This is a genomic window from Acinetobacter sp. TYF_19 (assembly GCF_043105125.1).
Taxonomy (GTDB): Bacteria; Pseudomonadota; Gammaproteobacteria; order Pseudomonadales; family Moraxellaceae; genus Acinetobacter; species Acinetobacter johnsonii.
Map to the genome: position 1 here is coordinate 1 of NZ_JBICLH010000082.1, position 102440 is coordinate 102440.

The 102440-nt window shown below is 40.1% G+C and carries 91 protein-coding genes, 1 rRNA gene, 3 pseudogenes and 1 other annotated feature; of the genes and pseudogenes, 47 read left to right on the plus strand and 48 right to left on the minus strand.

Going from position 1 to position 102440, the window contains the following annotated elements:
* A partial coding sequence (locus ACF8FD_RS12035) for an Ig-like domain-containing protein (RefSeq protein ID WP_392453419.1) occupies nucleotides 1-1952 on the minus strand: 1952 nt, incomplete at its 3' end.
* A gap of 42 nt (nucleotides 1953-1994) precedes the next feature.
* Complete coding sequence (locus tag ACF8FD_RS12040; RefSeq protein WP_000265727.1) at nucleotides 1995-2858, minus strand: OmpA family protein; 864 nt, start codon at nucleotides 2856-2858, stop codon at nucleotides 1995-1997.
* Nucleotides 2859-2991: 133 nt separating this feature from the next.
* On the opposite strand from ACF8FD_RS12040, the gene ACF8FD_RS12045 reads away from it, so the two are divergent.
* Entirely contained in the window at nucleotides 2992-3873 is an 882-nt protein-coding gene (locus ACF8FD_RS12045; RefSeq protein ID WP_104221957.1) for an IS982 family transposase, read from the plus strand.
* A gap of 238 nt (nucleotides 3874-4111) precedes the next feature.
* Here the strand turns inward: ACF8FD_RS12045 and ACF8FD_RS12050 are convergent, their stop codons facing one another.
* Nucleotides 4112-4936 carry a transposase gene (locus ACF8FD_RS12050; protein WP_308469393.1) on the minus strand — a complete coding sequence of 275 codons (825 nt, stop codon included), beginning with the start codon at nucleotides 4934-4936 and terminating at the stop codon, nucleotides 4112-4114.
* Here ACF8FD_RS12050 and ACF8FD_RS12055 point away from each other — a divergent pair.
* Nucleotides 4905-6153: pseudogene (locus ACF8FD_RS12055) on the plus strand (IS3 family transposase). The gene ACF8FD_RS12050 and the pseudogene ACF8FD_RS12055 overlap by 32 nt on opposite strands.
* Nucleotides 5194-5310 (plus strand) — a sequence feature (AL1L pseudoknot). It overlaps the preceding pseudogene by 117 nt.
* Nucleotides 6154-6331: 178 nt before the next feature.
* Nucleotides 6332-6568, plus strand: a complete 237-nt coding sequence (locus ACF8FD_RS12060; RefSeq protein ID WP_005005662.1) for a VF530 family DNA-binding protein — start codon at nucleotides 6332-6334, stop codon at nucleotides 6566-6568.
* A gap of 252 nt (nucleotides 6569-6820) precedes the next feature.
* Here ACF8FD_RS12060 and ACF8FD_RS12065 read toward each other — a convergent pair.
* From ACF8FD_RS12065 to ACF8FD_RS12080, 4 genes and pseudogenes are all read right to left on the minus strand, one after another.
* A pseudogene (locus ACF8FD_RS12065) lies at nucleotides 6821-7351 on the minus strand (lysophospholipid acyltransferase family protein); the annotation flags it as partial.
* A complete protein-coding gene (locus ACF8FD_RS12070) occupies nucleotides 7336-7956 on the minus strand; it encodes a beta-ketoacyl synthase chain length factor (protein ID WP_104221817.1) in 621 nt (206 codons plus the stop codon). The gene ACF8FD_RS12070 and the pseudogene ACF8FD_RS12065, both read right to left, overlap by 16 nt.
* A gap of 145 nt (nucleotides 7957-8101) precedes the next feature.
* Nucleotides 8102-9019, minus strand: a complete 918-nt coding sequence (locus tag ACF8FD_RS12075) for a LysR family transcriptional regulator (RefSeq protein ID WP_279679302.1) — start codon at nucleotides 9017-9019, stop codon at nucleotides 8102-8104.
* A gap of 695 nt (nucleotides 9020-9714) precedes the next feature.
* Nucleotides 9715-9837: a hypothetical protein gene (locus ACF8FD_RS12080; RefSeq protein ID WP_004684300.1), complete on the minus strand. Its 123-nt coding sequence runs from the start codon at nucleotides 9835-9837 to the stop codon at nucleotides 9715-9717.
* Nucleotides 9838-10213: 376 nt separating this feature from the next.
* On the opposite strand from ACF8FD_RS12080, the gene ACF8FD_RS12085 reads away from it, so the two are divergent.
* A complete protein-coding gene (locus ACF8FD_RS12085) occupies nucleotides 10214-10879 on the plus strand; it encodes an epoxyqueuosine reductase QueH (protein WP_279679303.1) in 666 nt (221 codons plus the stop codon).
* 2 nt (nucleotides 10880-10881) lie between these two features.
* On the opposite strand, the gene ACF8FD_RS12090 is transcribed toward ACF8FD_RS12085, so the two are convergent.
* Complete coding sequence (locus tag ACF8FD_RS12090; protein ID WP_279679304.1) at nucleotides 10882-12276, minus strand: methylenetetrahydrofolate reductase C-terminal domain-containing protein; 1395 nt, start codon at nucleotides 12274-12276, stop codon at nucleotides 10882-10884.
* A 518-nt stretch (nucleotides 12277-12794) separates the two neighbouring features.
* Between ACF8FD_RS12090 and ribBA the strand changes: the two genes are divergently transcribed.
* The 13 genes from ribBA (at nucleotide 12795) to ACF8FD_RS12155 (ending at nucleotide 29585) form a co-directional block, all read left to right on the plus strand.
* Complete coding sequence (gene ribBA, locus ACF8FD_RS12095) at nucleotides 12795-13910, plus strand: bifunctional 3,4-dihydroxy-2-butanone-4-phosphate synthase/GTP cyclohydrolase II (protein WP_279679305.1); 1116 nt, start codon at nucleotides 12795-12797, stop codon at nucleotides 13908-13910.
* Nucleotides 13911-13928: 18 nt separating this feature from the next.
* Nucleotides 13929-14399 carry a 6,7-dimethyl-8-ribityllumazine synthase gene (gene ribE, locus ACF8FD_RS12100; RefSeq protein ID WP_004684294.1) on the plus strand — a complete coding sequence of 157 codons (471 nt, stop codon included), beginning with the start codon at nucleotides 13929-13931 and terminating at the stop codon, nucleotides 14397-14399.
* Between the two features lie 4 nt (nucleotides 14400-14403).
* Nucleotides 14404-14859: a transcription antitermination factor NusB gene (nusB, locus tag ACF8FD_RS12105; RefSeq protein ID WP_004983920.1), complete on the plus strand. Its 456-nt coding sequence runs from the start codon at nucleotides 14404-14406 to the stop codon at nucleotides 14857-14859.
* A gap of 12 nt (nucleotides 14860-14871) precedes the next feature.
* The gene (gene thiL, locus ACF8FD_RS12110) at nucleotides 14872-15789 is read left to right on the plus strand and encodes a thiamine-phosphate kinase (RefSeq protein WP_279679306.1); all 918 of its coding nucleotides are present in this window, start codon (nucleotides 14872-14874) and stop codon (nucleotides 15787-15789) included.
* Nucleotides 15767-16288 (plus strand): phosphatidylglycerophosphatase A, encoded by a 522-nt coding sequence (locus ACF8FD_RS12115; protein ID WP_279679307.1) that lies wholly within the window; start codon nucleotides 15767-15769, stop codon nucleotides 16286-16288. The genes thiL and ACF8FD_RS12115 overlap by 23 nt, the downstream gene beginning before the upstream one ends.
* Before the next feature lie 20 nt (nucleotides 16289-16308).
* Nucleotides 16309-17673, plus strand: coding sequence for a bifunctional UDP-N-acetylglucosamine diphosphorylase/glucosamine-1-phosphate N-acetyltransferase GlmU (glmU, locus tag ACF8FD_RS12120; protein WP_279679308.1), 1365 nt, complete (start codon nucleotides 16309-16311; stop codon nucleotides 17671-17673).
* Nucleotides 17674-17685: 12 nt separating this feature from the next.
* Nucleotides 17686-19524, plus strand: coding sequence for a glutamine--fructose-6-phosphate transaminase (isomerizing) (glmS, locus tag ACF8FD_RS12125; RefSeq protein ID WP_279679309.1), 1839 nt, complete (start codon nucleotides 17686-17688; stop codon nucleotides 19522-19524).
* A gap of 602 nt (nucleotides 19525-20126) precedes the next feature.
* Nucleotides 20127-20936, plus strand: a complete 810-nt coding sequence (locus ACF8FD_RS12130) for a TnsA endonuclease C-terminal domain-containing protein (protein WP_279044852.1) — start codon at nucleotides 20127-20129, stop codon at nucleotides 20934-20936.
* A complete protein-coding gene (locus ACF8FD_RS12135) occupies nucleotides 20923-23019 on the plus strand; it encodes a Mu transposase C-terminal domain-containing protein (protein ID WP_392453421.1) in 2097 nt (698 codons plus the stop codon). Before ACF8FD_RS12130 ends, ACF8FD_RS12135 begins: the two co-directional genes overlap by 14 nt.
* A gap of 14 nt (nucleotides 23020-23033) precedes the next feature.
* The gene (locus ACF8FD_RS12140; RefSeq protein ID WP_392453422.1) at nucleotides 23034-24716 is read left to right on the plus strand and encodes an AAA family ATPase; all 1683 of its coding nucleotides are present in this window, start codon (nucleotides 23034-23036) and stop codon (nucleotides 24714-24716) included.
* Nucleotides 24717-24720: 4 nt separating this feature from the next.
* The gene (locus tag ACF8FD_RS12145; RefSeq protein ID WP_392453423.1) at nucleotides 24721-26253 is read left to right on the plus strand and encodes a TnsD family Tn7-like transposition protein; all 1533 of its coding nucleotides are present in this window, start codon (nucleotides 24721-24723) and stop codon (nucleotides 26251-26253) included.
* A 2-nt stretch (nucleotides 26254-26255) separates the two neighbouring features.
* Nucleotides 26256-27875 carry a Tn7-like element transposition protein TnsE gene (locus tag ACF8FD_RS12150; RefSeq protein WP_392453424.1) on the plus strand — a complete coding sequence of 540 codons (1620 nt, stop codon included), beginning with the start codon at nucleotides 26256-26258 and terminating at the stop codon, nucleotides 27873-27875.
* A 339-nt stretch (nucleotides 27876-28214) separates the two neighbouring features.
* The gene (locus ACF8FD_RS12155; RefSeq protein ID WP_392453425.1) at nucleotides 28215-29585 is read left to right on the plus strand and encodes a phosphomannomutase CpsG; all 1371 of its coding nucleotides are present in this window, start codon (nucleotides 28215-28217) and stop codon (nucleotides 29583-29585) included.
* Nucleotides 29586-29680: 95 nt separating this feature from the next.
* Here ACF8FD_RS12155 and ACF8FD_RS12160 read toward each other — a convergent pair whose 3' ends face one another.
* The 6 genes from ACF8FD_RS12160 to ACF8FD_RS12185 all read right to left on the minus strand — a co-directional run bounded on the left by ACF8FD_RS12160 (nucleotide 29681) and on the right by ACF8FD_RS12185 (nucleotide 37638).
* A complete protein-coding gene (locus tag ACF8FD_RS12160; RefSeq protein ID WP_392453458.1) occupies nucleotides 29681-31147 on the minus strand; it encodes a capsule assembly Wzi family protein in 1467 nt (488 codons plus the stop codon).
* Between the two features lie 192 nt (nucleotides 31148-31339).
* A complete protein-coding gene (gene galE / locus ACF8FD_RS12165) occupies nucleotides 31340-32362 on the minus strand; it encodes a UDP-glucose 4-epimerase GalE (protein ID WP_392453426.1) in 1023 nt (340 codons plus the stop codon).
* A gap of 1 nt (nucleotide 32363) precedes the next feature.
* Nucleotides 32364-34025 (minus strand): glucose-6-phosphate isomerase, encoded by a 1662-nt coding sequence (gene pgi / locus ACF8FD_RS12170; RefSeq protein ID WP_225555621.1) that lies wholly within the window; start codon nucleotides 34023-34025, stop codon nucleotides 32364-32366.
* Nucleotides 34025-35278 carry a UDP binding domain-containing protein gene (locus tag ACF8FD_RS12175; RefSeq protein ID WP_392453427.1) on the minus strand — a complete coding sequence of 418 codons (1254 nt, stop codon included), beginning with the start codon at nucleotides 35276-35278 and terminating at the stop codon, nucleotides 34025-34027. Before ACF8FD_RS12175 ends, pgi begins: the two co-directional genes overlap by 1 nt.
* An 18-nt stretch (nucleotides 35279-35296) precedes the next feature.
* Nucleotides 35297-36172 (minus strand): UTP--glucose-1-phosphate uridylyltransferase GalU, encoded by an 876-nt coding sequence (gene galU / locus ACF8FD_RS12180; protein ID WP_111810675.1) that lies wholly within the window; start codon nucleotides 36170-36172, stop codon nucleotides 35297-35299.
* A gap of 128 nt (nucleotides 36173-36300) precedes the next feature.
* Complete coding sequence (locus tag ACF8FD_RS12185; protein ID WP_392453428.1) at nucleotides 36301-37638, minus strand: undecaprenyl-phosphate glucose phosphotransferase; 1338 nt, start codon at nucleotides 37636-37638, stop codon at nucleotides 36301-36303.
* Nucleotides 37639-37940: 302 nt separating this feature from the next.
* Between ACF8FD_RS12185 and ACF8FD_RS12190 the strand changes: the two genes are divergently transcribed.
* Complete coding sequence (locus ACF8FD_RS12190; RefSeq protein ID WP_392453429.1) at nucleotides 37941-39368, plus strand: mannose-1-phosphate guanylyltransferase/mannose-6-phosphate isomerase; 1428 nt, start codon at nucleotides 37941-37943, stop codon at nucleotides 39366-39368.
* A gap of 33 nt (nucleotides 39369-39401) precedes the next feature.
* Here ACF8FD_RS12190 and ACF8FD_RS12195 read toward each other — a convergent pair whose 3' ends face one another.
* The 26 genes from ACF8FD_RS12195 to tviB all read right to left on the minus strand — a co-directional run bounded on the left by ACF8FD_RS12195 (nucleotide 39402) and on the right by tviB (nucleotide 65673).
* Nucleotides 39402-40553 (minus strand): glycosyltransferase family 4 protein, encoded by a 1152-nt coding sequence (locus ACF8FD_RS12195; RefSeq protein ID WP_392453430.1) that lies wholly within the window; start codon nucleotides 40551-40553, stop codon nucleotides 39402-39404.
* Between the two features lie 9 nt (nucleotides 40554-40562).
* A complete protein-coding gene (locus ACF8FD_RS12200) occupies nucleotides 40563-41633 on the minus strand; it encodes a glycosyltransferase (protein WP_278344872.1) in 1071 nt (356 codons plus the stop codon).
* Between the two features lie 16 nt (nucleotides 41634-41649).
* Entirely contained in the window at nucleotides 41650-42819 is a 1170-nt protein-coding gene (locus tag ACF8FD_RS12205; protein ID WP_278344871.1) for a glycosyltransferase family 4 protein, read from the minus strand.
* 2 nt (nucleotides 42820-42821) lie between these two features.
* Complete coding sequence (locus tag ACF8FD_RS12210) at nucleotides 42822-43601, minus strand: hypothetical protein (protein ID WP_392453431.1); 780 nt, start codon at nucleotides 43599-43601, stop codon at nucleotides 42822-42824.
* Entirely contained in the window at nucleotides 43598-44794 is a 1197-nt protein-coding gene (locus ACF8FD_RS12215) for a hypothetical protein (protein ID WP_392453432.1), read from the minus strand. The genes ACF8FD_RS12210 and ACF8FD_RS12215 overlap by 4 nt, the downstream gene beginning before the upstream one ends.
* A gap of 18 nt (nucleotides 44795-44812) precedes the next feature.
* Nucleotides 44813-45340: an acyltransferase gene (locus tag ACF8FD_RS12220; RefSeq protein ID WP_392453433.1), complete on the minus strand. Its 528-nt coding sequence runs from the start codon at nucleotides 45338-45340 to the stop codon at nucleotides 44813-44815.
* A gap of 10 nt (nucleotides 45341-45350) precedes the next feature.
* A complete protein-coding gene (locus ACF8FD_RS12225) occupies nucleotides 45351-46307 on the minus strand; it encodes a glycosyltransferase (protein WP_392453434.1) in 957 nt (318 codons plus the stop codon).
* Nucleotides 46304-47458 carry a UDP-galactopyranose mutase gene (gene glf / locus ACF8FD_RS12230; RefSeq protein WP_392453435.1) on the minus strand — a complete coding sequence of 385 codons (1155 nt, stop codon included), beginning with the start codon at nucleotides 47456-47458 and terminating at the stop codon, nucleotides 46304-46306. The genes ACF8FD_RS12225 and glf overlap by 4 nt, the downstream gene beginning before the upstream one ends.
* Nucleotides 47459-47466: 8 nt before the next feature.
* The gene (locus tag ACF8FD_RS12235; RefSeq protein ID WP_392453436.1) at nucleotides 47467-48759 is read right to left on the minus strand and encodes an oligosaccharide flippase family protein; all 1293 of its coding nucleotides are present in this window, start codon (nucleotides 48757-48759) and stop codon (nucleotides 47467-47469) included.
* Nucleotides 48760-48765: 6 nt separating this feature from the next.
* A complete protein-coding gene (rfbC, locus tag ACF8FD_RS12240) occupies nucleotides 48766-49329 on the minus strand; it encodes a dTDP-4-dehydrorhamnose 3,5-epimerase (RefSeq protein ID WP_392453437.1) in 564 nt (187 codons plus the stop codon).
* Nucleotides 49330-49396: 67 nt separating this feature from the next.
* Nucleotides 49397-50284: a glucose-1-phosphate thymidylyltransferase RfbA gene (gene rfbA, locus ACF8FD_RS12245; protein WP_108675671.1), complete on the minus strand. Its 888-nt coding sequence runs from the start codon at nucleotides 50282-50284 to the stop codon at nucleotides 49397-49399.
* Nucleotides 50281-51189 (minus strand): dTDP-4-dehydrorhamnose reductase, encoded by a 909-nt coding sequence (gene rfbD / locus ACF8FD_RS12250; RefSeq protein ID WP_392453438.1) that lies wholly within the window; start codon nucleotides 51187-51189, stop codon nucleotides 50281-50283. The genes rfbA and rfbD overlap by 4 nt, the downstream gene beginning before the upstream one ends.
* 13 nt (nucleotides 51190-51202) lie before the next feature.
* On the minus strand, nucleotides 51203-52285 hold the full coding sequence (rfbB, locus tag ACF8FD_RS12255; protein WP_151836891.1) for a dTDP-glucose 4,6-dehydratase: 1083 nt from the start codon (nucleotides 52283-52285) through the stop codon (nucleotides 51203-51205).
* Nucleotides 52286-52467: 182 nt separating this feature from the next.
* Nucleotides 52468-54333 (minus strand): nucleoside-diphosphate sugar epimerase/dehydratase, encoded by a 1866-nt coding sequence (locus ACF8FD_RS12260; RefSeq protein ID WP_242759885.1) that lies wholly within the window; start codon nucleotides 54331-54333, stop codon nucleotides 52468-52470.
* 57 nt (nucleotides 54334-54390) lie between these two features.
* Nucleotides 54391-55566: a DegT/DnrJ/EryC1/StrS aminotransferase family protein gene (locus ACF8FD_RS12265; protein ID WP_004684230.1), complete on the minus strand. Its 1176-nt coding sequence runs from the start codon at nucleotides 55564-55566 to the stop codon at nucleotides 54391-54393.
* A gap of 18 nt (nucleotides 55567-55584) precedes the next feature.
* Nucleotides 55585-56241 (minus strand): NeuD/PglB/VioB family sugar acetyltransferase, encoded by a 657-nt coding sequence (locus ACF8FD_RS12270; RefSeq protein WP_004684228.1) that lies wholly within the window; start codon nucleotides 56239-56241, stop codon nucleotides 55585-55587.
* A complete protein-coding gene (locus ACF8FD_RS12275; RefSeq protein ID WP_004684226.1) occupies nucleotides 56234-56833 on the minus strand; it encodes a sugar transferase in 600 nt (199 codons plus the stop codon). Before ACF8FD_RS12275 ends, ACF8FD_RS12270 begins: the two co-directional genes overlap by 8 nt.
* 154 nt (nucleotides 56834-56987) lie before the next feature.
* A complete protein-coding gene (locus tag ACF8FD_RS12280; protein WP_004684225.1) occupies nucleotides 56988-57527 on the minus strand; it encodes a serine O-acetyltransferase in 540 nt (179 codons plus the stop codon).
* Between the two features lie 32 nt (nucleotides 57528-57559).
* Nucleotides 57560-58699, minus strand: a complete 1140-nt coding sequence (locus tag ACF8FD_RS12285; protein WP_392453439.1) for a glycosyltransferase family 4 protein — start codon at nucleotides 58697-58699, stop codon at nucleotides 57560-57562.
* On the minus strand, nucleotides 58696-59790 hold the full coding sequence (locus ACF8FD_RS12290) for a glycosyltransferase (protein WP_392453440.1): 1095 nt from the start codon (nucleotides 59788-59790) through the stop codon (nucleotides 58696-58698). Before ACF8FD_RS12290 ends, ACF8FD_RS12285 begins: the two co-directional genes overlap by 4 nt.
* Nucleotides 59787-60905, minus strand: coding sequence for a glycosyltransferase (locus ACF8FD_RS12295; protein WP_392453441.1), 1119 nt, complete (start codon nucleotides 60903-60905; stop codon nucleotides 59787-59789). The genes ACF8FD_RS12290 and ACF8FD_RS12295 overlap by 4 nt, the downstream gene beginning before the upstream one ends.
* 33 nt (nucleotides 60906-60938) lie before the next feature.
* Nucleotides 60939-61487 (minus strand): acyltransferase, encoded by a 549-nt coding sequence (locus tag ACF8FD_RS12300; protein WP_278344857.1) that lies wholly within the window; start codon nucleotides 61485-61487, stop codon nucleotides 60939-60941.
* Between the two features lie 93 nt (nucleotides 61488-61580).
* Entirely contained in the window at nucleotides 61581-62150 is a 570-nt protein-coding gene (locus ACF8FD_RS12305) for an acyltransferase (RefSeq protein ID WP_392453442.1), read from the minus strand.
* Between the two features lie 23 nt (nucleotides 62151-62173).
* Nucleotides 62174-63346: a lipopolysaccharide biosynthesis protein gene (locus ACF8FD_RS12310; protein ID WP_392453443.1), complete on the minus strand. Its 1173-nt coding sequence runs from the start codon at nucleotides 63344-63346 to the stop codon at nucleotides 62174-62176.
* A gap of 10 nt (nucleotides 63347-63356) precedes the next feature.
* On the minus strand, nucleotides 63357-64382 hold the full coding sequence (locus ACF8FD_RS12315; protein WP_278344854.1) for an NAD-dependent epimerase/dehydratase family protein: 1026 nt from the start codon (nucleotides 64380-64382) through the stop codon (nucleotides 63357-63359).
* 13 nt (nucleotides 64383-64395) lie between these two features.
* On the minus strand, nucleotides 64396-65673 hold the full coding sequence (gene tviB, locus ACF8FD_RS12320; protein WP_278344853.1) for a Vi polysaccharide biosynthesis UDP-N-acetylglucosamine C-6 dehydrogenase TviB: 1278 nt from the start codon (nucleotides 65671-65673) through the stop codon (nucleotides 64396-64398).
* Nucleotides 65674-66058: 385 nt separating this feature from the next.
* On the opposite strand from tviB, the gene ACF8FD_RS12325 reads away from it, so the two are divergent.
* The 5 genes from ACF8FD_RS12325 to ACF8FD_RS12345 all read left to right on the plus strand — a co-directional run bounded on the left by ACF8FD_RS12325 (nucleotide 66059) and on the right by ACF8FD_RS12345 (nucleotide 71440).
* Nucleotides 66059-67129 carry a polysaccharide biosynthesis/export family protein gene (locus ACF8FD_RS12325; RefSeq protein WP_201704305.1) on the plus strand — a complete coding sequence of 357 codons (1071 nt, stop codon included), beginning with the start codon at nucleotides 66059-66061 and terminating at the stop codon, nucleotides 67127-67129.
* Between the two features lie 2 nt (nucleotides 67130-67131).
* A complete protein-coding gene (locus tag ACF8FD_RS12330) occupies nucleotides 67132-67560 on the plus strand; it encodes a low molecular weight protein-tyrosine-phosphatase (protein ID WP_125274495.1) in 429 nt (142 codons plus the stop codon).
* 19 nt (nucleotides 67561-67579) lie between these two features.
* A complete protein-coding gene (locus ACF8FD_RS12335; RefSeq protein WP_392453444.1) occupies nucleotides 67580-69775 on the plus strand; it encodes a polysaccharide biosynthesis tyrosine autokinase in 2196 nt (731 codons plus the stop codon).
* A gap of 213 nt (nucleotides 69776-69988) precedes the next feature.
* The gene (locus ACF8FD_RS12340) at nucleotides 69989-70693 is read left to right on the plus strand and encodes an FKBP-type peptidyl-prolyl cis-trans isomerase (RefSeq protein WP_058952446.1); all 705 of its coding nucleotides are present in this window, start codon (nucleotides 69989-69991) and stop codon (nucleotides 70691-70693) included.
* Between the two features lie 54 nt (nucleotides 70694-70747).
* Nucleotides 70748-71440, plus strand: a complete 693-nt coding sequence (locus ACF8FD_RS12345; protein WP_392453445.1) for an FKBP-type peptidyl-prolyl cis-trans isomerase — start codon at nucleotides 70748-70750, stop codon at nucleotides 71438-71440.
* Nucleotides 71441-71591: 151 nt separating this feature from the next.
* Here the strand turns inward: ACF8FD_RS12345 and murJ are convergent, their stop codons facing one another.
* Nucleotides 71592-73148 carry a murein biosynthesis integral membrane protein MurJ gene (gene murJ / locus ACF8FD_RS12350; RefSeq protein WP_392453446.1) on the minus strand — a complete coding sequence of 519 codons (1557 nt, stop codon included), beginning with the start codon at nucleotides 73146-73148 and terminating at the stop codon, nucleotides 71592-71594.
* Nucleotides 73149-73225: 77 nt separating this feature from the next.
* Nucleotides 73226-73798: a 1,6-anhydro-N-acetylmuramyl-L-alanine amidase AmpD gene (ampD, locus tag ACF8FD_RS12355; RefSeq protein ID WP_392453459.1), complete on the minus strand. Its 573-nt coding sequence runs from the start codon at nucleotides 73796-73798 to the stop codon at nucleotides 73226-73228.
* A gap of 184 nt (nucleotides 73799-73982) precedes the next feature.
* Here ampD and nadC point away from each other — a divergent pair, with 184 nt between their 5' ends.
* Nucleotides 73983-74828 carry a carboxylating nicotinate-nucleotide diphosphorylase gene (gene nadC / locus ACF8FD_RS12360; RefSeq protein WP_392453447.1) on the plus strand — a complete coding sequence of 282 codons (846 nt, stop codon included), beginning with the start codon at nucleotides 73983-73985 and terminating at the stop codon, nucleotides 74826-74828.
* A gap of 73 nt (nucleotides 74829-74901) precedes the next feature.
* Here nadC and rph read toward each other — a convergent pair whose 3' ends face one another.
* Nucleotides 74902-75618 (minus strand): ribonuclease PH, encoded by a 717-nt coding sequence (rph, locus tag ACF8FD_RS12365; protein ID WP_004684198.1) that lies wholly within the window; start codon nucleotides 75616-75618, stop codon nucleotides 74902-74904.
* Nucleotides 75619-75779: 161 nt separating this feature from the next.
* On the opposite strand from rph, the gene ACF8FD_RS12370 reads away from it, so the two are divergent.
* Nucleotides 75780-76457 carry a TetR family transcriptional regulator gene (locus ACF8FD_RS12370; RefSeq protein ID WP_270428596.1) on the plus strand — a complete coding sequence of 226 codons (678 nt, stop codon included), beginning with the start codon at nucleotides 75780-75782 and terminating at the stop codon, nucleotides 76455-76457.
* A 109-nt stretch (nucleotides 76458-76566) separates the two neighbouring features.
* A complete protein-coding gene (locus tag ACF8FD_RS12375; RefSeq protein ID WP_392453448.1) occupies nucleotides 76567-78201 on the plus strand; it encodes an O-antigen ligase family protein in 1635 nt (544 codons plus the stop codon).
* A 72-nt stretch (nucleotides 78202-78273) separates the two neighbouring features.
* Here ACF8FD_RS12375 and ACF8FD_RS12380 read toward each other — a convergent pair whose 3' ends face one another.
* The gene (locus ACF8FD_RS12380; RefSeq protein WP_392453449.1) at nucleotides 78274-78891 is read right to left on the minus strand and encodes a thiol:disulfide interchange protein DsbA/DsbL; all 618 of its coding nucleotides are present in this window, start codon (nucleotides 78889-78891) and stop codon (nucleotides 78274-78276) included.
* A gap of 180 nt (nucleotides 78892-79071) precedes the next feature.
* On the opposite strand from ACF8FD_RS12380, the gene ubiG reads away from it, so the two are divergent.
* From ubiG to ACF8FD_RS12450, 14 genes are all read left to right on the plus strand, one after another.
* Entirely contained in the window at nucleotides 79072-79788 is a 717-nt protein-coding gene (ubiG, locus tag ACF8FD_RS12385; RefSeq protein ID WP_234304280.1) for a bifunctional 2-polyprenyl-6-hydroxyphenol methylase/3-demethylubiquinol 3-O-methyltransferase UbiG, read from the plus strand.
* Entirely contained in the window at nucleotides 79785-80480 is a 696-nt protein-coding gene (locus tag ACF8FD_RS12390; RefSeq protein WP_392453450.1) for an HAD family hydrolase, read from the plus strand. Before ubiG ends, ACF8FD_RS12390 begins: the two co-directional genes overlap by 4 nt.
* A 36-nt stretch (nucleotides 80481-80516) precedes the next feature.
* Nucleotides 80517-81263: a YciK family oxidoreductase gene (locus ACF8FD_RS12395; RefSeq protein ID WP_279043934.1), complete on the plus strand. Its 747-nt coding sequence runs from the start codon at nucleotides 80517-80519 to the stop codon at nucleotides 81261-81263.
* 153 nt (nucleotides 81264-81416) lie between these two features.
* The gene (locus ACF8FD_RS12400; RefSeq protein ID WP_201704304.1) at nucleotides 81417-81836 is read left to right on the plus strand and encodes a hypothetical protein; all 420 of its coding nucleotides are present in this window, start codon (nucleotides 81417-81419) and stop codon (nucleotides 81834-81836) included.
* A 150-nt stretch (nucleotides 81837-81986) separates the two neighbouring features.
* Nucleotides 81987-82142 (plus strand): hypothetical protein, encoded by a 156-nt coding sequence (locus ACF8FD_RS12405; RefSeq protein ID WP_392453451.1) that lies wholly within the window; start codon nucleotides 81987-81989, stop codon nucleotides 82140-82142.
* Between the two features lie 246 nt (nucleotides 82143-82388).
* Nucleotides 82389-82772, plus strand: coding sequence for an RcnB family protein (locus ACF8FD_RS12410; RefSeq protein ID WP_004684183.1), 384 nt, complete (start codon nucleotides 82389-82391; stop codon nucleotides 82770-82772).
* 299 nt (nucleotides 82773-83071) lie between these two features.
* Entirely contained in the window at nucleotides 83072-83428 is a 357-nt protein-coding gene (locus ACF8FD_RS12415) for an RcnB family protein (RefSeq protein WP_159126938.1), read from the plus strand.
* 124 nt (nucleotides 83429-83552) lie between these two features.
* Nucleotides 83553-84905, plus strand: coding sequence for an amino-acid N-acetyltransferase (argA, locus tag ACF8FD_RS12420; protein WP_224467879.1), 1353 nt, complete (start codon nucleotides 83553-83555; stop codon nucleotides 84903-84905).
* A gap of 331 nt (nucleotides 84906-85236) precedes the next feature.
* The gene (locus ACF8FD_RS12425; RefSeq protein WP_130235569.1) at nucleotides 85237-86196 is read left to right on the plus strand and encodes a sulfonate ABC transporter substrate-binding protein; all 960 of its coding nucleotides are present in this window, start codon (nucleotides 85237-85239) and stop codon (nucleotides 86194-86196) included.
* 16 nt (nucleotides 86197-86212) lie between these two features.
* Nucleotides 86213-87208 (plus strand): aliphatic sulfonate ABC transporter substrate-binding protein, encoded by a 996-nt coding sequence (locus tag ACF8FD_RS12430; RefSeq protein ID WP_392453452.1) that lies wholly within the window; start codon nucleotides 86213-86215, stop codon nucleotides 87206-87208.
* 26 nt (nucleotides 87209-87234) lie between these two features.
* Nucleotides 87235-88410 carry an FMNH2-dependent alkanesulfonate monooxygenase gene (ssuD, locus tag ACF8FD_RS12435; protein ID WP_392453453.1) on the plus strand — a complete coding sequence of 392 codons (1176 nt, stop codon included), beginning with the start codon at nucleotides 87235-87237 and terminating at the stop codon, nucleotides 88408-88410.
* Nucleotides 88410-89225 carry an aliphatic sulfonate ABC transporter permease SsuC gene (gene ssuC, locus ACF8FD_RS12440; RefSeq protein WP_392453454.1) on the plus strand — a complete coding sequence of 272 codons (816 nt, stop codon included), beginning with the start codon at nucleotides 88410-88412 and terminating at the stop codon, nucleotides 89223-89225. The genes ssuD and ssuC overlap by 1 nt, the downstream gene beginning before the upstream one ends.
* A 10-nt stretch (nucleotides 89226-89235) precedes the next feature.
* A complete protein-coding gene (locus tag ACF8FD_RS12445) occupies nucleotides 89236-90036 on the plus strand; it encodes an ABC transporter ATP-binding protein (RefSeq protein ID WP_392453455.1) in 801 nt (266 codons plus the stop codon).
* A gap of 357 nt (nucleotides 90037-90393) precedes the next feature.
* Complete coding sequence (locus tag ACF8FD_RS12450) at nucleotides 90394-91032, plus strand: TetR/AcrR family transcriptional regulator (RefSeq protein WP_058868590.1); 639 nt, start codon at nucleotides 90394-90396, stop codon at nucleotides 91030-91032.
* A 60-nt stretch (nucleotides 91033-91092) separates the two neighbouring features.
* Here the strand turns inward: ACF8FD_RS12450 and ACF8FD_RS12455 are convergent, their stop codons facing one another.
* Together ACF8FD_RS12455 and ACF8FD_RS12460 are read right to left on the minus strand one after the other, a co-directional pair.
* A complete protein-coding gene (locus ACF8FD_RS12455; RefSeq protein ID WP_058868589.1) occupies nucleotides 91093-91653 on the minus strand; it encodes a 5'-nucleosidase in 561 nt (186 codons plus the stop codon).
* A gap of 132 nt (nucleotides 91654-91785) precedes the next feature.
* Complete coding sequence (locus ACF8FD_RS12460; protein ID WP_392453456.1) at nucleotides 91786-92922, minus strand: TDT family transporter; 1137 nt, start codon at nucleotides 92920-92922, stop codon at nucleotides 91786-91788.
* A gap of 206 nt (nucleotides 92923-93128) precedes the next feature.
* Between ACF8FD_RS12460 and ribF the strand changes: the two genes are divergently transcribed.
* From ribF to ACF8FD_RS12495, 7 genes are all read left to right on the plus strand, one after another.
* Nucleotides 93129-94130, plus strand: a complete 1002-nt coding sequence (gene ribF / locus ACF8FD_RS12465; RefSeq protein ID WP_148827027.1) for a bifunctional riboflavin kinase/FAD synthetase — start codon at nucleotides 93129-93131, stop codon at nucleotides 94128-94130.
* 64 nt (nucleotides 94131-94194) lie between these two features.
* Entirely contained in the window at nucleotides 94195-97038 is a 2844-nt protein-coding gene (ileS, locus tag ACF8FD_RS12470; RefSeq protein WP_392453457.1) for an isoleucine--tRNA ligase, read from the plus strand.
* Nucleotides 97031-97570, plus strand: coding sequence for a signal peptidase II (gene lspA, locus ACF8FD_RS12475; RefSeq protein WP_205667417.1), 540 nt, complete (start codon nucleotides 97031-97033; stop codon nucleotides 97568-97570). The genes ileS and lspA overlap by 8 nt, the downstream gene beginning before the upstream one ends.
* Nucleotides 97563-98045, plus strand: coding sequence for a peptidylprolyl isomerase (locus ACF8FD_RS12480; RefSeq protein WP_004684162.1), 483 nt, complete (start codon nucleotides 97563-97565; stop codon nucleotides 98043-98045). The genes lspA and ACF8FD_RS12480 overlap by 8 nt, the downstream gene beginning before the upstream one ends.
* Nucleotides 98046-98199: 154 nt before the next feature.
* Nucleotides 98200-98742 carry an NADPH-dependent FMN reductase gene (locus tag ACF8FD_RS12485; RefSeq protein WP_114836732.1) on the plus strand — a complete coding sequence of 181 codons (543 nt, stop codon included), beginning with the start codon at nucleotides 98200-98202 and terminating at the stop codon, nucleotides 98740-98742.
* Nucleotides 98743-99386: 644 nt separating this feature from the next.
* Nucleotides 99387-99896 (plus strand): hypothetical protein, encoded by a 510-nt coding sequence (locus ACF8FD_RS12490; RefSeq protein ID WP_256732898.1) that lies wholly within the window; start codon nucleotides 99387-99389, stop codon nucleotides 99894-99896.
* Between the two features lie 278 nt (nucleotides 99897-100174).
* A complete protein-coding gene (locus ACF8FD_RS12495; RefSeq protein ID WP_322887805.1) occupies nucleotides 100175-100420 on the plus strand; it encodes a hypothetical protein in 246 nt (81 codons plus the stop codon).
* A gap of 34 nt (nucleotides 100421-100454) precedes the next feature.
* Here ACF8FD_RS12495 and ACF8FD_RS12500 read toward each other — a convergent pair.
* Nucleotides 100455-101612 (minus strand): annotated as a pseudogene (locus ACF8FD_RS12500) (PQQ-dependent sugar dehydrogenase).
* 610 nt (nucleotides 101613-102222) lie between these two features.
* Nucleotides 102223-102337, minus strand: a 5S ribosomal RNA gene (rrf, locus tag ACF8FD_RS12505).
* Between the last annotated feature and the right edge of the window lie 103 nt (nucleotides 102338-102440).

Consider the following 102440-nt stretch of genomic DNA (forward strand, 5'->3'; position numbering starts at 1 on the left):
TTAATAACCAGATCACCCGAAGCTGTTTTATCGCCATCGATATCTGTCACTTCCACTGCAAATGTTGCATTGGTATTATCACCTGACGTATTCGCAGGAAGTGTGTAGCTATAGTGGATAGTACCTGTACCAGTTGCCGAATTGTATTCATAGCGTGCAGTTAAACCATCCGAGAATGTTTGATCTGCTGTCGTTAGGGTATGTCCACCTAACTTCACTGCATCTTGAGAAGCCAAACCATCTGGAGAGGTAAAAGCAATTGTACCGCTTGTTGTTTCCTTATCAGTAGATGCTTTAGAGCCACCATTATTCAAACCTGATTCATAGACTTTGGTACTCTCTCCATCGCTCGAAGGAAGCGTAACAAGAGGCGCACTATTGCCAATGACTAATGTCAAGCTAGCTGTTGAGCTATCCCCATCACCGTCAACCAATGTATAAGTAAATACCTCATTTACACCGCCCGGCGTACCTTCATGACGCTCGTAACTATATTCACCTGTGGTCTTATTGAGTATTAGAGTACCATACTGCCCTTCGATCGTCAGCGTTGTGCCATCATCTGTTACCACGTTAGCAGATACATTATCACTAACCACTGTGGAGATGCTCACTCCATCGGCACTAATTTTGTCTGCACCTGTAGCCCCACTACTCGTACCAACACCCGTCAGTACATTTCCAGTTTCAGGGGTAAATTGATTAGCAGCCACATTATCGATGTCGTTTTTGGCAAGTGGTGCATCATCAATAATGCTAATGACTAGACTGCCACTGCTCACAATATTACTTTGATCTGTCACAGATATACCGACTTCTTCCAGAAAGTTATCGGTGTGTGATGCATCGTTGGTAACAGGTTGATCTAGTTCATATTCATAAGTAATGGTGCCACCCGTAGATACGCCATTAAATTCCTGACCATTTGGCGTATAGTCAGTAATGATGATCTTGCCATGAGGCGTGTTGATAATAATCGGTGTAGTTGAGGCATTTTCCAGATCTGTTAGCAAAATATTGGTATCACCAACCGTAACAGACTTTACGCCATCACCAGCCCCAATCGTAATACTACCCGTTTCTTTATTTGAACCCGATGTATCAGTTAAACCCTGTTCATATACAGTAACATGCCCCTGTTCAATTAATGTATCAGTAGTATTGTTCGGATTTTCACTGCCGCCATTTTCATCTTTTATGCTAATCGAAGGATTTGCATCAGGTGTAATTGTGATTACCAATTCCGCTGAAGCGGTTCCACCCTGGCCATCACTAATTGTATAAGTAACTGTTGGAACGGTGCCATTCCAGTTAGTCGCAGGGACAAAGTGATAAGTTCCATCGGCATTGAGCGTTAGCTCGCCAATTTTATCAATTGTAACGGTTTGGCCTGCATTATAGCTTTTACCCTCCACAACAAATTGAGTAACTGTGATTGCGTTTCCATCAGGATCACGATCATTAGTTAAAACATTGCCATTAACTGGGGTATCTTCAACACCTGTAATTTCATCCTTAACGGCGATTGGCCATGCGTTTTTATCCCCTCCACCGCCACCTCCTGCGGCTGCAATGATGCCACCAATAACAGCACCACCACCAATAATCCATGGCAGTAAAGACCCACCTGCCGCACTAGCAGGTAATAAGACCTCAAGCCCAGGTATTCCCTTAAAACCAGAAACACCATCAAACCAGTATAAGATACAACCATCTTCTTCAAAAACCAGATCAGAATCAACTTTGTCATATACGACAAAGAAGTTTTCGATAAGGACAGTTTCACCATTATTTAACTTTAAAATCAGGTTATTGCCATCACGTAAAAACTCTGCTACATCATTACGATGCATTTTGGTATGGACAATTGATGCTTCTGTTAAAGTGATATGTTGCGTGTTGATAGATACTTTATTTAAAGAATCTTTTTCTACTACAATAAAATTTGTCATGTTCTGTGTGGCCTATATTCGTTGAAACTTTTAAATGCTGAATTACTTGGTAATGCCCGTAATTTGTACCGTCACGCGACGATCGGGCTGTAAACATGCTTTTAGTGCTTCACGAGATTTAACCGTAGGACAGCCGTCCGTGACTGGTTGATTCTTCCCTGCACTTGCCACCGAGATAATATTTGCGGATACGCCATTTTGAACAAGCAGACTACGTACAGTTTCAGCACGATTCTGACCAAGTTTTTGGTTATAAGTTTCGCTTCCTAGACGATCCGTATGACCGACCAATATGATCTTACTGACAGAAACAAAACCTGTTGAAATTTTTGATGCTACGTCCTGAACTTCCTGACGGCCTTTAGGCAATAAATCATTTAAAGATGAACCATCAAATTTAAATAATGTATCGGCTGCCAAATCAATTGTTTCAGTATGCTCAACAGGAGCAACGACAGGCTTTTGAGCTGCTGGCTGTTGTCTACAAGCCAAAGGATGACCATTATTTGAAATAAAAGGTACACCAGCAGCATCTACAGAAAGAATAAAGTTACGATCTTTTAATTGATCTGGCCGCAAGTCGACATCGCAACTCTGACAATTTTTTTCGCCGCTACAATTTTTAACTTTGAAATTATAAACTTCTGGTTTTAAATAATACTTTGCCGTATTATTGATATAGAATTTACCTGATTCAATACTGTCAATATAGAAATGAATTGGGCAACTCTGTTCATCTCTTGTATCCCCTGCGCATAATTTAGCATCTCTGTTGACATTGATCTCCTGATTATAACCTTGCTTATTATTTTGAAACCGTAAAGCAGAAGGCTTTGAGTAAGGATCAGATGCACAAGAGGCTACCACCAATGAAATTACAGTAGTTAAAAGCGATAATTTCCACATAAACAACCCTTGGTAGACTTAATGTATTATTAGATTTGTATGACATATTTACGCGAATCTCAACTTTTTAAGTCTTTGAAATAAAAAGGACATAATCCAATTTAATTTTCGACTAAGAAAAGCAAAGCAAGTTATGTCCATTTACGAATTTATCATTTCTGTATTTTTAATCATAGAGCAATTTTACTCAGCGATTGTCATTCAACCTTTAAGAAGTAGAGGATTTCCACCCGCTTTAAGTGATATTGAAATTCTTACTATACAAATTGTGGGAGAGTTTCTTGGCTTAGATTCTGATAAAAATATCTGGTTCTACTTTAAAAACAATTGGTTTGAATGGTTTCCAAAATTAGGTTCCTATCCTAATTTTTGCAAACATTGCGCAAAATTATGGCATGTAAGTCAACAGATTATGTCACAACTAAAATCTTTTTTCGGTTTAGATAATATTCATTTTATCGATGGCTTTCCTATACCTGTTTGTCGTTATGCTAGAGCAAAAAAACATAAAAACTTCAAAGAATCTGCAGGTTTTAGTTATTGTGCGGCTAAACAAGAAAAATATTATGGTTTCAAAGGACATATCGTTATTAACTTTTCAGGAATGATTACAGGCTATACTTTTGCTCCAGCTCATTGTGATGAACGTGATGTTGCACCAGAAATTACTCAAGATATTCAGGGATTACTTGGTGGTGATAAAGGATACTTAAGACCTGAATTAAAACACTATTTTATGTACCAAGATATTGATTTACAAACACCTTATAGAAAGAACATGACTGATAGCAGGTCTAAGGAAGCTATGGCGAGGCTCATGAATGCTCGTAGAAAAATTGAGACTGTTATAGGTCAATTAACTGAACGATTTCACATTCAAAAAGTAAGAGCTAAAGATTTATGGCATTTAACGCATAGAATTACGCGTAAGATTCTTTCACATACCATTGCAGTAATTTTAAATACACGATTAGGAAATCCACCTTTACAGCTGGAAAGCCTTATTCAAAGTTGAGATTGGGGTATATTTATTAAAAAATATGCCATTTTATTTATATCACTTTAATAACAAAATAAATACACGAGCATAATTAATTTTTTAAATAAATTGCATTTTTTACAAAAAATATAGACCACGTCACGCTAAATATCCTAATTTTATTACAATTTTCTAATTTATAGAGTAGAAACTCTATTTTAAAAAATCCAATTTACTAATACAAATAAATGAAAAATAAATACTTTATTAGGACTTACGCAAAGACGACCGAAGGCGAGCGTAACTGCTCACGCAAATAATCACTGAGTAAACCCCTTTTAACCTGATATAAAGATTGTTTTAACCGTTTAGCCTGTCTGGCTAACTGCAGCCAAACCAGCATACAACAACAAATATGATTCCGCTGAATACGAGCCTTACGACACTGATTAGCTTCAATACCAGTGAGTTGTTTAAGTTCTCGGTGAAACTGCTCAATCTTCCAGCGGATGGCACACACCAATCGTGTGCCATCTGATGAATCCTGAGTGGTGTCGTTGGTGACAATCCAGTCCGTGCGGTTTTCATTAACCACTACTCGGAACAGTTGCACTTTGTAATCTTTAGGAAAGGCATGTATTTTAATCAGTTTGCCATTTTGTTGCTCTTGGTCAGTCCAAGTTAATTCGTTGACTGCTTTGTAAGGGTGTACTCCTTTTGAATCATCGACTTTGCGATTGGATTTTAAAGGACAATAATAGATTTTTTGTAAGTTATCAATATACAGCATGATGTCTTTGGTGGCATACCAGGTATCCATGAGCACATATTTGAATTTAATTTGTTTGTGTTCAATACTGTGCTGTAGCATGTCTTTTAGATGGTCAAGTTTGCTTTTGCCATCGGTGGTTTTGTCATAAATACGGTAATCAATGAACCAGTATTGTTCGGTCTTAGGATTGACATAGATACAGTTAACGATGCAGATGCCTTTAATAATGCGATGGGCGTTGCCACTGAACCGTACCGGGTTTGTCGGAGAGTCAATATTCTGAGAGACTATCCCGATGACAAAATTAAAATATACCCCTGAAATCAGAGAAAGAGCGGTTCAATTATTGATTGAATCTGAAAAAGATTATCCATCGAATTGGGCTGCGATCACCGCTATTGCTCCCTGAGCAGTATACTGCGCAAGGGTTGTACTCCTGAAACACTACGTGTTTGGTATCAAAAATATTTAGATAAACTAAATCCAGTTAAAGTACAGCAGCTTTCAGATCAAGAACGTATTAAACAACTCTAACGTGAAAATAAAGAACTGCAACGCGCCAATGAGATTCTACGTAAAGCAGCCGCTTTTTTCGCCCAGGCGGAGCTCGACCGCCCACACAAATAATGGTGGATTTTATCCATAATAATAAAGAGCTGTACGGAGTCGAGGCGATTTGTAGAATTTTACCGATCGCACCCTCAACCTATTACCGGACTCTAGATCTCTGCGATGAGAAGCATTGCTTCGCAAGGGAACATCGAGCAAAGCGAGATTTACATGACTTGCATCATGCTGAGGAGATTAAACGAATTTGGAAGGAAAGTTCAGGTCGGTATGGTGTACGTAAAGTCTGGCAAAAATTAAAACGTGAGGGTTATGTTATTGCACGTTGTACTGTTGCTCGATTAATGAAAAAGCTAGGTATACAAGGTGTTTGGCGAGGTAAGAATAAACAAACCACCCGTAGCCGAGATGACCAAAAACGGGCAGATGATTTAGTGAAACGTAATTTTAATGCTGATCATCCAAACCAACTATGGGTGGGTGACTTTACCTATATTCAAACTCATTCAGGCTGGGTATATACCGCATTTGTTATTGATGTGTTCTCACGAGCAATTGTTGGATGGAAAGTATCGACACGGATGAATACAGATATGGTGCTCGATGCATTGGAGCAAGCATTGCACGATCGAGGCATGCCAAAGAATGTGATTCATCATTCCGATAGAGGTGTTCAATATCTTTCTATTCGCTATACCAATCGTTTAGAAGCTGCAAATTTACGAGCATCAGTCGGTACAACTGGTGATTCATACGATAATGCTCTGGCTGAAACGGTGAATGGCTTATACAAAACAGAGGTGATTGAATATTTAAAAGCAGATTGGCAAGGTTTAGCAGATGTACAACTTGCGACACTAAACTGGGTAGATTGGTTCAATAAAAAGCGTGTACACAGTGCACTGGGTTATGTATCGCCTTTTGAGTTTGAAGCAATGTACTATGATAAGATTAACCCGTTAGGTCAGGTGGCCTAACTTAAATAAAAAAGTCTCCGACAAACCTGGTACGGTTCACCAATATGATGCCTCACTCGATGGCTGGGGGGCTCTAGAATTTTGGTGGCTATTCAGTCCATCATTACCTACATTCCAACTCTCTAGTTTTCCAACTAGCCCAGGTTATAATAGCCACCCAAAATACGATTGATCTATTATGAACACCTCCAATGACCCTTTACACGGCAAAAAACTTGCTGACATTTTGGATGAATTATTGGATTACTACGGTGGCTTTGAAGGCTTAAGTCACAAAATTGAAATTAGATGTTTTTGCATAGACCCAAGTGTTAAATCATCATTACGATTCTTGCGTACCATACCATGGGCACGTGAAAAAGTAGAAAGCTTATATTTGTACGTCTTACGCCAAAAGGCCAAACAGAAACCGTAGCCTCAGGCAACACCCCTCTCATCATAAAATTATACCAGTCAGTAAAATACCTTTAGATTAAGCATATGTATGTTGGTTATTATTGTTGATTATCACAATAAATTAGTGACCAAAAATCAAAGTACCCCACCCCATCTTAAATTACGTCACACAAAATAAAAACTCTATATAACTGTTATATATAGAGTTTATTAACGTACCAATTGTGTTATTTAGTGTATTTTATGTCGGTGACTCTTGCCAAGGTTGGGGTTTTGCTGTTCGCGTACCTTCAGGAAAGATCAACAAGGACGCTGCATGATCCTGCTGTAATTTGTGTACACAGTCCTGAATAAACTGTTCAGAACCTGCATTTAAAATATAACCCGCACTTTGCACAGGGCCTTTGGTAAATGGATTCGACCACAGCGCCTGCTTGACCACGCAGTTTGCTTGTTCCATTAAACCAATTAAAACCACCACGTCAATCAGTGTCGGATGATTGGCAATGACCAACTCTTGTTGACTGTTTTGTAATTTCTCTAAACCTTCAACCGTATAGGTCATAATGCCCAGTTTCACCATCATTTCGGTGAAACCTTTAAAACTGTGCTTAATCACCTTTTGAGTGCGCTGCTTGCGAAGCTCAAGGTCTGCTGAGCTCAGCTTGACCAGCGGCGCAACCAAACCACCAATCGCCACACCGCCCAAGCCAAAGCTGGCAAAGCTAAATCCTGTCGCCCCAACGCGCCAAACATAGTTGGCTTGTTGCTTGATCCGATTTAATTTCAGCATTTCGTCCACGCTTCAGATTCAGTTTGCTCAGGATTAGTCCAAAACGTGTTAAATGCTAAAGCCTGCTGATAGGCTGGCGTTGAATCCATCTGCATTGGTGTCAACATCAAATTGGCAGGCGCTAATGAAATCATCGCTGCCATCGCAAAAGCAGCAAATGGTTGATGCTCGATATAAATGTCTGGCAAGGCTTCATCATAATACACCAGCAAAACCTGACCGGCTTCCGGCATGGTTTTTAACCATGCATAGGCTTCAATCAACCCATCATTCCATGACCCCGCCAAACTGGTTGCAGGTGTCGCATCCCGACATAAAATAGAATATAAGCCCGAAATTGCATTATGTACCGACGTTGAAAATTGAGTCGGTGAAGGGGTTTGCTCGCTTAACACATCTTCTAAAATATTCAGTGTTTTTGCTTCATCGCCATATTGCGACACCCAAACAATATAATCGACATCGTGGGTGTCTAAAGTCTGCATTGCGCTATTCAAAGCTAGCTTTGCAAGACGCGATAAGCGTCGGCGTTGCATCGCAGGAATGTGTTCTATAGCTGATAATTCTTGATCAACCAAGCTCATATTCAAGCGGGATACGTGGAGTTGCATCATCATGATCAGTGTTTAAAAGTTGACAAATTATCAGGCGCGCAATTATAGCACTGAGCCACATTTTTCACAAAAAATAACAAGCGCTGATAGGTTCAAAAAAGGAGGATGCAGCAACACTGATCCCCCCTCCTTAAAACAAGAGCAACTAGATATAATATTGCGTTCTTTTCTTGGCAAATTTATCCAGTTGTTTTAAAAAGCCTTCGAAATAATCCTTCTCTTTTTCCTCAGTACGATAGCCTGCATAAAGAGTACGACGCAAACCTTCAGGCGCTACGCAGTCCAAACGACGCGAAGTCACCCAACCCTTTTGTTCATATTCGTTCACCACCCAATCGGGTAATGCCCCAATACCACGCCCACTTGCCACCAGTTGAATCAACATTTGGGTGAGATCGGTGGTACGGATCTGCTTCGGCAGAATATTGGCTGGAATAAACAGACGCGACATAATATCTAAACGGTGCTTATCTACTGGATAGGTCACCAAGGTTTCTTCTGCAAGTTCTTGCACAGTAATATCTTTAGCACGAACCAAAGGATGGGTGTTGGATAAAACCAAACGCGATTCATACTCAAAAATCGGGAAATACTCCACCCCTTTTAACGCAATCGGGTCGGCCGTAATCAATAAATCAAATTCACCTGTCTGCAATAACTCATGCGGATTGGACTCAAAACCTGAAGCGAAGTCTAGATCAACATCTGGATACTGTTGGCGATATTGATTTAACAACGGCATTAACCAATCGAAACAGCTATGACACTCTGAGGAAAAAGTAATGCGTCCAGTTTGACCATGCACAATACGGGTGATGTCGCTTTGCGCAATTTGTACCTGCGGCAATACTTCATCCGCTAGTTTTAATAAACGCTGTCCCACATTAGAAAAACTAACGGGGCGGCTACGACGGTTCACCACCTCTACCCCAAACCATTGGTCTAACTCACGCAACTGGTGTGATAAAGCAGAAGGCGTTAAGCATAGGTCTCCCGCAGCAGCCACCAATGAGCCATGCTCTCTTAAAGCGGTTAAGGTTTTTAAATGGCGGAGTTCTAACATCTGGCACAGCCCAATTTTTTAATCTTGATGAATACGGTATAGCTTAACCTATAAAAGCCACATTTGATTATTTTTTCTCACCTTAATTCCTACTTAATTAGTTTATTTCACTTTAATATTTATGATCCACAACGAAAATATTCGCCCAATTTACAGAAAATGAAAAATTTAAGCATTTAAATTCATAATCTTCATGATCCGTGCATGAGCGCTAATCGAAGTAAGGCTTTCTTTTATAACTGTGGATGACTTTTAAGACTATCTCTTGGTCATGCCTAGGTTGAAGCGTGATCCCTTCAGTTTTTGAGAGGTACAACGACCGAATCCAGCCCACCAACTGTCCTATTTAACTCGTGGCTATGCATCGAACTCTTGTGATATCTCTACGTTGATATAGCGAAATCATTTTACAGCAAGCAGTATGCTCTTGTACCTGAGTTAAATTCAGTTCAAATATTGAGAACTGATGATTCTGATCTTCTATCCAAATTGAGCAGGCTAAAGCGCTGAAAAAGCATACCGTGCTGACAACAGAACTTCTCACAACCCTAGTCTTCGGGCTTTTTTATGTTCCACGTGAAGCATTATGTAAATATCAAATCAAAGCCGCTTGTCTCTCAAACTGGTGCGATGCCAAACAGAGCATGTAAAAACGAAAAAGCTTCCGACTAGGAAGCTTTTTTTAAATCTTAGATTTAACCATCAATCGTGAGCTTTAAAATCTCAGCTTTGGTATAACCCCGTTCTTTTAAAAGATGTTGAATGGCTTTTTTCTCATCTTGATCTTCAAGAAATTTACAGCGTTGGATCAAACGCATATCGGTCTCATACTGAAAATTATGACGACACTCCAATTCCTTATTGGAAGGCGTAGTAAAAAAATGAAGCACAGCTAGATACTCTCTTTCATGCTGTTGAAGTGGCCCGCCTTCAACGAATACCTATCTAACACAACTGTTAAACACCCTTTGTGTAAATGATGACGAATCTCGCTCCATTATGCAAGTTAGGGCCTCTCAAATGTTCTCTCTCTACTCATCTACAGCGCTCAATACAGGTCTTATTCATCGGCCAAAGTCGATTTTAATCATGAAAATTCATCAGCTCATCCTGAGAATTCTTCATCCAATCGTCGTTGATCCGCTCGTTAGACGTTTTAAACTGTCTGGTTTAAATAGATAAAAATCATTCAATATGTCGAAGCTCGAACGTCAGAAACTTAGCCTCCCCACAGGTCATGACAAACTGCTCTTGCATTCCTGCTGTGCACCTTGCTCAGGTGAAGTCATGGAAACCCTGATTGAATCAGGTATCGATTTTTCCATCTTTTTCTATAACCCCAACATTCACCCTGTAAAGGAATATCTGATTCGCAGAGAAGAAAATATTCGCTTTGCAGAAAAACATCACATTCCATTTATTGACTGTGATTACGACACAGACAACTGGTTTGCACGTGCCAAAGGTATGGAAAATGAACCAGAGAAAGGTATCCGTTGCGCCATGTGTTTTGATATGCGTTTTGAACGTACAGCATTATATGCAGCAGAACATGGCTTTAGCCTAATCAGCAGCTCTCTCGGCATTTCCCGTTGGAAGAATATACAGCAGATCAATGAGTGCGGACACCGTTCTGCTTCACATTATGCAGGCATTCACTACTGGGACTACAACTGGCGCAAGCATGGCGGTGCGGTACGCATGCTGGACATCAGCAAACGTGAAGAGTTTTATCAACAAGAGTACTGTGGCTGTGTGTATTCACTGCGGGATAGCAACCGCTGGCGCATGAGCCAAGGCCGTGAACGGATCAAACTCGGACAAAAGTTCTATTCCAATGCCATGGATCAGGACAGCTGATTTCAGCCAGCAGCCTCCACATACCAATTTTTCCAAGAGCTGGTTCCACGCACCGCAATCGACACGGTCGGAATCAGCTTTTCTTTTAAGATCTTGGTTTGTCCAACGGCTTTGGCTAAGCGTGCTTTGACTGAGTGAATGCATTCACGGTCACCAAATTCACAGCGGTCTAAGCTGGTTCCACCACAGGGCCCATTGGCCAAGCCTTTGGGGCAAGTTTCAGGGCAAATATACAGAGTCTCGCCTAAACGGCATTGACCACAACTCTCACAGCCCACCACCACATGTTTACTCAAATGTTCTGTTTTCAGTAATGCTTGTTTGGCACGCGAGCGATCCCATACATTGAAATTAAAAATAAACCGCCCTACTCCTTTAGCCAATTTAGATTCAAATAAAGCATCATGCATCAGATGCAGATGTTGGTATTTAATGATCTGACTTGAAGTCGCAGGCCGTGAATAATAAGCCAGCTTTGGATGAAACTCTGTACCGGTTTGCACCTGCCAAAGCGAATTCCAAAGTCGTTCACACTCAGCAAAACTCAAGTGTTGATATTCTTCAATATAACGCTCCAGTAAGCTTTGTTCTTCAGGCTGATGGCAAGCCGATAAATGCACCCCCGCAAAACCCAAATGTCGACACATGAGAATCTGTAATGCGCAGCGCACATAAACACGATCACTTAAACCCTGTTCTTTTTCCTGCTGCAACACCTTCAATATATGCGGGGTGATCACAATGCCGGCCACTTTATGTTTCAGCATAAACTTGGCCCGTGCCAAGGTCAGTGGCATGACGCAGGCTAAGATTTTCTGCGCATACTGATGTTGCACTAAAAATGCATGCGCATCCTGTAAAGCAGCCATGTCATAGCCCAATTGGGTAATCACATAATCAGCCCCTGCTTTCATCTTTTTATGCAGTTTCAGATATTGCGCCTCTTTTTCCGCTTCCGCATATTTAAACGGGTTAAACGCGACACCAATATGAAAACCACCTTGGCGTTTGGCTTCCATGACAGCATTCACAGACTCCAAATAACGTGTCCGTGGCTCTAAGTCATGGCTGTAGTGGTACTGTTTTAATTTATCGCCTGTTAAGAGCAACAGGTTCTTTTGACCCTGTGTTTTTGCATCTTGCAAAAACTGCTCAAAGTCTTGTATATCGCGAGCCTTTCCCGAAAAGTGAATGACTTTTTCAATCTCTTGTGGATACTGTTTGGCGACTTGCAAAGGCGCTTCATCGTCATCTGCATGCACCCGATCGGCCAGCGTCATAGCCACAGGAAAGCCTGCAAATTCAGTTTTGACAGACCACTGGGCTTGGTGTGCGCTTAAGTATTCAACCAATACGCAAAATTGTTGCTGTGCAAAATATTGAGCAAGTAAGGACATCACAGGAGAAATAATCCAGAGGATTAAAAAAAGAAGAATTATAGTACAAATCAAAAATAGATGACGAATCATCTGGTTTTTCGCTATGACATATTCAATATTTTTTTAGCTCATCCTCTACCTGATGAGTGAACTCAAATATCCACCCCGATCTGATTCATTAGGTGCAGGACCCTGCTCAAAATGAACCTGATGGTCAAATTCAAAAAAAAGGTACTCTAACGCTCAACCACACGCCGCCAATAGCGCAACATTTGTCTAGACCCCTTATTTACTACGCCGATTGACTTATTTTCGATAAGATTGTTTTTTTATGCTTTTCAATTGTTTAAAGCCTGAGCACATTTCAGCTTTTTAAAATAAAGGCATCTTTTCAAGCTGGGACTGACTGTGTATAACAATGAACGACTTAAGGAAATAATTCGCACATAGGCAAAAGCCTGAAAAAAGCTTAAACTATGTGCCAATGAAAACAAATGATATGTCGTCTATGGCGACAACGATGAAGGTGAAGGTTGATGCCGCTCAATACCGTTGAAGAGCTAGTTGCAGATATCCGTGCAGGTAAAATGGTTATCCTGATGGATGACGAAGATCGTGAAAATGAAGGTGATTTAGTTATTGCAGCGACCCATGTTCGCCCAGAAGACATCAACTTTATGATCACCCATGCCCGTGGTTTGGTGTGCTTAACGCTCAGCCGTGATCGCTGTAAACAATTGAATCTTCCTTTGATGGTCGATGCCAATGGCGCACAACATGGCACCAACTTCACGCTTTCAATTGAAGCGGCAGAAGGGATTTCTACAGGGATTTCACCTGCGGAACGTGCGCATACCATTCAAACGGCAGTAGCAGCACATGCCAAACCATCAGACATCGTTCAACCAGGTCATATTTTCCCATTGATGGCGCAGCCTGGTGGCGTTCTACACCGCGCAGGTCATACCGAAGCAGGTTGTGATTTATCTCGTCTAGCGGGTTTAGAGCCTGCATCAGTCATCTGTGAAATCATCAATGAAGATGGCACCATGGCGCGTCGTGCCGATCTTGAAATTTTTGCTGAAAAGCATGGTTTAAAAATTGGCACCATTGCGGATCTGATTCACTACCGTATGACCAATGAGCAAACGGTTGAACGAATTGATCAGCAAAGCATTGATACCGAATATGGGACTTTTGACTTATATCGTTACCGCGAATTGGGCAACCCAGATATTCACTTGGCTTTGGTGAAAGGTGAACCAAAAGAAGGGGTAACCACCGTTCGTGTTCATGGTTTCAACCCTGTTCGTGACTTGCTTAAGTTCAATAAAAAGGACGGCGAGCCAGCATGGAATCTCGACAAAGCGCTGCAAGAAATCGCAAGTAGCGATCGTGGTGTTTTGGTTTGGATTGGTCAACGTCACTTACAAGACCTAGGTCCAGCGCTAGACAGCCTTACAACACCAAAACCGACCAAATCCAATGCTGCTTTATCTCAGCAGTACCAAACCATTGGGGTAGGTGCACAAATTTTACGTGATTTAGGCGTAGAGAAGATGAAGCTTTTAAGCTCACCTTTACGCTTTAATGCACTCTCTGGGTTTAATTTAGAAGTGGTGGAATATATCACCGCACATCAAACAACTTAAAAAATCATCGAGGTTGCTATGGCAATTCGCCGTATTGAAGGTATGTTACATCTCGCTAGCGAAGGCCGTTATGCGATTTTAGTGGGTCGTTTTAATAGTTTTGTTGTCGAACATCTATTAGAAGGTGCAATTGATACATTGAAACGTCATGGTGTATCAGAGGATAATATCACTGTTGTTCATGCACCAGGCGCGTGGGAACTTCCTGTCGTGGCTAAGAAATTAGTGGCGTCTGAACGCTTTGATGCCATCATTGCACTGGGTGCTGTGATTCGTGGTAGCACACCTCACTTCGACTTTGTTGCAGGTGAATGTGCCAAAGGTTTAGGCGTGGTTGGCCTAGAATCTGGTCTTCCAGTGATTAATGGTGTATTGACTACGGATAGTATCGAACAAGCGATTGAACGCTCGGGTACAAAAGCAGGTAATAAAGGCGGCGAAGCTGCTCTTACTGCAATTGAAATGGTTAACTTGTTAAAGGCTATTTAACGCTATGTCGCAAACATTGCAAGCAACTTATGCAGCAAAACGTAAAGCACGTCGCTTTGCTGTACAAGGAATTTACGAATGGCAAATGAGCCACAATCCAGTCCATGAGATTGAAGCACGTACACGTGTGGAAAATGCCATGCACAAAGTGGATCTGAGCTATTATCATGAATTGTTAACCCAAGTTGTTGCCAATCATGAAGCATTGGATGCGCTCTTAATCCCTGTGCTTGATCGCGAAGTTTCTGCGCTTGACGGCGTTGAACTGGCCACCCTTCGTTTAGGCGCATATGAACTCAAGGAACATCTTGAAATTCCATATCGTGTGGTTTTAGACGAAGCAATCGAGCTTGCTAAACATTTTGGCGGTGCAGACAGCCATAAATACATCAATGGTGTATTAGATCGTTTAGCAACAACTTTACGTGCAGCAGAAAAGCAACAAGCGAACTCACAGTAGTAGATTTGTTGTATGGCTGAGTTTTCGATCATTGATAGCTATTTTAATCGTCAAAGTCCTCATTCTGTCGATTTAGGCGTCGGTGACGACTCAGCCTTGCTCACCCCTCCTCCACAGCAACAATTGGTCATTTGTGCCGATACTCTCGTTGCTGGACGTCACTTCCCACTTGATACTAGTCCCCATGCGATTGGCTGGAAATCTGTCGCGGTCAATTTATCTGATATCGCCGCAATGGGCGCGAAACCTCAGAGTATTTTACTGGCCTTGAGCTTACCCCAAATTGATCATGACTGGCTTAAAGGTTTTAGTCAGGGTTTATATGATTGTTGCGATCAATTTGGCGTCAGTTTAATTGGTGGAGACACCACCCAAAGCCCACATCTCACTATTTCCGTGACTGCACTGGGCTGGGTCGATATCGGTCAAGCCGTCACCCGCTCCGCCGCTCAAGTGGGTGATTTAATTTGTGTTAGTGGTACGGTTGGTGATGCCGCCTTCGCACTGCAACACTTGGGCCACCCTCTGCAAAAACGTTTGGACTACCCTACCCCACGCTGTGAACTGGGCCAAGTACTCAAAGGCTTGGCACATAGTATGATTGATGTGTCCGATGGCTTAGCACAAGACTTAAGTCATATCTTAAAAGCATCCAATGTGGGCGCGACCCTACAACTTGATCAACTGCCCATCAACACCGCTCTACAAGATTTAACACGAGAACAACAATGGCAATATGCTTTGGCGGGTGGCGATGACTATGAATTATGCTTTACAATAAGTCCGCAGAATTATGAAAAACTTTTGCAACAACAAAACCATAGCAGCATCAGTGTGATTGGAAAAATTGATGCCGAAGGTGGTCTGCGTTTTCAACAAAATGGCTTAGACCATTACTTGCAATTTAATGGATATCAACACTTTGCATAAGCCTCCTATCCTCTTTCGTCAGATGTCTGGGTACGACCGTTTCATCGTATTTTGCGGTGTAGGATTCGGCTCAGGGCTAACACCCAAAGCACCAGGCACGTTCGGTTCTGCCTTTGCGCTGCTGTTCGTCCCGATTTGGCTTGCAATTGGCCTATCGAACACCATTATTGCCATTATCCTCATGTCTCTTATCGGCATTTATATCTGTGGGCATACTGCCAAAATGATGGGCGTACATGATGATGGGCGTATCGTATGGGATGAGTTTGCTGGCCAGTCCATCACCTTTTTGCCTGTACTGTATTTAGGGCAAATGAATTGGCTGTGGCTGTTGCTGGGTTTTATTTTATTTCGTATTTTTGATGTGTGGAAACCGTGGCCAATTCGTGTCATTGACCAAAAAGTCGATGGTGGTTTCGGCATTATGCTCGACGACCTAATTGCAGGACTATGGGCTGCACTTTGTATTTGGATTTATTTTTATTTCACTGTGGCTTAGGCCATTTTTAGGATTAGAACATGTCAACGACTGTTATTATTCTTGCTGCAGGTAAAGGAACACGTATGCGTTCTTCTTTACCCAAAGTACTACAACCACTTGCAGGACGTCCTTTACTTGGTCATGTCATCGACACTGCAAAAAAATTAAATGCAGCCAATATTATTACAATTTATGGGCACGGCGGTGCACGGGTTCAAGAAACGTTTACTCATGAAAAGATTGAATGGGTGGAACAAGCTGAGCAACTCGGAACAGGTCATGCAGTGCAAATGACACTCCCAGTCCTTCCGCAGGAAGGCAGCTCACTGATTTTATCAGGCGATGTACCTTGCATCTCTCAAAACACGCTACAAAAATTACTCAATGCAACTGCCGAGACAGGCATTGGTCTAGTGACTTTAACTTTAGCCGATGCAACAGGTTATGGGCGTATAGTGCGTGAGAATGGTCAGATTCAGGCGATTGTTGAACATAAGGATGCGAGCATAGAGCAGCACCAGATTAAAGAAATTAATACAGGTATTTACTGTGTCAGCAATGCCAAATTGCACGAATGGTTACCTAAACTCAGCAATAACAATGCGCAAGGTGAATATTACCTGACTGATATTGTAGCAATGGCCTTAGCTGATGGGATGCAAGTCGCATCGGTTGAGCCTGAACAAGCCTTCGAAGTTGAAGGAGTGAATGATCGTGTTCAGCTCGCCGCATTAGAGCGTCAATTCCAAATAGATCAAGCCAAAAAGCTCATGCAGCAAGGTGTGCATTTAATTGATCCTAGTCGCTTTGACCTACGTGGCAATTTAAAAGTGGGGCAAGACGTCCGCATCGATATCAATGTGATTATTGAAGGCGAATGTGAATTCGGCGACCATGTAGAAATTGGTGCAGGTTGTATCATCAAAAATACCAAGATCGCGGCAGGTACAAAAGTTCAGCCGTATACCATCTTTGATAATGCTATGGTCGGTGAAGATGCGCAGATTGGTCCTTTTGCCCGTTTACGCCCAGGTGCCAAACTGGCTGCTGAAGTGCATATTGGTAACTTCGTTGAAATCAAAAACACCAGCATTGGCTTCGGTTCAAAAGCCAACCACTTTACCTATTTAGGTGATGCTGAAATTGGTGCAGGCTCGAACATTGGTGCTGGGACTATTACCTGTAATTATGATGGTGCAAATAAATTTAAAACCATCATTGGTGATGCTGCATTTATTGGTTCCAACAGCTCATTGGTTGCACCTGTCACCATTGGCAACGGCGCAACCGTCGGTGCAGGTTCAACCATTACCCGTGATGTTGCAGAGAATAGTTTAGCGGTAGAACGCTCTAAGCAAGTTGAAAAAGAAAACTATCAACGTCCACAAAAGATGAAGAAATAAGAGGATTAGATTATGTGCGGTATTGTCGGTGGCGTTGCAGAACGTAGTATTACCAATATTTTAATTGAAGGTTTAAAGCGCCTTGAATATCGCGGCTATGACTCTGCGGGTTTAGCGCTGGTCAATCAAGGCCAAGTTTTACGTGAAAGACGTGTCGGTAAAGTTTCCAATTTAGAAGAAGCCGTTAATCAATCGGGTATTCTCGGTTCTCTGGGTATTGCGCATACCCGCTGGGCAACCCATGGTAAACCCACTGAAGATAATGCACATCCGCACATTTCTGGCGATGTTGCTGTAGTCCATAACGGTATTATTGAAAACTATCAAGAACTTAAAGATGATCTTGAAGCTTTAGGCTATGTATTTACCTCACAGACCGATACCGAAGTGGTCGCTCACTTGATTAAGGATGCCTTAAAGTCTACCCCAAGCTTGCTGGAAGCTGTGCAACAAGTTGTGCCTCAGCTTAAAGGGGCTTACGCACTGGGTATCGTACATACCGACCATCCGGATGAACTGATTACCGTGCGTGAAGGTTCACCTTTGGTGATTGGGGTCGGTATTGGTGAAAACTTTATCAGTTCAGATCAATTGGCTTTATTGCCTATTACAAATCGTTTTATTTACCTTGAAGAAGGTGATATTGCTCGTTTAACCCGCAATAGCATTGAAGTTTTTGTCGCTGGTCAACGGGTCGAGCGCCCAATCAAAGAATTAGATGCTGCCGTCAGCAATGCATCTAAAGGTGAATATAAGCACTACATGCTCAAAGAAATTTATGAGCAACCTGAAGCAATTCAACAAACCATTTCTCAAGCTCTAGATGGTAATGCACTGCGTGAAGACTTTCTTGCCAATGCAGTTGCTGATTTCCAAAAAATTCAGCAAATCCAAATTATTGCCTGCGGGACCAGCTACCATGCAGGGATGATTGCCAAATATTGGTTTGAACAACTGATTGATCTACCGTGCCAAGTAGAAATTGCGAGCGAATTCCGCTATCGCAGCCCTGTCATTGTCAATCACACACTTTATGTCTGCATTTCACAGTCTGGTGAAACCGCTGATACTTTAGCCGCACTGCGTGATACCCAAAAGCGTGCTGCAGCAAAAGCTGCTGACATTACCACCATGACCATTTGTAATGTGGCAACATCGTCTATGGTGCGTGAGACCAATCATAGCTTGCTTACACTGGCAGGTCCTGAAATTGGTGTAGCATCAACCAAGGCGTTTACCACACAGCTTGCAGCACTGATGTTATTGGTCCTAAAAATTGGTACGATCAAGAAGAGCATTTCTGTACAGCATGTGGCTGAGATTACGGCTGAACTTTGGCATACCCCTAAAGTGATTTTAGATACCTTACGTAATGACCCTGAAATTTTACGTTTATCTGAACTTTTCGTAGAGAAGCAGCACTGCTTATTCTTAGGTCGTGGCACGAATTTCCCGATCGCACTTGAAGGGGCATTGAAACTCAAAGAGATTTCGTATATCCATGCTGAAGGCTATGCCGCAGGTGAACTTAAACATGGTCCGCTCGCTTTAGTCGACAATGACATGCCTGTGGTCATTCTCGCACCGAAAGATGACATGCTCGATAAACTCAAATCGAATATGGAAGAAGTCCAAGCCCGTGGTGGTGAACTCTTTGTCTTTGCCGATGAAAATAGCGGCATTAAAGCCAAAGACCGTCAACATGTGGTTTATATAACAAGCATTAGCCCAATACTGGCGCCTATTGTTTATAGCGTGCCTGTACAACTGCTGTCTTATCATGTTGCAGTTCTTCGCGGTACAGATGTCGACCAACCTCGAAACCTCGCTAAATCGGTCACTGTAGAATAATTATTTAAATAAAGGCTGGGTATTGTGTAAGAAAGTAAAATAGTTCAATACTATGTAATAAAGTCTACACTTAGTGTAATAAATTCCCATACTTTTTTGACATATATAAAATAATATTTATATTTTCAATATGTTAAAATAGAAGTATGGGACTTTTTTATTTCATGGCTATATTTAAAGAGCACAAACCAAGAAAGGATGATACTTTATTTAAATAGTTATCTAAAAATTTAATAAATAAAATCAATAACTTATAAAAAATAAAGTATTAAACTATTTTACTCTACAATAAAAATATAAATTTTTCGATTTCAGTAAAAAATCTAATTTAGTCCTCAAGAAATCTATAAATTTTTATATAACATTTATTTTTTCTCATAAGTTAAAGTAATATATTAATCACTATAATTACAAACTTTAAATTGAATAAGTAATTGATTATTAAAAATAAAATAATTTAATTATTACCTTAACAGCAATATTTAAATAGAAATAAACAATCATACTGAGTAAAAATATTTAATTTATAAAAATAAAATATAAGACTATATTGATTAAAAATAAATCAAGTGATAGGTTTAAAGAAAAGTATGGGGTTTCAGATGACATCAAAAGAACAACAATTACGCTGGCTACAAGAAGGACGTGGCCAAGGGCGATTACATTCATATAAGCCTTTTTTAAATGTTAGAGATAACAAATCCCTGACGGAACGGTCTAGCCGTGTATATGGTTATAAAACCCAAAGAACTCATCATTTATTTTCTGACTTAGAGTTAGCTTTATTTCTCGCATTAGACAGAATTCAAGAGGTCGAAGATATACGCGAGCAAATTCCACTTGATCTTACAACTACCCTGCAAATTGCTGAAGATTTAAAAATTCAGCACCCTATCGAAAAGAATGTTCATCAAATTCTTACTTCAACTTTTTTTGTTGTAAACAACTCCCCGCTAAAGCCTCCTTGCTTTGTTATAAAAGCTATCAAGTCCGCGCACCTAGATCAAAAGAAGACCATTGCCCAATTGGAACTTGAAAGACGTTATTGGGATGAACAACAAGTACCTTGGTTTGTCGTTACAGAAAAAGAGATTTCACCAACAGCAATAGAAAATATTAAATGGCTCTACCCACTGAATAGAGCAACTGACGATATCCATATCTTTTCAAAAATAGACTTTTATCAGAGTCATTTTCTCCAAAAACCTGAACTTACCCTGATAGAGCTATCCAAATACCTTGACACTCAGTATTCCATGGAAACAGGCGCATCTCTTCTAGAAATAAGAGAACTGCTTGCCCAGCGGTATTTTTTGTTCGATATCTCCAAAAGCTATAGAAAAATACGTGGTCGGGATATTGAGATCGGGAATATTCAACATTTGGAGAAACTTAAAAATGTTTCAGGTTAATCATGTTTATAAACTAGATCATCGGTTTCGCATTCTGAAAATATATCCTCAGCATTTGGTTTGGATAGATATTGAGTCTGACAAAGCATTGCCCGAACTCTTTCCAATTTCAGAGCTCGAACAACGAATTGAACTAGGGCAAGCCGAACTGACTGATGATCCATTCTCTGATCTCAGTTTGTTCACTGTAACGGAAGGATCTATCTACCAAACAAAGCGTGATCAAAACTTTGCCATAATCAAACCAGTTATTGAACATGAACGATTTTATGAACGTAAAGAGCGTGCTTATCTGATTAACCAACTTGTACAAGAAAAAGTCGCGACTAAGCAAACTATTTATCGTTTATTACGGCACTATTGGCAACGTGGCATGACACCTAATGCACTTATTCCTCATTACTATAATTCTGGGGGAAAAGGTATAAAAAAAAGAGTGACTGAAAATAAATTAGGACGACCACGTGTCATTTCTGAAGGGACAGGTGCATTAATTGATACCACTGTCGAAAATTTATTTAAAAAAGTCATCAATCAATATTTACTGAATGACAAAAAATTTTCGGTCAAATACGCTTACCGAAAATTTTTGATACTTTATCAAGAACGTTACCCTGATATACCAGAGAGCGAATATCCTTCTTTTTGGCAATTTAAATATTTTTATGAGAGAGATTTCAACCGCACCATCAGGCTGAAAAAACGTTCTCATCAAATTGAATATTTAAAAGATACAAGGCCTTTAGTATCTACAACAAACTCTCAAGTCTTGGGGCCAGGTTCTCGATATCAAATTGATGCCACAATTGCAGATATATATCTTATCTCTGATTCTGATCGTGCATGCATTATCGGCCGCCCAACTGTCTATTTCATGATAGATGAATTTAGTCGCATGGTGACCGGTATGTATGTCGGCCTTGAAAATCCCTCCTATGTCACCAGCATGCAAGTTCTACGCATCGCTATGTGTGACAAAGTCGAATACTGTAAAAATTTTGGCCGTGAAATACGCTCTGAAGATTGGCCTTGTATTGGTTTACCTGAAGCCATTTTAGCGGATCGCGGTGAATTGCTTGGTCATCAAATTGAACATCTAGAAAAAAGTTTTGCTATACGAATTGAAAATGCACCGGCATACAGAGGTGATCTCAAAGGTATCATTGAACGCTATTTTCGTACTATCCAAGCCGAATTTAAGCCGTATGCGCCAGGTGTTGTACAGCCTATTAAAGAAAAGAAACGTGGTGGCACAGACTACCGTTTAGATGCCACTCTGACTGTGCATGAATTTACTAAGATCATACTCAACTCTGTATTAATGCATAATCAGACACATGAGATTAGATCCTATGATCGTGATATTGATATGCCAACAGATCTTCCCAATATTCCATTACAGTTATGGAATTGGGGAATCCAAAACCGGACCGGAAAATTAAGAACAGCTTCTGAACGTGCTATTTATATTGCACTCTTGCCCCGAACCGAAGGTACTCTCTCTCATTTAGGTATCAAGGTTTTTGGCCTTTACTATATTTGTAAAGAAATCTTAGAAAATGGCTGGATGCATCGGACTACCTCAACACGTCGCCCCAAAAAAATAACCGTGGCATACGATCCTGCTAATGCAGAAAAAGTGTATCTCTTTTTCTCTCCTTCGACATCAGATTGCTGGGAAGCACATCTAGCCCAACGTTCAAGAGAATTTATAGGATGCAGCTTTTGGGAGGTTTGGAAAGTTCAAAAAGAGCAAAAGTCAATACAAGCAAATTACCATATGTCATTGCAACTCGCACGGGCTGAATTAGAGCGCTCAAATGAGGAGATTATTCAAAAAGCCATTGCATCCACGCGGGCATCGACTCACAGCAATGCTCAGCGTCTTTCCAAGATCAAAGAAAATCGTCTAAAAGCACGTGATAAAGAACGAGAGATGTTGAAAAACTCTCTGTCCGAAAGTGAATTCAGTGAAGACCTGCCAAGCAACATCCTTCCTTTTTCAAAAAATGCAGCACAGACCGATGAGCATGATTCATATGATCGACCTGCATTTTTTGATCAACTATTTGATGATGACTGAAGTGAGGAACAACCATGAAAGTAAAAGCTATCTATCAACCGAGCTTTGGTCAATACAAAGGTAACCCGCTCATTGAAGCCTTGCCGCCAATATGTGATTTTAACGATATTAAAACGGCTTTGAAATGTACTGTAGACATCAGTCCACTTGAAAAACATGAACCTGGGGTAGTCAGAAGCCACCTGATTGCTCAGCTAATGAATAGTTTCTTTCTTCCAATTTCAAGACACTATTCACTTGAGCAAAAGATCGCAATTATGATTCGTGATGGATATGTCGCACGTAATCTTGAGAATGGTAATTTAGCCACTCATCTGCAGAATGGTTACGAACGGATGATGACAGGTGAAATTAATGCATTTCGCTTTAAAACAGCCCAGTCAACCGCAAAAAGTATGTCTTTCATTGGTTGTTCAGGTAGTGGAAAAACCACCACATTAAATCGGATCCTAGCTACATATCCTCAGGTCATTTTTCATGAAAAATATAATTTTACCCAAATTGTCTACCTTAAAATTGACTGTCCGCACGATGGTTCATTAAAAAGCTTATGTCTGCATTTCTTTAGAGCCGTGGATTCTGCTATTGGTTCGGATTATGAGAAAAAATATGCTCTTAAAAGGCACGGCATTGAAACTCTGATGCATCTGATGAGCCAAATCGCCAATCTACATGCGATTGGCTTATTAATTATTGATGAAATTCAGCACTTAAGCGTCAATAAGTCCGGTGGTGAAAAAAAGATGCTTAATTTTTTCGTCACGCTTGTCAATATCATCAGTTTGCCAGTCGTAATGGTAGGAACCCCAAAAGCCCGCCCTATATTTGATGCTGATTTCAGATCAGCCCGAAGAGCTATTGGATTTGGCGCTGTGTTATGGGAGCCGATTAAAAATGAAAAAAATAGTATTTCTCCTCACACCCAGCAAGTCGTCAAGTCTGAATGGGTGGGGTTTACAGATACACTTTGGAAATACCAATGGTTGACCAAAGCAGACCTAACCCTGTCTGAAGATATACGAGAATGTTGGTATGAACTGTCACAAGGTATACCTGATATCGTCGTTAAACTGTTTGTACTGGCTCAAATCCGAGCAATTGAGACTGGGATAGAGCGTATCACCATCAAACTGCTGAAGACCACCTATGAGCAGGATATGATCCCAATCCATGCCATGATTGAGGCGTTACGTAGTCGAGATCCTGCAAGAATTGCGCAGTATTCAGACTTAATTATTCCTGAAGTCGACAAAAAGCTCCTGTACTTACAGGAGAAAATCAGAAAAGCACACTTCGAAAAAGATGATGTCGATATCTATGACGGCAATTCACAGGCGATCCGTATGCATCGTCTACTGATTGAATTGGGCTATCAATCAGATCTATTACCCAACATCATTAAACGAGCTTTTCAGTCTTATCCAGATACAGATACAGATATACAAACTTTGTTGCCAGTGATCATGCAATGGCTCAAAGATGAAAATGATTTCGAAAAAGTAATGGACGAAGAGCAGAAAAAGGCGCCTCAATCCACTCGAAAATCCACGAATACTGCTGCAGTCTGGCATCGCTTAGAAAGTGCTGATTTACGTTTTCAATACAGTCAAAAAGAATCCCACCTATCCTTTTACCAACATCTGAAAAACCACACAGAGTACGTGCTCGATATTGAGCAATGGCTCAGGGAGAGTTAACAGTATGTTTAATTTTCCGATGCCTCATGTCGATGAGCTGATATATAGTACTGTAGCGCGTGCTGGAATACGTTTGGCACTTACCAGCCCCAAACAGCTCCTCGATGAAGTGTTTCAGAACCGTAAAGTTTCTGCGACCGTAGATCTTCCCTCTCATTTGGACAAAATTCTGCAGTGGCTACCCTCAGCACACTATGACGTAATGTATCTCATTAACCATCACACATTATTTCCACTGTATGCATTCTTTATTCCTGAAGAAAGACGACAGGACTGCTTACGATTCATGCAAGGAGCATCGCATGGTGCCTTACACTTAACAGTGGGATTGAATGCATCACAAGTTCGTATTCCAGAATACTTACGCTATTGCCCTCAGTGTTTCGACGAACAATTACAAATATATGGAGAATGGTATTGGTCAAGACTATGGCAAGTTCCAGGCGTCACTTGCTGCCCTCAACATGGCAAGCTACTTAATAGTAGTGTGAAATACAGACCAATCCATAAGCATGAATTCAAAGCCGCCTGTGTGGATAATTGTCCAATACTTGAACAAGAACCCGCATCCCCAGACGAAATTTTGATTGCCCAAAAAGCCACTGAACTCTGTTCACTTGCAAACAGCTCTTCTGCCACCTTACAGCAATGGACGCTTTTCTATAAAACCCTTGCCTCAAAGCACGGTATGGTCAAAGGCGATCATCACATCATATATGAACTCATTTATCAGAAAATCATGCAACGCTGGTCTATGTCATTTTTAGTACAACATGGACTAGGTGAGATAGACACAGAAAATAGTTGGCTTAAAAATATCTTTAGAAAGCATAGACGTAGCTTCAGCTACTTAGAACATTTAATTGTAATTGAAGCATTTTATGCTGGAAGTCATTGGTCTTTTCAAGATATCTTCAAAGAGGTGAAAGCCTGCCATGCTACCCCAATGCGTCCTTCAAATGACACCTCACAGGAAAACTTACAGTCCGAGGTTATCCAGGCTCAACGCCATTCATGGTTAACAGCTTTAGCACAAAATTCCATTATTGAAGCAAGAAAACAGAATACAGCACTTTATGCTTGGCTATACCGTAATGATAAGAAGTGGCTGATGGAGACCAACAGTCAGAAACAGATGCCATTTATTCCCTTTGGAAAAAAGGTCAATTGGAGACAACGTGATTGGGATGGTGTTAAATATTTACTTTGTTTAAATCAAAAATTAGTCGATAATCTTGACTCTCCTCGACGGACAAAAACTTGGTGGATCAAACAATTAAAAAACCCATCAACTATTGAAAAGAATTTAGATAGCTTGCCATTAATCGTAAAATTTCTAAGCACATACCAAGAGGATGTTAGCTGCTATCAAATTCGGCGCTTATCACGTGAACTTCTGCTAAATAAACTCAAAAATGAGTCTATCCCCTTGTGGGTGTTACTCAGAAAAGCTGGCTTAACAACAGACAGAATGACAAAAGAAACCCGAACCTTCCTCAACCAGGTCATACAATATGATCAGATTATTAAGGTGTAATAATGCTGAAAAACTTTCCTGAGAATGCCCTTATTCGTTCAATAGGGACTATTTATAAAGAACAAAAAAACCAAGCTTGGATGATCGAACTCCAACTCAACGACCTGATGTCGAAAAAAAAATATCCTCTCGGGGTTAGATTTTCAAATATGCATTTACTTGCACGTCAAAGATGTTTAAAACCAACTCCAGATTACAAATCGGCAGAGCCACTCATTCTGACTTATAAAATCGAACATCTCAGACGCTGGCACAATACATGCAACATCTATAGCAAACAAAATCAGTTGTCTCAGATCATGACTGATCTTGATCATCGCTATGAAAATACCTTAGTGCATTTGCCCAAGCTTGAACTTGCCCGTGCTTTGTTTTTTCATAATGCATACTTTGCCCGTAATGTGTTCAATCCAGAATTTTTGGATGCAGAGTTCTTTGTCCAAAAAAGAACCAAAGATCATTACATTATTCATGAATTAGTGTCAAAAAGTTTTCCTTCTACGCTCTATGACTCTGTTGAAATACGCAGTGTTCTCTCTTGGATCCTGATTAATCGTGAAATCAAAGCCTGCTATAAAAGTATTGGCGCCCACTTTATTTCACAAAAATATCAAGACAGATCAAGAGAGAAATGGAATTTCGACTTTAGTTGTCCGTCTTTAAGAAATACAGAAATTACGGTAAAAGCCTATTACTCAAAAGAATCAGATCAGATTTATATCAATGAAATTCTTGAAATTAAAAATATACAACCCAAACTTCCTAAGCTGGTTGAGTTTTCTAGCTCTCACTTTATCCAAAAACAGAATGGAAAGAACAGTTCAACAAAAGGTAGCTATCGTATTGAAAAAATGCCAGAAGAACCTGATATTGATGATCTACAGGAAGCAAGTTCAGATAAGGGTGCAGTGATTATCAAATCTGAACCAGTACTGTTAAGTTTTCAGCAACCGATCCGTACCGCAAAACGCTATATAAAACACAAGGGGATGAACAGATCATATGGGGAAGAACGAGGTACCTTTGATGATCCAGATGTCGTTGCGACAGATGAACCATCAATATTAGGAACCATTGGTCAAGGTGAATTCATAGGTCTCGCAGATGATCTGCAATATCTAGAATATTACAGTGAAGGCCTTACCGCATTCAAAGAAATGATCCTGGGCTTAAATGAGTCAAAGGTTATCGTATTAGACTCCGAAGATCCACATTACCATCGTTTACCCAAGGTAGGTAAATCACGGCTACATTACACCTATAAAGATCAGCCTCGAACATTGCTTGAGTTCAGATTCAAATATCAAGGCAGGGCTTTAAGTATTTTTGAAATTGATCTTGATGATCATGCGAAGAGTATTTCTACCCTAATAATTCAATGGAAGGCTAACACACAGCCTAGTCAAGAGGTCATTAAGAAACTTACACGGATAATTGTGAAACGCTCTTTACGTTGGCCTACTAAGGAAACACTTTCAGAATGGGGATTATTTAAAACTATTAACCATCCTAAAAAGTCACAGGCTTCAATGACATATACTTCGGAAGAAATAGAGCTATGGCGGCTGAATATCATCAGACACCTATCTATGGCTTTGTTGCATAAATATGTAAGCATCTGATTTAAATAAATTTAATTTTGGATCAAAAAATAATCAAAACTTTTAAAATCATATAGTTATGAAATCTTTGTGCAACAAAGCCCCTATCTATCTTGGGGCATCCCACATTCAATTGATATTAAATAATACGATTAAAAATCATGCGGTAGATTTATCATTTATTGATGGCATATACTGTAAACATTGAAGTATTTTCCCATAAAGGATGTCTATCGGTAATTTTTGAATAAAGACCTATTCGGGCTGTTAAAATGCTTAGCTGAGATGTGTATACCAGATGCTCATCTTTAAAATATATATTTATATCTTTTCCTCTTTTGAGGGATATTGCAGGATTACATGACAAAACTAACTTGCTTTAAAGCCTATGACATCCGTGGCAAACTCGGTACAGAACTTAACGTAGAGATCGCTTATAAAATTGGCCGTGCCTATGGGCAAATTTATCAACCTAAAACTGTGGTTGTGGGCTGCGACATTCGCCTCAGCAGTGAAGATTTAAAGCAAGCCACCATCAAAGGTCTGAATGATGCGGGTGTTGATGTTTTAGATTTAGGTATGACGGGAACAGAAGAAGTCTATTTCGGCGCTTTTCATCTTGATGTACAAGGTGGCATCGAAATTACCGCAAGTCATAATCCAATGGACTACAACGGCATGAAATTGGTCCGCGAAAATGCACGCCCCATTGGAGCAGATTCAGGTCTAAAAGAAATTCGTTTATTGGCTGAATCAGGCAACTTTAATGAAGTTATCACTAAAGGCACAACTGAAAAATACAATATTCTGCCTGAATATATTGATCATTTAATGTCATATATTGATCCTGCAAAAATTCGCCCACTCAAATTGGTCATGAATGCGGGTAACGGCGCTGCTGGTCATGTGGTTGATGCCATTGAAGCAAAATTTAAACAGTTCAATATGCCTGTTGAATTTGTCAAAATTCACAATGATGCCGATGGTACTTTCCCTAATGGTATTCCCAACCCAATTTTAGTTGAAAACCGTGACAGTACCCGTAATGCGGTGATTGAACATCATGCAGATATGGGTATCGCTTGGGATGGTGACTTTGACCGCTGCTTCTTATTTGATGAAAAAGGCCAATTTATTGAAGGTTATTACATCGTCGGTCTATTGGCACAAGCGTTCTTACTGAAACAATCTGGTGAGAAAATTGTGCATGATCCTCGCCTGGTTTGGAATACCTTTGATGTGATTGAACAATACCAAGGTGAAGCGATTCAGTCTAAATCAGGGCATTCATACATTAAAGAAAAAATGCGTGAGCACAATGCAGTGTATGGCGGTGAAATGTCAGCACATCATTACTTCCGTGATTTCTCTTATTGTGATAGTGGAATGATTCCGTGGTTATTGGCTGTTTCTGTACTATCTGAAACAGGTCAATCTTTATCTTCATTGGTTGAGGATATGATTGCAAAATTCCCGTGCTCAGGTGAAATTAACTTCAAAGTTGCCGATACACAAGTCACCATTCAAAAGATCTTTGATCATTTTGCTGACCAAAATCCAGTAATTGATCAAACTGATGGCGTGAGTTTAGATTTTGGTATTTGGCGCCTAAATGTACGGGCTTCAAATACTGAACCACTATTACGCTTAAACATTGAAAGTGATGCAAGTAAAAACCCTGAACCAATACAAGTCTATGTCGATCAGTTGACCCAACTTATCCAAGTTTAAGCAATATTTAGCCTCAAATAAAAAATCATTCAAACGATTTAACATCGTTTGAATGGTTCATGTATAGATACGTTTTTTAAGAAAGTCTTTTTAACTTAGTAAAATAAAGAACGATCCAAAGCAATTTCAACCCCTAAAGACACGCCGCTATCTCCGCCATACACGTCAGAGTCACTGACCCAACCACTTAATTTCAACGGCGTATTTGGACGAAGATAATGTGTCCACGTTAAATCCAGAGCTCTGATTTCATCTTTTTGTGGAAAAGCATGATTGATTTCAAGTCCTGACTGATTCACTTTTGCCAACAAGATGCGACCATTTAAACGATTCATTTTATCGAAACGAATATCCCCACCAAAACTATACATCTGACCATCACCGCCCATAGCGTGACCTAAAGGGAATCCATGTTGGTAGTAACCATCTGTATAATTATGATGATTATATGAATAACCCCAAACATCACCATTGGTACGTGTATCTGCCCATTCAGTATAAAGCTGGAACGGCATATTCTTCACTTGTGAGGAATAATCGAGTCCTGCCAAATACATTTTCCGAGATGGCAGTAAACCTGATTCATCTTCACCGACAAACTGCCCATACAAACTCAATGGAACTTTAAACCATTGTTGTAGATTTAAACGCGCATCTAGGCCTGCAATTTGGTTTGAGGCATTCCCCTCTCCAGTACACCCACTATCATCACATTCGTTATCTTTACCAATAAAAGCATTCCAATAGGCTTTGAAACTATCAGGTTGACCTTGACCATCTATTTGGAATGTACGTGATGCACCCAATTCAAGATAAGGTAAAGGTTGAGCTGTTAAACGCATTCCCAAGAGATTTGTATTTGGCACGGCCTCATAATCATCTAATCGGCCAGCAAAAACTTGATACTGCCAAGGGCCAATCCAAGACAGCCATTTCGTTTCAAATGCCTTTTGCTCAGCGCGTTGCATTGTAAAACCGTATACTGGACGACTTGCATCCCCTCGGATTAGACTACCATCATGCCCAGGTCCCCAATAGGTTGGAATTTGTCCTGCAATCAACCATTGATTCCACAACTTTCCAGCTAAATATGACCCTTCAACATTCACATCATGCCCATTATCAATAATAGGGTCTTTTTCAGCATTAATACGCAGTCTTGCATCCCATTGCGCCCCACCAGCATTGAACTCAACAGCCGCTTGATATTGTGATTTTTGTTCATCTGCAAAATGTTGCGGTACATTTTGGGGATCAGATTCAGCATATAAACTGGCTTTGGCTGTTGTATTTTCCGCACTTAAAGCAGCTTGCACGGAATCCAAGACTTGCTGCTGAACTTGATTATCAATCTTTGCATTAGATAAAGCACGTTGTATTTCATCACCACTTAAAGGCCATGTAGACGTGCTAATTTGAATCACACCTTGTTGATTTAACCAATTTAAATCAGTTCGTAAGTCTTCATTATTTAAAACAATTCCTTGTGCAATTGCTGGCAAAGAAAGTGCAGATAAAACCGCAAGTGACAAAAATCTAATACTTTGATATCTCATAAATATTCTTCATCTAAGTTCATTTTTAAAAAACATCATAGCGATGTTTTTTAAAATAAGGGAATAAATACATGATTGTTTGCACAATCCATACACAATTTGATTTTAAATTCAAACGGGCATGATATTCAGTGTTTTGCATGACTAAAGCTCTATCGCATTAGCCATATATTCTTAGATGAATCTCAAAGCTGAGATTTAACTCTTATGAAACCCATTTGGATTCTGCTTTTGCCAATTCCAACTGTCCACCAACATATCAGCCAAGCCATATTGTGGCTGCCAACCCAATTCTGCGACTGCACGGGCATTATCGGCAAATGACGTTGCTACATCTCCCTCGCGGCGCGGTACATATTCAAATGGAATCTCAACACCATTCACCTTCTCAAAGGTATCTCGAATTTGTTTAACCGAAATCCCATTGCCTGTGCCGATATTCCAAGCGCGGCATCCTTGTGCATTTAAACGATTATTTAAGGCACATAAATGTGCATTGGCCAAATCGACCACATGGATATAATCACGTACACCCGTACCATCTAGCGTGTCATAATCATTGCCAAAGATTGCTAATTTTTCACGGCGACCAACTGCCACTTGAGTGACATAAGGCATTAAGTTATTCGGAATCCCTTGTGGGTCTTCACCTATCTGGCCACTCTGATGTGCGCCCACCGGGTTAAAATAACGCAGCAATGCAATCGACCAACGCTCATCTGTAGCCGAGAGTTTTTCCAACAACTGCTCAACAATCAGTTTGGTATAGCCATAGTTATTGCTTGGCATACCTGTAGGCATGTCTTCATTTAATGGCGATACATTGGCTTCATCATAAACCGTCGCAGATGAACTAAACACCAGCTTAAACACTTGTGCACGTTCCATGGCTTTGACCAAACTAATCGAACCCGAAATATTATTTTCAAAATATTTTAGCGGCTCTTTCTGACTTTCGCCAACTGCTTTTAAACCAGCAAAATGGATGACCGCATCAATCTGATGCTGTGCAAAGATCTGATTTAAGATCTGCGCATCGCGAATATCACCTTGGATAAAAGTTAAACTTTTATTTGCTAAAGCTTGAACTCTCGATAATGACACTTCAGAGCTGTTTGATAAATTATCCAATACAACAACTTCATGTTGAGCATTCAATAATTCCAAACAAGTATGTGAACCAATATAACCAGCCCCACCGGTGACTAATATTTTTGCCATTTTATTTTCCAAGTAAAATATCTAATAGACCACGGGTAGAGCTATCAAAATCAACATAATCTTTTTCTGTACCAGTCAAAATTGGAAGTACTTGATTCGCAATTTGTTTACCTTTTTCAACACCCCATTGGTCAAAAGCATTGATATTCCAAAGTACAGATTGCACAAATACTTTATGTTCATACAACGCAACCAACATACCTAAGGTATAAGGATTAAGCTCTTTGAGCAAAATGGTTGTACTAGGCTGATTACCTTCATATTTTTGATAATTCTCTAGACCCGCCACCTCTTCAGCATCAAGTGCCTGATTACCAAAGGCCAATAGTCGAGACTGAGCCAAACAATTTGATAACGCTAAATGGTGTTGATTAATCAATGCATTGGCATTTTTTACATAGGTAAATTGGTTAGCGGCATAACGATTCACTGGCGCAATAAACTCACAGCTTACTTTATGTGCACCTTGGTGTAACAACTGATAAAAAGCATGTTGTGCATTTGGACCCACTTCACCCCAAACAATAGGGCAAGTATCCAACTCAACTTTCTGACCATTACGCTGAATCGACTTCCCATTCGACTCCATCTCTAACTGTTGTAAATAGGCCGAAAAATACTTTAAACGACCATCATAAGGCAAAATAGCCTGAGTCTGAATTTCTAGGAAGTTATGATTCCATATTCCCAAAACAGCCATAAGAACAGGAATATTTTGGCGCAAAGGAGCATTTTGAAAATGCTCATCAATTGCATGAGCACCTGCAAGTAAACGTTTAAAGCCTTGTACACCAATATTTAATGCTATCGGCAACCCAATACATGACCATAAAGAGTAACGCCCACCAACCCAGTCCCAGAGCAAAAACTGATTTTGGTGTGCTATACCCCATTCTGTCATTTTTTCAGGCTTAGTCGATACCCCAATAAAATGATGCTGATCCACCGCTTCTGATTGGCCCAATTGCTTTTCAAGCCATTGACGTGCAGTTTGTGCATTATAGAGTGTATCAATTGTTCCAAAAGACTTAGATGAAATAATAAATAATGTCGTTTCTGGACGTAACTGATGCAGTAAATCTGAAAGCTGACTACCATCCATGGTAGATACGAAGTGCACTTTTAGTGGTTTGAATGTGTTGACTTTAAAATCAGACAGGGCATGACTCACCATCAATGGGCCCAAATCAGACCCACCCACACCAATATTAACCACATCTTGTATAACTTCACCTGTTGCACCACGGTACTGACCCGCGTGAATTTTCTCAACTAATGCATACATTCGCTCTAATTGCTCATGTACTTTCCCAGCTAATTTAGGGTGCTGCTCATCATGTTTCGGTAAACGAAGCGCCCAATGCATAGCTGCACGCTGTTCTGTATAGTTAATTTCTTCTTCTGAAAATAAACGTTTCGTCCATGTAGAGAGATCACGAACTTGTGCAAAGTCAATCAATGCGCTTATTACGGACTCATCAACACGATGCTTACTAAAATCAAAAGTGATTTCATCATATTGAACAGAAAAATGTTTAAATCTTTGGTCATCTTCGGCAAAAAAAGTATTTAAGTGCTTCTGACCAATGGTTTTACTTAAGTGTTGTAAATGTTCAAGTGTTGTTGCTAGCGTTTTTTTAGGAAAAATAGTTAAATTTATCATTATCTTCCTACTCCCATATATGCAAAACCCTGACTTTTAACATAATCAGGTTGATAAATATTACGTCCATCCAAAATCAAAGGATGGGCTAATTTAAGTTTTAATTGCGTATAATCAAGTGACCAATATTGCTTCCATGCAGTTAGAACACATAAACCGTGTGCCTGATTCACCGTGTCATACTGATCTTCACATAAAATTAAATTATCACGTTCACCATAAATTGTGTGTATTTCTTCTAAGGCTTGTGGATCATGCAAACGAACAGTCACACCTTGCGCCCACAGTGCGGCAAGCATCGGATGAATAGGTGAGAAACTGGTACTTGAGGTATGTTGCTTAAAAGCAGCCCCCCAAATCGCAATCGTTTTTCCAGCTAAATTTCCATGAAAATAATTCCACAACTTGCGAAAAAGAAACTCTTTTTGTTGCTCATTGATATCCCAAACCTGTCCCAATAGCTGACTTTTTGTTCCTGTATTACTGATGGTATTTGATAGAGTCAAAATATCATGTGAAAAGTTTTCACCACCAAAACCTGCACCTGAATATAAATACGATTCACCTATCCGACTGTCTGCTGCCATTCCATCTCGAACATGGGCAATATCAATACCCAACTTTTCAGCAACATCTGCCAAATCATTCATATAACTGATACGAGTCGCCAACATGCCTGAAATACTGAGTTTGGTAAATTCAGCATCTAAAACAGGCATAAATAAATATTGTTGCTGGCGTGGGAATAAGGGTCGCAACATTTCCTCTAAGTCACCCTGTACTTGTTGGTCAGCACAGCCAATAATCACTTTAGAGGCACTCGTCACACTTTTAAAAGCCTGACCTTCTTGAATAATATCGGGAAAATAGACCCAATGATCGTCTGTTAATACGGCTTTTAATTTTTCAGTACCGTTAAGACCAAACGTAGAGGCATTAATCATCAATTTAGGATGAATAATCGTGCGCATTTTTAATTTCTGTACAACATCAAGTGCCTCAGCCTCTTGAGTTGGATTGAAACTAAAAAAATACGCATCAATATCTAAGGGAAGAGCCGCAAAATTACAATAACTTAGAAAACCACTTTGATGTTGTTTTTCTAAAGCACGAACAACATCTTGATCTCTAAGATTGAATAGCGCTGTATGGTCTTGTAAATCATTACAAATAAAGACCTGATGTCCACTCTCTGCAAGTAATGATGAGATAACACCCGCATACAGCGTTGTACCAAACATTGCGATTTTCATGGCTCATCCCTCTTTTTTTTATAACTCTAACTCTTTAATCAGTGCTTTAAACTCATCACCTAACTTGGGATGGTCAACACCATAATGTAAAACTGCTTTCAAATAGCCAATTTTGCTACCACAGTCGAACGTTCGTCCTTTCATGCGATATGCTTCAACAGGCTTTGATTGCTGTAGCATTGCAATCGCATCTGTCAGTTGAATTTCATTCCCAGCACCTTTCGGTGTTTGTTCTAATAAAGTCATAATCTGTGCAGGCAATACATAACGCCCAACAACTGACAAATTAGAAGGAGCCATACCTATTGCAGGTTTCTCTACAATTCCTTGCATGACATAACTTTCGCCTTCAGCAGGAATTTCAGCAACATCGACAATACCATATTGATCAACCAAACTATCAGGGACAGCTTCAACCATAATTTGGGCTGCGTTTGACTTAGTATAACGCTCAATCATTAAGCTTAAATCGTTGCGCGTATCACTATCTTTAACCAAGACATCAGGCAGGAGCACAGCAAAATCATCATCACCAACAATAGATTTAGCACAAAGAACAGCATGGCCAAGCCCTAAAGGTTGTGGTTGGCGTACACTAACAACACTTACACTTGCAGGTAAAATGTCGGTAATTTCTTTAAGTAAATCAAACTTCTTTTTTTGTTCTAATGTCGTTTCTAATTCAAAGTTACGATCAAAGTAGTTTTCTATAGATGCTTTCGATGAATGTGTGACTAAAATGATTTGCTCGATCCCAGCAGCTACTGCTTCTTTGATAACATACTCAATTGCCGGGCGGTCTACCACCGTAACCATTTCTTTAGGAATCGCTTTACTTGCAGGCAAGAATCGGGTACCTAGTCCAGCCACAGGAAGAATCGCTTTTTTAATCATCGAAGATACACTTTTTTATCAAAAAATTATTTATTAACACTACACTATTTTTTATTTCAAAATGTTTAAAAATAGTGCAAACAACCCAAAGTTTGTATAAACGTATCAAATATTGAAAACACAAATATTTAATATGCAGCTTTATTAATGAAACCCTTAAACACCGTTAAAAATATAATTTTAATATCCAATAGAAGACTCCAAGTTCGGATGTATTCCAAGTCACATTCAACACGCTTTTCCATCTTATCCAGAGTATCTGTTTCCCCACGCCACCCACGAATCTGTGCTAAGCCCGTAATACCAGGCTTCACTTTATGTCTAAGCATGTAGCCCGTGATTAGTTTGCGATATTCTTCATTGTGCGCTGCTGCATGTGGACGCGGACCTACAACAGACATACTGCCTAATAAAACGTTAAAAAATTGCGGTAGTTCATCTAAAGATGTCCGTCTTAAAAAGCCACCTATTGGGGTCAACCGAGGGTCATTTTTAATGGCCTGAGTTACTTTTGTTCCATTTTCCATGACATTCATACTTCTAAATTTGTAAACTAAGATCGGCTTTCCATTTAAACCATAACGCGTCTGCTTAAAGAAAACCGGACCTTTAGATGTCAATTTAATAGCAATTGAAATACCAATTAAAATTGGAGAAATCAACAGTAAAATAACCAGTGCAAAACAAATATCTTCAATGCGCTTCAGTAAAGTATTAATACCTGTTAAACGAGTATCTATAATTGGAATGATCGGCGTACCATTAATATCTTCAACACGCGAGTATAAAAAGTCATGCGAGAACAACTCAGGAATAATTACTGTTGAACATGTAGTATCTGCTAAAGACTTAATAACTTGATCCGCTTGTTCAATATTATCTTGATTGATCACCACATAAACCTTATTAATTTTTTGTTTGTGAACAATCTCCATCGCATCATCAAGTCCACCAGAATAAACAAAGCGGTCATAGTCCTGTCTAAATGAGAACACACCTATTGGGTTAAAACCCGTCCACTCTGAGTGCTTTAAGTCTTGAAAAAGCTTCAACGCTTTGTCTGTATTACCCAATATCAGGACATCATTTGCGCGAATAAAATATTTAAAAAATAATGCATATGCCAATCGAATAAAAACGCGCAGCGCAGACATAATAAAAATGACACAAATAAAGTAAGATATAACAATCTGTAAATTTATTTTCCCTAAAAGAAAAAGAACTGGGCTCACCAAAACAACACTTAATAGAATATTTTTAAGACAAAAAATTAATTCATTAAATAGGCTAACACCACGCCATGAGCGATAAAAATCAGTCAAGCCACCAATGAGCTGAAATAAACTGACCACACTTAAAAACATTAAAAGCGTTCTATTATCTACAGGAATATTATTTATTTTAGAAATAAAATAAAAGCCCAAATAAATTGCTACAACATCACAAAAGCGTTGTAATATTGACACATATGATGCGTGTAACCTTGAAGCCATTTTTTGCCTATTAAGAATTGTTATCAGACTTATTAAAAGCTAAATCTTTATAAAGAATAACTTTTTTGGATATTCTTCATCAATAAAAATATCCTAACCCTATAATTAAAATGGAATAAAATATATTATTATTGTAGCAATAATTCAAGTTTTATCTATAATTGTTTAATCTAAGTAAAAATTCATCACTATTTTGTTGTTTTTACAAAACAATATTCGATTTTTCTTAGAAAAACCATATAAATAGCACATGAAACACAAATAAGAGATTTTCAATGATACCTGTAATTTTATCTGGTGGTTCTGGTTCACGACTTTGGCCGTTGTCTCGCTCAAGCTATCCAAAACAATTTTTACCAATCACAAACGAAAGAACATTATTCGAACTTACTCTAGATCGTATTTCAAACCTAAATGCATCTTTAATTAACTTTAAAAATCCTATCATTGTAACCAATGAAAATCATCGCTTTATTGTTGCTGAACAACTTCGCCAACAAAAAATGACAGCTAAAATTGTGTTAGAGCCTGTTGCAAGGAACACAGCTCCCGCAATTGCAGCCGCTGCAGAACTTGCACTATCTTATGGGGAAGATCCTGTCTTACTCATTCTCGCTGCTGACCATATTATCCAACAACAACAAGCATTCAATCAAGCAATCGAAGTAGGGTTAGCTGAAGCCGAAGCTGGGAAAATGGTAACCTTTGGAGTTGTCCCAGACTCACCCGAAATAGGTTATGGTTATATTAAATCAAGTAACCCTGTAAAACCGAATAAACCACTACAAGCATATAAGATTGAGACTTTTGTTGAAAAACCAAATTTAACAACGGCTCAAGAATATTTAACTAATGGCTCTTATTTATGGAACAGTGGCATGTTTATGTTTAAAGCCTCCGTTTATCTGCAAGAACTTGAAAAGTTCAATCCTTTAATTCTTACGAATGCTAGAAAGTCTGTCCAGCAAAGCAAAAATGACTTAGATTTTGTTCGACTTGATAAACCGAGTTTTGAGCAATGCCCTGAAGACTCCATAGATTACTCTGTTATGGAAAAAACGGATAAAGCTGTTGTGGTTCCCTTAAATGCCAATTGGAGTGATGTTGGAGCTTGGAAAAGCGTATGGGAGGTCAGCAAAAAAGATGCTTTAGGCAATGCATTACGCGGAGATACCATCATCCACGATACTCGAAATTCACTGGTACACGCTGAAAGTCGTTTAGTGGCTGTTTTAGGTCTAGAAGATATTGTCGTCGTTGAAACATCTGATGCCGTACTTGTGGCACATAAAAATAAAGTTCAAGATATTAAGAAAATTGTAGAAATATTAAAAGCACAGCAAAGGACTGAGGTCGACTTACATAGAAAAGTATATCGACCATGGGGTAATTACGATTCCATAGACAGTGGTGACCGTTATCAAGTCAAATGTATTGTTGTTAACCCAGGGCAGAAACTTTCACTACAACAGCATCATCATCGTGCAGAACATTGGATTGTTGTCAATGGGACTGCAAAAATTCATAAAGGCAAGGAATCATTCCTTCTTACAGAAAATGAATCTGTATATATTCCTTTGGGAGAAATTCATGCACTGGAAAACCCAGGAAAAATTCCTCTCGAACTAATTGAAGTACAATCTGGTTCATATCTTGGAGAAGATGATATTGTCCGATTCGAAGACTTATATGGTAGATGTTAAATTTTATACGCCTAGCAACTGCTAGGCGTATTTTTATAAAGTGCTCATTTCCTCTTGCTTCATTTGCCATTTACTATGTACATAAATTTCTAGCTCTTGCTCAAATCGCTGATTTGAAAATTTCAAAGCATTAGTACGACAATTTTCTGGTAAATACAAATTCTCATTTTTTTCAAAATACTCAACCGCAGTAATTACGCTAGGGACATCTTGCTTTTGAAAAAAAGTTCCTGTCGGATGCAATCCAACCTCACAATTCACTGTTTCAAGTGCACCACCCTTACCATATGCAATTACTGGTGTACCACACGCTTGTGACTCGACTGGTGTAATCCCAAAATCCTCTTCTGCAGCAAATACAAAGGCTTTAGCGCGCTGCATATGATCTTGCATCACGCTGTTCGGTTGATACCCTAAAATTTCGATATTAGATGTCGCTTTAGACTTGATTTTTTGCATATCTGGGCCATCCCCAATCACGACCAATTTTTTATTGGGCATATGAGAAAAAGCTTCAACAATTAGATCAATTTTCTTATAAGGCACCATACGTGAAGCGGTAAAGTAAAAATCATCTTTGTTTTCACGTAGTGTAAAACGATCTGTATCTACAGGTGGATAAATCACATCTGCATCGCGGCCATATACCTTATGAATACGACGCGCAATAAATTTAGAGTTTGCAACAAAGTGATCTACCCCATTGGCGGTGCGGTAGTCCCACATCCGAATTTTGTGTAATAACCAACGTACAATAATGGCTTTTATGCCCTTGGTGAGCCCCAACTCACGTAAATACTGATGCTGTAAGTCCCATGCATAGCGTATAGGCGAGTGAACATAGCTAATGTGCAGTTGGTCGGGCCCCGTAAGCACACCTTTGGCTACTGCATGGCTACTCGATAAAATCACATCGTAGGCAGAGACATCTAACTGCTCAATGGCTAAAGGCATAAATGGAAGATAATTGCGGTATTTTGTTTCAGCTTTAGGAAATTTTTGAATAAATGTTGTTTGGGCGTGTTTACCTAAAAAATGCTGTCGACTTTCATCGCTTAAAAAATCAATCACAGCAAATAGGTCTGATTTTGGGAAAACTTTTAGCATTTCACTAATGACACGTTCTGCACCAGCGTAGGTAACTAACCAGTCTGCGACTACGGCTATATTAATATTTTCAGACATACACAATTCCTATAAACTATTAATTAATTTTTTATATTGTTGTCCAATGATATTAGGGCTAAATTCCAAAGATCGCCCATAAGCCAGATTAATCACTTCATTTCTTTCAATATCACTCATTTGAAAAATATCTTGTATTGCAGTATTCAGAGCAACTTGATCACCTACATTTACAATTTTACCATATTTACCATAGTCTAAAATTTCTTCTGGCCCATATGGACAATTTGTAGATATAACTGGCAATTTTGCACGCATTGCTTCCACTAATACAAGCCCAAAACCTTCATGTATTGATGATAATACAAACACATCTGCATTTATGTAATGTCTAGCAATATCATTATCATATCCCCAAAAAATAATTCTATCGGGGTTTGATGATTGATTAGCCAATCTCAAAAGATTTTCTTTTTCGTCTCCATCACCCACAATAACAAGATTACAATTTGGATATTTTTCTAATAATAAAGAATGTGCTTTTATTAGAGTCGAGAAATCTTTTTGTACACATAAACGTCCTACAGCCAGGATAATTTTTCCATCAAATTTATATAATTTTTTATTATCTGATAGACACTCAAGTTTTCTAGTAGGATTATAAATAGTTGTTGCATTTAGCTTTAATTTCTTAGAACTAAACCAAGTTTGATTAAAAATTTCATTAAAAACTCCTTTTGAAACACTAACCATTTTCACACTTGAAATTAAAATAATTTCAAGTACAACTTGCCTTAAAAAATTATGTAAATAACCCTTATCATCACGCCTAACACGATTATGAAAAATTTGAATAAAATTGATCTTTCTACCAAATAAATTAAAAAAAAACAAATAAAAACTTAATAAAAAGCCTGTGAAAAGACCTGCACTATTAAAAACAATACTAGATTTCTCAAGTCTTAGAAAATAGAAAAACAAATCATATATATCTTTGAGTAAACCAGAAAATCCTTTATTCTTTCTAAAAGTATAGAGTTCAGATTGGATATTATGAAGTTCTAGACTAAAAATAATATCTTTTGTAGACTGAGGACCACCACCACCATCATCAGCGAGTATGATAAACGATATTTTCATAGAGATCTAACTAAAATCAATTAAAGTAATTATTACTTATATTTTGCATATCATAAAGTTTATTTAAAATCTTTTTTGACTGTTTCAACAATTCATCATGATTATAAAAAATATCAATCATTTCCTTTACAAAAATATCCACATCATTACGATCACAAGAATTAACCAAGTCTGTCAAGTAGTCGAGACCTGATATTGATTCAGGTGTACAAAAAATAGGACATCCATATGATGATGCCTCTAAAACTTTCATTTTAATACCAGACCCTAAAATTATAGGTGATAAAAAGAGACGTGATGAAATGAATAAGTCTTTCAACTCTTGATCACTGACTCTTCCAAGAAAAGTAACATTTTCACAAATTAATTCGTGCTTAAGTTTTATATCACTGGAATTCAATCCACAAATTTTAATATTAATACTTGGATCAATTTCATATAACTTTGGTGCAAATTCTTGTATGATCCACAACGTAGCCTCCTTATTTGGGTAATGATGTGATGAGCCTAAAAAAAGTATACTTTTATCTAAAGTATGAAATTTCCAAGAAACTTCTTTTGCAGGTATAAATTCCGGATATATACAGGTATTTTTAAATTTTTTAAATTTTTTTTCATCTTCACTTGAAATAAAAAGAGTTTTTATTGAATTTTTTATCACTTTTCTTTCGAAAAAAGAAGTTTTTATAAAATTTATAAAATTTATAAAAAACAATAATTTACTATCAGCTAAAATTTTATCTTTAATCATTTTACTTTCAACATTATGCGATATATAAATATATTTTATTCCCTCTATATTTTTTATATTCGCATAAACATCCATCTGATCAACAATAAAAATATTTTCAGGATTTTCTAAATATATATTTTTTATTTTATTATTTAAAATATTCGAATAAACAACATCCATACTTCTTGGAAGTAAAGAAAAAAAAGCGTTAAATAACATTAAAATTATATTATACAAATTTTTCTTATTAGATCGGTTTCGACAATAAATCTCATAAGAAACATTATCAGGCAAGTCAATGTTAATAAAATCAGCATCACAATCTAAGTCTATAAAAAAAGCTTGAACATCATCAAACTCCTTACTTAACTGTAATATATGATTATAACAAGCAAGTCTTCCACCTGTTTTACCATTATATGGTATACAACCTGATATATAATAAACTTTCATATTTAACCAGCTTTAAAATAAAATTTTAATGATTTTATCAAACGAAAAAAAAATGACAAATTAATATCACAAATCTTACCATTAGATTGTATAATAGTCTGAGTCAACAGCTTTTCATTTAGAATACTTTCGAGCTTATTTAATTTCTGTGTGGGTGTACTAGTTTTAGCTTTATACCAACCCTTACTATCACCCAATGGATACAACCAACAATTAAGATGATTAGCCAATTTTTCATCAAAATTAAGATGAAATTTTATACCACTTTCAGAAATGTCATCTATATAAGTATCCATAATTTCTGATGCTCTATTAAATTTAAAATTTTCATTTAACACAAAAGAAGAATTTACTATAAATAAATAAGTACTTATCCATCCTTGTAATTTAGTGTCATTTAAAAAAAACTCTCTACCAAAAGAATTCTTTTCACCACATATTCCAAATGTTTTTTGATTTATAAATTTCTTAAAGCCTGTTATAAACTTCATTTTATGATAAAAATTCCATTTTCTGTGATGGCAAAATGTATCATTCGCAAAAACAATATACTCCACATTATCTTTATACTTTTCTCTAATTAACTCAACACCAGAATCCCAACCAGAAAACTCATAATGATCATTATTACCACAGATAGCACCATCTAATTTTAAGTGTTGATTATTATTAACAACTATTACTTTATAATCATTTGAAATATTATTTGCTAAAAAATTAATTTCCTTCATAGCTTTCGATAAATAATTTTCTGTATAAACTAACAAAACAAAAATAATCATGCTCTATTTCCAAAAAAATTAAAATTCAATAACTTAAAAAATATCCACAATAAAATAACAGTATAACTTTGATAAAAAGAACCTGATAAAAAAAGAAACATAAATAATATAGACAGCTGAATCTCATTTTTAATGATTTTTTCTGCAATACTATACAGGTATTTAGCATATAATACTGTAAATATTAAACCATACTCAAACATTGAAACTATTAAAGCAGAAAAATTAACTTCAGATTTCCAAAATCTATTATTAATTTCTTCTGTTGTAATTGGACCATTTCCAAAGAAAATAGACAAAAAATCTAAATTTGATACAAAACTATAGCTAAGAATATATGGCAAAGTGAATCTATAGTTAAAACTCGTATCACCATCTAAACTAAACTCATTACTTCTTTCTAAAACATATAACCCAAAATTAGAAAAAAACTTCAAAAGTAAAGAAAATATTACTGGTGCTAAAAAAAAGCATAGAATAGTTAAAGCAAAAAATTTTAAATTCCTTTTAAAAAGAAAGTTTAAAATAATAAAAAATAATAATAAAATTATACCTGTCCCAGAACCAGTCATTAATAAAACAAATAAGGTTGTAAGAATTTTCATCTTATTTTTTAAATTAAATGAAGAATATTCGAGAATCAAATACAGTGCACAGAACTGAGAAAAAAAACTAGGTTCTAAAAAGAATATCCCATTTATCCTTTTCTCCAAGTAGTTATTACCAGAATAAGAATTATAACCTTGTATCAAAAAATCTTTATTAAAAATTAAATCTAAATCTAAATAAAAATTCGAAATTTTATAAACCAAAAATTGAAACAGACCTAAAATCACAAAAAAGTACATCGAATTTAAGACAATTCTTGCTGGAAATTTATTTTTAAAATCAAAAATGAAAATACTATATAATAATACAACCAACCCCCCACCTAAATACATCATATTATAATTAGAATTAAATGATGCAATCATTATTGAAATACTTAATACTGAAATTAAAGTTAAGAATTTAAGCAGTAGCTTATAATTAACAACTACACTTTTATTAAACAAGCAAACAATTAAATAAAAAAATAATATTGCAAATGAAATAGATAGGCTATTAAACCCAGGAATAACCAACCTATTTAACATTATTAGAATAATCAATAAAGAATATTGCTTCATCTCACTTTTATGAATTAATAACATATCACATTATCTCAAATTCTAATGAAATGTTTTATGATAGTTTAATTTATATTGAATATCTTTATTCCTATCTCTTATTATTTTAAATGGAATACCACCAACCAATTTATAAGGTGGAACATCTTTATTAACCAAACACATTGCAGCCACTACAGCACCTTCGCTAATTTTCAAATTGGGTAAGACTATAGAATTTGCACTTATCCAGACATTATCCTCAACTATTACCTTACCACCAACAGTAGAAAAATCTGGATCATTATAATCATGCTGTAAAGTATATATTGATACATTAGAAGATATGTTAATATTATTTCCAAGATAAATCCCTTCTCTACCATCGAGCAAACAGTTCTCCCCAATCACACAGTTGTCACCTATTACAATAGTACCTTTCCTAATTTGACAACAACGATGTATATATGTATTTTTTCCAATTTTACATTTGAAAAAGACTCTATAGTAAAACAATCTTAATGCATGTAATGGAATATAACCTATTATTAATCCTAAATAATCTCTTAGATTTACAAAAAAAATTTTCATTCTATCTACCCTAAATCTTTCCTAATTTCCCAGTTAAAGCACTAATCGCACATTTTAAATATATTTTTAAGAAAATTAATTTTATTTCATTATAAACAACTAATTTTATTATCTCTTTCGAAAAAAAATTAAACGAATAAATTATTGCAGGTAGTAAACCACACTCTCTTCGAATTAAGTAGATCATGTTTCTAAAAGCATATAGACTAAATTTAAATCTCAAAATATTATTTGTATGTCTTGGCGGAGATATTCTGTTAAATCTTTTATTCAAGCTATTATCTTGAGCAAAAATAGTAGATTCCTGTTTGTGCAGTATAAAAGTTTCAAATGTCAAGATACTTTTAAATTTTAGTTTTTTTATTCTTATTGAATAATCAAAATCATCATTATGAATAAAAAAGTCTTTATTAGGCAGACCTACTTTATCAATCACCTCTTTTTTATAAAGTGGTCCCACAAAAGATATAAAGTCAACTTCTTGATCACCCTCAATTAAAGAATGTGGTAAATGCTCAATAGTTTTAACCGTATTAATGATTTCTCCACGATGAAATATATCTATTGATCCATCAAGATTTTTAACAATACATGAACCAACATCTGCATTAGTTTCATTCATTGCTTTTAAAATTACTTCTAGACACTTATTTTCTGGCTCAGCATCATCATCCATCATCCAAACATATTCAAAATTATAGTTATCTTGAAGATGTTTCAATCCAGTATAAAATCCACCTGCACCTCCAGTATTTTCTTCTAATTTTAAATAATCAACTATAGGATGATCTAAATAACCATTATCTTGTAATAAACTTTCAGTGTTATCAGTACTACAGTTATTAACCAAAATAATTTTGTCAATATTAAAAGATTGTTCCAACAGTGAACGTATCGTTTCTTGTAGCAAAACTGAGCGGTTGTATGTTACAACAACTGTCGCAATACATATTTCTGTTTTCATCATAAACCAACCACTTCGTCGTGATAAAAACTTCGCAATTTATCGTTATTTTTAATATCACCTAATATTTCATTAACCACACTCAACGCCTCTTTAATCGTCACATCCATATCCATATAACGATAAGTTCCTAACCGTCCTGCAAATGTCACTTTTGTCTCATTCTCAGCTAAAGCAATATATTTTTCTAATAATGCTTTATCATTTACCATACGTACTGGGTAGTACGGAATGTCTTTCTCACCACATGCACGGCTAAACTCTTTGAAATAAATTGTTTTTGTGTGTGTTTCCCATGGTGTAAAATATTTATGTTCAGAAATACGCGTGTAGGGCACTGCTTCGTCACCATAATTCATTACAGCCGTGCCTTGAAAGTCATCTTCTGTAACATGTTTTTCGAAGTCAAGTGTACGATATCCTAATCGCCCTTCTGAATATTCAAACCATTGATCAAGTTGCCCAGTCCAAATTACATGATCATACTGCTCAACTAACTTCTTTTCAAAGCTTGTATCCAATTGAACTACTATATTCTTATGATTAAGAATGGACTCAACAATAGGCGTATAGCCATCTTTTGGGATACCCTGATACTTGTGTGAAAAATAATTATCATCGTAATTAAAACGTACTGGTAAGCGTTTTAAAATACTTGCTGGCAGCTCAGTTGGGTTACAACCCCATTGTTTCTTAGTATAACCCTTAAAGAATGCTTCGTATAAATCTTTGCCTACAAATTTTAAAGCTTGCTGCTCAAAATTTTGTGGCTCTTTAATCGATTGATCTGCAATACTTGAAATCCATTCTTTTGCTTGAGTCGGATTAAAACTTTTTTTGTAAAACTGATTAATCGTATGTAAATTAATAGGTAACGAATAGACTTGATTTTGATAAGTTGTTTTTACACGATTAATGTATGGCATGAAAGTACCATGTTTATTGATGTATTCCCATACTTGCTCATCACTAGTATGAAAGATATGTGGACCATACACATGCTCCATCACATTAGTTTGTTCATCTCGCTTTGTAAAGCAATTACCAGCAATATGTGAACGTTGATCTATAATTTTAACATGATGCCCCGCTTCAGCGAGTTCTCGTCCAACAACCGCGCCAGTAAAACCTGCGCCTACAATTAAAAAATTCATATTCAATCCTAATGGGTTTTAATCGCATTAACTGCTTCTAAAAAAGCTTTTTTAGAAAACATCCCTAAATAAAATAGGTTGTAACCTTTTAATCTAAGACAGTAGTATTGATATCCTGTTATTAATATCTCGCTAATAACCAATATAATAGCAGATGTCATTCCAGCACCATATGGCAAAACTAAAATTGTAAGCAAAATACTTAAAACAGCGACACATAGTTGATTTTTAAAAAATAAGTGATCCATCCCTAAATTCACCATCAATAATACGCCAAAAACAGTGCTATATAGAATCAAAATTAGAGTAGAGCTAAGCACCCATAAAATCGGAATTGCATCAAGAAATTGTGAACCGAATAGAAGATGAAGCATAAATGGCCCCACTATAATCGTCCCAATAAACAAAAGAATCGCCATGAAATTAAAAATTGGCATAATTTTTTTGACAAAAAGAATTCCTTCATGAACATTTTCAGATATTTTTTGCGCAACGATAGGATAAATAAGTTGTGTAATGGGCATGATTGCAAACACTTTTGCAATATCAATCAATTTACTCGCAGCAGAATATAAACCCACATCTCGATTACTGCAATAAACTCCAAGTAATAGTGAACTAGTAGATGTATATAGACTAATAACAACTGAAGAGAAAAACAACGTTTTCCCTTCTTTCAAAAAACTAATAACTTCTTTTAATCTAACTTTTAAAATTTTAATTTCGTATTTTTTTACACATATAAAAAATAGGATAATATTTGTTAAAAAGATAACACTATATAAAATTATAGCATAAAGGAGATAATCTTCTTTCTCTTTTATGAAAAGTATAATACATACAACACTTATAATCTTAAGTAATACATTAACAATCGCAACTAATTTCAAATCTTGCTTATATTGAAAAATCCAATTTTTATCAAAAAAAGCACCTAGTACTGCTATATACGAAATACATGTTAAAAACCAGTTATACTTAAGATCTGGTATAAATAATAGTGCAATTAGTAAGAAAGGTAATGTTAGGGCGAGTAAAAGAAGTTGGCTCTTAAAAACTAAGCTAAATGTGAGACTCAAGTCATTAAGTTGATTTTGCTTTCGGATAGCTGTTAATGAAAAAGAGTAATTCACAAATAAAATAAGATAAGATATATACGAAAATATATAGCTTATCAGTCCAATTTTATCTACGCCTAATGCTCTAGAAACCAAAGGAATTGTAATGATAGGTAAAGCGTAGTTTAATATTTGAACTATACCTAAATAAGAAAAATTTTTCAGAATTTTATTTGTTTTCATAGAGGATTAAAACAACGCAGCATCTGGAAATCTACTTGCATTTTCATCTTTCTCAGTCAATTTTAATTCAGTTCCTTCTTCAATAGGCCAATCAATCGCAAGATCTGGATCATTCCATACAATACTTCTTTCACATTCCTTAGAGTAGTAATTCGTGGTCTTATATAAAAACTGAGTATTATCTTCGAGTGCTATGAAGCCATGTGCAAAACCAGCAGGAATCCAAAACTGTTTGTGGTTTTCACCTGTAAGCTCAAGCCCTACCCACTCCCCAAATGTTGGTGAGTTTTCACGAATATCTACTGCCACATCCCACGCTCGGCCCTGTACCACACGTACCAGTTTACCTTGCGCATGCGGATTAAGCTGATAATGCAAACCGCGCAATACGCCTTTTTGTGAAAACGAGTGATTATCTTGTACAAATTGTGGCACATCTAAATCACGCTCAGTAAGCGCCTGCTCAAAGTTTTTTTGGTTAAAACTTTCCATAAACCAGCCACGGTCATCACCAAATACACGCGGCTCTAAAATGAGTAAACCATTGATTTTAGTTTCAATAATATTCATTACGACAATATCCAGTGTAGTCTATATGCAAGGCATCATGTTGATTTAGATAATGACTTGATTACATTTATTTTGAATGTTCTTGATGCAATTTTAACAAGTACTGACCATATCCAGTTTTCTTAAAAAATTCACCACGTGCTTTAAGTTGGTTTAAATCGATCCAGCCATTGTTAAAAGAAATCTCTTCTAAACTGGCAACTTTTAAACCCTGACGATGCTCAATGGTTTGTACAAACTGACTCGCTTCAATCAGTGAATCATGTGTACCTGTATCTAGCCATGCAAAACCTCGGCCAAGTACTTCTACATTTAGTGCTTGTTGCTGTAAATAAATATTATTTACGTCGGTAATTTCAAGCTCCCCGCGATGTGATGGTTTAATATTTTTGGCAATCTCAACCACCGAATTGTCGTAAAAATACAAACCCGTCACTGCATAATTCGATTTTGGCTGCTCTGGTTTTTCTTCAATACTTAAAGCTTTACCCGATGCATCAAAATCGACCACACCAAAACGCTCTGGATCACTCACATAGTAGCCAAATACTGTTGCACCCGTCTGTTGCTCGGCTGCACGCTTGAGCTGCTGCCCAAAACTTTGACCGTAAAAAATATTGTCACCCAAAATTAGGGTGACATTATCTTGACCAATAAACTCTTCGCCCAAAATAAATGCTTGAGCAAGCCCGTCAGGAGATGGTTGAACTTTGTAAGAGAGTTTGATTCCAAGCGCCTCACCTGTTCCTAAAAGTTTTTCAAAGTTTGGTAAGTCTTCTGGGGTAGATATAATTAAAATTTCACTAATCCCTGCCAGCATAAGTACAGACAGTGGATAATAAATCATGGGTTTGTCATAAATTGGGAGTAGCTGTTTTGATGTACCCATGGTAATTGGATACAAGCGTGTGCCAGAGCCGCCCGCTAAAATAATCCCTTTACGGTTTTGAGTCATGGAAGAAGTTCCTCTAATACTTGTGTTACACCTTGCTGCCAGTGAGGAAGATGCAATTTAAAATTTTGTTCTAGCTTGTTGGTGTTTAAACGTGAATTAAGCGGGCGTTTTGCCGGTGTTGGGTATGCCGATGTTTCAATTGGATTTACTTTATTTAAAGCTAAAACTTGCCCTGTATGTCGTGCATGTGCAAAAACAAATTGAGCGTAATCATGCCATGTGGTTTCACCTTTTGGCGCCAAATGATAATGACCATGCAGATTTTGTTTTTCGGTTTCAGATTGTAAGGTGTAATAGCGAATCGCTTGAGCCGTAACATCAGCAATCAGTGCTGCGCCTGTAGGCACCCCAACCTGATCATGAATGATACTCAGCTCTTCTTTGGCCTGAGCCAGTTTGAGCATGGTTTTTATAAAGTTATTGCCTCGTGCGGCATATACCCAGCAGGTACGAAAGTTTAAAAACCGAACAGTGCTCTGTTCAAGTGCTAACTCGCCTTCACGTTTGGTGAGGCCATAGTAATTCACTGGTGAGGTTTGATCATCTTCATTCCATGGAGTAATACCATCTCCACTAAAAACATAGTCAGTCGAGTAATGAATCAACAGTGCATGATGCTTTTTGCACTCACTAGCCAAATGCTTCACTGCTTGCGCATTGATAAGCTGTGCCTGTTGCTGATCATATTCGGCTTTATCAACCGCAGTATATGCGGTGGCATTCACGACGATATCTGGATTAATTTTATCAAACACATCAGAAATGGCAGCAAAATCTGCAACATTGCCACTGAAGCCCTCAGATGACATATTGCGATCAAGTGTAACCACTTCACCAAGCGGTTGGAGTGCGCGTTGCAACTCCCACCCAACTTGACCATTTTTTCCAAGCAACAGTATTTTCATAGTTTCACGCAACTTAATTCATTTTTTCGGTGGTTGTGTACTGTTGCTGAATCCAGTTTTGGTATTCACCACTTTGAATATGCTGTACCCACGCTTGGTTGTTTAGGTACCACTGCACTGTTTTTCTAAGGCCTGTCTCAAAGCTTTCTTGCGGCACCCAGCCTAAATCTTTTTGGATTTTACTTGCATCAATCGCATAGCGCAAATCATGTCCCGGACGATCTGTCACATAAGTGATGAGGTCTTCATAACGTGCTAAACCTTCAGGTTTGTTTGGAGCAAGCTCTTCTAAAAGTTCGCAAATTGCTTTTACCACATCAATATTTTTTTGCTCGTTGTGACCGCCAATGTTGTAAGTTTCACCCACTGCTGCTTCTGTGACTACTTTATAAAGTGCGCGGGCATGATCTTCTACATACAACCAGTCACGAATTTGTGTACCGTTTCCATATACAGGTAGTGGCTTACCCGCCAGTGCATTTAAAATTACCAGCGGAATGAGTTTTTCAGGGAAATGGAACGGCCCATAGTTGTTTGAACAATTGGTCAGTACAACTGGTAATCCGTACGTGCGGTACCATGCTCTAACCAAGTGATCCGAACTGGCTTTGCTGGCAGAGTAAGGTGAACTTGGAGCATAAGGTGTTGTTTCTAAAAACAGATCTTCTGTACCTTCTAAATCGCCATACACTTCATCTGTTGAAATATGATGAAATCGAAATGCTTGTTTTTTATTTTGATCTAGTTGATTCCAGTAATGGCGTGCTGCCTCAAGTAGTTGGTAGGTACCAATAATATTGGTTTCAATAAACGCCGCAGGGCCAGTAATTGAACGGTCGACATGCGATTCAGCAGCTAAATGCATCACAGCATCGGGTTGGAAATTTTCAAATAATTCATCTAAAGCAGCACGATCACAGATGTCAGTTTGAGAAAATGTGTATCGCGGATTTTTAGCAATACGTGCTAAAGATTCTAAATTTCCTGCATAGGTGAGTTTGTCGACATTTAATACTTCGTTTTCTGTATTTTCAATAACATGACGAACAACGGCTGAACCAATAAAACCAGCACCGCCTGTTACCAATAATTTCATATTTTCCTGCTCTTAATTTAAATTGATTGATAGCAAAATAATTTTAGGTTATCTATAGATAAATAAGATGTTTCTTTTTTTCTAAAACTATTTCAGTATTTTATTCAAAATATGTGAATGAATTGTATAAATAGTTTAATTGAACACGTTAGGCTTTATCAAATGAACATCAATAAAATATATCAATTCTTGTGCAAATCTTTGGTTTTGTAACCCTCTACATAGGTTTGTAGGATATTTTTAATTTTTACCTGATTCTCTCCTTGTTCAGATAAATCAGATAACTGCAAAAATACGCTGTTAATTTGATCAAAAAGATAAAAATGCTCATACGATTTTAAAATTCGTTCATGGTCGGTTTTAGTCACATTTTCAGATTCGATGAGTAGCTCTTCATATAGTTTTTCACCTGGACGTAGGCCAGTAAACTGAATTGCGATATCCCCTAAGCCTTTTTCATCCATAGGTTTAAACCCACTTAGACGAATCATCTGTTTAGCCAAATCAACAATTTTAACGGGTTCACCCATATCCAGTAGAAAAACATCTCCGCCTGTTCCCATTGCCCCCGCCTGAATCACCAACTGCGCAGCCTCAGGAATAGTCATAAAATAACGAGTCACCTCAGGGTGAGTTACTGTAACAGGTCCACCTTTTTCAATCTGTTTTTTGAACAAAGGAACGACAGAACCTGATGAACCTAATACATTACCAAAACGAACTATACTGATTTGTGTTTGCGGTTTTGTGGCAGCTAAACCTTGGCAATACAATTCTGCCATCCGTTTCGATGCACCCATGACATTGGTTGGGCGTACAGCTTTGTCAGTAGAAATCAGGACAAAGGTTTCAACTCCTTGAGCCACAGCAGCGTCAACACTACGGGCCGTACCAATTGAAGTATTATAGATCCCTTCAAAGGGGTTGGCCTCAACCAAGGGAACATGCTTATAAGCTGCTGCATGGTAAACCGTTTGCACAGCATGGTTTTGCAATATACGTTCCAACTTTATTTGGTGAGTTACAGAACCTAGTATAGGCACTACTTCTACACCTGCGTTTTGTAATTCGCGATCAATGGAATACAGTGCAAATTCAGACATTTCAAATAAAACAAGGCATTTTGGTTGATGCTTCACGATCTGACGGGAAAGTTCTGAACCAATTGATCCACCTGCACCAGTTACCATCACCACTTTATTTTTAATATTTTTTTCTAAAAGGTCTAACTTGGGTGGTACTGGATCACGCCCCAGTAAGTCAATAATATCGACTTCTCGAATATCGGAGACTTGAACTCGCCCGCCCACCAGTTGGGTGACCCCTGGCAGTTCCATAATTTTGACATTAGACGGTTCAAAAGACTCAATAATTGCTTTTTTACGTGCACGACTTACAGATGGCATAGCCAGTAATATTTCTTCGATGTGAAACTTACGAAATGCGGTAAGCGCCCTTTTCGGTGAAAAGATTTTTAGTCCGCTTAAAGACTGCCCTTGTAACGAAGCTTTATCATCAATAAAACAGACGGGCAAATAGTCATCAGAGCGATATAATGCGGCCGCAATTTGCTGCCCCGCAAGCCCTGCACCATAAATCGCGACACGCTTACGGTTTTGCTTTTTCACAAAAGTACGCAGTGTGGCATAGCGAATTACAGCACGGCTCCACCACATCCAAGAAAACAGCACAAAGCCGTACATGAGTGGAATGCTCATGGGAATAAAAGCTAAACCGAGCTTCTTAACTGCATATAAACCAACAATTTGGATAAATGTCGCGATCGAGATCCGTAGCAAATAATCTTCATTGAAGGAGCGCACAATCGCACTATAAATACCGAGTAAGGCAAAAATTGCGACACCAATGACACCGACATACAGATACCAAAAATCTAAACCTTCCATCACCGGAACATTTGGTTTGGCTAGTCGAATGGCATAAACCAGCCACATCATCAAAGGCAGGACACAGATATCCATGACCACTAAAACAACTTGTTTTTGGCGGCGCGGTAATGATGCAATAACTCGGATAATGTCTTTCACGATGGACTCAACGGGCTAGATGAAGGCAAAAAATTGCATGGCAAATTATACGCTGTTTCACATGGAGATTTGTGAGATCACCTGTTGGATACTATCCACCGTTTTTTGCATGTTGCTGTCGGACAAAGTCGGATGTACCAAGAACATTAAACTGCTGTCCCCCAAGCTTTTGGCATTGACCAATCGTTGCTCAGGTCGCCATGGTGTTCCATCAAAGGCTTTTTCTAAATACACTTCTGAACATGAACCACTAAAGCATGGCACACCCAGTGCATTAATTTCCGCCATAATGCGATCACGCGACCAACCTTCTGGCAATTGTGCTGTATTCACTTGGACATAAGCCTTATATGCCGCATGAACATAATTCGCAGGTGGCATTGCCACAGTAAAATAAGGGTTATTTTCAAAACTTGCTAAAACGCGACGCATATGCGCATTACGCACTTGCGTCCATTCTGGCATTTTTTGGAGTTGTAAACGTCCGATAACAGCCTGCATTTCCATCATGCGCCAGTTGGTGCCAAAGCTGTCATGTAACCAACGAAAGCCAGGCGGGTGCTGTTTGTTATAAATGCTGTCAAAGTTTTTACCGTGGTCTTTATATGACCACATTTTTTTCCATAAATTTTCATCATTGGTGGTAACCATACCGCCTTCACCACCCGTGGTCATGATCTTGTCTTGACAAAATGACCATGCGCCAATATGCCCGATTGAACCTGCGGATTGACCTTTATAGAATGCACCATGGGCTTGGGCACAGTCTTCTATGACCCAAATCCCTTTTTCCTCAGCCAACTGCATGATCGGATCCATATCACACATCCAACCCGCCAAATGCACACAAATAATGGCTTTGGTTTTCGGAGTAAGCACAGCTTCAATCGTACGGCGTGAAATATTCTGTGAATCCAGTTCAACATCGGCAAAAACAGGATTGGCACCAGCCGTCACAATTGAACTGGCAGATGCAAGAAATGTCCGTGAAGTGACGATCACATCATCGCCTGTGCCAATGCCAAGGGCTTTTAAGGCCAAATCCAGTGCGACTGTGCCATTCGCTACAGCGACGGCATACTGCGTCTGTGCAAATGCTGCAAATTCTTTTTCAAACTCACGGCACTCTTGTCCTGTCCAATAATTGACTTTATTGGATAAAAGGACCTTTGACACCGCATCTGCTTCAGCTGAGGTGAAACTTGGCCACGGTTCAAATGCAGTGTTTAACATGAGTTTTTCCTAAATTTATCATTTACTGGTCAGTATACGGGCAGGATTTCCCACCACTGTTACGCCCGCAGGCACGCTTTTGGTCACCACAGCGCCCATACCCACCACAGCACCACGACCAATCACCAAAGGTTGCGCAGGTGTGCCTTGTTTAATCACGGCACCTGCACCAATATAAACATGGTCTTCTATATGAATATTACCGTTGCATTTTACGCCCGGTGCAAACGTGACGAAATCACCAATTACACAATCATGCTCGACATAACTATATAAGTTGGCATGAAAACATTTGCCAATTTTAATATTGGATGTAATCGTGACAAAAGGACTCAACGCAGCACCTGCGCCAAGTTCTACCGTATCCATCAGCAGCGTATTATCTGCCTGCACTGACCACAATGGAAGACCATCTTGCTCCAGTTTCAGCGCAATTTTTTCACGTACTTGACTATTGGCAATTGCAATCAGTACCGCTTTGAAAGATACAGGCTCCGCTTTAAATTGTGGGTAGTTCATGGCACGATGACCATTCACTATGGTAATTTCAGTCAAAGCATCATCAATAAACACAATTTCAGCAGGCTCTTGCTGACGTGCTAATTGTTGACGTGCTACAGGCATCAAACTACGTCCACACCCCGAAGCACCATATACGGCATAAAGCTTAGTCATGTTTGCTGCCTGTGAATTTATGCATCGTGACATCACCTTCGGCACTAATATCATCTTTCGCGAGTACTTTTTTGACGGTTTTCAGCATGATTTTAAAGTCGAGCCACAAGGACTGATTGTTGACATACCATGTGTCGAGTTCAAACTTCTTTTCCCATGAGATGGCATTACGTCCATTCACCTGCGCATAGCCCGTGATGCCGGGACGTACATCATGGCGTTTGGCTTGCTCGCTATTATATAAAGGCAAATATTCCATCAATAACGGGCGTGGTCCCACGATACTCATCTCACCTTTAATTACGTTCCACAGTTCGGGCATTTCATCCAAACTGCTGGAACGCAGCATTTGACCAAAGGGTGTTAAACGCTCACTGTCGGGCAAGGAATGACCTTGTGCATCAACCGCATCTTTCATACTGCGGAATTTTATCATTTCAAAAGGTTTGCCATTTAGCCCCGGACGCACCTGACGGAACAACACGGGTGAACCCAAATTTTTTCGCACCTTATAGGCCACAAAAGCATATACAGGAGACAGCAGCACTAGCGCAGATGATGCAATCACAATATCCAATAAGCGCTTTAACATGGTTCACTCTTGAGGTTAGATAAAGATGAGGAAATAGTATCCATTTATAGCAATGATTATACCCTGTCCAAAGCCATCAGATTTGTAAAATATTTCAACGGTCAAAGGGACTCAAATATTCCTCATTCTAAACGCTGCCAAACCATATAGCCTTTTAGAAATCTGTCCAACGACGATTAACTGCATGACCCGGATTATTCATGCTGATCACTTTCGCGTAGTTTCCTACCGCAGTTGCATTTTCAGGAATATCTTTTGTCACAACGCTTCCTGCACCTATAGTGGCATTATTACCAATTTTGACATGCTCAATGATGCAGACATTGGGCCCAATATAAACATTATCGCCAATTTCTGCGGCTTGACGACCGCCATTTGCACCAATGGTGGTAAATTGCGATAAATTCACATTATTGCCAATCACAGTTGTCGGATTAACGACCAACGGCCCGCCATGCCCAATCAACAAGCCGTAGCCAATTTGAGTCGTGGTATGAATATCAATGCCGTACTGCTTTTTTTTATAATAATAAATAGGATAGGCCAGTTTTGCCCACGCGCTTTGAGCGCTGGCTAAACGCAGCCAAAATGAAAAATTAAAACCACGATTGAAAAAATAAGTTTTCAAAAAGGTTTTAAAACTGACATGGCCGGTATAACGGTATAAATCACTTTTTATATATTTTAAGGTCATTTGGATCGTCTCTTAAATTGGGTGAATCGCCTTTAATGAATATCCATTTCAGCCATCATGTGCTTATTCACTTGATGCACATCATATTTATTCAGCGCAATTTCTCGCGAACGCTGTCCCATATACTCAATCAGTTTTGGATCTTCAATAAAGTATTGCATGCATTGCACCAGCTCATCGACTGATTTCACTGCAACCAAATAACCATTCACACCGTGCAATACCGTTTCACGACAACCTGGTGCATCGGTGGTAATAATCGCCCGTCCCATAGCCATCGCCTCTAGTACCGTACGTGGCGTGCCTTCACGGTAGGAGGGCAAAACGTAGACCGAGCTTTCCGCAATTGCAGGACGGACATCACTGAGCTTACCCCAATATTTGAGGCGACCATCGGCAATCCACGTGTCAAGTTCAGCTTGCGAAATGGCCGAAGGATTATCATCAATCCAACCGACCAAATGAAACTCAGCTTCAGGATATTGTGCTTTGATGATACGTGCCGATTCAGCATATTCACGCACACCTTTATCCCCCAAAAGCCGTGCAATGAGCAAGAATGAGGCTTTGACCACGCCTGCATCATCTTTCGGTAAAGGCATGACATCAAAGTCTTGTACATTTACCCCTGAACCATTCACCACCACGCTTGGTTTATTGGCATCAAGCAAATGCATGTCCTGGAAAAGCTTTAAATCATCAGGGTTTTGGAAAAAGACTTTGTCGCTACGTTTGAGCGCTTGCGCATATAAGCCATGCACCAGCTTTTGAAACAGACTACGCTTGCCAGATTCCACATTTTGAAAGGCATAGCCCAAACCTGTAATTAAGGCAAAACGATGCGGTACTTTCGCAAGCCAAGCCGCCAAGGTACCGTAAATGACCGGTTTAATAGTATAGGACAGCACATACTCAGGCTGAATTTGACGAATTTGCCGATAGATATGTTTTAACAGTTTTAAATCCGCCAGTGGATTGGTGCCGGTACGCTGCATGGGAATCTCATGCAGATGATAGCCCAGGGCTTGCAGTTTTTGCTGTTCTTCTGGGAATGATGCGAATTCAGGTGCCATAATGTGAATTTCATAGCCGTGCGCAGAAATCGCTTCTAATAACTTGCCACGAAAATTGAGTACAGATGGCAAAAAACTGCTGATCATCAGAAATTTCAACGGCTTTGCTCCCAAACTTGCATATATTGCTGACTCACTTTCTCAATACTGAAATGTGCTTCTACGCGCTCACGCACGGCTTGTTTCAACTGCAATTTTTCATCATTGCTTTGCTGCACATAATTTAAAGTTGCTTGCACCAATACAGCCGAATTGCGCGGCGGTACAATTTCGCCAAGCTCTTGCACAATATATTGCGCATCACCAACATCTGTGCTGATACAAGGCAAACCTGATGCCATGGCTTCGACCAACACATTCGGAAAACCTTCGGTAATTGAAGTCATCAGAAAAGCATCAACCGATTGATAAAAAGCAGGCATATCTGAGATTTGATCAAGCAAATGCACTTTTTCGGCATCTAACTGATACTGCTCAAACAAGGCTTTTACTTCAGGATTTTCTAAACTCGCGCCGCTGCCAACAATTTTAAAGATGATGTTTTTATCTTTCAGCAAGCCCATGGTTTCAAACAAATAGGGGTAGCCTTTGGCCGTGTGATAACGCCCTGCAAAACCAATCACGGTTGGTTCATGCAATTGAGGATTGGGCTGAAATTTATCTAAAAACACGCCATTGGCAATCACTTGACTATTGGCATTTTTAAAGCCAAAGACCTGATGCTGCTGCATAGACGAATGCGCACAATAAATAATGGCACTGGCTTGTTGGGACAGTATTTTGCTTAAGCCTAAGGCAATTTTCGTGCTGATGGATTCATCTTTAGGAGAAGCAAGAGAATGATGAATGCCCCACACCACATTCGGTTTTTGAGCTAAACCAAGCATACTTAAACTTGTGAGCACATTGGCATGATACATCCAACATTGCACGGTTTTGGGTTGTAGTTGTTTCAGTAAACCACGCAGTTTTTGAATCGTACCCAACGTATTTAAACCATTCCACTGCAGTGCATAATATGACTGACAACAATCTAAAGTACGTTGATAAACCTCAGAGGTTTTCATCAATGCAATGATCACATGTTTATACTGCTGCTCTGTGCATTGGATCAGGCGTGCCAACATCATCTCAGCACCTCCCACGCCCGCAAAGTTGGTAATCACATGCACCATTAATGGTTTAGTCATGATGCAGACTCCATCATTCGCAAATATTGCTTGAGTACGGTTTGCTTATGAAACTGCTGAATATGCGCTTCAAAATCAGCTTCTTGATATTGCACATAATCTGCAAAAATCGCCTGCTGCATCGCTTGGGTTAAACCTATCTGATCATTGCATTCGACCAATAAACCGAACTTGGTATGGTCTAAAATTTCACGTGGACCACTTGGGCAATCAGTACTGACCACTTTGACTTTGGATGCCAACGCCTGAATGAGTACTCCAGGCAAACCTTCCCAATTGGAACTTAAAACAAACAGCGATGCATATTTAAAATAAGCGTATGGATTGGCATCAAAGCCCGGCAAATCCACCACGTCTTTTAAACCTAAGTCGGTAACTAAATCCTCAAACTCTGCACGCAGTTCACCCTCACCTAAAATCAATAATCGGGTTTCAGGATTCTGATCTTGCAAGACTTTAAAGGAGCGGATCAGAAAACCAAAGTTCTTTGCTTCAGTGAGACGCCCCACTGCCAAAATTACTTTATTGTTACCGTTCAAAAATTTGTGTGTGACTGGCGCTTTAAGCTTTTCAAAATAGGCATCGTCCAATACAGGGTTATAAATCGTGCTCAGATTATTATTTTTATAGCCATAATATTCACGAAAATCGGCTTCAACCCCTTTAGAGACACAGACCACTTGCTGTGCCATGGGATAAGTCCAATTCACCAAAGTTTTCAGCACAAATTTAGCAATACCTTGCAATTTTAAGTTTTTGGATGGCGTTGATACTTCACGGAAGATCAATCGCGTTGCAACACCTGCAAGCTTTTTCGCAATGCCTGCCACAATATTGGTATGGGTTTGCGTTGCCACCAAGCAGTCGTATTGCTCAGCTTTCATTTTCAGTTTTAAGGGCGTGATGCTATTCATCACCCGACCGCAATTAAAATTGACCAATTCAATTTTAGAACTCACTTCGGGTAACAGCTTGGCTTTATCGCCATTCAGGTCACATACGCCTAAATGAATTTTAAGTCCTTGTTCAGCAAAACTGTTCGCCAGTTGAATGACCGTACGTTCTGCACCGCCACCGCCCAAGCTTGGCAAAAAGAACATGACTTTATTCAACATATGCAGACCTAAACTTTATGAAATGGGAGAATATTAAAGGTGGTTTTTTGAAGCTTGAATCGCCATGGCACGTGCCACGCGCTCGCGATAATCCGTAATACCCGCTAAATCAGTATCACTGGCACAGCTACTTTGAATTTTGGCTTGATAATCAGCAAAACTGGATACCACTTTAGCTGGCACACCAATCGCTACACTATTATCAGGAATATCCTTAGTCACCACAGAACCAGCTCCAATCACCACATTTGAGCCAATCGTAACTCCAGGCATAATAATGCTATTCACACCAATAAAGACATGCGAACCCACCTGAATTGGGGCAAAGCGTTGATAGCGCTTCCCTTGCTCATCTTTGATTAAACAGGTACTGCCATCATGAGTAATAAATTTCACCCCTGAAGTGACCGTCACATGATCGCCAATGCTGACCAAGAACGGTTCCGAGCCCCAACTTTTAATATAGATTCGGCAGTTTTCACCAACTTTCACACCTTTTTTACGTGCATAAGCCACACTGCCCTTTGCCATAAAATAAGCAAGATCAAACAGCTGTCGAAACGCAGAAACCATAAATGACATACACAGTACCTGAATGAGGCGGGGCAACTTAAAAGGAGGAAAATAAGTCAGCTATTTTACGCTGAAAATGTGTTTTACGATATGCATAGCACTTTATACAGATTTGATTTTTTTGGCCGGAATACCGACATACACCCCTGATTCAAACAAAGGTTTCGACACGAGGCTACATGCCCCAATCACCGAATCATTTGGAATTTTCACGCCATCGAGTACCGTCACCCGCGCACCAAGCCAAATATTTTTCCCTAAACTCACGCCCTGCTTGGTAATCGCATCTTTCACCAACAGATCAGGCTCACCAAATTTATGGTTGCTGGCAATCAAAATACTTTGCGTACCAATACGGGTGTTATCGCCAATCGTGATACCACCACAGCCATTGATAAAAGACTTAGAATTAATGCTAACGTCTTGACCAATCGACACCTTGCCACCAAAGCATTTGATATAACAGCTTTCACCAATAAAGCTGTTATCTGCAATTTCTAAAATCGCACCTTGCTCGACAATTAAACTGACATGATCGCCAATATAGACATTCTTACCGATCTTGACTTGTCCGCTAATATCAACCGTACAGCCTTTGCCGAAGTAACGGAATTGCGTGCCAAATGCCATGTTGTACATCACTTTACGGCACTGTGAAGCAAACCAATTCATGTATTTTAAAATTTTAAAAAACATCAGTTTTTATTTCTCCACACCACATATAAAATGGCAAAGTTATAGAAAATTAATGCCACAGGTACCGCAAGTAACAAATACACTTTATCAGCAAAGACTGCATAGAAGCCTGCAAATAATGCGAACTTAATCATGAGTTCTACGATTTGCAACTTAAACAATACTTGGCTGTTGCGCTGAGCAATCAGAAAAGCGGAGCTTGGTGGATTACAGAAAATCGCCCAATAGCCCAAAGCTAAAATTTGGAAATAGCTCGAAATACCCACCCATTCACTGCCAAAAACCCATAAATATAAAGATTCAGGCAATACAAAGACCAAGGCAAATAACGGCAGTGAAACCAAACTGAGCAGCACACTGGCTTTTAACGCATTTTGGCTTGAATCCGCATCTTTAAATTTACGGATAAAAAACTGACGTAGGGTTTGTGAAATAAGATTAATCGGAACACGCAAAGTCCGTTCGACAATGGCATAGAAACCCATCGCCTGTACACCGACAAAATGCGATACCACATAATAGGGTAAATTATGTGAAAAACTATTCAGCAACGCATGTGGTGTATTGGCATAAATAAAATCTTTGTAATGTTTAAATGCCTGCCAACTGACTTGATACAGTTGATGCTTTATTAAATAAATCAACACTGCCACAATCATGATGATCGAGCTCAGGTTATAACTGTTCACCAAGCTAATTTGCATCACGAGCGGTAAGGAGAGTTGAATCGCCACCACGATGGCACTACGGAAAACATTTAAACCTGCACAGAAATATTCTTTATGTGCTGAAAACTGATAATTATACAGACTCTGAATCAGGGTATTGGCAAGCACACCTGTAGCAACTGCCCCTGCCATTTCAACATTTAAAATTGCACTGATGACGATGCCACTAATGACAGCAATCGCAGTTGAGAATACAGCCCCTTCAAAAATCAGACTCTTTTTATCTTGCTCGTCCGCGACTAACAATGCTTGATCAAGACGTAAATTGGCAACCGTGGATAAAATACTGACAATCGCCAATGCAATCCCGTAAGTACCAAAGTCAGCAACAGAATATAGGCGTGTTAAAACAGGAAGTGCGATAAATGTAATTATCGCACCGACCAGTAAACTTAATGTAATCAGTCCAATGGACTGATATTTTGCGAAAAATTTCGCAATCATCTGTTCAATATCATTTTAAATTGTTTACGTACCAACGCATGGCCAACTGAATACCTTCGGCAATTTTAAACTGCGGTGCATAACCCAAATGCTGCTTAATTTTGGCAATGCTGGCTTGTGAATGACGTACATCACCCGCACGGAATTCACGGTACACAGGATCACGCTCAAAGTTCACATCGTTTGTCGAAAGCGCTGCCTGAATCGCACGGTACAACTCATTCAAAGTTGTGCGGTCACCTAGTGCAACATTATAGACCTGATTTTTTGCTTCATCGCTTTGCGTTGTCGCAGCTAAAATATTCGCTTGCACCACATTTTGAATAAAACAGAAATCTCGACTGGTTTCACCATCACCGTTAATAAACACATCTTCACCAGCAATCATTGATGATGTCCATTTCGGGATCACTGCTGCGTAAGCGCCTTTCGGATCTTGGCGTTGACCAAACACGTTAAAGTAACGTAAGCCAATTGCTTTAAACCCATAAGTTTTCGCAAATACGTCTGCGTATAACTCATTGACGTACTTCGTCACTGCGTAGGGTGAAAGTGGTTTACCAATATTTTCTTCCACTTTTGGCAATGCGGGATGATCACCATAAGTCGAACTGCTGGCTGCATAAGTAAAGCTTGCAACACCTGCATCACGCGCAGCAGTGAGCATATTTAAGAAACCACTGATATTGGTTTCATTGGTGGTGATCGGATCGGCAATTGAACGTGGTACTGAGCCTAAAGCGGCTTCATGCAAGACATAATCCACACCTACACATGCTTTTTGGCAATCTGCAAACTGACGTATGTCACCTTCAATAAAGCTGAATTTTGCCCATTGCGCCTCAGTCACTAAGCTTTGTACTTCATCCAAATTATGCTGATGACCTGTGGCAAAGTTATCTAAACCCACCACAGTTTGATTGAGTTTGAGTAACGTTTCTAAAAGATTCGAGCCAATAAAACCTGCTACACCTGTCACCAACCAAGTTTTAGGTGCAGTTTTGAGCTTGTCACATACCTGTTGATATTGATTCATGATGGTATGCTCCTTACAAACGTAGATCAGATTCGGCTTGAGATAACACATATTTCAAGTCATACAGCACATGATCAGCTTTACCCAAAGCACGAATTGCATCAGCGCCCATCACCTTAAATTGCTGATGGGCAACCGCAAGAATGACTGCATCGTATTTGCCATCTTCTAAAGTCGAAATTGGCTGAATGCCATATTCATGCTCAGCCTCAGCAGCATCTACCCAAGGGTCATAGACATCAATCTGAGTGTGATATTCCTTGAGTTCATTGACGATATCAATGATGCGTGTATTACGAATATCTGGGCAGTTTTCTTTAAAGCTTAGGCCTAAAATCAGTACTTTGGCATCTTCAACTTGAATGCGTTTTTTCAACATGGCTTTAACCAGTTGAGTCACCACATAAGCACCCATACCATCATTTAAACGGCGACCCGCTAAAATAATTTCAGGATGATAACCCATCGACTGTGCTTTATGAGTTAAGTAATACGGATCAACCCCGATACAGTGCCCACCGACTAAACCCGGACGGAATGGAAGGAAATTCCATTTAGTTCCAGCAGCCTCTAATACCGCTTCCGTATCAATGCCCATTTTATTGAAAATCAACGCCAATTCATTAATTAAAGCTATATTCACATCGCGCTGAGTGTTTTCAATCACCTTCGCAGCTTCTGCAACTTTAATACTGGCTGCTTTATGTGTGCCTGCTTCAACAACCAAGTTATAGACTTGATCGACATAATCAGCGACTGCAGGTGTTGAACCCGAAGTGATTTTTAAAATATTAGTAACGCGGTGCAATTTATCACCCGGATTAATACGCTCAGGACTATAACCTGCATAAAAATCCTGATTGAATTTTAATCCTGAATTTTTTTCTAAAACAGGAATACAAACTTCTTCAGTTGCACCTGGATAAACCGTTGATTCATAGACAACCACATCACCCTTTTTCAGTACTCTAGCAATACTTTCGGATGCTTTAACCAAGGGAGTCAGATCGGGTTGCTTAAATTCATCGATCGGGGTTGGAACTGTAACAATAAAGAAATTACAATCTGCTAACTGCTGTAGGTTCGTGGTGTAGCTTAAATGCGTTGCTTGCTTTAATTCTTTTGGTGAAACTTCTAAAGTATGATCTTGTCCGCTCTGTAGCTCATCAATACGCTTCTGGTGAATATCAAAGCCTATCACGGGAACTTTTTTTCCAAACTCAACAGCTAGCGGTAAACCGACATAACCTAATCCGATGATGGCAATTTTTAATTCGGAGAGTTGTAACATACTGAAGCCTATGTCATCGATGAATCATCAATCATCGTTATGTTGTAAATAGCGTTAAATTATATCAGAAAATCAAATTTCGATTGTGTAATGATGTTCTAAACATACATAAAAAGTCATACTTCCCGATTCAAATAGATCAAATCTATGGTCCTTTTTATCTATATGCTATTTTGTTAAGATCAAAGTCTCAGGTACATTTTTTATATTTTATAAAAAACCTAATCGAATTACGTTTTAAAACATCAATAACTATATTAAATAGCGCGAATAGTATAGAATTTTGCAGTCTGAAACGTACAATTAGGGTTCATTGGCCCGTTCAAAAACATTCAAATTTATAAATAGGATTTATATTCGAGTGAATTACTATCGTTATAGCGTTATGCTGGTTTTGAGTTTAGGAATTACAGGATGTGCAATGACCCCTGGACTTCAGACATATGATTTACCACAACAAGGTTCCTATAAAACAGATCAAGGTGCTGAATTAAGTGTTGTACCTTTGACACAAAATAATATTCCTGCTATTTCTCAAGCGAATTCGCAAAATTTAGCTCAAATTCAAACGTTATTTCAGCATCAGCAATCCATATATAAATTAAGTGCAGGTGATGTTCTATCGATCCAACTTTGGGCTTATCCTGAAATTACACCACCAATTCAAGATGCAACTAATGTAAAAGCTGTTGGTTATCCCATTGATCCTAACGGTAATGTACAGCTTCCTTTAGTCGGGTCAGTTAAAATTGCTGGGAAAACGCTTGCTCAAGCGAATACATATTTGCGTAGTCAATTTAGTAAATATTTAAAACACCCTGATGTTGTCGTTAGAGTGTTATCTTACGAAGGCAAAAGATACTTCGTAAATGGTCAAGTACTTAAAAGTGGCCAATACACTTTAAATGATCAACCCATCAGCCTCTATACCGCGCTAGGTCAAGCTGGTGGTATTGATACCAAAACTGGCGACACCACTAATATTCAACTTATTCGAAATGGTGCTACGTATAATTTAAATACCATTCAACTCGAAAAAAATGGTTTATCACTACATAATTTATTAATTCGCCCGAATGACACAATTTTTGTAAATACAAAACAAGATCAAAAACTTTATGTTATGGGTGAATCAAGTAAAAGCCAAGCGATTAACTTACGCGATCAAGGCATGTCTTTAAGTGATGTATTGGGTGAAAGTGAAGGGATTAACCCTTACTCAGCTAGTGCAGCTAGAATTTATGTCATGCGTACAGATTTAGATCAAAAGCAGTCAACTATCTATCACTTAAATTTGAGTAGTATAGGTAATCTAGCATTAGCCAATCAATTTTCCATGAAAAAGAATGACATTGTATACATTGATGCAACTGGTTTGACTCGTTGGCAACGTGTAGTCAATCAGATCATTCCATTCTCGAGCGCACTTTATAGTTTTGATCAGCTTGGGAAATAGTTATGGCGTTTAAAAATATACTGGTTGTCTGTGTCGGAAATATTTGCCGTAGCCCGATGGCAGAATATTTCCTAAAGACGAATTGCCCAAACCAACACATTGAATCTGCAGGATTGTCCGCAATGGTAGGACATCATGCAGATGAAAAAGCAATTCATTGTATGGACCAATTTAATATTGATATGCGTCCACATATTGCAAAACAGATCAATGCATCTTTAATTAAGCAAGCAGACTTAATTTTAGTAATGAGTACGAATCAGGCTCAGCATATAGAAAAACAATGGCCGTTTGCAAAAGGTAAGGTTTTTAGATTAGGCCACTGGCAAGGAAAAAATGTCCCTGACCCTTATCAACACGATCAAGACTTTTTTGATATAACCTGTAGCAATATTCAACGCTTTGTTGCTGATTGGAAATCACATTTTTAAATTATTACGATATTAAATTATGAATCAAAACTCTAGCACTAGCGAAGATACAATCGACTTAAAAGAGTTATTTTTTTCTCTGATTGCTCAGTGGAAACTCATTGCTCTTTGTGTTATTTTTAGTTTAATTTGTGCATTACTTTATTTAAGAGTCACTCAACCCATTTATGCTACAGATGCGATGGTTCTCGTTGAAGACAGCAAAAGTGCTGCCTCAGCAGCACTATTAGGCGAGTTAAGCCAACTCTCAGGAGCGATGGGGCAAAAATCACCAGCCGATGCAGAAATTGAAGTTCTAAGATCTCGCATGGTTTTGGGACAAGTGATTCGAGATCTCAACCTTGATATTGAAATCAAGGCCCCAGAAGACTCCGCATTTAATCGTTTGATTTCAGAGAAAAAGTCAACAGTTGATTACACTCCAACTGAAGTGGTTTATCAAAATAAATCATCCGTAGTTCAAATTAAACAATTGAATGTCCCTGATTTCTATCTAGATGAACCCCTTCAACTAAAATTCAAAGAATCAAACACATTTCAACTACTACATAAAGATGAAGTTGTTTTTGAAGGCAAAACCAATGTCAAGAATCAAGTGCCTAGTCCGTATGGCTTGTGGCAAGTGTATATTGTAAATAATAACAATCTAGTCCCAGAACTTAAAATCACAAAATACGCTCTACCAACAGCAATGAAAAACCTAATGTTGAATTATGCTGTTGCTGAACGTGGCAAAATGACGGGCGTGATTGGTTTAAATTACCAAGGCACAGATAAAGAACATATCACTAAAGTTCTCAATCATATTTTAAGTGTCTATCACAAACAAAATATTGAGCGGAAATCTCTAGAATCAACGCAAACGCTCGCTTTCTTAGACAAGCAACTGCCTATACTCAAGCAGCAGCTCGAAGACTCTGAAATTCAATTCAATAAATTCCGTGAAAAATATAATACGGTTGATGTGACGCAAGAATCTGAACTGTTATTAAAGCAAAATATTGAACTCGAACGTTTAATGATTGAGCTGAAGCAAAAACAAGCTGAGTTTTCTGCTAAATATACCAGCGACCATCCTTTAATGGCGGAAATTAATGCCCAATTAACGGAATTAAGCAGTAAAAAAGAACAGTTAAATCAAGCTTTGAAGCAACTACCAGAAACTCAACGTTTATATTTACAACTTTATCGTGATGTCAAAGTCAATGCTGAGCAATACACTGCGCTCTTAAATAACTACCAACAACTCAAAATTGCAAATGCAGGTGAGATTGGTAATGTCCGCATTGTTGATACAGCGGTTAAACCGTTTGAGAAGATTAAGCCAAAATCACTGATTGTGCTCATCTTATCCATCTTTGTTGGTGGTTTCCTGGGTACACTCTTGGCATTATTGCGTAACATGATGCGTACAGGCATTAAAGATTCAGCTCAAATTGAAAATGAGTTAGATTTACCTGTTTATGCCACTGTACCACGTTCTCCTGTTCAAGAAAGTCGCATCAATATTTTGAAGAAGAAAAAGAATATTCCTATTTTGGCTGTTAAAAACAGTGATGATATTGCGATTGAAAGCTTACGTAGTATGCGTACCGCCATTCATTTTGCTTTAAGTTCTGCAAAAAATAACCTGATTATGATTTCAGGCCCAGCACCAGAAGTCGGGAAATCTTTTATTTCGACCAACTTAGCCACAATTTTGGCGCAAAGCGATAAACGTGTTTTGATTGTAGATGCTGACTTACGTCGTGGATATTTACATAAGTACTTTAACTACGACACTCAACCAGGTCTCACTGAATTACTCAATGGCCAACACAGCTTAGAGACAGTGATTCGAAATACTGAAGTACCTGGCTTAAGCGTCATCTCCAGAGGTAAAAGTCCAACCAATCCATCTGAACTCTTAAGCTCGGCTCAGTTTAAGAACGTCTTGGAACAACTGTCTGAGAAGTTCGATCATGTGATCATCGACACACCACCAGTACTGGCTGTAACGGATGGGATTATTATTTCTCAATATACAGGCGTTAATTTAGTGATTGCGCGTTATGCGAAAACACAAATGAAAGAGCTTGAGTTAACCATCAATCGCTTTGAACAAGCAGGTGTTAAAGTCAATGGCTTCATTCTGAATGACATTCAACGTACAGCTGGTTCAGGTTATGGCTACAATTATGCTTATGCTTATAAAGCCAATAAAGAATCAGACTAAAGACAGCTATTAGCCGATAAAAAGCCAGAACTTGATTTCTGGCTTTTTATTTTGTATGACAAACGTTTATATATTCAAATCCTTATAGTTTTTTTAAGGACTTCGGCATATATTAATTTGAAAATGTACTGGTGGTACAAAACACGTCATTCATGAAGTCTGCTAAGATGCTAAAAAACTTTTTGAATGTAATAGAATTAGGAAAAATTTCACATGAGTAAAGCCTTACCCATTGCTGTAGCTGTTATTCTAGGCGGTGCTGCACTTGTTCCCGTTTATTATGCATCTCAACACCCAGCTTCAGCCGAAGCCCAAGTTTCAAAAAATGCATCTGCCGTAGAAAAAATTAGCTATGCACTGGGTTATGAGGTTGCTCATCAAACTCCACCAGAACTCGATATTAACAGTTTTGTAACGGGTGTCCGTGCCGGTCATGCTCGTAGCCAACCTGCCTATAGCGAAGAAGAATTAAAACAAGCCTATGAGCAGTTCCAACAAGAAATGCAGCAAAAACAGGCCAATGATGCAAAGCAAGCACAAACAACCAGTGACAGCTTCTTAACTGAAAACGCGAAAAAACCTGGGGTGAAAACCACAGCGTCAGGCTTACAGTACAAAATTACACAAGAAGGTACAGGCAAGCAACCCACTGCCAGCTCTGTCGTGACCGTGCATTACAAAGGCCAATTGGTCGACGGTAAAGTCTTCGATAGTTCGCTTGAACGTGGCGAACCGATTGAGTTTCCTTTAAACCAAGTGATTCCAGGTTGGACTGAAGGTCTACAACTCATGAAAGAAGGTGGGAAAGCGACCCTCTACATCCCTTCGAACTTAGGTTATGGCCCACAAGGTGTACCTGGTATGATTCCAGCCAACAGCACGCTTATTTTTGATGTTGAACTGATCAAAGTAAAATAAGACAAGTCAATCAAAGGAGAGCTTTTGCTCTCCTCTTTTTATTGAGAATACAAGATGAAAATTCAAACAACATTACTCTGTGGCTTGTTACTTTCTACACCTGTTTTTGCTGCACCGATTAATAATAAAAGCAGCATCAACCAACAAGTCGGTTATAGCTTTGGCTATCTCATGGGTCGTAGCAATGCTGAATCAATTCAAGATTTAGATCTCGATGCTTTTGTGCAAGGGTTACGTGAAGCATCTAAAGGCCAAGCTGCATCATTAAGCGATGAAGAAATGGCGCGTGTACTCACCCAATATAAACGCCAAGCCGAGGCAAAACAGTTATTAGAAGTGAAACAACTGGCTGATAAAAATGCCAAAATTGGTGCAGCCTTTTTAGCTGAAAATGCGAAAAAACCCGAGGTGAAAACCACGGCTTCAGGCCTGCAATATATGGTTTTACAACAAGGTCAAGGCAAGTCACCCAAGGCCAACAGTCGAGTCAAAGTTCATTATGAAGGACGTCTGATTGATCAGACCGTTTTTGACAGCTCGATTGCACGCCAACAGCCTGCGGAGTTTCAAGTCAGCCAAGTGATTCAAGGTTGGACTGAAGGCTTACAGTTGATGAAAGAAGGCGCAAAATATCGCTTCTTTATTCCCGCTAAACTGGGCTATGGCCAAATTGGTTCAGGCGATGTGATTGAACCGAATAGCACCTTGATTTTTGATGTGGAACTGATTGAAGTGTTGCCAAAATAAGGCAGCAATGCAAAGGCAATGCTATATACAAAATAAAAAGTCTGATCTTCGTGATCAGGCTTTTTATTAAGTTCAATCTATTCTTCAATCAAGCCATGCTTTTTTAAGCTACGCGCTTCGCTCGCAGTAAAAAATAAAGTACTGCTTTGTTTTATGCTTCATGTTTGAGATGACGTGGTCTAAACCCAGTAAAGAGCAAACCAACCGCATATGCCACAACGCCGACCACGCACAACCCGATCACTTCGGCAACGCGTATCCACTGTGACACGTCACCATTATACCAAGTCAATGCATACCACAAAGCCACAATCATCACGGCGTTAGCAATACCAAACTGAATAAACAGTTTTTTCCAGTGTGTGCCAAAACGGAAAATATCGCGCTTGTGTAGATAGAAATACAACATCCCCGCATTCACCAGAGCAGAGCCCGAAGAGGCTAAAGCCAAAGCCATATGCTCTGCCTGCCAGTCAATCAATTTAAAGAAGCCAATAAACACCACGTTTAAAATCGCATTTGCGGCAACGGCCATTAAACCGACACGGACTGGTGTTTTGGTGTCTTGCTGCGCATAAAATCCAGGTGCAAAGACTTTAATCAACATAAATGAAATCACCCCAGCACTCATACATTGCAGCGCCAAAGCCGTCATTTGTGTATCTTCAAGGGTAAATTGTCCGCGTTGGAATAGGGCCTGAATAATGGGGGTCGATAACATAAACAGAGCGATACTAGCCGGCACCCCCACCAAAACAATGACCTTCGCAGCCCAATCCATCATGCCACGAAACTTCGACATATCTTGCTCTGCATGACGGGTCGACAACGCGGGTAAAATCACCGTACCAATCGCTACCCCAATCAAGCCCAAAGGTAATTCAGTCATACGTTCCGCACTGTACAACCATGACACTGAACCGTCTTGCATAAACGAAGCCCAAATGGTGTTCAGGAGTAAGTTGATTTGCGTGACAGAAACACCAAATAGCGCAGGCAGCATCAATTTCATGATGCGATCCACACCTTCATGCTTAAAATCAACTTTCGGTGGAATCAGTAACTTTTTATGCCAAAGTTCAGGAATTTGGATCGCCAGTTGCAATACACCCGCAGCAATCACTGCCCAACCGAGTGCCATAATCGGCTCCGCCATATACGGCGTCAACCACCATGCTCCTGCAATCATCGCAACATTCAGCAATACTGGTGAAAATGCGGGGGAAGCAAAGGAACCATAACTATTTAGAATACTGCTGGCAAATGCCGTCAGCGACATAAACAATAAATAAGGAATGGTGAGGCGAAACATTGAAACCGCGAGGTCGAACTTCTCTGGATCGGCATGGAAACCCGGTGCATAGATGTATAGCACTGCTGGAGCTGCGACCATAGCAATGAAGGTTAAAGCCGTCATAACGGTCATCAAACAACCAAAGACTCGGCTAATCAGAATTTGAACTTCCGCATGGTTACGCCCAGTTTTATATTCGGTCAGTACTGGAATAAACGCCTGTGAGAATGCTCCCTCAGCAAATAGCCGACGGAAGAAGTTCGGGATACGAAAGGCCACCACAAAGGTATCGAAATCTTTCCCCGCACCAAAGACATTTAGTAAGACAATGTCTCGTACCAAACCCAAGACCCGAGAAAGCATGGTCATTGCACTTACAATTACGGTTGACCGCCACAGCGCCATCGTATCCACCTAGTTTTTCATTTGCCGCTATTGTAATGAAACTTCAGCGAATATTTGATTGTTTAATGTTGTTGTTGACTCTCAATTCATTGACTTTTTAACTGCTGCAAACGATTTCGATAGCCTAACCAATCAAAAAATGCGCCTGGATCGGTCTTACGTCCTGGCGCAATATCGGAATGTCCTGCCAAATGCTGCTGAATTTGAGGATAGGCCTGTTGTAAACAGGCCGTCACGTGTACCAATTTTTCATATTGAGCATCTTCAAAAGGTAAGTCATCACTGCCCTCAAGCTCAATGCCAATTGAATAATCATTGCACTCTTTTTTAGCCAGATAGCTTGAGCGTCCTGCATGCCATGCACGGTCGTTAAAATTGACAAATTGTAAGACTTCGCCACTTCTTAAAATCAGTAAATGCGCTGAGACTTGCATGCCTTGAATGGTTTGAAAATATGGATGTACTGACCAATCCAATTGATTTTGAAAAAATTGTTCAATATAGCCGCCACCAAACTGTGAGGGAGGCAAACTGATATTATGGATGACAATCAGTTGAATCTCAGTATCAGCAGGACGTGCATTAAAATTAGGCGATGGAATTTGTCTCGCTCCTAGCAGTTGCCCTGCGTGCACTTGAAACGACGGAATGACCTGCATATTTTTATTCCTCAAATCCATTACGCCCTTTGGGCAATCTTTTTTAATGTCTCTCATGCTAAATCTTTCCCCGTTATTTCTCAAATTGGTCAGCGTTTGATTTTGAAATTTTCACGCCTTTTTCAGGAAAAATGCTAATATATTGCGCAATTTTCATGGCTTCTATAAAGATACGGACAATCGGATGAGCATATCGCAGCAACTGCTTGAACAATCTATTCAACTGAATATTCAACAGGCATTACAAGAAGACATCGGTGATGGTGACATTACGGCACTTTTAACACCTGAAGATGAACAAGCGACTGCGACCATTATTAGCCGTGAAGACATGATTCTTGCAGGTCAGCCTTGGGTCAATGCATTAATTGCAGCTTTTGATCCTAGTGTACAAATCACGTGGCTCAAAAACGATGGCGATCTGGTTTTTGCCAATGAAACCATTTTTAAACTGGCGGGTTCAGCGCGCAGCTTACTTACGGTTGAACGCCCTGCACTCAACTTTGTACAAACGCTATCTGCTGTAGCAACCAAAACTGCGGAATATGTCAAACAGCTCGATGGCTTAAACACCAAGTTACTCGATACCCGTAAAACCCTACCGGGTCTGCGTATTGCCCAGAAATATGCTGTCGCGGTCGGCGGCGGTCAAAACCATCGTTTAGGCTTATTCGATGCTTTTTTAATTAAAGAAAATCACATCATGGCGGCAGGCGGCATCGCCCAAGCCATTGCCAAAGCGCATCAAATTGCCCCGGGCAAACCTGTCGAAGTCGAAGTTGAAACCTGGGCGGAATTAGAGCAAGCATTGGAAGCCCAAGCTGATATCGTGATGTTAGACAATTTTAGCCAGCAACAAATGATTGATGCGGTCAAGCATGTTGCAGGACGTTGTAAATTGGAAGCATCAGGGAATATCACCATTGCCAATTTACGTGAAGTCGCAACCACAGGCGTGGATTATATTTCGATGGGTGTGTTGACCAAAGATGTCAAAGCAGTCGACCTTTCTATGCGTTTTAATGCTTAATTCCAATAGTTTGCATTCAAACGACACCCAATAAAAAACGCACTCTCAAGTGCGTTTTTTATTGGGTTAAAACTTACCAGCCCAGTGCTTGCTGTTGTTTTTTCACCAATTCTTGAATGCCCTTTTCTGCCATTTCTAACATGGCATTGCACTGTACACGGGTAAATGGTTTATCTTCTGCCGTGCCTTGAATTTCAATAAACTCGCCGGCTTGGGTCATGACCACGTTTAAATCCGTTTGGCAGTTTGAGTCTTCTTCATAACACAAGTCTAAAAGCACTTCGTCTTGGAAAATTCCGACTGAAATTGCAGCCACTAAGCCTTTTAATGGATCTTGCTTAATTTTCTTTTTCTCAAGCAACGTATTCATCGCATCAATGAGAGCCACGGCAGCACCAGTGATCGCAGCAGTACGTGTACCGCCATCTGCCTGAATCACATCACAGTCGATGGTGATGGTATTTTCACCGAGTTTTTTTAAATCCACCATTGCGCGTAGACTACGGCCAATCAAACGTTGAATTTCTTGAGTACGACCACTTTGCTTACCACGCGCAGCCTCACGGTCACTACGGGTATGCGTCGAACGCGGCAACATGCCATATTCAGCGGTTACCCAGCCCTGACCCTTGCCTTTTAAAAAGCGTGGTACGGAGTTATCAATACTTGCAGTACAAAGAACTTTGGTATGACCAAACTCAACCAATACCGAACCTTCCGCATAACGTGTGTAGTTACGAGTAATGGTGACATCACGTAATTGATCTAATGTTCGTTGGTCGATACGCATAATACGCCCTTCATCTGACTAAATAGGTTGGCACATAGTATAGCAGAAGCAGACCCAAAGCATTTGTCTGACTGCATTGCATTTGTAATTGATCGCCTACTTCCCTACCCATCCATATTCTTTGTTAAACTGAAGCTTAAAAGAGACTGAGGCAATAATCCATGTCGATTCGGGAAGAACGTAAACAACAAAGCCGCCAAGCTTTGCTGAATGCTGCATTACAACTCAGCACCTCGGGACGTTCCTTTGCTCGCATTAGTCTCCGTGAAGTCACTCGCCAAGTGGGTTTAGTACCGACCGCTTTTTATCGCCACTTTAATGACTTAGATGAGTTAGGACTTGAACTGGTCGACCAAGCGGCGCTCCACATCAAAAGTATGTTAACCCAATTGGGACAAAGCTATGTTTATGGTCCACATGCCACGATTGAGCACAGTCTAGACCTATTTTTTCATGCTGTAGAGCAACATCCTGAACAATGGATTTTCTTGATTGGAGAACGTTGGGGTGGGTCAGCCTTGATCCGTGCTGCCGTTGAGCGAGAAATTGCCTTTTTAATCGATGACTTCGCCCATGAATTAACCCGTATTGAAAGCATGCAACATATTCATGACAGCGAAGACCTCAAAGTTTTGGCCAATATTTTAATGGATGCCTCTTTTAACTGGGCCATGCGCTGGATTGGTTTGAGTCGAGATGTGGCTCCCGATAAACTCCAACAGCAGCGGGCTGAATTTAAACTACAAACCATCGTGCAGATTCAACTCATGTTCCGTGGAATCTCCAATTGGCAACGACCATCTGCTCAAACCAAACAAGCCAACCCGACCTTACATTAAGCCGCTCACAGACGTAATTTTTGCTGTATTACAAAATTTTTAATGCGCTTTACTCAAACTTGGATGCTTTTTCACTATCATAGAGCCAGTTTTTTCATCTGTAGCTCCTATGCGTTTTTTTCTTTTTTTAGCGGCGAGTGTCTGTATTGCCTTGGCATGGCTATTGCCCATTCATTATCGACCTTGGGTCACCTATACAGGTGAATTGTTTGCATTTTTATCTTTATTTGCACTCTCTGCCTTATTTTTAAAAGAAAAACTCTTGCTCCCGAAAGTGAGTCTGCCACTATTGCTATTGAGTCTGGTGCCCTTCATTCAGTACGGTTTTGGCGAGCTGTTCTTTTTCAGCAAAGCACTGATGTGTGGCTTATATATCTTTGCATTCTGGTTGAGTATGGTTTTAGGCTTTAATCTGAGCCAAAAACCCTTAGAACGTGAGCAATTATTTAGTGGTCTGTGTACTGTATTTTGGTCGGTCGGTCTGGTAACAGCGCTCATCGCCACTTGCCAATGGCTCAATATTGAACAGTACATTCCCGGCATGACCGCTTTAAAAGGCGATCGTCCTTATGCCAACTTTGCTCAGCCGAACAATATGGCAAGCTTTCTGATACTGTCCTTACTCGGCACACTGTACCTATTCGAAAAGAAAAAATTCAACTCGATTCTGCTGTGCGTCAGTGCTGCATTCATGCTATTTGCGGTGGCACTGAGTCAGTCCCGCACATCATGGGTCGCAAGTATCTGTATATTGCTGTATTTGCTCTATCAGCAGTACAAAGGTGTGGTTCAACTGAAGTGGTATAGTGCCCTCGCATGGTTTGCGTTGTTCATTGCATTTACTGCGTTTATTCCACAGCTCAACCACCTGTTGGCTCAGCTGTCTAATGTCGAAGTAACCCAAACCCGTGATGCAGTTGCGCGAGCAACGGGCGATATGTCACGTCTTGCCATTTGGCAACAGATGCTCCATGCCATTGCTGAGCGACCTTGGTTTGGTTATGGTTGGCATCAAACCAGTGTGGCTTACACCCTAATCAGTGATCAGTTCCAAGGCCCCGTTTGGGTGAAAAGTGCGCACAACTTCATTCTCGACTTTATTGTGTGGAATGGATTAGTAATTGCGATTCCATTTTTTGCCTATCTCAGTTATTGGGGCTATCAACTGCAAAAGCATGCGACATCGCTCGAATCTGTGATTGGCCTTCTGATGGTCGGCGCTTTACTGATTCACGGTATGCTTGAATTCCCGTTGTTCTATGCTTATTTCTTACTACCACTCGGGTTGATTCTAGGGATCATTCAATCCCAGCAAAAAGTGAAAACGTGGACTTTACCGAGCTTTGCCATGCCGATCACATTTACTGTCTGTGTGGTCTTGGTCGCATTGATTATTCGTGACTATGAGTTGATGGTACCAAAGCTGAATCAAGCTTCTCGTTATGAACACACCCCTGAAAAGTTCACCAATCAAGATCACATTTTACTGCTGTCGGAGTTTAACCGCCGCATTGCATGGATTCAGTTAAATCCATACAGCAAAGTCAGCCCTGAGCAAATTCGTGACTATGAGGAAATGGTACTGAACTACCCGATTCCCTATGATTTGACTAAATTTGCCAAACTCTTGGCCTTTAATGGCTATGAAGCCGAAGCCCGTCATCAACTTTGGCGCTTAAAAACCTTAAGAAAAATTGAGCTGCGTTATGAGGATTTATTGCAGCCAGCATCGAGTGTGCAATAAACATTGTTAATCCATAAAAAAGCCTGCTGATGCAGGCTTTTTAACTTAGTAAGGACTTAAAACAGATTCAGCTTATTTTGCAGCACGTTCTTTTTCAATCAAATAGTCCACGACTTGAGTCACTTTAGCATCTTCACCTTGCACAATATATTTACCATTCACCGTCACCGCAGGTACACCACTAAGTTGATAACGCTTGGCTAAGTCTTGTGCTTGTGCAATTTTTGAAGTGATCGCAAATGATTTATAAGTGCTGTTAAATTTCGCTTCAGGAATACCAAACTGAGTATAGAACTTGGCTAAAGCAGGTTGCTCTAGAATTGGTTGATTTTGATCATGAATGGCATGGAATAACGTCAGGTGAGTCTTTTTACGCACACCCAAGGCCTCAGACACATAATAAGCTCGCGCCGCTTGTTCCCACACTGGATTCATGGCTGCTGGGGTACGCACGAAACGCACATCTTTCGGTAATTTTTTCAACCAAGTCTGCATATGCGGTTCAAGTTTAAAACAGTGACCACAGCCATACCAAAAGAATTCGCGGACTTCAATTTTTCCTGGCACTTCCACCTGTACAGGTGTTGGTACGACGATATAGTCCTGACCTGCCACAAAATTTGCAGCCAATGCACTGCCCGAAATTGCGAAAATAGCGGTTGCTAAGCCACTCAAAAGGAGTTTTTTCATTGAGCTTATTGTCCTCAAAATCATTATGATAAGTTTATGCAAATACTATAAATCAAATATGCCAAATTCGTTTTCATTCTGTGAACTTTTTTCAGGCTTTTATCGCTTTTTCTAGAATAAACGCTACACTAAGCCCTATTGAACATTTTAAATATCATGACTTAAATTGAGGTGCAGACGATGTCGCAACTGAATGTTGATCCACAAGAAATTGCCAAATTTGAAGCATTTGCTGCCATATGGTGGGATCAGCACTCGGAGTTCCGCCCTTTACATATGATCAACCCACTGCGCCTAAACTGGATTGATGAACATGCAGGTGGACTCAATGGGAAAAAAGTTCTTGATGTCGGCTGTGGTGGCGGAATTTTAGCTGAAAGTATGGCACGTCGTGGAGCAGATGTACTCGGCATTGATATGGGCGAAGCCCCGCTGAATGTGGCACGTTTACATGCAGAACAAGAAGGTGTCGAGCATATCGAATATCGCCAAATTCCAGTGGAGCAGCTCGCAGAAGAACAAGTAGGACAATACGATGTCGTGACCTGCATGGAAATGTTGGAACACGTACCCAATCCAGCCTCAATCATTGAAGCCTGCCATAAACTGGTGAAACCAGGTGGTCATGTATTCTTCTCCACCATTAACCGTAATCCAAAAGCCTACCTGTTTGCTATTATTGGCGCTGAATATGTACTGCGTATGTTAGCCAAAGGCACTCACGATTATCAAAAATTCATTAAGCCATCAGAACTGGCACATGATATTCGCGGCGCAGGGCTCAAACTGAAAGATATGACGGGTTTACATTACAACCCTTTGACCAAACGCTATTGGTTAGCGCCGAATGTCGATGTCAATTATATGGTCTATACCGTCAAAGAAGGTGCTGCATGAAAGCCGTCTTATTCGACCTTGACGGCACACTGATCGACACGGCCGCCGACTTTATTCGCATTATTCAAGACATGTGCCGTGAAAAAGGCGTCGCTGTGGTCGATGCAGACCTGATCCGTAGCCAAGTCTCTGAAGGTGCACGTGCGATGGTGAAATTGGTTTATCCAGAACTTGCCGTCGAAGACCCGGTTTTTCTGGCACATCGTCAGCGTTTTTTAGATATCTACGGTGCCGATATCGCAGTAGATACTGACCTGTTCTCAGGCATGTATCCGCTACTTGAAAAACTTGAAAACCAAGAGATTCCTTGGGGCATCGTCACCAATAAACCGCGCTGGCTCAGTGAAGCATTATTAAACGCGCTGAATTTGACAGAACGCTGTGCGGTTTTGGTCTGCCCAGAAGATGTCTCGCAGACCAAGCCTGATCCTGAACCGATGTATTTGGCTGCCAAGCACATCGCGATTGCACCTGAAGACTGTATCTATGTCGGCGATCATCCACGTGACATCGATGCGGGTCGTAACGCGCAGATGTATACCATTTTGGCGGCTTATGGTTATTTACCATTCGCGCACAAAGATGACTTAACAGCGTGGCAAGCAGATTGTATAGTGAAGACTGTGGCTGAATTGGACGATGTTATTCAGTCTCTTGTGAGTCAAACTACACCGTCCACTTCACTGACTTGATCACAATTAAAAAATCAAAATAACGAGGAGGTAATGATGAAATATTCAGAATATCAACCTCGCCCCGATCTGCTCAAAGATCGTATCATCTTAATTACAGGTGCGGGCGATGGTATTGGTCGTGCTGCTGCATTAAGTTATGCCCTACACGGCGCAACTGTGGTGCTGCATGGACGTACCTTAAATAAGCTCGAAGTCATTTATGATGAAATTGAAGGCTTAGGTGCGCCGCAACCTGCAATTTTACCCTTGCAGCTGTCGAGCGCCTCTCCTCGTGATTATGAATTATTGGTCGACACTTTAGAGCGCCAATTTGGGCGCCTAGATGGCATTTTGCATAATGCGGGCATCTTGGGTGAGCGCACCGAACTGGAAAATTATCCTGTCGATGTCTGGGATGATGTCATGGCCGTCAACTTGCGTGCGCCATTCGTTATGACTCAAGAGCTAATGCCACTTCTGAAAAAATCTGAGCATGCCTCCGTAGTTTTTGCCAGCTCAGGTGTCGGACGTGAAACGCGTGAACGTTGGGGCGCATATTCGGTGTCTAAGATCGCGATTGAAGCGGTCAGCCAACTGTTTGCCAAAGAAAATACCTCACCGAATATCCGCTTTAACTGTATCAATCCAGGGGCTACGCGCACTGCAATGCGTGCAAAAGCCTATCCCGATGAAGATCCAAAAATATTGCCAACGCCTGAAAATATCATGCCTGCCTATCTGTACTTGATGGGCGATGACAGTTTGCATATGAATGGTCAAAGTATTGATGCACAAGACTAAAATGTGTCACTTAAGAGGAAGCTTCGGCTTCCTTTTTTTATGCGTCAAACTGAAGCTTAGTCATCTGCAACATGATTTCAAGGTTCAGAAAAGGTTGTCTTTTTTCAATTTTTGCGGATACTGATGTCCAACTCCATTTTTGAAGCATATGCCATGACGGACTTGAGTAACATCACTGTACAACCCACTGAAGATGGTATGGTTAGCCTGTTGATTGACCAACAGCCGATTTCAGAAAAATATGGAATGAAGTTTGAAGCCAGTATTGTGGAGGAACTTCAAGCCCTGGAAAATGGCGCCACACTGAAACTTTTCGACCAGTTTATTTTTGCCCATACCGACTTGAACTTTGAACATAGCTATCACTACGTGACGGTCATTGCAAAAGATGATGAACAATACAAAGCAAAGAAAAGCTTTGTTTATCGCATCAAAATTGAGGGTCAACCCGACATTGAGCATGCCATCAGCAAAAATGGTGAACCGATGACTGCAGCCGATGTACGTGAATTTATTCAAGCGCATGTACAGAAATCATTGAGTGATTATACCGACCTCAACTACGCCTATTAAGTCGAATCAGCCAAGTTGAAAACTCAGCTTGGCTAGCTAAATATTTTAAATCGTATTTTTAAATTATTTTAATAAAAATATTCGGTTTTTCAGCTTAAGATTTCCTATTTATCATTCTGATTGATCAAGAATTGAAAATAAGGATGCAGCATGGCTGATTTACAACGTAAACATGACACCATTCGTCATATCCATCATTTACAACTACCCGAAAGCCTGATTTGTGCTTTAGAGGATGCCAGCCAAGCTGAAGCAGTGGTTCATTCAATCCGTTCATTGCAACATCTGGCGCAGCAGTGGAATTAAAGAATGCACTATGCATTCTTTGACAAAGGGGAATCTGGGTCGTCAAAATGAGTCAAAAATCAGAAGATACAGACTGTTTGCTTTGGACTTTGGCGCAATTGATGATTTAATTCAGGCTTAGAATTGGGCATAATCTTCTTAATATCTCTGCATTTGTTAATAAATACCCAATTCATCTTCACAGTTTCTCTGCATTTTTTTCGTACATTATAGGAAAGAATGAAATTACCTTAATGAGGATTCAACATGAAAAAGATTTTGACAGTATTGGCAATCTCTTTCAGTGCTTTGATGGCAAGCAGTCTCAGTACTGCTGCCCCTCAGTTTGACCATGATCATCCACGCTATGGCAATGAGCCACGCGGACGTGACTTTCGCGATTCAGGTAATGACGATCAGCAAGATCGTCGACGTATGCGCGAAGAGCGCGGTGTCAAACGTTTACAACAGCATAAATGGCAACAAGGTTATGTCATGCCACAGCATTACCGTGGTAACGGTTATAAAGTCGAATATAAAGACCATAATCTTCCAAAGCCAAACAGAAACCAGCAGTGGTACAAAATCAACAATGACTACATCTTAGTCGACGCAGACAGCAACAATATTCTGCGCATTATGGGGCTTTAATCTGCGCTTCATTTTGTACAACTCCTCGACATTATTCTTGAGACCTGAATCAACACCCTTTCACCCGCTTTAGTACGACTGCATACTCCTCTTAAGAGACCACAGTCAGGCACAGCATGGAAGGCGTTGTTTCAGGTTTTTTATGTGCCAAAGCTTTTGTTTGCAAGCATTGCAGAAAAACAACAATCTCCTCAGTCTCTTCATACATTTCACAATTCACCTAAATAGCCCTCACGCTTTCTCTAGAGTTGTTCGCTAATTTTGAATGATCGAAACAAGACTAATACTGGACGAAAGCAATGAAAAAAATTCTGACTGCAATCACACTCTCTTTAGGCGCACTCATGGCCACATCTGCAATGGCAGCACCACAGTACTATGACCGCTCGCATGATCATGACTCCGGTTGGGATCATCGCGATGACCGCCGTTGGGACAATGACAACCGCTACCAAAACAAACGTGTTAACCCAAGCCGTGACTGGCGCTCAGGTCAAACTTTGCCACGCGGCTATGACTCATCACGTTACCATGTCAGTGACCGAGAAGCACGTCGTCTACCCAACACTGGACGCTACCAACAATGGTATAAGGTCAATGGTGACTATGTTTTAGTCAATGAACGTAATAACCGTATCCTGCGTATTATCGGTTAATTCTGGCTGGTGTCACAGAACCGATAGAACACCTGAACATTGCTTCAGGTGTTTTTCTATTTAAGACTTCCTCTTCTGCATTTTTTGATTAAAATCATGCTAAGCAGTTCATTTTGAGACAGGCATGCAAACGAATTCCATCGAAACACATCACAGTACAACTTTGCAGTATGTGCATTGGTTTCGACATTCTGCGCCTTATATCAATGCTCACCGTAATAAAACCTTTGTGATTATGTTCGATGGTGAAGCCGTTCAGCATGATAACTTTCAACATATTATTCACGACATTGCCCTACTGCATTCACTCGGGATTCGTCTGATCTTGGTGCATGGGGCACGTCCGCAAATCAACCACAACTTAAAACAAAGCCAGCTACAAACGCCGTTTCATCAGTATCGTCGTGTCACCACCCGAGAATCTCTGGGCTGTGTAATGAATGCGGTAGGCTCGATTCGTTTGCAAATTGAAGCCTTACTCTCCATGGGACTGGCCAACTCACCGATGTATGGCGCACGTATTGATGTAGTTTCAGGGAATTTTGTCACAGCCAAGCCCTATGGCATTCGCGATGGGGTCGATTTTCAGTTAACCGGCGAAGTCCGTACGGTCGATACCGACGCCATTCAACGCCATTTGGATAATCACAATATTGTGCTGCTCGGGCCAACTGGCTATTCCACCACAGGCGAAGTATTCAATCTGTTGGCTGAAGAAGTGGCGACCCGCACGGCGATTCATCTTAAAGCAGACAAATTGATTTTCTTGGGTAAACAACATGGTCTGCTCAATGAACATGGTCAGTTACAACGCGAAATTTCGCCCCACAAGCTCGATGCACAAATTGAAAAATACCAAGATTCGAATCCAGACATTGCGGTACATTTACGCGGTGCCAAAAAGGCCTCGACGCATGGCGTCCATCGTGTCCATCTGATTTCCTATGCTTATGATGGTGCCTTGGTTGAGGAGCTCTTCACGCGTGATGGTTCGGGCACCATGATTACCGATGCCCATTATGAAGAAGTCCGTATGGCCAACATTCAAGATGTCGGCGGGCTGATTAACCTATTACGCCCACTTGAAGAAGAAGGCATTTTGGTTTATCGCTCACGTGAACGTCTCGAAAACGAAATTGGCCAATTTGCGGTGATTGAACGTGATGGCATGATCTTGGCCTGCGCCGCACTCTACCCACTGCCAGCAGCAGAGGGTGAAATCCGCAGCGCTGAAATTGCCTGTGTCGCAGTCGATCCTGGCTATCGCAAATCTAATCGCGGCAGCCAAATTTTGCATTATCTCGAAGGTAAAGCTCGCAGTATGGGCATTCAACAGTTGTTTGTACTGACCACACGGACTGCACATTGGTTCTTAGAACATGGCTTTGAAACGGCTAATGTCGATGAACTTCCCAATGCACGCCAAGCCTTATACAACTATCAGCGCAACTCGCTCGTCTTTAAAAAGCCACTTTAAGTGGCTTTTGCAGGATTATGGATATCTTTATTTCTCATATCTTTATCTAGAAAACACCGCAAAAATCGCTCAAATCTATATTGCGTGAAACACTAAGCTTATTCCAAAAATAAAAATACCTTTTAAACAATAAATATCAATAAGTTAACCTCAATAAATTTTATATTTTATGTTTTTTATATTGCTGTTTTTTGCATAAGTTTTGCACTTTTGTTTTTATCTTTTTTTTTCATGTCTAAAGCCCGATTTCTTATTTTTTCTGAAAAGAAATGCCCATTAGCGTATGTGTTCACCAACTCACTCACCTTATTTATTTGGAGTTATGAAACACATGAGCACTTCTCGAGCACAGTTCTGGATCAAAACAAGCGTTCTTTCTGCAGCAGTCTTGGGTGCCATGATGTTATCTGGATGTGGGAAAAAAGAAGCTGAAACCGTCACACTCAATATTGGCTTTCAAAAATATGGCATTTTGCCCATCGTCAAAGAGCGTGGCGCTTTAGAAACGGCGCTTAAAGCACAAAATGTCCAAGTCAAATGGGTCGAGTTTCCTGCAGGTCCACAACTCCTCGAAGGCTTAAATGTCGGCAGTGTGGTCTTTGGGGAAGCGGGGGAAGCGCCTCCGATTTTCGCACAAGCTGCAAATTCGAACTTGGTTTACATTGCCAACCAGCCTGCTGCACCTAAAGCAGAAGCACTGATCGTACAAAAAGACTCAAAGATTCAGAGCATTCAAGATTTAAAAGGCAAACGGATTGCACTCAACAAAGGTTCAAATGTGCATTACCTGCTACTTAAAGTATTAGAAGCGAATAACCTCAAACTTTCTGATATTGAAGCAGTCTATCTACCCCCATCAGATGCACGTGCTGCGTTTGAACGTGGTGCAGTCGACGCTTGGGTCATTTGGGATCCCTTCTTTGCTGCCGCTGAACACCAAATCTCAGCACGTGTGATTGCTACGGGAGAAAACTTAGTCAGTAATCATCAGTTCTATTTGGCCGATCGTAAATTTTCCGAAACCCATCCAGAAGTTTTAAAAACGGTCGTCCATGAACTCAACACCACCACACAGTGGGTCGAACAAAATCAACAACAGGCAGCCAAATTGTTAGAAAAACCGACAGGCTTGTCTTTAGACATTTTACAAAGCTCGATTGGGCGTATGGGCTTTGGCGTTCAACCCATTTCAGCCGAAGTCGCAAAAAAACAGCAGTACGTTGCCGATGCTTTCTATCAACAAAAACTCATTCCAAACAAGCTGAATATTGACGCGGCCATTATTAAATAAAAATATAGAGATCATCATGAAAACACTGAAAACAGTTTCCAGTATTGGCATCGTTAGCTTGAGTCTTGGACTCGGGGCATGCCAAAAGCAAGACACAGCAGCACCGAACACGCCAGAAAAACAGGTAACAGCTCCAGTTAAAACACTGTCAATTGGCTACCAAAAGTCGTCTTTGAACCTATTGGTCGCGCGTGAGCAAAAATTATTTGAGCAACAATTTCCTCAAGCCAAAATTGAATGGAAAGAGTTCCCCGCTGGCCCACAAATGCTAGAAGCCTTGGCCGTCGGTGCTGTCGATTTTGGTGCAGTGGGCAATACCCCACCGATCTTTGCCCAAGCTGCTGACAAAGAACTCAGTTATGTCGGCTACGAACAAGTACCCGCTAACTCTCAAGCCCTGTTAATTCCTAAAAATAGTAGCATTGGTTCAATTCAAGCCTTAAAAGGCAAACGCATTGCCGTTCAGCGTGGCTCAAGCGCGCATGAGTTGTTGGCGAAAGTCTTACAAAAAGCAGGGCTCAGTTGGCAGGACATTCAACCAATTTGGCTGCCCCCTGCGGATGCGCGTGCCGCGTTTGATAAACAATCCATAGATGCATGGGCCATTTGGGAACCCTACCTCAGTGCAGCAGAGCAGGATGCACAGGCCAAAGTCTTGATTGATGGCACAGCATTTCCACAAACCTATTCTTTTTATATTGGCAACCCGAAATTCATTCAAACTTATCCTGAGGCCACCGCTCAGTTCATTCACGGGCTGAATCAGGCCGATCAATGGGTGCTAAAAAACCAACCGCAAGCACTTTCCGTCTATACCCAAAGTACAGGTTTACAGCCCTCTATTGCCCAACGCGTCATCGACAAACGTCTGAAGCCTTCACCAATTCAAACCCTGACGCCTGAAGTGGTGCAAGCCCAACAACAAATTGCGGATTTGTTCCAACAAGTCCAGCTCATTCCGAAACACATTCAAGTTCAAAATACCGTTTGGGTTGCACCGAGCAAACCTTAAACGACTCTATCTAAGGATTTTTTAAAATGAAAATTTTCTGGTTTATCCCAACTCACGGTGACAGTCGCTACTTAGGTACCAGCAAAGGTGCGCGTCAAGTGGACCATGCCTATATGAAACAGATTGCAGTTGCCGTGGATAATTTGGGTTATGAAGGTGTTTTGATTCCAACAGGTCGTTCATGTGAAGACCCATGGTTGACCGCAGCCAGCCTGATTGATGCCACGAAAAAATTAAAATTCCTAGTTGCACTGCGTCCAGGCGTGACCACTCCAGCACTGGCTGCACGGATGGCAGCCACCTTTGACCGTCTCTCCAATGGTCGGGTTTTATTGAACTTGGTGACAGGTGGCGATGAAAAAGAACTGCAAGGCGATGGCGTTTATGAAGACCACTCCACTCGCTATAAAACTGCCAATGAATACGTCAAAATTTGGCGTGAGATTTTAACCCGCTCCCATACAGGTGAAAGCTTTAGCTTTCACGGCGAACGTCTAAAGGTAGATGATGCCAAACTACTATATCCGCCTGTGCAACAACCCTACCCTCCACTTTGGTTTGGCGGCTCATCGGATGATGCCATCGAATTAGCGACTGATCAGGTTGACACATATCTGACATGGGGGGAACCTCCTGCGGCAGTCAAAGCAAAAATTGACACTGTACGTTCCAAAGCCGAGGCCAAAGGCCGTACGCTCAACTATGGTATCCGTCTGCATGTGATTGTACGTGAAACCAATGAACAAGCATGGCAAGCGGCAGAAGAGCTCATTCAATATGTCGATGATGCCACCATTGCTGCAGCACAGGCAAAATTTAAGAGCATGGACTCGGTCGGCCAACGTCGCATGGCTGAACTACACAATGGTGACCGCAGCAAACTTGAAGTGTCCCCAAACCTTTGGGCTGGCGTAGGTCTGGTTCGTGGGGGTGCAGGTACGGCATTGGTCGGCGACCCTGAAACGGTTGCAGCGCGTATTCAAGAATATGCAGACTTGGGCATCAGCACCTTTATTTTCTCAGGCTATCCACATCTTGAAGAGTCGATTCGTTTTGCAGAGTTGGTGTTTCCACTCCTGCCGCTCGAAACTCAAGCAAAGTTAGCACAACCAAATTTAACAGGCCCCTTTGGTGAGATTGTGGCAAACAACTACACACCCGATGAAAACAAAAAAACAAAAGTGATTCAGGAGCCTGCCTAATGTCCAAAATTGTTTCAGTGCAAACCCTCCAGCAGGAAAAGGTTTCACGTGGAACTCAGTTAGGGCAGCTATTGCTGCCTTGGCTCTTTCCTATCGGCTTGATTGTGCTTTGGCAAATTGCCTCCAGCACGGGACTTTTAGAAAATCGGATTTTACCTGCACCAACGGCGGTGATTACTGCCTTCTGGAACTTGCTGCTGAGTGGAGAACTTTGGAAGCATGTGCAAGTCAGTGCAGGCCGTGCCTTACTCGGCCTATTGGTGGGTGGGGGTTTAGGGCTCTTTCTGGGTTTGTTAAATGGTTCATCGAAAACGGCGTCAACTCTGCTCGACACCACTCTACAGATGATCCGAAATATTCCTGCACTGGCACTTATTCCGTTAGTGATCTTATGGTTCGGGATTGATGAAACCGCCAAGCTGTTTTTGGTTGCGGTCGGGGTCTTTTTTCCCATTTACATCAACACCTATCACGGCATACGTTCGGTAGATCCACAACTGATTGAAATGGGGAAAAGCTATGGTTTGACCCGTTGGCAACTGTATAAAGAAATTATTTTACCGGGTGCGATGCCCTCTATTTTAGTCGGACTCCGCTTTTCACTGGGTTTGGTATGGGTCCTGCTGATCGTTGCCGAAACCATTTCAGCCCAAGCGGGCATCGGTTATATGACCATGAATGCGCGTGAATTTTTACAGACTGACATCGTTTTGGTGGGGATTTTACTGTATGCCCTACTTGGAAAATTGGCTGATCTACTGGCCGTCACATTAGAAAAATACCTGCTGCGCTGGCATGCAGGATACCAAAAATAAGGAGTCTGAGATGACTGATTTAAGCCTTGGTCGCCATGCCAATATTCCGTCGCCGCCAAATCACAATCAAGACATTAACCCTCAAGCGGTGCTTGGGGCCGAAATTATTATCGAACAACTGCATAAGTTTTATGGTTCAGTGAAAGTGCTTGAAGACTTAGACCTGCATATTCAGCCGGGTGAGTTTTTAGCCATTGTCGGACGCAGTGGTTGTGGTAAAAGTACCCTCCTGCGCCTGATTGCCAACTTAGAACAACAAAGCTACGGCGAAATTAATTTTAAGTCCGCACGACACCTCCGCGAAGGGATTACCGCAGACGATATACGGGTCATGTTCCAAGATCCACGACTGTTACCATGGCGCTCCATTGAACAAAACGTACAACTAGGTTTGCCGAAACAACAACATGCCACTGCCTCGGGTCTGCTAGAAAAAGTCGGGCTTAAAGAAAAAGCGGGACTTTGGCCTTCGCAGCTCTCTGGGGGACAGCGTCAACGGACCGCTTTGGCAAGAGCTTTATCGCATAAACCACGGATTTTATTGCTCGATGAACCTTTGGGTGCACTCGACGCCTTAACCCGCTTAGACATGCAGAATTTGATTGAAAAATTATGGACGGAACAAGGCTTTACCGCCATTTTAGTCACCCATGATGTCAGTGAGGCCGTTCAACTGGCCGATCGGATTATTTTGCTAGACCGTGGCCATATTGCCAAAGAGTTTCAAGTCGACCTACCCCGCCCTCGCGTTAAAGATATGCAGTTCAATACCCTTGAACAGCAGGTGTTAAATGCAGTTTTAGCCACATAAGTAGACTAAAAAATCCTTAGCTTGGGGTGCTAAGGATTTTTTATGCTAAATTTCAGTAAAAAACACAAGACCATCATATGAATTGAGCATACTTTATCTTAAATAATGTAATAAGTTTCACGTTATTTTTATCAAAACATACCACTTCACATTGAATCATTTCATATAGTTTAGACAAAATAGTTTTTATATAATTATATTTTATTGGACAACTTTTAGAATTTATCGCAATTTAAGAGCCAATCTACAGAATAAATGATCATTATTCAAAAAATTAAATTTCCACTTTGTGCACAAATCTGATGATTTGCCGTACAATTTGTCCTTCCCCCTTTTTATTGTTTTTTAAATTAGAGAATGGAACAGAAAAAGAGTACTCAAAAACGCCACCAGCTGCTGAATGCTGCACTAGACGTCTTCTCACTCTATGGATTTAATGGAGCAAGCTTAGATGAAATCGCACAGATTGCTGAAATGCACAAATCGAATATTTTCTATTACTATGAAAATAAAGAAGCTTTGTACGTTGAAGTTTTAACGACGGTTTTACAAAAATGGTTAGCCCCACTACAGATGTTAGAAGCTGACTTAGAGCCGGAAGAAGCGATCACCAACTACTTATTGCAAAAAATTGAGGTTTCTCGGACTCAACCGAAAGCGTCTCGCTTGTTTGCTTTAGAAGTGATCCAAGGAGCGCCGCATATTTTGGAAATCCTCAAAGGGCCTTTAAAGAAGTTGGTCAAACGTAAAGCCAAAGTCATTAGCAATTGGCAAGAGCAAGGTAAAATTTCAACTGAAATAGACCCTGAGCTGTTAATCCTCAACATTTGGGCATTAACACAAAACTATGCTGATTTTGCCACGCAAATGGAAATGGTAACAGGTAAAACCCTACGTAACCGCAGTATGCAACAACGAGTCATTCAACATACCGTGCATATGATGCTGTATGGCGTGATCCCGCGAACACCGTCTGCATTATTCAAAGCTGAGTAATTTTGGCATACGACCATAGCACTCTATGGTCGCCGAATTGAAAAAGACAGAATCAAAGCCTCAGATACTTTCAAATAATGCTAATAATTTCTGAGCTCCCAATAACAAATTGTCTTCCCAGTCCAAATGCGCGGTGTCGTTGGCACCATCTGAAATATATTTGACCGAAATCAGGCGGACACCCTGTTTTTTACAGACCTTTGCCAGCGCATATCCTTCCATATCAACCAAATGACACGGTACTTTGGGCTTACCTGTTTCAAAGCTATCCCCTGTTCCACAAATGCCGGTACGGAGCTGCTGGAAAAACGGTTCTAAGTGAATTTCCGCAGGATGCATGGTGTCAAATGGGGTAAAACCGACAGCGAAACCCAGTGGAGACACATCCATGTCGCGTTGTACAAATTGAGAGACTTCAACCAATTCGTGCTTATCAAAAAACGTACTGCCTGCTGTACCTAAATTAATCAGGGTTTTACAGCCTGTTTTTTGAATCACTTCAAATGCTTTATAAGCCGCGTTGACTTTACCAATACCGCTGTAGTGAACTTCAATCCCTGCTTGCTCAAACAATCCTTTAGACTCATTCGGCAAAGCCATGATTAGTGCAACATCCGACATAAAATACCCAAATAACAGACTTCATGCGTGCCATTAGAAAACAAATCGATCCGAAAGAAAAGCGCCTGTGGTCTCTGCTCAAACAACCTACATAAGATCAGATGGCACTTTAAACTGAAAGGATTGTAGACCTCATTTATACTGCTGTTCTAGATAGGTTTTTAAGCACGGCGAAAAGAACAAATCCCCTTGATAAAAACCGTGTGCCGTTTTGGTTGCAACCAAACTCCATAACAACATCAGTATGGCTGCAAAAGCATAACCAACGGCATACAGGAAGGCCAAATTGAGTTGTTGGGCTAGAGTTAAGATTGCCAGTGTATATACGCCCAATGGGAAAGTCAGTCCCCACCAGCCCAGATTAAACGGCAAGTCCTGTTTGGCATGGTGCAAAGTCGTCAGTACCGCAATCCCCAACCACCACAGTCCAAAACCCAGCAGGATTAAACTGGCTAAAATCCCTGCCTGATGAAATAACTGACCCAGTTGTGCTAAGCCCAAATTCGCCATCAGCGTCGGTGCCTGATGCCCCAAAACCAATAATGCCAAAGCAGCAGTGCCTATCGGTCCCAAAGCCAACCAACTGCTGACCGCCAACTCTTTTTCAGGCAGTTTATGTAAGACCAAACGCAACATTAAAATCGTTAAAATAGCAAAAGCGGGTAATACTGAAACACCCCACAACACATAACTGCCCAATAAAATCGCAACGGCGTGAGTATCAGCTGCCAAATGCCCCAGCAATAAACCACCACTGCTGGCTGCAACTTCACAGGCCACGATCGGCAATAACCACACCGCAGTCATCTGCTGTAAAGCATGCTCCTGATGTCGATACATGGCAAAAGGAACTGCCCACGCCACCAAGAGCGCCAAGACTACATCTGCATACCAGAGCGTTTGGGCAATCTGTACAGCTGTATCGCCATAAATAGGCTGACCATACTTTAAAAAGCCATTGAGGATGGTGGCCAGCGCCATCGGAATCGTCCCTAAAAATAGGCTCATGCTTGGATGTTGAAAAATCTGTTTGGCTTCGTGCGGATAAAATGCCCAACGTAAGCCATATAGCACAGTAAAAAGTACGAACAATAAAATATTGAAATACCATAGCCCTGTGCCGAGTTGCCATGTGAGTGCCTTTAACATCGGAAACTCTGATACAATTAACGCCACAACACCTGTTCCCATACTGACAGTGAACCAGTTGGGGGTGAATTGACGAATGATATTGTGGCGCTGTCCAAGTTGTGTAAATGGTTTTTGCATGAGTTCAGCCTCATTTAAAATCTACATTTATATTAATCAAATCCATAAATAAGAAAAACTGATTAATTTATATTAAATAAATCAATAAAATTGATATAAATATACTTTGTACTAAATTTTGCGTTGTCAAAAAACAACCACAAGACGAATGCCCAAGAATATGGCAATATATAAGCCGTTCTTAATTCCAAGCACTTGATTTGCCCATGAAGCTGCTCCGTCTAAATGCTTTGCCCTCAAATACCCAATTAGAAAAAACCGCTGTCACTATCGGTAATTTTGACGGGGTGCATTTGGGTCATCAAGCCATGATTCATCAGCTCAAAGCCGTTGCAAAACAACAAAATCTAAAAACAGTAGTAATGATTTTTGAGCCTCAACCACTTGAATTCTTTAAAGGTTATGATGCTCCACCACGTATTTCATCATTGCGTGAGAAAGTCGAATATTTAACTGAGCTGGGTGTGGACTATATTGCGGTCGCGAAATTTGACAACAGCTTCCGAAGTTTAAGTGCAGAACAATTTGCCGATATTTTAAAAGAAAAGCTCAATGCCCAAAGTCTGGTTTTAGGCGATGACTTTCACTTTGGTAAAAACCGCCAAGGCAACAGCGAGTTTCTCGAAAACTATGGTTTTCAAGTCCACAATCTAGAAACCATCCTCTCAGAAGGTGAACGCGTCAGTTCAACTCGGATTCGCCAAACACTGTCCGCAGGGGACTTGGTGCTGGCTGCTCAGTTATTAGGGCGCCCTTATAGCATTACGGGTCGCGTACAATATGGCGACCAAATTGGCCGAACCCTTGATTTTCCAACCATTAATGTACGTTTAAACCGACATAAACCCTGTTTAAACGGCATTTATGGTGTAGATGTGATATGTGAAACCACGTCTTTACGCGACAAAGTGAAAGCAGACCACCCTGATCGATTAGGGGTTGCAGGATATGACCATTCAGCGCTTTTTGGTGCAGGTCATGTCGGAACACGTCCAGCCATTCAACAAGCACAGCCAGAATGGCGATTAGAAGTACATTTCCCTGATGTTTCTGCTAATCTGTATGGCTTGTTAATGCGGGTCACTTTCTTGAACTACTTACATGGTGAAAAGAACTACCCTTCGCTGGAAGCACTAAAAGCGGGAATTGATGATGATGTGGTGAAACTGCTTGAGTTCCGCCAAAACACCCCCACATTTCCCTTTTAAATACCAATCAATTTTATGTAAAACGCGTCAGCAGAGCCGCTGATTAAATTGGAAGACATCTTGCATGAGCGATAAGCAAACTACTGAAAATGCAGTGGATTATAAAGCCACACTCAACCTCCCAGGTACCGAATTTGCCATGAAAGCAAACCTTGCGGTGCGTGAAGCAAAATGGTTAGAAGAGTGGTATGCCGACAACATTTATCAGCAGATTCGTGCGTCGCGTATTGGCAAGAAAAAATATGTCCTGCATGACGGCCCTCCTTATGCAAATGGCCAAATTCACTTGGGTCATGCGGTCAATAAAGTTTTAAAAGATATCATTATTAAAAGTCGTATTCTCGACGGCTTCGATGCCCCTTATGTACCAGGTTGGGACTGTCACGGCCTTCCGATTGAACTGAAAGTAGAAGAGAAAGTCGGTAAAGTGGGCGTGAAGGTGGATGCTTCTACTTTCCGTAAAGCCTGCCGTGAATATGCTTACACCCAAGTTGAACTGCAAAAGAAAGACTTTGTGCGTATGGGCGTGTTTGGTGACTGGGACAATCCTTACCTGACCATGAACTTTAAGCAGGAAGCAGACATTGTGCGCTCTGTTGGCGCAATTGCGAAAGCAGGCCATATCGAACCAGGTCTTAAACCTGTGAACTGGTGTTTAGACTGTGGTTCAGCTTTGGCTGAAGCTGAAGTGGAATATGAAGATAAAAAATCTGACGCGATTGACGTTGGCTTTACGGTTGTCGACTTAAAAGACTTAAGCGCACGTTTAAATATCAACGTAGAAGCCGCAACAGATATCGTAATTTGGACCACCACACCTTGGACTTTGCCTGCAAACCAAGCAGTTGCCGTCCATGCTGAAATTGACTATCAACTAGTTCAAGTTAGCACCGACCGTGGCGTGCAAAACTTTATTTTAGCTAAAGACTTAGTTGAGTCGGCAGTTGAGCGTTATAAGCTTGAAAACCCTGTGGTTCTCGCTGATTTTAACGGCTCAGCAATCGAAAACCTATTATTACAACACCCGTTACTGACCGATCGTCAAGTGCCTGTGATTTTGGGTGAACATGTCATTGCAACCAGCGGTACAGGGGCGGTACATACTGCACCTGGCCATGGTGTAGACGACTATAAAGTTGGCTTACAGTACAACTTAAAAGTTGAAAACCCAGTGGGTGGTAATGGTGTGTATTTACCAACTTCACCGATTTTTGCAGGCGAGCACATCTACAAAGCCAATCCAAAAATCATTGAAGCATTGGATGCAGTTGGTCGCTTATGGGCACATCAACCGATCAAACATAGCTACCCACACTGCTGGCGCCATAAAACACCGATTATCTTCCGTGCGACCCCACAGTGGTTTATCAGCATGGATGCACAAGGTCTGCGTCAAAACGCTTTAAATACGATCGAAAACGAGATCAGCTTTGTGCCTGATTGGGGTAAAAATCGTATTCAAGCCATGATCGAAGGTCGTCCAGACTGGTGTATCTCACGTCAACGTACGTGGGGTGTGCCAATCCCATTCTTCGTGCATAAAGACACCAACGAGCTCCATCCGCGCACAGCCGAGTTGATCGAAGAAGTCGCGAAATTGATCGAACAAGAAGGGATTGACGCTTGGTATAACCGTGAAGCGAAAGACTTTATCGGGGATGAAGCGGAACAGTACAACTGTGTGCGTGACACTTTAGACGTGTGGTTCGACTCAGGCACAACGCACTATGCCGTGTTGCGTGAACGCGAAGAACTCACCGATCCAGCCGATTTATACCTTGAAGGTTCAGACCAACACCGTGGTTGGTTCCAGTCTTCATTGCTCACCTCGATTGCGATCAATGAACGTGCACCGTACAAAGGCTTACTGACCCATGGCTTCGTGGTGGATGAAAAAGGCCGTAAGATGTCAAAATCTTTAGGCAACATCATTACCCCACAAGACATCATTAAAGACATGGGTGCAGACGGCTTACGTTTCTGGATTGCATCAGCCGATTACCGTTATGAAATGACTGCTGGTAAAGAAATCTTTAACCGTGCATCAGATGGCTACCGCCGTATTCGTAATACCTTGCGTTTCTTATTGGCAAACTTAAATGGTTTCAAACCATCGACGGATGCACTGCCTGTAGATCAATTGATCGCACTTGATCAATACATCTTGCAACGTGCAGCAGATGTACAGAAAACCATTCAGCAAGCCTATGAAGATATGAACTTCCATATCGTGACCAATGCGCTGACCAACTTCTGTATCAACGACTTGGGTGGTTTCTACCTCGACATCATCAAAGACCGTCAGTACACCACCAAAGCCGATTCACAAGCGCGCCATTCAGCTCAAACTGCGCTGTATCATTTGGTTCAAGCCTTTGTACGTTGGATGTCACCAATTTTGAGCTTTACCGCTCAAGAAGCATGGCCTCTCATTCCAGAGCAAACTGAGAAATACGTGTTCACTGCGGAATGGTATGACATTCCTGTGGCTTCAAAAGCAAATTTGTTGTCTGAAGCCGATTGGCAAACCCTGATTGCAGTGAAGTCTGCGGTGAACAAGTTCATCGAAACTGCGCGTACCGCGAAAATCGTGGGTTCAAATCTCTCTGCCAAAGTTGAACTGTGGGCAGATGCAGAACTCAAGGACGTACTGGATCGTTTAGATGATGAACTTCGTTTTGTTATGATCACTTCACAAGTCTTGGTCAATGCATTCGATGCAACTCAGGGTGAAGCCTCTGATCTGGCAGGTCTGAATGTTCAAGTCTCGGCGGCTGATGGTGAAAAATGTGTACGCTGCTGGCATGTTCTGCCAGATGTGAATACACATGTTACACATCCAGGTCTATGTGGTCGTTGTATTATCAACCTTCCTACAGGCCAAGGCGAAGAGAGAAAGTATGCCTAACCCACAACATAAAAAGGGCTTATTCCAATTCTATCCGCACAATTTAGTGTGGGTAGGTTTGGCGATTCTAGCGATTATCTTAGATCAATGGACCAAATGGATTGCCAGTACCCATCTGAATTATGCAGATCCAGTACCAGTCCTGCCCTTTTTAAATTGGACTTTATTGCATAACTATGGCGCAGCCTTTAGTTTCTTGTCCGATGCGGGCGGCTGGCAACGCTATTTCTTTACCTCTCTTGCAGGTATTGTGTCTGTCATTTTTCTGTTTTGGCTGATGCGTATGCCCAAAACCGTGAAAGTGCTGCCCATCGCGATTGCCCTTATTTTAGGTGGTGCTATAGGGAATCTAATTGATCGTGTAACCTTAGGCTACGTGGTTGATTTTATTCATGTGTACTATCAAAACAGCCACTTCCCTGCGTTTAATATTGCAGATAGTGCGATTACGCTAGGAACGATCCTTTTGTTGATCGATACCTTTTTTCTCGAAAAAAACCGTATCCAACGTGCCGAAGTAAACAATGACTGATTTTATTAATCCCAATGAAGAAACTCGCGTAAGCGAAGGTTCAAAAGTAGAGTTACATTTTTCTGTTTGCATTGAAAATGGCGTAGAAATTGATAACACACGTAGCCGTGAAGAACCTGTAAGCCTGGTGATGGGTGATGGTAGCTTACTCCCTGGTTTTGAAAAAGCACTGTTCGGTTTACGTGCTGGCGACCGTCGTACTGTAAGCCTACCACCAGAAGATGCTTTTGGCCCGTGGAATCCTGAAAACGTACAACAGTTTGATACAGTCAAATTTGAACAGCGTCCTATTGAAGGGCACATGATTGAATTTGAGGACAAAGCCAAACAAAGTCTATATGGCGTAGTGAAAACTGTAGGTGATGACATCACTGAAGTCGACTTTAACCATCCATTGGCAGGTAAAGATATTACCTTTGAAGTGGAAATCTTCAAAGTGACGCCTGCTGGCCAACAAGGCATCAAAATTATGTAAAGCCACAGATCGACTGTCTATGTGTCATTCAAAGCTCCTTTGGGGGCTTTTTTAATGCCTTAAACATTTGTCAATCAGATACATATTCAATCTATGCAAAGCCTAATTTTCATACTACCGTAGCGTAATCACATTTATTTCCCAAGGATTTTTTATGAAAATTCAGGTCATTATAGGCAGTGTGCGCGAAGGTCGGACAGCCATTAAAGTTGCGCGATGGGTGCAAAAAGGCTTTGAACAACTAGAACTCAATACGGTCCAACTCGAGTTGGTCGACTTAAAAGAGTGGGATTTGCCAATTTTTTCAGGTGCCAATCCTCCTATGACGGGCATTTATGATCAACCCAAACAACAAGCATGGGCCGATCACATTGCGCAAGGCGATGCCTTTATTTTCATTAGCCCCGAATACAATCATGGTTATAGCCCTGCACTTAAAAATGCCTTGGATTACTTAGGCAAAGAATGGCAAGGGAAACCTGCAGCCTATATCAGTTATGGCGGGACCAATGGCTCACGTTCCATCGATCAAATTCGCCAAGTCGGTACTCAACTTGGTCTGGTTGATACCAATGCGGTGATTGAAATTCGAGATATTTTTTCACGCAATAAAACCGAAGATTTTGAACCAAATCCTTTTGATGAGAAGAATCTAAAAGCAGCAATTGATAAACTCATTAAATATGTCAGCGCATAAGCATGAGATTTTTCTGTACGCTATTGCTTACAGTAACTTAAGTATTTGTCGGCTTTTCAATAATAAACATCGACGCTATAGTTAAACCATACAGAGACAGGATGTCTCAGATTAAAAACAAAAATAACAACATACACAGCAGGATGCTGATCGGTAGGACAGGAGTTATACCGTTTGAAAGAATTTAAAAAGCCCTCGACAGGATGTCGGGGGCTTTTTAATTGTATTGATTTTTAGCTCAATATTTCTCTAAAAGCCCAAATCACGATCAGATATTAACGAACCTCTTATATGCTTCAATACTTTAGAAGAAACTCGTGAATACAAATCAAATTGGTCTGTCAGGATGACTATCCCAACTTAAATTTTCTAAAAATAACGATATAAAACATATAAATAAATACCAAATGTTTCCCAAGTGATCATTTCCGTCCAACGTATATATTTAAGCGCTAATCTATAAATTAGATCCATCAAATATTAAGACTTTCACCGTTTATCGGTATGTTCTTCTGCACCACAAAATATTACATCTAGCGCTCGAACTACACTTTATACTCTCGCCGACTGAACATCTGCTGCTTCACCCAAATACTTCAGTCCAATACAATAAATTAAAAAAAACAACAATAGAGACCATTCACATGCACCCAAACACCGCACTTTTAAATGATTATTGCAAAATTTATGTTGCTGACCCCGAATATACAGATGTAGATGCTCTAGCCGCCTACGTTAGAGTTCATCGTACAGAGCTTATGCAAGAGTTGCATCAGTACGGCATCTTATTATTTCGCGGCTTTAAATTACAACGTCAGTATGAATTTCATGAGTTGATCGAACATCATTTTCAGCTTGAACCTTGGCATACATTTACGCCTAAAAAATCAGGTTGGTTTGCCTCTTTCATTCGTAAATATAGCGAAAATCGTGCAGGTGATGATAGACCTTATCTCAACCACAATACGGTACAATTAGGCGCTGTTGAAAACTCAATTCAAGGTCCACATGTCGAAGGTGGCCTACATTCGACTCGCTCACGTTTATTGCCTTGTTTTGCCAAGAACCTGCGAACCATGTGCTCGAAACAGGGTTTAATAACCTCGAAAAAATTTGGGCCCATTTTCCAGTCAGCGTACAACAAAAATACTTAGGCGCATGGAATCATTTTTCTTATATTTCAACACGTAAACTCAATCTATTTGATCGCTTGCTATTAAACAAAAGGCCCTTTCGTTTCAACAAACAACCAAATAAAGAAACCAAACTTACTTTAAAACACTCACCTTTCGTTGCCATACACCCGAACACTCAAAAGTTGATGATCCAGCCGTGGGCTTTTGCAAACAATACCAATTCTTTTGCCCACCAAGCTGCACAAAAAAGCTTTAAGAAGCGAGGAAAGCTTCAACTAGACCCCACGGCTAATTGCATGCAACTGTCATGGGAACTTTTTACCCATGAAGGTGAAAAAATTGAATGGACCGATCAGGAAAAACAACACTTCTTTGAAGCCTTATATCACGATGCACTCTTGCTCCAGTGGCAAAAAGGGGATGTCGCCTTGATCGATAATATTAAAATTGCCCATTGGCGGATGAATGGTAAACAAGGACAACGAAAACTGATGCAGATCCAAGCCAATGTCTTTAATGCCGATCGACATGCTGCGCTTTAAGACCGTCTTTCTTAGCAACACTCTGTTCGGGTGATTAATGTGAAAGCAGCTGAATTAAATCTGCATGTTTCCCATCCTCAATCACCCAAATATTGCCATCTTTCGCTTGTTGTAAACCACGGATACGTTCTTTCATATCTATCCGTTGGAGTTCTTTTACTGGCTGTACTGTGGTGTCTACAATAATTAATACTTTAGATGAAAGCCCACCAATGATGGCTTTATCCTGCCACTTTGGAAACATCTGTCCCGTATAAAAAATCAAACTCGATGGAGAAATTACGGGTGTCCAGTCTAATTTTGGCGCTTCAAACTCAGGCCGCGTGGCGTGGTCAGGGATATTCACACCACTATAATGATCACCATTCGAAACGATTGGATAGCCATAGTTTTTAGCCTTTTGAATTAAATTAAGCTCATCCCCACCTTTGGGGCCCATTTCAACCACCCAAAGTTGTTTTTTTGCATCCAAAGCCATTCCTAAAGGATTACGATGCCCCAAACTTCATATTTGTTTTGCGACATCACCCTGCATCTGAAATGGATTATCTGAAGCAACCGAACCATCATCATTCAAACGAATCATTTTTCCAAGGTTCGATGTTAAATCTTGTGCAGGCTCAAACTTCTGCCGTTCTCCCGAACTAATCCATAATTTCCCTGCACCATCCAATAATATCCGATGTGCATAATGTCCCTGCCCGCGCACCTTGGGTACTTGTTTCCATATCGTTTTAAGGTTGTCTAATTGTGGTTGCGCCTGATCTAAATTCAAATCAGCACGAATCACGACCGCACCATAACCACCTTGCCCTGCTTCTGCATAGCTAAGATAAATTTGATGGTTTTGTGCAAACTCAGGATGTAAAACAATATCACCTAATCCGCCTTGGCCACCATAAGCCACTTTAGGTATATTCCTAATGAGAGTCTTTGTCTGATCTATAGGATTAAATAAAATCAACTGTCCTGATCTTTCAGTAATTAATAATCGCCCATCAGGCAATACCGCTAATGCCCATGGCTCATTAAATTCAGCAATATGCTTTAACTGCATAGATTTGCCTAAAGAAGCAGAACTGTCCTGTTGTTCATGTGTTGCTGACTCCGCTGGTCTTTGTGCATGACATGCCATTAATCCAAAAAATGCACTCACTGCCATCAACAAACAAAAAGCTTTTTTTCTCAGCATTGCCTTCCCCATTAAATGCACGATCACCATTCATTGTAGAGAAATCATAAGTACAAGGTTATCCGCTTTGGTAACAAGATGAATCTGTGTAAGCCAAAGCTTACAAAAACTGAGGAAAGTGACCAATAGCCTTAAAACAGCTTACAGCATATATTAAATACATCAGGAGACAGGAAGTTTCCCAAACTTAAAACAATAATAATCAGTTTGAGCATCAGGATGTGAGATATGACAGGAGTTGTATCTAAGCACTGAAATACAAAGAAACCTCGACAGAATGTCGGGGTTTCTTTTTTATTGAGCACATTAAAATCTAAATCAAAACCTGTTTTGGCATATTTTGCATGATCACGAGTTAACTATAGCCATTCTTTTCCAACGGATATAGATGAAATAGCTGTTTAAATGCTCAAAATATACACAAATACTTAGTTAAAATTTCTTTTAGTGAAGAAGAAACCATCAAATTCAAGTGATAAAAACTAAACCTATTAAATATTAACGGCTATTTTTAGCTAATATTTTTCTTGTCTCTCATTTAAATTATTTAATATATTCAGCATAAAAAAATCCCCCTCTGCATTAAGCGGAGGGGGATTTAGAATTAATGAGCTGGCGATGACTTACTCTCACATGGATAACTCCACACTACCATCAGCGCTAAGAGGTTTCACTTCTGAGTTCGGGAAGGGATCAGGTGGTTCACTCTTGCTATTGTCGCCAGCACAACTGTTTATGACTATTCGTTGGGTCTAACCTCAGAGCAGTGCTCTTCGTGCCTAACTTTCATCAAATGAGTTATTAACAGGTATATTTGAGTTGGATATT

Excerpts from the sequence above, each read along its gene's own strand:
- ACF8FD_RS12040 (WP_000265727.1), bottom strand. The coding sequence starts at position 2,858 with ATGTGGAAATTATCGCTTTTAACTACTGTAATTTCATTGGTGGTAGCC.
- ACF8FD_RS12045 (WP_104221957.1), top strand. The coding sequence starts at position 2,992 with ATGTCCATTTACGAATTTATCATTTCTGTATTTTTAATCATAGAGCAA.
- ACF8FD_RS12060 (WP_005005662.1), top strand. The coding sequence starts at position 6,332 with ATGAACACCTCCAATGACCCTTTACACGGCAAAAAACTTGCTGACATT.
- ACF8FD_RS12070 (WP_104221817.1), bottom strand. The coding sequence starts at position 7,956 with ATGATGCAACTCCACGTATCCCGCTTGAATATGAGCTTGGTTGATCAA.
- ACF8FD_RS12075 (WP_279679302.1), bottom strand. The coding sequence starts at position 9,019 with ATGTTAGAACTCCGCCATTTAAAAACCTTAACCGCTTTAAGAGAGCAT.
- ACF8FD_RS12080 (WP_004684300.1), bottom strand. The coding sequence starts at position 9,837 with ATGCGTTTGATCCAACGCTGTAAATTTCTTGAAGATCAAGATGAGAAA.
- ACF8FD_RS12085 (WP_279679303.1), top strand. The coding sequence starts at position 10,214 with ATGTCGAAGCTCGAACGTCAGAAACTTAGCCTCCCCACAGGTCATGAC.
- ACF8FD_RS12090 (WP_279679304.1), bottom strand. The coding sequence starts at position 12,276 with ATGTCCTTACTTGCTCAATATTTTGCACAGCAACAATTTTGCGTATTG.
- ribBA (WP_279679305.1), top strand. The coding sequence starts at position 12,795 with ATGCCGCTCAATACCGTTGAAGAGCTAGTTGCAGATATCCGTGCAGGT.
- ribE (WP_004684294.1), top strand. The coding sequence starts at position 13,929 with ATGGCAATTCGCCGTATTGAAGGTATGTTACATCTCGCTAGCGAAGGC.
- nusB (WP_004983920.1), top strand. The coding sequence starts at position 14,404 with ATGTCGCAAACATTGCAAGCAACTTATGCAGCAAAACGTAAAGCACGT.
- thiL (WP_279679306.1), top strand. The coding sequence starts at position 14,872 with ATGGCTGAGTTTTCGATCATTGATAGCTATTTTAATCGTCAAAGTCCT.
- ACF8FD_RS12115 (WP_279679307.1), top strand. The coding sequence starts at position 15,767 with ATGGATATCAACACTTTGCATAAGCCTCCTATCCTCTTTCGTCAGATG.
- glmU (WP_279679308.1), top strand. The coding sequence starts at position 16,309 with ATGTCAACGACTGTTATTATTCTTGCTGCAGGTAAAGGAACACGTATG.
- glmS (WP_279679309.1), top strand. The coding sequence starts at position 17,686 with ATGTGCGGTATTGTCGGTGGCGTTGCAGAACGTAGTATTACCAATATT.
- ACF8FD_RS12130 (WP_279044852.1), top strand. The coding sequence starts at position 20,127 with ATGACATCAAAAGAACAACAATTACGCTGGCTACAAGAAGGACGTGGC.
- ACF8FD_RS12135 (WP_392453421.1), top strand. The coding sequence starts at position 20,923 with ATGTTTCAGGTTAATCATGTTTATAAACTAGATCATCGGTTTCGCATT.
- ACF8FD_RS12140 (WP_392453422.1), top strand. The coding sequence starts at position 23,034 with ATGAAAGTAAAAGCTATCTATCAACCGAGCTTTGGTCAATACAAAGGT.
- ACF8FD_RS12145 (WP_392453423.1), top strand. The coding sequence starts at position 24,721 with ATGTTTAATTTTCCGATGCCTCATGTCGATGAGCTGATATATAGTACT.
- ACF8FD_RS12150 (WP_392453424.1), top strand. The coding sequence starts at position 26,256 with ATGCTGAAAAACTTTCCTGAGAATGCCCTTATTCGTTCAATAGGGACT.
- ACF8FD_RS12155 (WP_392453425.1), top strand. The coding sequence starts at position 28,215 with ATGACAAAACTAACTTGCTTTAAAGCCTATGACATCCGTGGCAAACTC.
- galE (WP_392453426.1), bottom strand. The coding sequence starts at position 32,362 with ATGGCAAAAATATTAGTCACCGGTGGGGCTGGTTATATTGGTTCACAT.
- pgi (WP_225555621.1), bottom strand. The coding sequence starts at position 34,025 with ATGATAAATTTAACTATTTTTCCTAAAAAAACGCTAGCAACAACACTT.
- ACF8FD_RS12175 (WP_392453427.1), bottom strand. The coding sequence starts at position 35,278 with ATGAAAATCGCAATGTTTGGTACAACGCTGTATGCGGGTGTTATCTCA.
- galU (WP_111810675.1), bottom strand. The coding sequence starts at position 36,172 with ATGATTAAAAAAGCGATTCTTCCTGTGGCTGGACTAGGTACCCGATTC.
- ACF8FD_RS12190 (WP_392453429.1), top strand. The coding sequence starts at position 37,941 with ATGATACCTGTAATTTTATCTGGTGGTTCTGGTTCACGACTTTGGCCG.
- ACF8FD_RS12195 (WP_392453430.1), bottom strand. The coding sequence starts at position 40,553 with ATGTCTGAAAATATTAATATAGCCGTAGTCGCAGACTGGTTAGTTACC.
- ACF8FD_RS12200 (WP_278344872.1), bottom strand. The coding sequence starts at position 41,633 with ATGAAAATATCGTTTATCATACTCGCTGATGATGGTGGTGGTGGTCCT.
- ACF8FD_RS12205 (WP_278344871.1), bottom strand. The coding sequence starts at position 42,819 with ATGAAAGTTTATTATATATCAGGTTGTATACCATATAATGGTAAAACA.
- ACF8FD_RS12210 (WP_392453431.1), bottom strand. The coding sequence starts at position 43,601 with ATGATTATTTTTGTTTTGTTAGTTTATACAGAAAATTATTTATCGAAA.
- ACF8FD_RS12215 (WP_392453432.1), bottom strand. The coding sequence starts at position 44,794 with ATGTTATTAATTCATAAAAGTGAGATGAAGCAATATTCTTTATTGATT.
- ACF8FD_RS12220 (WP_392453433.1), bottom strand. The coding sequence starts at position 45,340 with ATGAAAATTTTTTTTGTAAATCTAAGAGATTATTTAGGATTAATAATA.
- ACF8FD_RS12225 (WP_392453434.1), bottom strand. The coding sequence starts at position 46,307 with ATGATGAAAACAGAAATATGTATTGCGACAGTTGTTGTAACATACAAC.
- glf (WP_392453435.1), bottom strand. The coding sequence starts at position 47,458 with ATGAATTTTTTAATTGTAGGCGCAGGTTTTACTGGCGCGGTTGTTGGA.
- ACF8FD_RS12235 (WP_392453436.1), bottom strand. The coding sequence starts at position 48,759 with ATGAAAACAAATAAAATTCTGAAAAATTTTTCTTATTTAGGTATAGTT.
- rfbC (WP_392453437.1), bottom strand. The coding sequence starts at position 49,329 with ATGAATATTATTGAAACTAAAATCAATGGTTTACTCATTTTAGAGCCG.
- rfbA (WP_108675671.1), bottom strand. The coding sequence starts at position 50,284 with ATGACTCAAAACCGTAAAGGGATTATTTTAGCGGGCGGCTCTGGCACA.
- rfbD (WP_392453438.1), bottom strand. The coding sequence starts at position 51,189 with ATGAAAATACTGTTGCTTGGAAAAAATGGTCAAGTTGGGTGGGAGTTG.
- rfbB (WP_151836891.1), bottom strand. The coding sequence starts at position 52,285 with ATGAAATTATTGGTAACAGGCGGTGCTGGTTTTATTGGTTCAGCCGTT.
- ACF8FD_RS12265 (WP_004684230.1), bottom strand. The coding sequence starts at position 55,566 with ATGTTAAACACTGCATTTGAACCGTGGCCAAGTTTCACCTCAGCTGAA.
- ACF8FD_RS12270 (WP_004684228.1), bottom strand. The coding sequence starts at position 56,241 with ATGACTAAGCTTTATGCCGTATATGGTGCTTCGGGGTGTGGACGTAGT.
- ACF8FD_RS12275 (WP_004684226.1), bottom strand. The coding sequence starts at position 56,833 with ATGTTAAAGCGCTTATTGGATATTGTGATTGCATCATCTGCGCTAGTG.
- ACF8FD_RS12280 (WP_004684225.1), bottom strand. The coding sequence starts at position 57,527 with ATGACCTTAAAATATATAAAAAGTGATTTATACCGTTATACCGGCCAT.
- ACF8FD_RS12290 (WP_392453440.1), bottom strand. The coding sequence starts at position 59,790 with ATGACTAAACCATTAATGGTGCATGTGATTACCAACTTTGCGGGCGTG.
- ACF8FD_RS12295 (WP_392453441.1), bottom strand. The coding sequence starts at position 60,905 with ATGTTGAATAAAGTCATGTTCTTTTTGCCAAGCTTGGGCGGTGGCGGT.
- ACF8FD_RS12300 (WP_278344857.1), bottom strand. The coding sequence starts at position 61,487 with ATGTCATTTATGGTTTCTGCGTTTCGACAGCTGTTTGATCTTGCTTAT.
- ACF8FD_RS12305 (WP_392453442.1), bottom strand. The coding sequence starts at position 62,150 with ATGAATTGGTTTGCTTCACAGTGCCGTAAAGTGATGTACAACATGGCA.
- ACF8FD_RS12310 (WP_392453443.1), bottom strand. The coding sequence starts at position 63,346 with ATGATTGCGAAATTTTTCGCAAAATATCAGTCCATTGGACTGATTACA.
- ACF8FD_RS12315 (WP_278344854.1), bottom strand. The coding sequence starts at position 64,382 with ATGAATCAATATCAACAGGTATGTGACAAGCTCAAAACTGCACCTAAA.
- tviB (WP_278344853.1), bottom strand. The coding sequence starts at position 65,673 with ATGTTACAACTCTCCGAATTAAAAATTGCCATCATCGGATTAGGTTAT.
- ACF8FD_RS12325 (WP_201704305.1), top strand. The coding sequence starts at position 66,059 with ATGCTGGTTTTGAGTTTAGGAATTACAGGATGTGCAATGACCCCTGGA.
- ACF8FD_RS12330 (WP_125274495.1), top strand. The coding sequence starts at position 67,132 with ATGGCGTTTAAAAATATACTGGTTGTCTGTGTCGGAAATATTTGCCGT.
- ACF8FD_RS12335 (WP_392453444.1), top strand. The coding sequence starts at position 67,580 with ATGAATCAAAACTCTAGCACTAGCGAAGATACAATCGACTTAAAAGAG.
- ACF8FD_RS12340 (WP_058952446.1), top strand. The coding sequence starts at position 69,989 with ATGAGTAAAGCCTTACCCATTGCTGTAGCTGTTATTCTAGGCGGTGCT.
- ACF8FD_RS12345 (WP_392453445.1), top strand. The coding sequence starts at position 70,748 with ATGAAAATTCAAACAACATTACTCTGTGGCTTGTTACTTTCTACACCT.
- ampD (WP_392453459.1), bottom strand. The coding sequence starts at position 73,798 with ATGCAGGTCATTCCGTCGTTTCAAGTGCACGCAGGGCAACTGCTAGGA.
- nadC (WP_392453447.1), top strand. The coding sequence starts at position 73,983 with ATGAGCATATCGCAGCAACTGCTTGAACAATCTATTCAACTGAATATT.
- rph (WP_004684198.1), bottom strand. The coding sequence starts at position 75,618 with ATGCGTATCGACCAACGAACATTAGATCAATTACGTGATGTCACCATT.
- ACF8FD_RS12370 (WP_270428596.1), top strand. The coding sequence starts at position 75,780 with ATGTCGATTCGGGAAGAACGTAAACAACAAAGCCGCCAAGCTTTGCTG.
- ACF8FD_RS12375 (WP_392453448.1), top strand. The coding sequence starts at position 76,567 with ATGCGTTTTTTTCTTTTTTTAGCGGCGAGTGTCTGTATTGCCTTGGCA.
- ACF8FD_RS12380 (WP_392453449.1), bottom strand. The coding sequence starts at position 78,891 with ATGAAAAAACTCCTTTTGAGTGGCTTAGCAACCGCTATTTTCGCAATT.
- ubiG (WP_234304280.1), top strand. The coding sequence starts at position 79,072 with ATGTCGCAACTGAATGTTGATCCACAAGAAATTGCCAAATTTGAAGCA.
- ACF8FD_RS12390 (WP_392453450.1), top strand. The coding sequence starts at position 79,785 with ATGAAAGCCGTCTTATTCGACCTTGACGGCACACTGATCGACACGGCC.
- ACF8FD_RS12395 (WP_279043934.1), top strand. The coding sequence starts at position 80,517 with ATGAAATATTCAGAATATCAACCTCGCCCCGATCTGCTCAAAGATCGT.
- ACF8FD_RS12400 (WP_201704304.1), top strand. The coding sequence starts at position 81,417 with ATGACGGACTTGAGTAACATCACTGTACAACCCACTGAAGATGGTATG.
- ACF8FD_RS12405 (WP_392453451.1), top strand. The coding sequence starts at position 81,987 with ATGGCTGATTTACAACGTAAACATGACACCATTCGTCATATCCATCAT.
- ACF8FD_RS12410 (WP_004684183.1), top strand. The coding sequence starts at position 82,389 with ATGAAAAAGATTTTGACAGTATTGGCAATCTCTTTCAGTGCTTTGATG.
- ACF8FD_RS12415 (WP_159126938.1), top strand. The coding sequence starts at position 83,072 with ATGAAAAAAATTCTGACTGCAATCACACTCTCTTTAGGCGCACTCATG.
- argA (WP_224467879.1), top strand. The coding sequence starts at position 83,553 with ATGCAAACGAATTCCATCGAAACACATCACAGTACAACTTTGCAGTAT.
- ACF8FD_RS12425 (WP_130235569.1), top strand. The coding sequence starts at position 85,237 with ATGAGCACTTCTCGAGCACAGTTCTGGATCAAAACAAGCGTTCTTTCT.
- ACF8FD_RS12430 (WP_392453452.1), top strand. The coding sequence starts at position 86,213 with ATGAAAACACTGAAAACAGTTTCCAGTATTGGCATCGTTAGCTTGAGT.
- ssuD (WP_392453453.1), top strand. The coding sequence starts at position 87,235 with ATGAAAATTTTCTGGTTTATCCCAACTCACGGTGACAGTCGCTACTTA.
- ssuC (WP_392453454.1), top strand. The coding sequence starts at position 88,410 with ATGTCCAAAATTGTTTCAGTGCAAACCCTCCAGCAGGAAAAGGTTTCA.
- ACF8FD_RS12445 (WP_392453455.1), top strand. The coding sequence starts at position 89,236 with ATGACTGATTTAAGCCTTGGTCGCCATGCCAATATTCCGTCGCCGCCA.
- ACF8FD_RS12450 (WP_058868590.1), top strand. The coding sequence starts at position 90,394 with ATGGAACAGAAAAAGAGTACTCAAAAACGCCACCAGCTGCTGAATGCT.
- ACF8FD_RS12455 (WP_058868589.1), bottom strand. The coding sequence starts at position 91,653 with ATGTCGGATGTTGCACTAATCATGGCTTTGCCGAATGAGTCTAAAGGA.
- ACF8FD_RS12460 (WP_392453456.1), bottom strand. The coding sequence starts at position 92,922 with ATGCAAAAACCATTTACACAACTTGGACAGCGCCACAATATCATTCGT.
- ribF (WP_148827027.1), top strand. The coding sequence starts at position 93,129 with ATGAAGCTGCTCCGTCTAAATGCTTTGCCCTCAAATACCCAATTAGAA.
- ileS (WP_392453457.1), top strand. The coding sequence starts at position 94,195 with ATGAGCGATAAGCAAACTACTGAAAATGCAGTGGATTATAAAGCCACA.
- lspA (WP_205667417.1), top strand. The coding sequence starts at position 97,031 with ATGCCTAACCCACAACATAAAAAGGGCTTATTCCAATTCTATCCGCAC.
- ACF8FD_RS12480 (WP_004684162.1), top strand. The coding sequence starts at position 97,563 with ATGACTGATTTTATTAATCCCAATGAAGAAACTCGCGTAAGCGAAGGT.
- ACF8FD_RS12485 (WP_114836732.1), top strand. The coding sequence starts at position 98,200 with ATGAAAATTCAGGTCATTATAGGCAGTGTGCGCGAAGGTCGGACAGCC.
- ACF8FD_RS12490 (WP_256732898.1), top strand. The coding sequence starts at position 99,387 with ATGCACCCAAACACCGCACTTTTAAATGATTATTGCAAAATTTATGTT.
- ACF8FD_RS12495 (WP_322887805.1), top strand. The coding sequence starts at position 100,175 with ATGCAACTGTCATGGGAACTTTTTACCCATGAAGGTGAAAAAATTGAA.